Genomic DNA, 113,247 nt, shown 5'->3' with positions numbered 1-113,247 from the left:
CAGGAACGCCGGCGACACCAGGCCGCGGGTGGCGACGGTCGGCATGCCCGGACGGTCCCGCTCGTACCTCGAGACCACGGGGAAGTCGACGTCGACCACGGTCGCACCGGCCGCCTCCAGGTCGCGGCGGGCCGACTCCCACAGGGCCATCACCGACGGACGCGTCTGGATCCGCCGGCCCGTCGGGCCGCCGATCCCGCCGTCCTCGGCCGTGCCGGCCTCCGGGTCGGCGTTGACGTACATGCGCGGTATCCCGAGGCGTCGCCCGGCCAGCGCACCCGCGCCGACCTCGGACAGCGCCACGAAGGACTCCGGCCGCACCTCCGAGGGGCGGGGGATCGGCACCCACCGCTGGGTGCGCCAGAAGTCGCCCCGGGTCTCGTCGTCGTCCGCCACGACGACGTCGAGCACCTCGAGCAGGTCGGCCATGGTGCGGGTGTGCGGCACGACGACGTCCATGGTCGGCACGAGCGGCCAGTTGCCGCGCACCGAGATGACTCCGCGCGACGGGGTGTAGGCGCACAGGCCGCTGTTGCTGGCGGGTCCGCGCCCGCTCGACCAGGTCTCCTCGGCGAGCCCGAAGGCGGCGAAGCTCGCCGCGGTCGCGGTGCCCGATCCGTTGGACGACCCGGAGGCGAACGGAGCTGCGAGGTAGTCGGCGTTGTAGGGGCTCTCGGCGCGGCCGTACAGACCGCGCTGCATGCCCCCGTTGGCCATCGGGGGCATGTTGGTCAGCCCGAGGCAGACGGCTCCGCCGGCGCGGAGGCGCTCGATGGCGAACGCGTCGCGCTGGGCGACCAGATCGGCGAAGGCGGGACTGCCGGCCGCCGCGGTCAGACCCCTGACCAGATAGCTGTCCTTGGCGGTGTACGGGATGCCGTCCAGCGGGCCGAGGGTCTGCCCGCGGGCACGACGCGCATCGGATGCCGCTGCCTCGGCGCGAGCACTCGGGTTGCGCACGACGACGGCGTTGAGCGCCGTGGGGGAGGAGGGCGGGTCGTAGGCCTCGATGCGGGCGAGGTAGGCGTCGACCAGCTCGACGGCGGTCGTGCGGCCCGCCTCGAGCGCGGCACGCAGTGCGGCGATGGGTGTCTCGACGACGTCGATCACGCGGACACCCGGGGCTGCTGCTGCGTGATGCAGTGGATCCCACCGCCGCGGGCGAACAGCTCCCGGGCGTCGACCGTGACGACCTCGCGGCCCGGGTAGGCCTCCGCCAGGATCGAGCGGGCCCGCACGTCGGCCCGCTCCTCGCCGAATCCGCAGGCGACGACCCCGCCGTCGACCACCAGGTGGTTCACGTAACTCCAGTCGACGTACCCGTCGTCGTCCTCCAGCGTCGCCGGAGCGGGGAGGTCGACGATCTCGAGGGGTCGACCGGCCGCGTCCGTCTCGTCGGCCAGCAGGCCCCGGAGCTCCTTCATCACGGCGGAGTCGGGGTGTCCGGCATCGGGCTGCGCGTGCAGGAGCAGCCGGCCGGGCGAGGGGAAGGTGGCGACGATGTCGACGTGCCCCTTGGTGCCGAACTCCGCGTAGTCGCGGGTCAGGCCCCGGGGGAGCCACACGGCGTGCCGGGCGCCGAGGGTGCGCGCCATCTCCGCCTCGACCTGCGCGCGGTCGAGGTGGGGGTTGCGCCGGGGGTCGAGCTGCACGGTCTCGGTCAGCAGCACGGTGCCGTCGCCGTCCACGTGGATGCCGCCGCCCTCGTTCACCAGGGCCGAGCTGACCACCTCGGCTCCGACGTGCGTGGCGACGGCGCGGGCGATCCCCGCCGAGAGCCGCCACTCGGCCCAGTCGGGCGCGCCCCACCCGTTGAAGACCCAGTCCACGGCTCCGAGGACCCCGGGGCGCTCGTCGTCCACGACGAACGTCGGGCCCACGTCGCGCATCCAGAACTCGTCGAGCGGGGCCTCGACGATCTCGACCTCGGCGCCGAGCATCCGTCGCGCCCGGTCGCGCTCGCTCGGGTCGACGACCATGGTGACCGGCTCGAAGGCCGCGATGGCGTGGGCGACCGCGGTCCAGGCGGCATATCCCGCCTCGCGGTGCACGTCCGAGGCGCCCAGCGTGTAGCCCTCGCGCGGAAAGGCCATCCAGGTCCGGTCGTGCGGATCGCCTTCGAGGGGCATGCGCCACATGGTCGTTCCTCTTCTCGATCGGAGCGGGGTCAGGCGGCGGTCTGCCGGAGGCGGTCCAGCTCGCCGACGACGGTGGCGAGGACCGCGACCGCCTCGCCGCGGGTGGAGAGGGCCGTGGTCCGGACGGCGGCGAACCGGGCCACCGCGGCGCCGTGCTGTGCCACCAGGTCGTCGGTGGTCCGGCCGGCCAGCAGCAGTCCGGTGACCAGCGAGCGGGCGTGCTGGTCGAGCTGTTCCCGCAGCGCCGACTTCGCCGCCAGCGTCCACGAGGAGTCGCCCGGGCGATCGGCGGCGATCCCGCGCACGTCGGGCAGGCCGAGCCGCTCGCCGAGCGCGGAGTGGGTGCGCAGGACCGCTCCGACCGGTGCCCCGGTGGTGTGCACGACCGAGGCGAGGTCGATCACCTCGGCCCGGCGGCCGAGGGCGGTGAGGCCGTCGGCCAGCTGCCCGGAGGCTCCGGCGGCGAGGAGCTCCTCCCGCGGGGACAGGTCAGCCGCCCCCCGGGTGAGGCCGCCGTCGTCCACGAGGTCCTCCAGCGGCCCCACCGCGGCGCTCAGCTCCGCCGGGTCCCGGTGGCGGTGCAGCAGCCGGTCGGCCACGCGCTCGGTGACCTGCTGGACCTCCCTCAGTGCGAGCCGTTCGACCGCCGGTGGCACGTCCTCGTCGAGCAGTGCCCACACCTCGTCCAGCCCCAGGATCTGCTCGGCGGCGGCGAACGCGCGTGCGGCGACGGGGGTGCCCACCCCGTGCCGCTCCTCCAGCCGGCGCAGGAAGCCCGGCCCGACCCGGTTGAGCAGGTCGTTGGCGAGCTGCGTCGCGGTGATCTCGCGGGCCAGCGGATGGCTCGCGATGCGGTCGGGCCAGCGCTCCCGCACCGCCCGCGGGAAGTACCGCCCGAGGACGGCGCCCAGCGCCGGGTCGTCGGGGACGTCGCTGCCCAGCAGTTCCTCGCGCACCAGGTTCTTCGAGTAGGCGAGCAGCACCGCGGCCTCGGGGCGGGTGAGCCCGCCTCCGGCGGCGCGCAGCCGCTCGATGTCGGCCTCCGACGGGAGGTGCTCGAGGCCGCGGTCGAGGCCGGCCTGGTGCTCGAGGTCGCGGATCAGCGCGGCGTGCCGGTCGAGCAGGAACGGGGCCTGGTCCGCGCAGACGGTCAGCGCGCGGACCTGGTGGGCGCTGTCGGCGAGCACCGCGGCGGCCACCTCGTCGGTGAGCTCCCGGAGCAGCGCGTCGCGCTCGGCGCCGGTGAGGTCGCCGTCGCGCACCGGCCCGGCCAGCAGGATCTTCAGGTTGACCTCGCGGTCGGAGGTGTCCACCCCGGCGGCGTTGTCGATGAAGTCGGTGTGCAGCCGCACGCCGGCCCGGGCAGCGGCCACGCGGGCGCGTTGCGTCAGCCCGAGGTTGCCGCCCTCGCCGATGACCCGGCAGCGCAGCGCGCCGGCGGGGACGCGGACCCGGTCGTTGGCCCGGTCGCGGACGTCGGCGTCGGTCTCGTCGTCGGCGCGGACGTAGGTGCCGATGCCGCCGTTCCACAGCAGGTCGACCGGCGCGCAGAGGATCGCCTGCACGATCTCGTCCGGGGTCAGCTCGGTCGCCGCCACGTCCAGGCGCCGGCGCACCTCGGGCGAGAGCGGCACCGACTTGGCGTCGCGCCGGTGGATCCCGCCGCCGGGGGACAGCGCGGCGCGGTCGTAGTCGGCCCAGCTCGAGCCGGGGAGGGCGGCCAGCCGCCGGCGCTCCGCGAACGAGGCGGCCGGGTCGGGCTCGGGGTCGAGGAAGACGTGCCGGTGGTCGAAGGCGGCGACCAGGTGCAGCCGGTCGGAGAGCAGCACGCCGTTGCCGAACACGTCCCCGGACATGTCCCCGATCCCGACCGCGGTCACCGCGTCCGCGTCGACGTCCCGTCCCAGCTCGCGCAGGTGGCGACGCACCGACACCCACGCGCCCCGGGCGGTGATGCCCATGGCCTTGTGGTCGTAGCCGGCGGAGCCGCCCGAGGCGAAGGCGTCGCCGAGCCAGAACCCGCGCTCGACGGCGAGCGCGTTGGCGATGTCGGAGAAGGTCGCCGTGCCCTTGTCCGCCGCGACCACGAGGTAGGGGTCGTCGCCGTCGAGCACGACTATGCGCGCCGGGTGCACGACCCGCCCGTCGACCCGGTTGTCGGTGATGTCGAGCAGCCCCGAGACGAACGAGCGGTAGGCGCGCTCGACGGTCTCCTGTGCCGCTGCGCGGTCGTGCCCGCGCAGGTCGTCGCGCACGACGAACGCGCCCTTGGCCCCGGCCGGGACGATGACCGCGTTCTTGACCAGCTGGGCCTTGAGCAGGCCGAGCACCTCGGCGCGGAAGTCCTCCGGACGGTCCGACCAGCGGATGCCGCCGCGCGCGACGGCCCCGCCGCGCAGGTGCAGGCCCTCGACGGTCGGGGAGTGCACGAAGGTCTCCACCTCCGGCCGCGGAGCGGGGAGGAAGGACAGCCGCGGCGACGCGATCTTCAGCGCCAGCTGCGCGGGAGGGCGACCCGACGGGTCCTGGAAGGCGTTGGTGCGGACGACGGCGTCGAGGACGTCGCGCAGCCCCCGCAGGATGCGGTCCTCGTCGAGGCTCGTCGTCGCCTCGAGAAGGGCGTCGAGCTCCGCGCCGGCCGCGGCGGCACCGGCCGGGTCGAGACGGTCGGGGTCGTGGCGCAGGGTGAACCGCCGCACCAGCGCCCGGCAGACGTGCGGCGCGCCGAGCACCGTCTGCTCGATGTAGCCGAGCGACAGCCCCGTGCCGGTCTGCGCCAGGAACCGGCCGGCCGCACGCAGCACGGTCACCTGCAGGACGGGCAGCCCCTCGGTGACGGACAGCCGGGCGAGCCCGTCCAGCTCCGTCTCACCCGCCCACGCCGCGGCGAGCGCCTGGTCGAGCGCGGCGAGCGCGGGCTCGCTGGCCACACCCGCGGGCAGCACGAGGTCCAGGCCGGTCGCCGTCGTGCCCTCGTCCGGCAGGGGCCGGGCGTCCGCGACGCGGACACCGAGGCGCTCGAAGACCGGGACGACGTCGGCGAGCAGCGGGCGGCTGCGCGGCCACTCGACGACCGCGCCGACGAACGGGCCCGAGGCGGCCGGAGCAGGCCGCAGCCGGACGCGGTCGCAGACCGGCGCGGCGGTCATGCGAGTGCGCCGAACGCGGCGTCGATCACGTCGAGGGCTTCGGTCAGGAGGTCCTGGCCGATGACCAGCGGCGGCAGGAAGCGCAGCACGTTGCCGTAGGTGCCGGCGGTGAGGACGACGACTCCCTCGGCGTGGCAGTGCCTGGCCACGGCGGCCGTGAGGGCCGGGTCGGGCTCGCTGGTGCCCGGCTCCACCAGCTCCACCGCGATCATCGCGCCGCGGCCGCGGACGTCGCCGATGGCCGGGTGCCTCTCCTGCAGGGCGCGCAGCCGACGCAGCATCGTGTCGCCGATGGCCCGGGCCGCGCCGGTGAGGTCGAGCTCCCGCATCGTCTCGATGGAGGCCAGGGCGGCCGCACAGGCCAGCGGGTTGCCGCCGTAGGTGCCGCCGAGCCCGCCGGTGTGGACGCTGTCCATCAGCTCGGCGCGGCCGGTGACGGCGGCGAGCGGCAGACCGCCGGCCATGCCCTTGGCCAGGGTCACCAGGTCCGGGACGAGACCCTCGTCGTCGCTGGCGAACCAGTCGCCGGTGCGGCAGAACCCCGTCTGCACCTCGTCGGCGATGAACACCGCGCCGGCCTGTCGCGCCCAGTCGGCGACGGCGGGCAGGAAGCCCGGGGCCGGGACGACGAACCCGCCCTCGCCCTGGATCGGCTCGATGAGGACCGCAGCCACGTTCGCTGCGCCCACCTGGGTCTCGATCTGCCGGATCGCGCGGGCCGCCGCGTCGGCGCCGGTCAGTCCGGCCGGGTCGCGGAACGGATAGCTCATCGGCACGCGGTAGACCTCCGGCGCGAAGGGGCCGAACCCGTGCTTGTAGGGCATGTTCTTGGCCGTCAGGGCCATCGTGAGGTTGGTGCGGCCGTGGTAGGCGTGGTCGAAGACGACGACCGCCGACCGGCCGGTCGCGACGCGGGCGATCTTCACCGCGTTCTCGACGGCCTCGGAGCCCGAGTTGAACAGCGCCGACCGCTTGTCGTGGTCGCCTGGGGTGACGCGGGCCAGTTCCTCGCACACGGCGACGTAGCCCTCATAGGGCGTGACCATGAAGCAGGTGTGCGTGAACGCGGCCACCTGCTCCTGGACGGCGGCGACCACCCGCGGCGCGGCATTGCCGACGTTGACCACCGCGATACCCGCGCCCAGGTCGATGAGCGAGTTGCCGTCGACGTCCACGACGACACCGCCGCCGGCCCGCTCGACGAACACCGGCAGGGTGGTGCCCACACCCGCGGAGACGGTGGCCGCACGGCGCGCCATGAGGTCCCGCGATCGCGGTCCGGGCACCTCGGTGACCAGCCGGCGCTCCTGAACGGGCGCCGACGTCGGGGTGAGCAGGTCGGTCACGGGGGGGCTCCTCGTCCGGAGGGGGCGGTCGACGACCACGAGTCTGGGAGGTGGAGGCCGCCGCGGGTACTGTCGGGATCGGCGCTTCGAGCCCCTCCGGATGTCCACTCCGGCACCGGAGCGCGTTCGTGTGCCGGGAGGTGCCGTGCCGGTCTCCGTTGCCGACCTGCTCGGGAAGTCGCAGCTCGGCCTGCGCCTGCTCACCAGGGACGCGTCCGTCGACCGGCCGTTGTCGTGGGTGCACGTCAGCGAGCTCAGCGATCCCGCCCCGTTCCTGGAGGGCGGGGAGCTGCTGCTCACGACCGGCCTGGCACTCCGGGACGAGCTGCCCGCCGAGCCCTACGTGCGCCGCCTGGTGGACGCGGGAGTCGCCGCCCTGGGGTTCGGCACCGGACTCGGTCAGGACTCCGTCCTCCCCGAGCTCGTGCAGGCCGCCGAGGACGCAGGACTGCCGCTGCTCGACGTGCCGCGCGGAACACCGTTCATCGCGATCTCACGGGCGGTGTCGGCCGCCCTGGCGGCGGACGAGTACGCCGCGGTCGCCCGCACGGCCACCCTGCAGCAGGAGCTGACGCGCGCGGCCCTGGCCCGCGGGGGGACGGCGCCGCTCATGGAGCGGTTGGCCCGCTCGATCGGCGGCTGGGCGCTGCTGCTCGACCCGGTCGGCACCACACTCGAGGCGGCCCCGGCCGGGGCCGCGCGCGGGGCGCGGTCGCTGCAGGTCGAACTGGACCGGCTGCGCGGCATGCGGGCACCGGCCAGCGCTGCGCTGAGCGGGCCGGAGGAGACCATCCTCATCCAGTCCCTGGGCACGGGCTCGCGGACCAGGGGCTTCCTGGTGGTCGGTCGGTCCGGGGCGCTCCCGCCTGCCGAGCGGCACGTGGTCAACGCCGCCGCCCTCCTGCTGACCCTGCGCATGGAGCAGTCGCGCGGCCTCGACAGCGCCATGGCCGCACTGCGGGCCGCGCTGCTGCGCCTCCTGCTCGCCGGTGAGGACCGGACTGTGGCGACGGTCGTCGACGAACTCGGTCAGCAACTGCCGGCCGAGCCGCTCCTGGTCCTCCTCGTGCTGGGCAGCAGCGAACAGCGCGCTGCGGCGGTCGACGTGGCGGCCGACGCCGGGGTGCGCACTCGGGCGCCGATGTTCTCCGCGGAGCTCGACGGCACCCTCGTCCTGCTCACCTCCGCAGCCACGCCGCTGGCCGCCCAGCTCGGGGTGCTGCCGGAACGCGTCCGCGGTGCGGCGGTCGGGACCTCCCGTCCGGTCGGCTGGTCCGAGCTCGCCGACGGCGTCCGTCAGGCGCGGCAGGCGGCCGAGCACGCGCGCGGCCGGTCGGCCGGGGTCGTCTCCTTCGCCGACCTGGCTGCCCCTGGACTGGCCGCGGTGCTCGACCCGACCGCCATGCGAGCGTTCGCCGACTCGCTCCTCGCCCCCCTGGTCGCGGCTGACCGCACGGGTGCGGGTGATCTGGTCCACTCGCTCCGCGTCTGGCTGGCGCACCACGGGCAGTGGGAGCCGGCGGCCGCACAGCTGGGGATCCACCGGCACACGCTGCGCAAGCGGGTCCACCGGGCCGGCGAGATGCTCGGGCGGGACCTCGACCAGCCCGGAGCACGGGCCGAGCTCTGGATCGCGCTGCACCCGCCCCAGGGAGACTGAGAAGCCGGCCTCGTCGACGCTGCCGTCCCGGCGATCCGCTCAGGGCCCGACGCCGGTCGGCTGGGCAGCCAGCCGCTCGCGCATCCCCGCCAGCAGGGCGGAGAGGCCCAGGTCGAAGGCGGCGTCGGCGCGATCCTGGCCGCGCGGTCCCGCGTGCACGGCCGCGTCCAGCGCCGGCGTCCGGTCGCGCTCGCTGCGCCAGACGTCGGGCGGGGACGTGAGCTCCAGCGCGGCGCCGACGGCGTAGCAGTCGAGCGCGGTGACCCAGAGGATGACCTCGGAGTCGGGGAACCCGGCGGCGGACAGCAGGCCGGCGACCCGGTCGTAACCGCGGAGGGCCGCTCCGGCGGTCATCGTCTGCCCGATGAGCAGGGGGATCAGGTTGGGGTGCTCGGCCATGTGCCCCCGGTAGGAGCGCATCCACGAGGCGACCTCGTCGCCCCAGTCCGCTCCGTCGACCGAGGGCAGGTGCACGTTCGCGGCGAACCGCTCGCGGAGCAGTTCGATGATCTCCGCCCGCCCGGAGACGTGGTGGTAGATCGAGGAGGCGCTGGAGCCCAGCCGGCCGGCGAGCTCGCTCATCGTGAGCCGGCCGTGCTCGTCGACCAAGGCCAGGGCCGCATCGAGGATCGACTCGACGTCGAGGAGCCGGCGACGGCGCTGGACCACGGGACCTCCAGGTGCGGATCGGGCTGGTCTGCGGATTCTGCTCGGTGCTTGACGGTGAGGTGGCGCACACCCACACTAACCGAACGCCGTTCGGATAAGCCGACCGCCGGGCCGGGAGAGGACCCCCGATGACCGCACGACCCGACCACGTGGCGCCCGCCCCCTCCGCGGGCGACGGCCACCTCAAGCCGGGTGTCCTGGGCACCGGCAGCATCGTGTTCATGGTGGTGGCCGCGGCCGCCCCGCTGACGATCCTCGCGGGGATCGCGCCGCTGGCGATCCTGATCGGCGGGATCGGCGCGCCCGTGGCCTACCTGTTCGGCGGTCTCACCCTGGCGGTCTTCGCGGTGGCGTTCACCCGGATGACCGCGCACGTGGGCAGCGCCGGTGCCTTCTACGCCTACATCGCCAAGGGCCTCGGCCGGGCCTGGGGCCTGGCCGCCGCGATCCTGGCCCTGATGTCCTACAACGCCATCCAGATCGGGGTGTACGGCCTGCTCGCCGTGCAGACGCAGGCCACCCTGTCGGATCTGTTCGGCGTCACGGTGCCGTGGCCGGTGATCGCCCTGGTCGCCATCGCGCTCGTCTTCCTCGTCGGCTGGGCCGGCATCGACGTCGGGGCGAAGGTGCTCGGGGTGCTGCTGGTCCTGGAGACCGGCATCCTGCTGCTGCTGGCCTTCGCGGTCGTCTTCCAGGGTGGCGCCTCGGGCCTGGACGGCGCCTCGTTCACCCCGGACGCCGTGTTCAGCTCCGGCATGGGCGCGGCCCTCGGCTTCGCGTTCGCGGCGTTCATCGGGTTCGAGTCCACGGCGATCTACCGGCGCGAGGCGCGGGACCCCGCGCGCACGATCCCGCGGGCCACCTACATCGCGATCGTCGGCATGGCCGTGACCTACTGCTTCATCGTGTGGGCGGTCGTGCAGGCCTTCGGCAGCGACCGGGCGCAGGCCGCGGCCGGCGAGGACCCGGTGGGCATGTTCTTCACCGCGATCGCCACCTACGTCGGCCCGTGGGCCGCGACGCTGATGAGCGTGCTGATCGTCACCAGCGTGTACGCCGCGCAGCTGGCCTTCCACAACGCCATCAACCGCTACGCCTTCGCCCTGGCGCAGGACGGCGTCCTGCCCGCCCGGCTCACCGCGACCCACCGGCGGTTCCGCTCGCCGTACGTCGCCGGCATCGTGCAGACGATCCTCGCCGCGGTCGTGGTGCTCGCCTTCGCCGTGGCCGGTGCCGACCCGTACGCGCGCCTGCTGCTGTGGGTGAACGCCCCCGGGGCGATCGGCATCTTCCTCCTGATGTTCTTGACCGCCGTCGCCACCGTCGTGTACTTCGCCCGGCGCAACCCGGCGGCCAGCCGGCCGAGCACGATCGCCGCAGGGATCGGAAGCAGCGTCCTGCTGGGGGTCGCGCTCTACGTCGCCGTCGACAACATCGAGCTCAACACCGCGGCGTCGACCGGCGTCAACGCCGTCCTCATCGGCATCGTGCCGCTGACCCTCCTGATCGGGCTGGGCCTCGCCGTCTGGCTGCGCCGCAGCCGCCCGGCGACCTACGCCCGCATCGGCGAGGGCGAGGACACCGACGAGCAGGCCGCCGCCGACGCGACCCCCGCGGCCGCCCGGTGACCGCCGCGGACCTGGTCCTCGTCGCGGACACCGTCCACACGCTCACCGAGGCGGCCCGGCCGGTCCAGGCGGTCGCCATCGCCGAGGGCGTCGTCGCCGCCGTCGGCACCCGTGACGACGTCCGGGGCTGGCGCGGACCCCGGACCGAGGTGGTCGACCTCGGTGGCGCCGTGCTCACCCCCGGGCTGACCGACGGCCACATGCACCCGGTCATGGGTCTGCAGATGGCGGTCGACGTCGACCTCTCCGGGGCCCGCTCCCTCGACGACGTCCGGCGACTGCTCGCCGCCGCAGCAGTGGGGCGGGGGCCGGAGGACTGGGTGCAGGGCTGGGGCCTGGACCCGAACGTGTTCGGCGGTGCTCCGGTCACCAGCGCGCCGATCGAGGCAGCGGTGGGACGGCGTCCTGCGTTCCTCCGCCTCTTCGACGCCCACTCGGCGCTGGCCACCGAGCGGGCGCTGGCGATCGCCGGCGTCGACGGACCGCGGTCGTTCGACATGCGCTCGGAGGTGGTGTGCGACGACCGCGGCCGGCCCACCGGGCTGCTGCTCGAGGTCGGGGCGATGGACCTCGTGACGGCGCACGTGCCGCTCGACCCGGTGCCGGTGCGGGCCGCCCAGCTGCGCGAGCTCCTCAACGCGATGTCCGCCGCCGGGCTGACCGGCGGGCACGTCATGGACCTGCTGGGGGACAGCCGGCAGGTCGTCGCCGCGGCGGAGGGCGACGGCGAGCTACCCCTGCGGCTGCGCTTCGCCCCCTGGTGCCTGCCCGGCGTGGACGACGACGGGCTGGCCGAGCTGATCGACCTGCAGGGCCAGGGTGGGCGGCGCTGGTCGATCGGCGGGGTCAAGTTCATGGTCGACGGCACGATCGACAACGGCACGGCGTGGCTGGAGCACCCGGACGCGCTGGGGGAGTCGACCGAGAGCTTCTGGCCCGATCCCGAGGCCTACACCGCCGCCGTCCGGGCGCTGGCCGCCGCCGGCGTCCCCACCGCGACGCACGCCATCGGCGACGCCGCCGTCCGGCACGCCCTCGATGCCCTGGACGGCGTGCCCCGCGGGGTGGCGCCCCATCGGGTCGAGCACATCGAGACGCTGCCGACCCCGCTGATCGGCCGGTTCCTGCGGCAGGGGGTCGTGGCGAGCATGCAGCCGACGCACTGCACGCACTTCACGCGCGCGGACCACACCGACAACTGGTCGGCCCGGCTGGGCGACGAGCGGGCCGACCGCGCCTGGCGCTGCCGGGACCTCCGGGACGCCGGGGTGCCGGTCGTGCTGGGCTCCGACTGGCCGGTCGCCCCCTTCGACCCGCGCCGGGTCATGGCCGACGCGCAGCTGCGCCGCCCGGCGGGGGAGCCCGACGTCCCGCCGGTCCAGCCGCTCCAGGGCCTGACGCCGCTCATGGCGCTGCAGGGCTACACGACCCAGGCCGCCGACGTGGCGGGGGAGTCGGCCCGGGCGGGCCGGATCGCGGTCGGCAGGCGCGCCGACCTCACGGCCTTCGCCGTCGACCCCCTGCGGGCAGACCCCGACGAGCTCGCCGACGCTCCGATCGCGCTCACCGTCGTCGACGGCGCGATCGTGCACCGGGACACCGCCGGGGCCGGGTGACCCGCCTGGACCACCCTGCTCGTCCGCCGCTCGGGTCCGCCGTGCCGGATCGTCACGACCGCACCGGCCCGGTGTACAGAACGGCAGCTTGTCCTCCCTCACCTCGCATGGCTGGCTGCACCGTGACGCGTGGCACAGCGCCGCGTTCGCGGCCTGGGCATCCCGCCCTCGGCCGGGATGCCCGTGGAAAGGACCCTGCATGGCCCTCGACTCACCCGCGGCCCCTCCGACGGGCGACCTCCGGTCCAAGGGGTTGTCCAGGAACTCGGTCGGCCTGCTGGCCAGCGTGGTGCTCGGCGTCTCGAGCATCGCGCCGGTCTACGCCCTGACCGCCACGCTGGGTCCGACGGTGACCGAGGTGGGGCTGCAGATGCCGGCGGTGTTCCTCGCCGGGTTCCTGCCGATGCTGCTGGTCGCCTACGCCTACCGAGAGCTCAACCGGGTGGCGCCGGACTGCGGGACGTCGTTCACCTGGACGACGAAGGCCTTCAACCCCTACGTGGGCTGGCTGTGCGGCTGGGGGGCGCTGCTGGCCACGGTCATCGTGCTGTCCAACCTGGCCGGCGTCGCCGTCTCCTTCTTCTACCTCCTGCTCGGTGAGATCACCGGGTCGGAGTGGGTGGGGGCGCTGGGCGACGACCGGCTGGTCAACGTCCTCACCTGCGTCGGCTTCGTCGCGATCGCCACCTGGGTCACGTACCGGGGCATGGAGACGACCAAGCGCCTGCAGTACGTGCTGGTCGGCTTCCAGATGGCGGTCCTGGCGGTCTTCGCCGTCCTCGCCCTGGTGAGGTCCGGCTCCGCACCGGGCGGGATCCCCTTCGACGCCTCCTGGCTGGACCCGACGGCCGTCACCTCCTTCAGCGCGTTCACCGCCGGACTGTCCCTGTCGCTGTTCATCTACTGGGGCTGGGACACCTGCCTGACGGTGAACGAGGAGACCGAGGGCAGCGCCCGCACCCCGGGCCGCGCCGCCCTCCTCACCATGCTGGTCATCATCGTGACCTACGTCGGCGTGGCGATCGCCGTCCAGATGTACGCCGGCGTCGGCACCGAGGGCACCGGCCTCGGCAACCCCGACACCGGCGACAACGTCTTCGCCGCGCTCGCCGGTCCGGTCCTGGGCCCGGGCCTGGCCTTCCTCCTCTTCCTGGCCGTGGTGGCGAGCTCGGCGTCGTCCCTGCAGACGACGTTCCTGCCGACGACGCGCACCATGCTGGCGATGGCCGCCTACGGCGCTCTGCCCAGGAGGCTGGCGGTGGTCCACCCGCGCCACCTGGCCCCGTCCACCGCCACCCTGGTCGCCGGCGCCGCCACCGCCGCGTTCTACGTGGGCATCTCGCTGATCAGCGAGAACGTGCTCATCGACACCATCTACGCCCTCGGCCTGATGATCTGCTTCTACTACGGCCTGACCGCCTACGCGTGCGTCTGGTACTTCCGCCGCGAGCTGCGCCGCAGCGCCCGGGACCTGGTCTTCAAGGGGATCCTGCCGCTCGTGGGCGCGCTGATGCTCACCGCCGTGTTCGTGCAGACTGCCGTCGACACCCTCGACCCGGCCTACGGGAGCGGCTCGTCGGTCCTCGGCGTCGGCAGCGTGTTCGTCATCGGGATCGGCCTGCTCCTCGCCGGCGTCGTGCTCATGCTCGTGTGGCGGGCCCGGCACCCCGCGTTCTTCCGCGGGGAGACGCTGCGGAGCGACACCCCGTCGCTGGTCCTCGACTGAGCGAGGGTCCAGGAGGCGGAGCCGGTCGCGTGCCGGGTCAGCGCGTCGCCGTGTCGGCGCAGGTGACGTGCGGTGAACCGCCGGAGATCGCGGCCGACGGCTGCGGAGCAAGCGGTAGCGAGATGGAGGCATGACCCGCAGAGACATCGTCACGCTCAGCGACGGCCTCGTCGGGCAGAGAGGGTTGCATTCGTGCTCGTCGAGACGGCGATCCCTGACCACCCTCGCACCCTGCTCGGGCTGATCCGCCACCGTTCGCCGTTGGTCCGTGTGCCCGTTGGCCTGCGCCGGTGAACTCCGGCGGACGACCGCGGGCCCGCTGCCGTCGGCTGGGGGTCAGGGGGTCAGGGGGTCGCAGGTTCACGTCCTGTCAGCCCGACAGTGAGACGCGAGTCAGAGGCGGGCTCCCCAGTCTCGGGACGCGGCGGGCGCTCGACGCACGACCCGACGATTCCCGGAACTCCCCCTCTGCCTGTCACTGACGGCGTGGCTGTGTCGTCTCCGGTGTGGAGGCAGCCCCGGGAACCCGCTCGGTGACTCTGGAACGTGAGACGCGATGGGAACCGGGCCCGCCGTCACCGGGGGGGACGAGACACCTGTGAACGCTTCATCCCCCATCACCATCCGGAGGGACAATGAGCACCCAACACGGCGACGTGAGGCGGACCCGAGTGGTGGTCATCGGGTCGGGTTTCGGCGGCCTGTTCGCCGCGCGGGCCCTGCGCAGGGCCGATGTCGATGTGACCGTGATCTCCAGGACCGGTCACCACGTGTTCCAGCCACTGCTCTACCAGGTGGCGACCGGCATCGTGTCCGAGGGGGAGATCGCCGCCCCCACCAGGGAGGTCCTGCGCGGGCAGGAGAACGCGCGCGTGGTCCTCGGTGAGGTCACCGACATCGACCTCGACGCCCGGATGGTCATCTCGAGCGTCTTCGGTCGGACGAACGTGCACGTCTACGACGAGCTGATCGTGGCCGCCGGTGCCGGCCCGTCGTTCGTCGGCATCGACCGGTTCGCCGACTTCGCATCAGGCCTGAAGAGCATCGATGACGCGCTCGAGTTGCGGGGGCGGATCTTCGGGGCCTTCGAGCTGGCGGAGCTGACAGGCGACCAGGCTGAGCTGGACCGGCTGCTGACCTTCGTGGTCGTCGGCGCCGGTCCGACCGGTGTGGAGATGGCCGGTCAGATCGCCGAGCTCGCCCGGCGCAGGCTGCGCCGGGACTCCCGCAGTGTCGATCCGGCCACCGCCCGCGTCGTGCTGGTGGAATCCCGCCCCGCGGTGTTGCCGTCCTTCGGCGAGGAGCTCGGCGGCTCGGCCCGCCGGCGGTTGGGCGAGGTCGGTGTGGAGGTGCAGGTGGGCGCGACGGTCACCGACGTGGACGCCGACGGTGTCGACATCGAGTACACCGACGGCCACGTCCAACGCATCCCAGCCGCCACCAAGGTCTGGGCCGCCGGTGTGCAGGCGAGCCCACTCGGCGGGGTGCTCGCCGAGCAGTCCGGCGCGGAGGTGGACGACACCGGCCGCGTGGCGGTGCTCCCTGATCTCACGCTGCCCGGCCACCCGGAGGTGCACGTCGTCGGTGACCTGGCAGCTCTCGATGACCTGCCGGGGGAGGCCCAGGTCGCCATCCAGGGGGGCCGGTACGCCGCGACGGCCATCAAACGCCGGATCGCAGGCAAGGCCCCCCGCGGGTTCTTCCGGTACGTCGACAAGGGCTCGATGGCGACGGTCTCGCGGTTCTCGGCGGTGGCGCGCCTCGGCAGGCTCCACTTCGAGGGCCTCATCGCCTGGACGATGTGGCTGGCCGTCCACCTCTCTTCCATCGTGGGCTTCAGCAGCCGGGTGACGATCGTGCTGCGCTGGCTGATCAGCTCCATCGGCCGTGGTCGCGCGCAGTGGGTGGCCACCCAGCAGCAGGTGTACGGCCGACTGACGCTGGAGCACCTCGGTTCGCGGTTCGCACCTGCCTCGTCCGGCGGGCACCCCGTGATCACCCGGCCTCGCGACGGGGACGGAGCCGGTTCCCGGGCTCAGCCGGCCCTCGAGCACCGAGCGCCGCGTCATGTCGCACCCCAGGACGCTCGCGAGCTCCAGGACGCTCTGCCGATGCAGTGCAGCCCACTGCGGGACGCCCGCCACATGACGGCTCGGACCGCTGATCGAGGTGAGTGACATGCCGTCGAGCAGGTCCCGACGAGTCCCCCTGCTGGAACTCGCGCGCCGCCGCCACGGTGCAGTCGAGGTCACCTTGTCCTGGGACCGGAACACCTCCACCGCAACGGTCGTCATCTGGAACTGGAACACCGGCGCATGCCTCGCTCTGAACGCTGACGCCACGCAGGTCCGGTACGCCTTCGCCCATCCGTACGCACATGCCGCAGCCCAAGGTGTCCCGGCCCGCGAGGTCCAGCTGGTCATCTGAGGGTCACCGGCCATCCGGCCGAACGGACCCGTACGCCATTCCGGCCACGAACTCGGTTCGAGAGACGCGCCTCCCGGCCGGGGACGCCGACACGGGGGATGAAGGACTTCCGACGAACCAATGCCCACAAACCGCTCAGAGAGGACGGCGTGCCATGCGGATCGCGGTGGTCGGCGCGACGGGTCTGGTGGGGACGCCGACGGTCAGCGCCTTGCAGCACGGAGGCCATGTCGTCGTCCCGGTGTCCCGCTCGACGGGCGTGGACCTCAGCACCGGAGAGGGCCTCGACGCAGCGCTGGACGGCGTGGACGCAGTGGTGGACGTGACGAACACGGTCGCTGCCGACCCGACGGAGGCTGAGTCGTTCTTCGCATCCGCCACCGGAAACCTCCTCGCGGCCGAGGAACGTGCCGGGGTCCGGCACCACGTGGTCGTGTCGATCGTGGGGCTCGACCGGATCCGAGGCAACGGCCACTACCACGGCAAGCGGCGCCAAGAGGCCCTGGTGGAGCGCGGGCCCGTGCCATGGACGATCCAGCGCGCCACGCAGTTCTTCGAGCTCCCCGCCATGGTCGTGGGCTGGACCGCCGCCCAGGGGGCCGCCACGATCCCGCCGCTGCTGGTGCAACCCGTCGCCGTCCAGGACGTCGCCGCCGTGCTCGCAGAGGTGGTCACCGGCCCGCCACGTGGCCGGACCCGAGATCTCGCGGGGCCGGAGCCGCACGACTTCGTCGACATGGCGCGGCGCATCCTCACCGCCCGGGGGGACCGCACCCGCTTGGTGCCGAGCTGGCGCGACGGTCCCTTCGGCGTGGAGGCCGCCGGCGAGGTGCTCCTCCCCGAGCCGTCGGCGCGGCTGGGGTCCACGACGTTCGACTGCTGGCTCGCCGGCCAGTGACGGAGGGAATCGACATGGCCGACCAGTCTCGTCGCCCATCACGAGGGTCCACCGGCGACGTCGAAGCCGGCGTGCCCTTCGCCATCGTGGACGTGTTCGGCACCGATCCGCTCAGCGGGAACCCGGTGGCCGTCGTCGACCTGGCCGGAGTCGACACCCCCGAGCCGCGGCTGGTGACGTGGATGCAGGCGGTCGCCCGAGAGTTCAACCAGGCCGAGACGACCTTCGTGCTGCTCCCTACGGACGACCGCGCGCACCGGCGACTTCGCTCCTTCACCGCGGCGGGCGTCGAGGTGTTCGGCGCCGGCCACAACGCACTCGGCGCATGGTGGTGGATGGTGCACTCCGGCCGGGTCGCACCGCCGGCGGACGGCGTCATCGTCCAGGAGATCGGCGCACGCCTGCTCGAGGTGAGGGTGTCCGGCGAGCGGCTCACGATGCACCAGGAAACCGCCGGATTCGGCGCGCACGTCGATCCGGCCGAGGTGGCGGCCGCCGTCGGTCTCGACCCGCGCTCCTTCGACGCAGCCGTTCCTCCGCGCGTGGTGGGAACCGGCGCCGACCACCTCATCGCCGTCGTCGACACCGCGTCGGCGCTGCAGCGGGCGGATCCGGACAAGAGTGCGGTGCGCGCTGTGACGGCAACCGCCGGCGCGGAGGGTCTCTACCTCGCGGTGATCGGCCGGCAGCCGATCGTCGTCCAGGCTCGCGCCCGCTTCTTCAACCCGGGGATGGGGCTCGACGAGGACGCCGCGACGGGCACTGCCGCCGGCCCACTCGCCGCGTACCTCCTGCACCTGGGACGGCTCGGACGCAGCGGAGCACTGACGGTCCGGCAAGGGGAGTCCGTGCAGCGCCCGAGCACGATCCACGCCGTCGCGTCCCCCGGCCACCCTGTCGCCATCACCGGCACCGCGGCCCTCAGCGCGCAGGGGTGGCTCGCCACGGCTCCCTGACACGTACCGCCGCCTCGGGGGGCTCGTGTTCGCGTCCGCGGCGGAACCGAGAGCGGCAGCGGCCGGAACACGTCACTCGAGGCCGCGCTGTCTCGTCTTCTGCACACCGGCGACGAGACAGGACGGGAGCTGACGCTGCGCGTGTTGGTGGCGGGTGGGAGCTCCGGCACCTGGGCCGGTAGCAGACGCCTGGGCCCTCCACCGGGAGGTCAAGCAGGCTCGTGGCCGCTGAGCGCTGGCAGCGATGGCCAGCCCGAACTCCCTTCCTCCGGATGAGGAGTTCGTGGAGCTGTTGGCTCGCGCAGGCCAGCCGCCGCTCCCGCAGGGCTGAGTGATGCGCGGAGGGGCACGGCCGCCAGGGGCCGATCACGTGCTCGGACGGGCGGAGAGGCCCCGCTCACCCCCCCTCGGCTGCGTCACCGGCGAGCGGCAGGTCCGCCGCCTTCGTCGCCCACGGCGGGCGGACGTCCGGCGAGGTGTCCCTCCCGATGTCACAGGCGGTGGAGCTGCCTCGTCCCTCGTGCGTGGACAACCTCCTGAGCCGGAAGGTGATGGTCGTGAGGGGCGTTCGTGGCCTGCGGGGCAGGGGGCGCCGGGCGGCGGCAGGGCCTGCACCTCGGGGCGAAGCGACAGTGAGAGGGCGCCGGGCCGCCGCAGCCGGGACCGGCAAGCCCCCCGCGGGAACCGACGACCGGTTCGTCGCATCGAACTGGCTGCGCCGAACGCTGAACACGGTGTGCCCCGACCACTGGTCGTTCGTGCTCGGTCAGGTCGCCGTCTGTTCGTTCATCGTCCTGCTGCTGTCGGGGATCTACCTGACGTTCTTCTTCGACCCCTCCATGCGCGAGGTCACGTATGAAGGGTCCTACGAGCCGCTACGCGGCGTGGACGTGTCGGCGGCCTACGACTCGGTACTGGACCTGTCGTTCGACGTCCGCGGCGGTCTGTTCATGCGGCAGGTCCACCACTGGGCCGCCTTGCTGTTCGTCGCCGCGATCGTCCTGCACCTGCTGCACGTCTTCTTCACCGGCGGCTTCCGCGCGCCGCGGGGGAGCAGCTGGATCATCATCGTGGGTCTCCTGGCCCTGGCGCTCCTCGACGGCGTGACCGGCTACACCGTGGTGGACGACCTGCTGTCGGGTACCAGCCTCCGGATCATCAGCGCGATCATCCTGTCGATCCCGCTGATCGGGACGTGGGCGCACTTCGCACTGTTCGGCGGCGACTTCCCCGGCGAGGTGATCGTCGGCCGGCTCTACGTCCTCCACGTGCTGCTGGTCCCGGGCATCATGCTCGCCCTGGTCGCGGTCCACCTGCTGCTGACCGCGAAGCAGAGGCGCACCCAGTTCCCCGGCCCGGGACGGACCGAGCACAACGTCGTCGGCAACCGCCTGTTCCCGACGTACGCCGGCAAGGCCACCGGTCTGTTCTTCCTGGTGTTCGGCGTCTGCGCCGTCCTCGGCGGCCTGGTGCAGATCAACCCGGTGTGGCTGTGGGGCCCGTACAACCCGGCGCACGTGTCGGCGGCCGCGCAGCCGGACTGGTACACCATGTTCCTGGAAGGGGCGAATCGGCTGTTCCCCGCCTGGGACATCGCTCTCCCCGGCGGCTACACGATCCCGGCCGTGTTCTGGCCCACCGTGGTCCTGCCGGGGATCCTCTTCACGCTTCTCGCGGCTTACCCCCTCATCGAGCGGCGACTGACCGGCGACACCGCGACGCACCACCTCCTGCAGCGCCCGCGCGACGTCCCGGTGCGGACCTCCCTGGGCATGATGGCGATCGCGTTCTACGTCGTGCTCCTGCTCGCAGGCGCAGGCGACGTCATCGCCGAGACGTTCGACATCAGCCTGAACGCCGTGATCTGGGCCGGGCGCATCGGCTGCATCGTCCTCCCACCGATCGCCTACGTGATCACCTACCGGATCTGCCTGGGCCTGCAGACGCACGACCGCGAGGTGCTCAACCACGGCATCGAGACCGGCGTCCTCCGGCGGCTGCCGCACGGCGAGGTCTCGGAGGTGCACCAGCCCCTCGGCCCCGTCGACCGGAACGGCCACGGTCTCCTGCAGTACGGCGGCGCTCCGGTGCCCAAGAAGCTCAACCGGATCGGCGCCGTTCCCCGCGCCGTCCGCGGGTTCTTCTCGCCGATCGAGACGGCCGGCCAGGTCGACCTCCAGCTGAGTTCTGCGCGCCCTGGGCCGGCCGAGGCCCACTCCCCGGGCGGCCAGGAGCCCTCCGGCTGATGTCACCGGCGGACAACGTCCACTCGTCTCGCATGCAAGCGGAACCCGGAGAGACGCTCGGACCGGCTCGGCTGCTCGATGACGTGGCCCCCGGGCGGCGCCGTGCTGGTCGGACTCGACGGAGCGGTGGTCGGTGTGGCGGTCGCTCAGGGCCGGGCAGCACAGGCTCGTGCGGCTGCGTGACCCATGCCACACGCCGTTCCTGTCAGCAATCGGGGCGCCGTTCCGCTCAACCCACATGGAACAACGGAAGCGACGGGAGCAACACATGAAGCACCGCATCGTCGTCCTCGGCGCCGGGTATGCCGGGGCCTTCACTGCCGGGAACCTGGCCCGCCGGCTGTCCCCGGCGGACACCGAGATCACCGTGGTCAACGCTGAGCCGGAGTTCGTCCAGCGGCTGCGGCTGCACCAGCTCGCGGCGGGACAGCAGATCGCGGCTCCGCACCTCGCCGACGTCTTCGCGGGAACGGGGATACGGCTGCGCCTGGCCCGGGTCACCGCCGTCGACCCCGAGCGTCAGGTCGTCGCCGTTGCCGACTCCGACGGCGGCGGCGAGATCGGCTACGACACCCTGCTCTACACGCTGGGCAGCGCCGTCGCCGACCACGGTGTCCCGGGCGTGGCCGAGCACGCCTTCCACGTCACCAGTCGTCCGGCAGCGCTGCGCCTGCGCGAGCGCCTGGAGGGTCTGAGCGAAGGCGGAGAGGTGCTGGTCGTCGGCGACGGGTGGACCGGCATCGAGACCGCTGCCGAGTTCGCCGAATCCCGGCCTGACCTGTCGGTCTCGCTCGTGGCCCGCGACGAACTGGGCGCGCGGCTCTCGCCGGGGGCGCGTCGCCATCTGCGTCGGGTCTACGACCGGCTGGGTGTCACAGTCGTGGAGCACACCACCATCGAAGCCGTCCAGGCGACGCGGGCCATCGCCGCCGACGGCACCGTCCTCGAGTCCGACGCCACCGTGTGGACCGCCGGATTCGCGGTCAACCCGATCGCCGCCGCCAGCGGGCTGCACGTCGCGGGAAACGGTCAGATCATCGTCGATCGCACCATGCGGTCGGTCTCGCACCCGAACGTCTACGCCGCCGGGGACAGCGTCTACGCCATCGGCGACAACGGCCGGCCGCTCCCGATGTCCTGCGCGTCGGCCGGCTACACCGGTGGGCAGGCCATGGACGCGATCGTGGGACGCCTGACCGGTCGCAAGATCCCGACCACCGAGCTGGTCTACCCGGGCAACCACATCAGCCTCGGACGGCGGGACGGGATCCTGCAGGCGGTCGACGACAAAGGGCGCCCCAAGCCGACGTACGTGGGGGGCCGGAAGGCCGCGCGGATCAAGGCCGGCATCGTCAAGACCTCGCTGTGGGCCACCTCGCACCCGACCTTCGGCCTGCCCAAGCGCAAGCGTCACCTCGCGCCCGCGCCGGAGGCGTTGCTCCGACGAGAAGATCGCGCGGCTGCCTAGCGTGGTCGTACTGGATGCCACCGCCACCGATCGCTTCGACACCGATCGGTTCGAGGCCAGCCGGAGACGGCTGGCCTCGCTGGCGTACCGGCTGCTGGGCTCCGCCGCCGACGCCGAAGACGCCGTGCAGGAGGCGTTCCTGCGCTGGCAGGCCGCCGACCGACAGCGGATCGAGGTGCCGGAAGCATGGCTGACCAAGGTCGTCACCAACCTGTGCCTCGACCGACTCCGCTCGGCACAGACCCGCCGCGAACGCACCGTCGGCGCCTGGCTGCCCGAACCGCTCCTCGACGGCGACCCGATGCTCGGCCCGGCCGACACGTTCGAACAGCGCGAATCGGTCTCCCTGGCCGTGCTGACTCTCATGGAGCGCCTGTCACCCCACGAACGCGCCGTCTACCTGCTGAGCGAAGCGTTCTCCTACAGCCACGGCGAGATCGCCGAGATCCTCGACATCACCGAGTCCGCGAGCCAGCAGCACCTCCACCGGGCCCGGCGCCGCATCACCGCCGCGCGTCGGGGGCGCGACGACGTCGACCCGGCGTACGCCCGCAGGATCGTCGAGGAGTTCCTCGCCGCTGCCTCCTCGGGCCGCACCGAGCGGCTGGTCGCGCTCCTCACCGACGACGCGACCGCGATCTCCGACGGCGCCGGCCTGACCGAGACGCTTCTGCAGTACGACACTCCACGGCGCATCGCGGCCGTCATGCGGGCGGGCTTGCAACCCACGCCCGCGAAGCGACGACTGGCCGGTGGCACGCCTGCCATCCACTACGCGCTCGTCAACGGCGCACCCGCGATCCTCTTCGTGCTCGGTGACCAGGTTCTCGGCGCAGTGGGGTTCGACATCACCAACGGCAAGATCGCAACAGTGCGTGGCATCGCCGCCCCCACCCGCCTCGTCCGCCTCGCCGAGGCCTGGCGGCAGCACGATCCGGACACGCCGCTCATCGCCCAGTGGTGACCTGAGACTGGACGCGGCCGGGCGCAGGACGCGCTGCGCTCAACCACTCCTGCGGAAGGCGCAAGCCGCACACGGACAGCGGGATCGTCGGAGCACTGGCCAACCGCGGAGCCGCGCGAGGGCGAGCGTGCGGCCCGTTCGGCGGCGACGATGTCGGTGCTCCTCCAGGCGTAGGAGCAGCGGACGGCTCACCCGGAGCTCAACGTGCCCGTCCGGTTTCCGGTGATCGCCGATGGCATGGTGAGTGGGGTTGAGGTCACCCCTGCTCACCTCCGACCTGCGCCCGGAGTGTCGTCGTCGGTCTCCGCAGGGAAGCGACGAGGAGGACCAGCCCGAGCACGATCCACGCGCCGAGCACGAGGAGGGCGTGCTGGGAGCCGGCTCCCTCGAAGAAGGCTGCGGAGCGGATGACCGTTCCTGCCGCACCGATGGGTAGGAGCTGACCGATGTCACCCCAGGGTTGCGGCAGCCAGCCCGGCCCGGTGGCGAGTGCAGAGAGGGGGTTGGCCACGAAGACCATGGTCAGGGCGCCGATCGCGATGCCGGCGTACCCCAGCAGTGACTCGAGCCCGAGGACGGTGAGGGAGATCGCGGCGATGCCGAGCCCCACCCCAGCCGCGGTGCCCCAGTAGGTTCCGTCGATGGCTCCGAGCCAGTACTGGAGGATGGCTGTCGTGGCCAGCCCGGTCAGGGCGGAGAAGGCAACCGAGCCGGCGACTCGCAGTCCCCTTCGACGGCGGGAGAGTGTCGTGAGCAGTACGGCCGAGATCGTGCCACCGATCGCGAGCGGAAGGGCCAGCGCGGCGATGCCGGCCCCGGTCGGGTCGTCGTCGGTGAGTGGTACGACGTCGGTGTAGGTCACCTCCAGCCCCTCGGCCGCCAGACCGTTGCCGATGTCGTGCAGCAGCGTGGCGTACGGCACGCCTGCGGCAGAGGCGGTTCTGACCTCGACTCCCTCGCGGGTGATCGAGATCCCGCCCACGGCATCGCGATTCTCGATCGCATCGGTGACCTCGTCGCCATGGGCATGGACCGCTACCTCGAAGCCGTGCGGCCTCTTCTCGTCCAGGGCGTCCTGCAGCCGACTGACAGCTGGAGCCGGTCCCGAGACCGCCAGCGGCAGGTCGTGGGGACCGGAGTTCATCGGGGGCGCGGAGAAGGCCAACAGCATGAGGCAGATCGCGGCGGCCAGGGCGACCACCACGCCGATGATCACGGTGGGCCGAGCCGAGGCCTCGGTGTCCGTGCCGGAGCGTCCGATCATGGGTTCCTCCAGGTGGCCGAGCCGGCTACGCGTGCCACTGGCACCGAGCCGGCTCGAAACGGTCGAAGCGTTCGGTCAGCGAGCGGCAAGCACCTCGTGCGCCTCGATCTGCGCAGGGGATCGACGGCCACCGGTACGAGCCCGGTGTGCAGGAGACGAGACAGCGCGGCCTCCTGTGACCTCCTCGTGTGCGTGCGACCGCTGGGACTCGATCGTGGACGTCTCGGGTGCCGGCAGGGTCCCGTCACCGGTAGCGCAGCCGATTCGGTCGCCCGAGGCGCTGTGTCGGTCCCTCGAGATCACGAGCAACGAGCCAGGGTGTCCGCGAGGGCGGCTCCAGTGAGGCTGAAGCGGTCGGGCCGGATCGCGCACCGCCGCGGACCGGTCGTCGTCGAGGCGGTGGACCCACTCCGGGCGTGAGCGGCACCAGGCGTCGCGAGCCGCGGGCACGGCTGGTCTCGAGGGACGAAGAGCACTGGTGCCGGCCAGGACGGGCCCAGGACGATCCGCGCGAGGACCCCGGCGGCAGCAGTGCGACGCCGACCTGACCGGCAGCCACCGCGGCAGGACGGTCCCGAGGCGCAGGAGGTCGAGCTGCTCAGGCCCTCGTCAGCTCCCAGCACTCCCTGACTCATCCACTCCGACCGGAGGAGACTCGTCATGGCATCGACGTCCGAGCGGGAGATCCGGCAGATCGAGGCCGCCAACGCCTCCGGCGACACCCCGGTCGTCTTCATCCACGGCCTCTGGCTGCTGCCGAGCAGCTGGGCCAACTGGGCGGATCTCTTCCGGCAGGCCGGGTACGCACCGCTCACGCCGGACTGGCCGGACGATCCGGACACGATCGAAGCCGCCCGGGCGGAGCCGGAGATCCTCGCCGGGAAGTCCCTGAGGCAGATCGCCGATCACACCACCGAGGTCATCGAGGCCCTGGACAGGAAGCCGGCCCTCATCGGGCACTCGACCGGGGGTCTGCTGGCGCAGATGCTCGCGGGCCGGGGCCTCTCGGCGGCCACGGTGGCGATCGACCCCGGGATCTTCCGCGGCGTCCTGCCGCTGCCGGCCGCCACGCTCCGGTCGGCGGGCCCGTTCCTGATCGACCCGCGCACCCGCGGCCGGGCGCTCACGCTCACGTTCGACCAGTTCAGGTACAGCTGGGCGAACGCGCTCGACGCGGAGGAGGCGAGGGAGCTCTACGACAGGTACCACGTCGCCGGCTCCGGGCTCTCGCTCGTGCAGATGGGCAACGCGAACCTGAATCCGCGGACGGAGGCGAAGGTCGACACGAAGAACCCCGACCGCGGTCCGCTGCTGATCATCGAGGGCGAGAAGGACCACACGGTGCCGTGGGCGATCGCGCACGCCACCTACAAGCGGCAGCGGCGCAACCCCGCCGTGACGGGGATCGTGAGGATGCCGAACCGCGGCCATGCCCTCACGATCGACCACGGCTGGCGCGAGGTCGCCCGGACGGCGCTGGACTTCGTCGAGCGGTTCGCCCCGAGCGGTCGGGCACCGACGACGTCGGTGCCCAGAGCGCGCGACGCCTCGGCGGACTCCGGGCTCCCCAGCGGCGCACCCGCCGCGGAGACCGGGCGCACGTCCGGACAGTAGCCGCGTCCTCTCGAAGGGCGACCTCGTCGTCGGTGAGCCCACCGGCTCGGGCGACCACTGCCTCCGCTCACCGTCACACGGTGATCCGCTCGCACTCCTCGCACCGCGGAACTGCCCACGCGGCTCGCCACTCCATGTCCGCGATCGCCGTGACCAGCACGCCGCAGATCGACGCTGCCAGGCCGTCCACGACGGGCCGGGCCACCGCATGGGCCACGTTGACCAGGCGGTTGAGGTCCCGGCCGTCCCGCAACGGATCACGCTCGAGGGACGCAACATGGGTGCCGGTCACGTACAGGCTGGCCGTCATGCCACGAGAGTCGGCCCGCCAGATGTCGGCAGCGCAAACTCCAGGCGGCGATCTGGCCATGGGGTCGGTGTGTCGCAGCGTGTCGCTCGTGTCCCGGCTGACCCGTTCCCTGGAACTGCGAGTGACCGAGGTCCGGCTGGACGCGATGGCGGAGATGTTCGTCCGGGACTGCTCCCGGCGGGAGACCCGCCTGGTGGCCAACGAGCCGGATGCGCCACGAGCGGTATCGGGTGCTGCGGATGACGAGATCCAGTGTCCCGGATGCGCTGGCAGCGCTGCTGCTGCACGTCCGGGACGAGACGAAGCGGGGCCTGCACATGTTCGTCGAGTGGACCGAGGGCGATCCGCTGACCGACCTGCTGCGGTTCGTCTTCACCGGCGCGGGGGAGGTCGCCCCGGTGACGCGGGAGGTGCTCCGGGAGGCCGAACCCGACCGCACGCGCCGTCCGCGGGTGCACGTCGGCTGAGAGCCGTGGCTCGGCGGCGTCGTCGGCGGCGCCGGCGTCCGGCCCCCGAGTGCACGTTCTCGCTCAGCAGGTGGGCGGCGGTGTGCCGGCCTCGTGCAACCGGACGTGTCGGACCCACCCCGGCGGGTGCTGGAACTGGGCAGCCGCAGGCCCGTAGGGTGCCTGCTCGTCGGGCACGCCGGAGCTCGGGACGGGACGGAGGGATCGTGACCGACGCCGCCACGGGCGGTCTCCCGTCGACCGGACCCTGCGCTCGGCCGCCCGACGACCGCGATCGGCTCGCCCTCCTCGCCGAGGTCAGCGACGCGATGATCCGCAGTCTCGACACCGGAGAGACGGCCGACCGACTGGCGCGGCTGGCGGTGCCGCGACTGGCCGACTGGGCGACGGTGACCGTGCTCGGCGACGACGGCGGGGCGCCGCGGACGGCGCGCGCGCACCGTGATCCTCAGCGTCTCGAGGACCTCGACACCTATCTCAACGGGCGCCCGAGCGGAGCGCGGGACCGCCCGGCGCTGATGACGAGGCTGCTCAACGGCCGGCCGGTGCAGCTGACCAGCGCGGACCCGGAGCTCAGCGGTCCGGCGCCGTCCAGCGAGCCGGTCCGGGCCGCCTGGGAGCGGCTGGCCGTCAGCTCGGTCGTGCTCCTGCCGCTGATCGTCCACGGCGAGACCATCGGTGCCCTGTCGCTCGCCAACGCCGGCGACCGGCCGCCGCACACCGCGGCTGAGGTCGAGACGGCCATGGAGGTCGCTCGTCGAGGCGGACTGGCGCTGGACAACGCCCGGCTCTACGGCCGCCAGCTGAAGGTCGCCGAGACGTTGCAGCGGAGCCTGCTGACCCCGCCGCCGCACACCGACGACCTCGACATCGCCGTCCGCTACCGGCCGGCGAGCCGGCACACGCTCGTCGGTGGGGACTTCTACGACGCCTTCCTCCAGCCGGATGGCGCGATGTCGTTGGTCGTCGGCGACGTCGTCGGGCACTCCGTCGACGCGACGGCGGCCATGTCGGAGCTGCGCAGCACCGTGCGCGCCCTCGCGTACGACCACGGCGACGGTCCGGGCTCGACCCTGCAGCGCACCGACCGGGCGCTGACGGGGCTGGGCTTCGGCACGCTGGCCACGGTGCTGGTCGCCTCCCTCGAGCAGCCCCCGCCCTCGGGTGCCGTCCGGCGGTGGGCGCTGCGCTGGTCCTCGGCCGGTCATCCGCCCCCGCTGCTGCTGCGGGAGCGAGGCGGCGTGGAGGTGTTGGAACGCCCAGCCGAACGCCTCCTGGGCACCGGCGTCCCCACCGGGCGCAGCGACCACCTGCTGGACCTGCGCCGCGGGGACACGGTGGTGCTCTACACCGACGGGCTGCTCGAGCACCAGCGCACCGGCATCGACGAGGGGCTGCGGCGGCTGTCCGCCGTGCTCGCCGGTCTCGCGGGCCGCTCCGCCGCCGAGGTGTGCGACGAGGTCCTCGACCGGGTGGTCACCGGGCCGGCCGACGACGACGTCGCACTGCTCGTCGTCAGACCCCGCTGACCCGCTCGATGACGCGGCGGGGGGTGTCGCAGCGCGTCCGCCCCCGTGCCGCTCGCCGAACGGATCGTTCGGCGCGGGTCGTGAGCGCGCAGGTCACTGCGCCAGGTGGCGTCCGAAGAAGTCGAGGATCCGGCGGCGGGCGTCCTGGGCCGAGGGGTCGTGGTACGGGTTCCCGGTGAGGCGGAACTGCACGGCGAAGAGCGCCGGCAGGTCGGCGGGATCGTGGTCGTTCAGGAACGAGTGCCCGGCGTCGGGATAGGTCTTCACGTCGTGGTCGACACCGACCGCGGCCAGGATCCGCGAGAGCCGGTCGCCGGCGCCCCGGTTGCCCGGGTCCTTGGCGCCGTAGCTGCCGACGACCGGGCACGCGCCGGTAAGGACCTCCTCGCTGTACACCTTCTTCGAGACGGGCCCGTAGTTGACGCTGGCGGCGTCGAACCGGTGCTCGGCCGCCAGCAACAGGGCGAAGCCACCGCCCAGGCAGAAGCCGATCACACCGACCCGGCCGGTGCAGGCGGGCCGCTCGGCCAGCCAGCGGCCGGTCGCCTCGATGTCCGCGAAGGTCGGGCCCCGACGGCGCCAGGTCTCGCGCATCATCCGGATCATGCACGTCGGGCGCCGGTTGCCGCGGAAGAGGTCCGGGGCAACGGCGAGGTAACCGGCGCCCGCCAGCCAGTCGGCCTGCTCGCGCAGGTCGGAGCTCATGCCCACGAGGTCGTGCAGGACCACCACGCCGGGCCACGGGCCCGACCCCGTGGGCGTGGCGAGATGGCCGGGCAGGGGTCCGCCGGGCGCCGGGATGCTCACGTCGCTGGCCGTCATGCGTGGTCCTCCCCGTGGCGTGGGCGCGGTCCGGGCCACTCTGGCGCGGACCGCGATCGGCCGCCAGGGCTCCGGCGCCCGACGACCTCCGTGCCGGGCAGCCCGAACTGGGCGGACGACGGCGCGGCGCGGCGCCTGTCGACCAGTGCGGCGCCCACCTCCGCCGATGCCGGGCGACCGACGACGTACGGACCGGGGGACCCACCGACAGAGGCGCAGCCGGAGGTCCTCCGGTCGCGCCTCCGTCGTGACTACTGGAGGACGAGCGAGGTCAGGTCGACTTCCTCCAGGTCCGGCGGCCCGTACGTGCGGGTCAGGGTCTGCACCGTCTCCAGACCGCTCACGTCGATGTCGTCCGACCACGTCGACAGGCCGATCCTGTCCACGATCTCCGGCGGGATCTGCGTGAACGTCGGGATGGCCGCACGTGCCTCGTCGGGGTTGCTGTTGGAGAACTCGTTCGCCTGCGTGATCGCCCGGTTGAAGCGAGCCAACACGTCCTCGTTCTCGCTCGCATACGGGTCGGTCGAGATCCAGTGGCCCGTGGGGAGGCTGGGCGCCGCGGCGTAGAACGCGTCGAAGATGGCCCGGCCCGCACCGGACGACGTGACCTGCGTGTAGAACGGCTCGGACGCCGAGATGACGTCCACGTTCCCGGTGGCCAGCGCTGCCGGCTGGTCCGGCGGCGGGATCTCCACGAACTCGACCGATCCCGGGTCGACACCGGCGTTCTCCAGCGCCGCCGAGATGGTGACCTCGAGGATGTTCCCGACGGTGTTGACCGCGATCTTCTTCCCTGCCAGGTCCTCGATGCTCTGGATCGGGCTGTCGCCCGCCACCACCATCGGCTGGCCGGTCATCGCGTCGGCGGAGTCCGGACCGACGGTCCCGGGGGCGACGATCTTGATGGGCAGGCCCTGGGCGGCGGCGATGATGGTGCCGGGGGTGGAAGACCAGCCCACGTCGACCTCACCGGCGCTGAGCGCGGTGATCACCTGCGCGCCGCCGCCTTGCTCCACGGGTTCGATGCTCAGGCCCTCCTCCTCGAAGAAGCCCTGCTCCATGCCCACGTAGAGCGGGGCGAGGTTGGCGATGGGGAACACGCCCACCCTGAGGGTGACGACACCCGATGAGGCGGTCGCCGACGGCTCGGCGTCCGACCCGCATCCGACGAGCAGTGAAGCGGTCACCGCGGCGAGCGCCGCGCTGACCGTGAGACGTGGGTGTTGCCGCATCGCGGTCTCCTTGTCGATGAGGTGCAGGGGTGGGGCAGGGGCGGAGGATCGAGTTCCTGGCGGGACCGGCTGCTCGGAGGTGTCGCCGTCGACTGCCGACTCGGGCAGCCGGGTGCCGGAGCGATCGGCCGGCCACGCGTTCAGGTCGGCGGTGTCGGTCGGGACGTCGACGTCGCCGTGCTCCCGCGCCGGGCTGCGGCACGCCGGCGTGGGGTCGGAGAACCCCGGTCGCCCTCGATCCGGTGTGCCGCAGGCGGGCACGAGAGGTCAGAGCACGGTGTCCGAGCTCCGCCAACCGCCCTGGTACTCGCTGCGGACGACGGCCGAGTACGGCGACGGGCTGACCACCACCCGCACCGTCGTCTGCTCGTGACGCTCGACGTTGAGCTTGCGCGTCCCGCCGTCGGGCTCGCCCCAGACGAGCTCCAGTTCCGCGCCGTCGGGCACGTCGCGGTCCACCACGCCCGTGGAGAGGACGCGGCGCTCGTTGTAGGACAGGGCGACGTTGAGGAGGGAGAGCCCCACCAGCTTGCCCACTCCGTCGAGCACGCTGTCGTACTGCGACTGCCCGTAGTTGCCCAGCGGGAGCTCGAGGTACTTGTACTGGGGGCCGTCGACGTTGACGACCGACCCGAGGATGCGGGTCACGTCCTCGGCGTTCCAGGCGAAGGTGACCTTGCGGCGGAACGTCTCGGGGTCGTGAGCCTCGAGTGCCTCCCGGCCGATGAAGTCGTGGTCGAACTTGACGAAGGAGCCGTACCGGAGGTCCCAGGGGGTGAGGTAGTAGTCCTCGACCGACTCACGGGCGTACGAGCCGGCGAGCGGGAGGCGTCCTTCGTAGCTGTCGGCCGGCAGCCATTCGCGGTAGTCGCGCAGCCGGTCGCCGGTGTACACCGCCGGCAGCGGCGAGGGGATCCAGCCCGATTCGACGGCCGAGGTGGGGTAGGCGCGGGCGCCGACCGGCACGATGCCGTACTCCTGCCCGGCCTCCAGGATCGCCTCCCGCACCTGCAGGTACGACTCGTACGGCCCCCAGATCTCCAGACCCGGTGCACCGGCCATCCCGTGCCGCAGCGACCGGGCACGCACGCCGCCGATGCTGATCCAGGCCTCGCGGAAGAACTTGATCTCCTCGACCGGACCGCCGTTGATCTTCTCGATGACCTCCCAGGCCCGCGGCCCCTGGATCTGCACGCGCCAGTACCGTCGCGTGACCTGCCGGCCGAGCGGGTACTCGGATGAGCGCCGGTCGACGTCGACGTCCACGTCGTAGCCGCCCTTCTCGGCGTTGAACAGCAGCCAGTTCGCCGCCGGGGAGCGGCCGACGTACATGAAGTCGTCGTCGCCCTCCCGGTGGATGATGCCGTCGCCGACCACGTGCCCGTCGTGGTTGACGGCGACGTACTGCTTGGCCGAGTCCACGGGGAAGCTGGGTGTCGTCACCGAGGTCTCGCTGATGAGCCGGTGCGCGTCGCGGCCCCGGATGTACAGCGCGTCCATGTGGTGCGTCTGGTCGAAGAGCACGACGCCCTGGCGCCAGGCCAGCGACTCGTCCCGCCAGTTGTGGAACTCCGGCTGGACGACGGGGTGCGAGATGTACGGCAGGGCCGTGGAGTTGCGGAGCATCCCGACGACGTCGCCGTGCTCGTCGATCTTGTCCTGCAGGGTCTTGGCGGTCATGTGGTCCTCTGCTTCATCTGGGGTCGGGACGTCGGCGCAGCGCCGGACGCCGATGTGTCGGGCCGGGTGGATGGGTGGGTGGGGACGCGCCGGTCAGGGCCGGATGTCGGGGTGGTTCCTGCCGCGCCAGTGCGCGAGGTCGGCCGCGAACTCCCGCTGGTAGGCCAGCGGGCCGCTCCTGGCCTCGTAGTCCTTCTCGTGCATCCCGACGAAGACCTGCAGCGTCGGGAACCAGTGGGCGCCGAGTTCGAAGAGCGCGACATGGTCCTGTTCCTCGAGCGCGCGGCGCTCCTCGTCGGTGAAGCACAGCCAGGTGGTGCGTTCGACGGTCGCGTTCTTGTCGAGCCACCGGCCGTGGTCCTCCTCCCATCGCGCCAGAGCCGCGACGGGGTCGGCCTTGTACGCGGCGAGCAGCTCGGGGGAGCGATCGGCCTGGAAGAGGAACTTGTTGACGTAGTACCTGCTCACCGCGGGTCCCCTCCCGGGTACCAGGTGAAGAACGCCTCGGTCGTCTGGAAGAGCTCGAGGTGGTCGGCGTAGTGCGCCTTGCCGCGGCCGGCCACACCGAGCATGAGGACGAGGTCGAGGAAGCCGTCCGTGGCATTGCCGGCCGCCTCGAGGACCTGTGGCGTGACGTGCTCGAGGATGGCGTCGATGTCTCCGTCGGCCAGCCACTCGACCGCCCGGCGGTCGAACTCGAGATCGGGCGCGGTGTCCTGGAACTGGCGGGGGCCACCGATCTCCAGGGAGAGGTGCCCGGTGCCGATGACCGCGACGCGCTGGTCGCTGGGGTACGCCTCGACGATCTCCCGGATGGCCTCGCCGAGGGCGTAGAAGCGGGCGGGGCTGGCCAGCGGGGGAGCGAAGATGTTGGTGTAGATCGGCACGATGGGCAGGTCGCCCTCCGGCCGGACCGCGACGATCGCGCAGGTGATCGAGTGGTCGAGTTTGAGTTCGTGGCTGACGGCAAAGTCGAAGCCGCGGTCGATGAGCCCCTGCAGCATGTAGCCGGAGAGATCCTCGTGGCCGTCCAGGACGAACGTCGGCAGCCCGAAGTACCGCTCCTCGTTGTGCCAGGTGGCGTCGTACGTCGGCTGCTTGCCGATGAGGAAGGTCGGGTAGTTGTCGTAGAACAGCTGGTGGAAGTGGTCGGCGCCCACCATGACCAGCACGTCAGGCCGTGCTGCGGTCAGGGTCTCGCGGTAGGCCTCGACCTTCCGCTTCCACTCGGCTGCCTCAGGACGTCGCCTCTCCGGCGGCGTCAGTTCGGTCTCCCGGTAGAAGAACGGATGGTGCGTGGTGGCCAGGACGGCACTGACGACTGCCATGGTCTCTCCTTCGCCGTGACTTGCTGGTGGGGCCGCCGGAGCGGTGCTGCCGGGTTCGGCGCCGGTCGCGGGCGGCGGAGTCCTCGGTTGCCGACCGGGTCAGGCCCCGACCTCGCCGGGGCGCTGATCCGCAGCGCCTCCAGCGATCAGCCGGCGCGCTGCCGGACGGGGAGAGCTTCGGTGAAGCGGCTCACACCGTGTGAGGCACAATCCCGATCAATGGCCCGCAATCTCCAGGCGCCGCCGGACGACACCCAGCTCGAGGTCGCTCGATGACGTCGCCTCAGCCTCCGGCCCGGCGGGGTCGCCGCCCGCCGCACGGTGACCCGGTCCTCGACCGGGGGCTGGCGCTGCTCGCCGCCTTCGACCGGGACCACCCTCGGCTCAACCTCCTCGAACTGAGTCGGCGTAGCGGGATCCCCAAGAGCTCAGCTGCCCGCCTGGCCGGTCGACTCGTCAGCTGGGGCGCGCTCGAGCGGGATGAGGACGGCCGCTTCACCGTGGGACTGCGCCTGCTGCGAGTCGCCTCCCTCGCGCCCAGGGGCCAGGGGCTGCGAGAGATCGCCCTGCCGTTCATGGGTGACCTCGCCGAGTCGGTCCACCAGCACGTCCTGCTCGTCGTCCGAGACGGGGAGGAAGGCGTTCTGGTGGACAGGATCTCGTCCCACCGAGCCCTGACACCGCTCTACCACCCGGGGGACCGGCTCCCCCTGTACTCGACCGGTGCCGGCCTCGTTCTCCTCGCTCACGCCCCGGTGGAAGTGCAGGAGGCGATCCTGTCTCGGAACCTCGTGCAGGAGCCCGAGATGGTGCCGGTGCCCTCCGCGGCGCTGAGGCGGACCCTCGCCGGCGTGCGCCAGAACCGGACCGCCACGCTGAGACGCGCCAGTCCCGTACCGATGGTCTCCGTCGCCGCGCCGATCGTGACACCGGCCGACCGCGTGGTCGCGGCGTTGTCCGTGGTCGTCCCGGAGGCTCGCATCGACGCGCGACGACTCGGCGGCGCGGTCACCACCGCCGCGAGAGGCATCTCCCGGGTCCTGTCGGAACGGGGGCACGCCTGAGGAGCTCGTGGGGAGTTCGTCACCGCGGCCGCGTACGGCCGCGTCGCCGTCACAGCGGCGGACGCCTCGACCGGGCTCCGGTCGGCGCTCTTTGACCCCCGTTCGAGGATGACCCGGTGGAGCAGAGCACCAGTATCGACGTCGGGGCCCCGGTCGAGCAGGTCTGGCAGGTGCTGCGCGAGGTCGAGCGGTGGCCGGAGTGGGCGCCGACGGTGACCTCGGTGCGGCGCCTGGACGACGGGCCGCTCGCCGTCGGTTCCCGGGTCCGGGTCGAGCAACCCCGGATCCCTGCGACCGAGTACGTGGTGACCTCGCTCGAGCCGGGCCGCTCGTTCACCTGGGTGGCCACCGGCCCGGGTGTTCGCACCACCGCACGACATGTGCTCGCGGACCTGGGCGCCGGTGGCACGCGCGTGACCCTGGCGGTGGAGCAGGCCGGGCCCGTGGGGGCGGTCATGGGACGGTTCTATCGCCGCCTCACCGATCGCTACCTGACCGCCGAGGCCGAGGGGATCAAGGCCAGGAGCGAAGGACGGGTGTGACCCCGGGCGCGTGCGAGCCGCCACCGGCCCAACCGCCCTCGTCGGGCCATCGCGTGCTCCGGCCGCCATCGGCTGCGCTCGTGTTTCGATGTCGGCATGTCCGGCGACGAGGAGTTCCTGCGCATCGCCAGCGCGAGCCGCGAGATCGCGGCCGACGCGGGGCGGATCTTCGAGCTGATCGCTGACCCGGCTCACCAGCCTCGCTGGGACGGGAACGACAACCTGGCCGAGGCTCCCAGCGGGCAGCGCGTCCGGGCGGTCGGTGAGGTGTTCACCATGACCCTCAGACAGGGCAGCGTCCGGGAGAACCATGTGGTCGAGTTCGAGGAGGGCCGGCGGATCGCCTGGCGACCCGCGGAGCCGGGCGGAGAGCCGCCAGGACACGTGTGGCTGTGGGAGCTCCAACCGATCGACTCGTCGCGGACGCGCGTGACCCACACCTACGACTGGACCCGCTTGACCGATGAGCAGCGCTTCGCCCGTGCCCGGGCGACGACGACGGAGCGGCTCGAGGCCTCCCTCGCCCGGCTCGCGGCTCTCGCCGAGCGCGAGTGACTCACTGACCTCCCATCTGTCACGACGGGACAGGTTGGTCCTGACCGGGACTTCCTCGACGTGGGGGAGACGTTCCCGCGGGAATGCCGTCAAGGACCCAGGCTCGACGACGTTCCGCAGGACGTGCCCGGACGGCGGGGGACGAGCCCTCGGCGTGCGTGGTCGAGCAGTGGCCCCGACCTGGTAGTCCCACGAACGCGGTCCGGGTCGGTTTCGGCCGCGGAGGTGATGGTGCCGGCGTCCGCGAGCCGCGGGGCGACGACGGCCGCCGCGCTCGCCGCAGGCCGGCCCGGGCCGCCGTTCGCCCGGGCGTGCAGCAGTTGCCCGTGCGACGGTTCGCGAGGGACCACCTGTGCCGCCTCGCTCCCGGCGCGGCGGGAGCGGAGCGGCACAGGGTGTCACCGCACCGGGGCGGTGTTGATCCCGGGGAGGATCATGTGCCCGGCGTCGACGGGGATCGTGACGCCGGTGACCTTCGCCGCCAGGTCGGAGTTGAGGTAGAGCGCCGTGTCGGCGATGACCTGGGGGGACATGAACGTCGTCCCCTTGAGGGCGCGGAACGAGTAGCCGCCCTCGAGCATGTCCGCCTCGGTGCCGCCCTCGTGGCCGGCGAACATGTCCCAGGCGCCCTGGTGATCGGTCATGGGCGTCTTGATGGCGCCGGGGTGTACGGAGTTGCACCGGATGCCGTGCGGTGCCAGCTCGAGGGCGATGTTCTTCATGAGCCCGACGACGGCGTGCTTGGCGGACACGTAGTGCGCGTAGTTCATCCCCGGCTCCAGGCCGTTGATGGAGGAGGTGATGACGATCGAGCCGGTCTGTCGCTCGATCATGTGCGGAGCGACGGCCTTGGCGGACTTCCAGACGCCGGTGAGGTTGACGCCGATCATCTCGTCCCAGGACTGCTCGGACAGTTCCCAGAACGCGCCCTGGGTCCAGATGCCGGCGTTGGCGATGAGGATGTCGATCTGGCCGAACTCGGCCAGCCCGCGGCGGACCGCCTCGTCCAGCTGTTCCTGGGAGCGCACGTCCGCGGTCACCGCGAGCGCGCGGCGGTCGAGGGCCTCCACCTGGCGGACCGTCTCGTCCAGGTCTCCCTGGGTGGCCATCTTGTAGGGGACGGTCTCCAGTTGGTCGGCGATGTCGACCACGATGACGTCGGCGCCCTCGCGGGCGCAGGTGAGCGCGTGCGCCCGGCCCTGGCCGCGCGCGCCGCCCGTGATCAGAGCGACCTTGCCGTCGAGCATGCCCATGGTTGTTCCTCCTCGTGTCAGCGGTGGGTGGGGTGGCTCAGAGCTGGCCACCGGCGTCCACCACGTGGGTGGTGCCGGTGACGTAGCGGCCGTCGTCGGAGACGAGGTAGAGGACGGCGTTGGAGATGTCGACCGCGTCGATGGCCGGGACGGGCATCTTGTTCAGGGTCAGTGCGGCTTCCTCGAAGTCCGCCCGGGTCGGGTCCTCCAGGTCGGGGCGGAACAGCCGGTACGTCGGCTTGTTCAGGATCATGTCGGTGGCCACCGTGGTGGGGTGGATGGTGTTGACCCGGATGTTCTGCGGCCCCAGCTCCTTGGCCATGACCTTCGCCAGCATCACCAGGCCGGCCTTGGCCGCGGAGTAGTGCGCGGTGTTCGGGTTGGCGTAGATCGCGGCCAGGGAGCTGGTGATCACCACCGAGCCACCGCGACCGCCGGCGACGATGTGCGGGACCGAGGCGCGGACGGTCTTCCACACGCCGGTGAGGTTGACGTCGATCATCGTGGACCAGGTGTCCTCGTCCATCTCGAGTGTCGAGGCGGGCGTGGAGATGCCGGCGTTGGCGAGCACGATGTCGAGGCGGCCGAGCTGGGCCACGCCCTCTTCCACCGCCGTCGTCAGCCCGGCGAGGTCGCGGACATCGACCTCGGCCGCGACGATCCGCCGGTCGAGGGCCTCGACCTGGCGGACGGTCTCGGCCAGGTCGTCGGGCGTCGCCGTCGCGTAGGGGACCGTGTCCACCTGCTTGCAGACGTCGACGGCGATGATGTCGGCGCCCTCCTCCGCCAGCCGGAGCGCGTGGCTGCGGCCCTGCCCACGTGCGGCTCCGGTGATGAAGGCGACCTTGCCCTCGACCCTTCCCATGGGGACTCCTCTCGCGGCCATCGACCCCGGTGGCCGACTGTGACCTGCACCGCACGTTATGGCACTCGGTGCCACAAGTGAAGAGGCGGGCGGTGCACGGATCGGGCAGGCTGCCGGAGTGGTGCAGCGGGGGAGAGGGGCGACCGGTGACCGTGGCGGCAGACCGGCGGTCACGAGCGCCCACGAGCTCGCCGCGGTGGCCCAGCGCCTGTTCATCGCTCGCGGGTTCGACGAGGTGAGCATCGACGACATCGCGGTCGCTGCCGGGATCGGGCGGCGCACGTTCTTCCGGTACTTCCCGACGAAGGCCGACGTCTGCTTCGCCGACTCGCCGACCGAACTCGCTCGCCTCCGGGAGGCACTGGCGTCCGCCGCCCCCCGTGAGCCCTACCGTCCGGCTGTCGTCCGCGCCGTCCTGGCCGCCCTCCACTTCCCTCCGGAGGACCGGGAGTGGGCCTGGCAGCGGGCGCAGTTGGTGCTCGGCGAGCCGGTCCTCCAGGCCCACGCGACCCGGATCTACGCGCAGTGGCGGTCGGCGGCCGCCGAGTTCGCGGCCGCGCGACCGCACGACGACGACGTGTTCCCGGTGGCCGTCGGGCACGCGGTGCTGGCCGCGACACTGGCGGCGCACGAGTACTGGATCGCGCACCCGGGCAGCGACCTGGCCGGCGCGCTGGCCCGCATGCTCGACCTCCTGCTCCCGCCGGAGCCGCCGGTCTGACGGGGTCGGACCGCTCGGCTTGTCATGTGGCACCGGGTGCCATTACCGTCGCAGCCCGGGTGTGAGCCAGGTCGCAGTTCGCAGCACGCACGGCACCGGCCGAGCTCCGGCGGCGTGATCGGGCCACCCCGACCCGTCAGGTCGGTCGATCGAGAGGAACACCGTGCCAGGTCGAGTGGAGGGCAAGGTCGCCTTCATCACCGGCGCGGCGCGCGGCCAGGGCCGCAGCCACGCCGTCCGGCTCGCGCAGGAGGGCGCCGACATCATCGCCGTCGACCTCTGCGCCGAGGTCGACAGCGTCACGCCGTTCTACGCGGGGGCGACCGAGGAGGACCTCGCCGAGACGGTCCGCCAGGTCGAGGCGCTCGACCGGCGGATCGTCGCCCAGGTTGCCGACGTCCGGGACATCGACGGCCTGACCGCCGCGGTCGAGGCAGGGGTGGCCCAGCTGGGCCGGTTGGACGCCGTGGTGGCCAACGCCGGCATCTTCACCTTCGGCACCGCGACCCACCTGGTCCCCGAGCAGTCCTGGCAGGACCTGATGGACATCAACATCACGGGGGTCTGGCACACGATCAAGGCGGCGACGCCGCACCTCCTGGCCAGTGGCCCCGGCGGCTCGGTCACCATCATCAGCTCACTGGCCGGCTTCAAGGGCCTGGCCAACGTGGCGGCGTACACGACGACCAAGCACGGCGTCGTCGGGCTGATGAAGGTGCTCGCGAACGAGTTCGGCCCGCACGGCATCCGGGTCAACACGATCCACCCGAACGCCATCGAGACCGACATGGTCACCAACGAGACGACGTACAAGCTCTTCCGGCCCGATCTGGACCACCCCACCCGGGAGGACGCGGAGCCGTCGTTCGCCGGGCTCAACCCCTTCGGGATCCCCTTCATCGAGCCGGTGCACGTGTCCCACGCCGTGCTGTTCCTCGCCTCGGACGAGGCTCGCTACGTCTCCGGCACGCAGCTGTCGGTCGACGCCGGAGCGGCCGTCGTCTGACCCGTCGTCCGCCGTCGTCCGACGTCCACACCGAGGAGCAGACCCTGGCCGAGAACCGCACCCACCGCTCGCACGGCGCGGGGGACGATCCGCTGGTCACCGGACGGCGGGTCACCGGAGACGACGGTGCCTCCGTGCGCCAGGTGCGCCGCCGCGTCGCCCGGCACCTGGTCGGCCGCGCCCGCGAGCTGGACCTGCTGCTCGCCGCGGTCGCCGCGGGCCGGGACGTCCTGCTCGAGGGTCCGCCGGGGACGTCGAAGTCGACGCTGCTGCGTTCCCTCACCGCCGAGTGGGACGTGCCGCTGGTGTTCGTCGAGGGCAACGCCGACCTCACCCCCACCCGGCTCGTCGGCCACCACGACCCGGCGCGGGTGCTCCGCGAGGACTACACGCCGGACAACTTCGTCCCCGGCCCCCTCGTCGAGGCCATGCGCACGGGCGGGTTCCTCTACGTCGAGGAGTTCAACCGCGCGCCGGAGGACACGCTGAACACGCTGCTGACCGCGATGGCCGAGCGGCGGATCGCCGTGCCCCGGGTGGGCACGGTGGAGGCGCTGCCCACCTTCCGGCTCGTCGCATCGATGAACCCCTACGACACCATCGGCACGACCCGGCTCTCCACCTCCGTGCACGACCGGATGGTCCGGCTGGCCATCGGGTACCAGGACGCGGAGGCCGAGCGCGGCATCGTCGGCCGCCGCACCGGACTGGAGTCCCCGCGGCTGCTCGCCGACGCGGTGGCGCTGACCCGTGCCACGCGGGTCCGGGACGACGTCCGGCAGGGCAGCAGCGTGCGCGGTGCCATCGACCTCGCCCTGGTCGCGGCTCAGCTGGCCGCGATGCGCGAGGTCCCCCTGCCGGACGAGCCCTCCGTCGAACCGCCGCGCGGACTGCCGGAGGAGTACACCGACGTCGTCCTCGACGCGCTGCTGGTGGCGCTGTCCGGCCGGATCTTCCTCGACGAGACCGTGGAGACCACGCCCGAAGCGGTGCTCAGGGAGATCTGGGAGGACCACTTCCTGCTGCAGCCCTCGGTGGCCGAGCCCGGTTGAAGAGCGATCGGGGCCGACTCCCCGATCACTCGCCGCCGCGGGGCGGGGGGCACGCAGCGGGGACTCACTCCGCTGCGCCGCAAGCCCAAGCAGCTGACGGAGCAGCCCTCGCTCTACCAGCCGGCGCCCGGCGGCGCAGGTCTCGCGCTGTCCTCGGGGAACCGGCGGCGCGACCGGGCCCCCGCGCCGCGGCCCGGGGGGACGGCCTCCGGAACGACTGACGAGCCGGCTGCCCTCATCCCGCTGGCCGACCTCGCCGCCGAGTCCGCGGCCGATCAGGAGACCCGGCAGCGCGCGCGGGTGATCGCCCGGCGGTTGTCCGTGCCGCGACCGCCGCGGGACCACCGACCCCGCCGCGGGGTGGGGGAGCTGACCAGCCTGCCGTGGGCCGGGGGCTCGGACGAGCTCGACCTCGAGCGGACGCTGGACCTGCTCGCCGGCAAGCCCTTCCCCGAGGAGCGCGACATCGTCGTCCGCGAGCGGGTGCGCCAGCGCCGCTCGGTCGTCCTCGTCGTCGACGTCTCCGGCTCCATGAGGGGCGAGCGGGTGCGGACGGCCGCCGCCACGGTCGGCGCCCTCGCCGGCGAGCTGGCCCGCGACCGGGTCGCCGTCGTCGCCTTCTGGTCCGACGCCGCCGTCCTGGTGCGCCTCGGCGAGCAGGTCGCCCCGCTCACCGTGCTGGACCTGCTGCTCCGCGTGCCCGCGCAGGGGCTCACCAACCTGACCTTCACCCTCGAGACGGCCGCGAAGCAACTCGCTGCCGTACCGGCCCGCGACGCCCGCGTGCTGCTGCTCAGCGACTGCGTGCACAACGCCGGTCCCGATCCGCGGCCGATCGCGGCCCGCCTCCCGCGCCTGGACGTGCTGCTGGACGTCTCGGGGGAGAAGGACGTCGACCTGGGCCGCGACCTCGCCCGCCTCGGCCGGGGCCGACTCCGGCTGGTCCGGGACCACCGGGACGTGGCCGCGGCGCTGGGCGCGGTGTTCGACCGGTGAGGGTCCGCGCACCGTGCGGACGCCGTCAGGAGCCCGCCGCCTCGATGTGAGGAGCAATTCACATCAGGGGGCGCCCGCAGTCCGCCCCGGTCGTGGGCTGCGGCCGTGAGCAGCGACCCGTCGATCGTGCCGCCGGCGCTGCAGGCCCGCAGCCGGGTGACCCAGGACCGGATCTTCGTCGCCGGCACCCGACTGCTCGAAGAAGGCGGGCCGATCACCAGTGGACGAAGGGCTGGCTCCGATCCCCGGGGACGCCTGCAGCCGGCCGGGCCCCGCCGTCGACTGCGGTCGCCGGAGGTGTGCCCACGCGCCGGGCTGAAGGACTACCGCGGGTCGCCGCTGATGGTGAAGACGGCGCGCAGCCCGGTGACCTCCAGCGGCCGGATCACCGGACGGGTGGTGGCGATCAGCCGCAGCACGATGCCGCGCGAGTCGGCTGACTTCTGCGTCTGCACGAGCAGGGCCAGACCGGCCGAGCCGAGGAACCTGACCCCGCGCAGGTCGAGCACCAGCTCGGGGGGCCGCCGCTCCAGTTCGGCGTCCACTGCCGACCGCAGCGTCGGGGCGGTGAAGGTGTCCACCTCCCCGGCGACCGACACGGTGACCGCGCCGTCCCGGCCGGTCCGGAGGGTCAGGGTCATCGCCTCATCGCCGAGCGCCTCGTCCGCGCTGGTCCTGGTGGGCAGGTCGGATGCGGTCACCGACGACGCTCCTCTCCCGGCGGGGATCGGGGATCGCGGCGGCGGGGGCCGCCGGGGTGTCCGCCGCCGCACGGTGGTTCTTCCGCAGTGCCGCACCATCTGGATGCAGGGTCGGACGGCGCCAACGGCGAGCGTCCCGTGGGTACGCCGGCCGCCATGCCCGGGTGCCGATCTCGTGTCGTTCGGTGCTCTCGCCAGTGGGGAGGGTGATGCCCGGCCGCGTGTCCCGAGTCCACGCCACGACACGCGAGGTCGTGCCGGAGGTCGGCCCGCCGGTCGCGGATTCTCGGTCGCCATGACGGTCAGGCGTGGATTCCGCGAGGGCGAGATCCCAGTTGTCACGGCGGTGACCCGGCTGGACTTCCTGAGCCGGCGGGACAGCGCGGCGGCGCTCCAGCGCCCCGCCGTCCGACCTTCGCATTCCTGGACCGACCACCTGCGCGGCCAGGTCGAAGCGCTGGACTCCGAAGAGTCCCTGGAGCTGCTCGACCTCGGCGTTCTCGTCGCTCGCCAGGCCTATGACGCGCAGCACCGGGGCATCCGCGCCGCGCTGCGCGCCGGAGCGGCGTGGGAGCGGATCGGCGCGGTGCTCAGCACCACGCCGCTGACGGCGTGGAACAGCCACCAGCGGTGGATCGAAGAGCAGATCGAGCTCTTCGAGCTCACCGGCCAGGACGGGCTGGACGACGTCGGTGCAGTAGAGGCGCTGCAGCTGGCCGGCGAGCCTCCTGTCGGCCTGCGGTACGCCGCGCGCAGCACCGGGCCGAATCCGGGGTCCGACCCCAGCCGTCAGGGGCGGCCTTCCCTCGCCGCGGGGAGAGGAGATCAGCGCCGCGGTCGACTGCCATCGTGACGACTTCGGGCACCGTCGGCCGATGGTGGCGCGATATCGAGCCCGACGCTCAGCCGTGCACTGCAGTCGAGCGGGCGAGCCACCGGCCGAGCCCGACGAGGAGCGCAGGCCCGAGGAGGGCGCCCGTCAGGAGCGAGCCACGTCGTACACGACTGCAGAACGGGTGAGTGCCGAGACGGTGCTGACCACCAACCCCAGGGCGACCACCCTGGCGAGGAGCCTGAGCCGGTGACCCAGGTGGACGGCGAGCCCCGCCAGGCCTGCGGCCAAGGTGAGGAAGGCTGCGTGCTCGAGGTGGTCGGCGAGGTCGGTGATCGCCTCGGAGGTGCGCCCGACCGCGATGATGTCCGCGGGCGGCTCGGCCGTGAAGCCGGTGTCCCGCCACAGGCCCAGCTGACTCAGGTAGACGAGGTCGGCCAGCCCCTTGAGCAACGCACCCACGGAGAAGACCAGCGCCCAGGACTCGAGGCCGGCCTGGCCGTCGCCTCTCAGGCGGACGAAGGCGCGGGCGAGCACGATCGGGCGATGGCCGCGATCGGCCCGGCAACGTCTCTCAGGGCGATGTTCCAGGCGACGTCGTGTTGCCGTTCCGCGACTCCCACGAAGAACGCGGCGAGATCCTCGTCTCGGCCGGCGCCGGTCTCTCGGAACGGGGGACCGCCCGGCAGGATCCCGACCGCGTCGATGAGGAACAGCAGCGTCTGAGCGAACAGCGTCGCGGCACTGACGGCACCGGCGAGCAGAGCCACCCGTCCCCACTTCTGGCGGGACTCCCTGAGTTCCCCTTCGTCCACCGCCATGAGCGGTTCCTCCCGGGACCCGGCGCTCGGCCTCGACGGGCGCTCTGAGGCAGCATCACCCTGCCCCGGCTTCGGGCCAGTGGCGAGGACTCCAGAGCTCCTTGACGGGGGAACACGCAGAGTCCGTTGAGGGGAACCCCTCGACGCGCGGCCGCCCCGGCCCGCGGGATGCGGGCCGGGGCGTCCGGACAGGTGGCGTCTACCGCAGGTCGTAGCGGTCGAGCTCCATGACCTTGACCCAGGCCGCGACGAAGTCCTGGACGAACTTCTCCTTCGCGTCGTCGGCCGAGTAGACCTCGACGATGCCGCGCAGGATCGAGTTCGAGTTGAACACCAGGTCGGCCGCGGTGGCGGTGCGCACGACGTTGCCGCCGGCGTCCAGCCCCTCGTAGACGCCCTCGGTGGCGACCGAGGTGCGCCATGAGATGCCCAGGTCGAGCAGGTTGCGGAAGAAGTCCTGCGACAGCACGCCCGGGCGGTCAGTGAAGACGCCGTGCTCCGCACCGCCGGTGTTGGCGCCGAGCACCCGCAGGCCGCCGACGAGCAGGGTCATCTCCTTGGCGGTGAGCTCCAGCATGTATGCCCGGTCCACCAGGAGCGTCTCCGGCTCGAGCTTGCTGCCCGGCGCGAGCCAGTTGCGGAAACCGTCGGCCCGCGGCTCGAGCCAGCGGAAGTTGTCGACGTCGGTCTGCTCCTGCGACGCATCGGTGCGACCGGGGCTGAACGGCACGGTCACCTGCACGCCGGCGTCCGCCGCGGCCTTCTCCACCGCCGCGCTGCCGCCGAGCACGATCAGGTCGGCGAGCGAGACCTTCCTGCCGGTCTGCTGCTCGAACTCGCCCTTCAGCCGCTCGAGCACCGGCAGCACGTCCCGGACGCCCTCGTTGACCGCCCAGTTGATCTGCGGCTCGAGGCGCAACCGCGCGCCGTTGGCACCGCCGCGCTTGTCCGTGCCGCGGTAGGACGCGGCGGCGGACCAGGCCGTGTGCACCAGCTGCGAGACGGTCAGCCCCGAGGCGAGCAGCCGCTGCTTGAGGTCGGCGATCTCCGCCTCGCCCACGAGCTCGTGGTCCACGGCCGGGAGCGGGTCCTGCCAGATGAGGTCCTCGGCGGGCACGTCCGGGCCGAGGTAGCGGACCTTGGGACCCATGTCGCGGTGCAGCAGCTTGAACCAGGCGCGGGCGTACTGGTCGGCGAAGTACTCCGGGTCGTTCCGGAAGCGCTCCGCGTACGCGCGGAGCTCGGGGTCGACCTTGAGGGCCATGTCGGCCGTGGACATCATCGGCGGGTTCTTCTTGCCCTCGATGTGCGCGTCGGGGACGAGCTCCTGCGCCTCGGGGTTCGCCGGCTGCCACTGCTTGGCTCCGGCCGGGCTCTCGACGAGCTCCCAGTCGTAGCCGAACAGCGTCTCCCAGTAGGTGTTGTCCCAGGTCGTCGGCGTCGGGGTCCAGGCGCCCTCGAGGCCGCTCGTGATCGTGTCGGCGCCCTTGCCGGTGCCGTGCTGGCTGATCCAGCCGAGGCCGTTGCCGTGCACGGGGCAGCCCTCGGGCTCTGGGCCGACCAGCTCGGGGTTGCCCGCGCCGTGTGTCTTGCCGAAGGTGTGCCCGCCGGCGATGAGGGCGACGGTCTCCTCGTCGGTCATGCCCATCCGGCGGAAGGTCACCTTGATGTCGTGGCCGGAGGCGAGCGGGTCGGGCTGGCCCTTCGGACCCTCGGGGTTGACGTAGATCAGCCCCATGGTCACGTTCGCGAGCGGGCCCTCGTCGAGGTCGAGCGGAGTGTCGTCGGCGTAGCGCTCGTCGCCGAGCCAGGTGTCCTCCGGCCCCCAGAAGACCTCCCCGGGCTGCCAGTTGTCCTCGCGGCCGAAGGCGAAGCCGAAGGTCTTCAGGCCCATGTCGTCGTGGGCGACATTGCCGGCGAGCAGCAGCAGGTCGGCCCAGGACAGCGCGCGGCCGTACTTCTGCTTGACCGGCAGCAGCAGCCGGCGGGCCTTGTCCAGGTTGGCGTTGTCCGGCCAGCTGTTCAGCGGGGCGAAGCGCTGCCCGCCCTCGCCGCCACCGCCCCGGCCGTCCGCGATGCGGTAGGTCCCGGATGCGTGCCACGACATGCGGATGAACAGCGGGCCGTAGTGACCCCAGTCGGCCGGCCACCAGTCCTGCGAGGTGCGCATGACGTCGACGAGGTCGCGCTTGACCGCCTCGACGTCCAGCGTGGCGACCGCGGCCCGGTAGTCGAAGTCCGCGCCGAGCGGGTCGGAGTCCTTCGAGGGCTTGTTCAGCACCGACAGGTCGACCTGGTTGGGCCACCAGTCCCGGTTGCTCTGCGGTCGCCGGTTGGTGACCTGGGTCGGCGAGGGGATCGCCGGGTTCTCGCTCTCGCTGGTGCTCTCGCTCTGGTTCTTGTCGATCTCGTTGGTCACGACGTGCCTCTCTGTGCGCTGCGGAGGGAGGGGGCGGGAGGAGGGCTCGCTGCGCAGGACGGGCAGCGACCCCAGAACAGGACCTCAGCCTCGTCGATGACGAAGCCGGCCTCGGAGGAGGGGATCAGGCAGGGAGCGGCGCCGACCGTGCAGTCGACGTCGGCTATGGCCCCGCAGTCGCGGCAGACCAGGTGGTGGTGGTTGTCGCCGACACGCGCCTCGTAGCGGGCGTCGGAGCCCTCCGGCTGGATTCGCCGCACGAGGCCGGAGTCCTCGAGCACACGGAGCACGTCGTACACCGCCTGGTGCGACACCGCACCGAGCCGGGCACGCGCCGCGCTGATCAGCGCCTTGGTGTCGAGGTGCGGCTGCGCGTGGACGGCGTCCAGCACTGCGAGGCGCGGCCGGGTGACCCGCAGACCCGCCGCGCGCAGTACCCGCTCGAGGTCGGCTGCGTCCGGCACAGCCCCATCCTGGAATCTTCTCTAGAACGAGTCAAGAGAGAGGGGTGCTGTTCGAGGGTGACCGGCCCGAGGTCGTGGTCGATGGTGCGCAGGATCCAGGCCAGCCCGCTGCGGCCCTGAGGACCGGCAGCGTGGTCGACCACGTCCACGGCGACGAGCTCGTCGAGGAAGGTGTCGTCGCCTGCCATCTGGCGTCGGAGCCTCTCCTCGACGATCGCCCGCGCGCCTCGTTCCCCCATGCCGGAAAGCGTCGCATCGCGACGGCGCGGGTTCGTGGTCGACGGTTCTCGGCGCCCGCGCCGGCGGCTGCCCACTCGATGGAGGTGCAGGGGTCGGCGGCGCACTCGCCGGCGACACGACGACCGGCGAGATGTCGTTTGCGCGCCGCGTCGCCGCTGTGCGACCGTCCCGCCGATCGTGACCCCCTCGGCAGGAGGTGAGACCCGTGAACGCGTATCCGCAGTGGGTGCTCCCCTGCAGCCCACGATCACGCGACTGAGGTAGTCGCTCCCGGGAGCGCCCCGCCAGGCACTTCGCGAGAGGCGACTTCCATGAGCAGGACCCCTTCTCCCTCCCTGACCTCCACTGCGCCGACGGGCCCGGAGCGGGCGTTGGTCCTCGGCGGTGGCGGATCCACAGGCAACGCGTGGTTGATCGGCGTCATCGCCGGCCTGTGCGATGCCGGATCGGACGTGACCGACGCCGACCTGATCATCGGGACGTCGGCCGGATCGACGGCCGCGGCCCAGATCACCGGCGCGAGCCCGACCCAACTGATGGCCGACATCCTCGCCGCTGCGCCCCAGCAGCGGACCGGTCCGGTCGGACCCGCCGGTGGACGCGTTCCCACGGGGCCGGTGGCCGAGCACCTGGAGAGGATGAGCGCGATCATCGCTGCCGCTGAGGATGCGGCCGACATGCGCCGCAGGATGGGTGCGGCGGCGCTCGACATGGATGCGGCGTCGGACGGCTCCAGGCAGACGCGGTGGCGCGCTACCGTCGCCGCCCGGCTGCCCAGTCAGCACTGGCCGGACCGAGCAGTGCTCATCACGGTGGTCGATGCCCACACCGGTGAGCCGGTCGCGTTCGACCGCCACAGCGGAGTCGACCTGGTGGACGCCGTCGCCGCCAGCACCGCCGGCGGCCCGCCGTACCGCATCGGCGACCACTGGTACATCGACGGCGGCTACCGGTCCATCGAGAACGCCGACCTGGCGGCCGGCTACCGGCGGGTGCTGGTCCTGTCACCACTGGGCGGCAGCTCGTGGCACCCGCGGGAGTGGGGCACCCACTTGGCAGCCCAGGTCGACGCACTCCGCGCAGGCGGCAGCAGGGTCGAGACGATCACCCCGGAGGGCAGCGCCGAGCACCTGTTCGGCGCCCGCGCGATGGACCTGTCGCTGCGTCCGTCCGCCGCTCGAGCCGGCTACGACCGAGGTCGAGCGCTCGCCGAGCAGCTCACCGAGTTCTGGCGGTGAGCGCACGGTCGTGCACGTGGTGCCTCATCGGCACGGCCAGGCGCAGGACGGCCCGGTGGAGCAGCCTCGGATCCCCCCGACCGAGTACGTGGTGACCGAGTTCGAGCCGAGCCGCTCGTTCACCTGGGTGGCCACCGGCCCGGGCGTCCGCATTACCGCTCGGCACCTGCTCGAGCAACTCGGCACCGGTCGCACGCGCGTGACCCTGGCGGTGGAGCAGGCCGGGCCCGTGGGGGCGGTGATGGGACGGTTCCACCGCCGCCTCACCGATCGCTACCTGACCGCCGAGGCCGAGGGGATCACGGCCAGGAGCGAGGGACGGGTGTCGTCTCGCTGACCCGCCTCCCAGCGCGGCCTGGTCAGCGCGTCACCGGTGAGGACGGTGGCGCCGTCGTCGGCTGTCCTGACCGCCCCGGGCTCGGGTCATCCCGGGGCGGTCAGGGGTTCACCGGGCGGGAACGGGCGGAGGCGGTGCGGTTGCGGCCGGGTCTCCGGAGGGCGCAGGCGAGGTGGGCCACGCGGGGTGCGAGCCGGGGTCGGTGCCGCCCTGGTCGAGCCGGAACGGTGGATAGCGGTCGGTCATCAGCGACGTGTAGGCGGCCACCCGCAGCACCCAGCGGTCCACCCCGAGGATGAAGTCGTACAGCGGCCTGGGGTAGCGGCCCGTGAACAGCAGCACGAGTGCGGCGATGCACACCAGCAGGGAGAGTAGGCTGATGCTCGCTCCCCAGGTGCTGTCGGCGTCCCCGGCCCGGGTGGCCAGCCAGATCCCGCCCCCCACGAAGACCGAGATGATCAGGTAGTGCGGGATGGCCAGGAGCCACCACTTGATCAGCACCAGCCCGCGGGAGAGCCGCTCGGGGTACTCGACGTCGAGGTGGGCGGGGTAGTCGGGCACGTCGGCGAGGGTGAACGGCGGATAGCGGTCGGTGCCCAGCGCCCCGTAGCCGTAGTAGTGCACCCGCCAGCTCCAGCGGAGGACGCCGACGTTGAAGTCGAACAGAGCCCGCGGATAGCGCCCGGTGATCAGGATCGCGAAGAACGCGACCACACCGACCACGGTGAAGGCCAGCCACAGGAACAGCAGCACGACGACGTGCGGGATGAGCAGCAGCCACTTCACCAACCACAGCGCCCTCGACGGGGCGTCCTCTGTCGCGTCCACTCGGACCGGGTACGGAGTGCGGTTCTCTGTCACGTCTCCTCCTCACAGGGCAGGGTCCAGTTCCCCCGTGATGTGGATGGCCCGTCTCAGGCAGGCTCGACGTCGCCGCGGGCCGGGCGCCCGGTGGCTCGTCCGGTCTGCCGGCGGACTCCCCGCCCGCCGGGACCTCAGGACCGAGTAGTGCCCGGGTGGCGGGCCGGCGGAGGCCGTTGATGCGCTCGGGACATCGCGCACCTCCAGGTGTCGCGAGTCAGCCCCTGGCTGAGGCGGCTGCGTGACGGCACGGTAGACCCGCACCTCACCGTTCCACAACCACCAGTTGCGTTAACAAGCCGTAGAATCAGACAACAGCCCTGTCACCTGGGCGTCGCCGCCGCATCCATCCGAAACGGGAGGTCGTGGAACGCATGGACCTCGACCGGGACACCGCCGTCCCCGGCCGGGGCAGGCCACGGGATCGCACCCTCGACGAACGCATCCTCGAGCAGGCCCTCGCCCTCCTCGGCTCGCAGGGCTACGCGGCCATGACCCTCGACGAGCTGGCGGCGCGCAGCGGCGTCGCGAAGACCACCGTCCTGCGCCGGTGGCCGTCGAAGGCCGCGGTCGCCGCCGCCGCAGTCCAGCGGCTGGCCCTGCAGAGCGTCGACGTGCCGGACTCCGGCTCTCTGCGAGGTGACCTGCACGCGCTGCTGCACGGCGCCGTGGACACGTTCGCGCGCGGCCGGGGGCAGTTCGTTCCCCGGCTGCTCCGGGAGTCCGGCCACCACCCCGAGATCACCGAGCTGCTGTTCACCGTCATCCACACCCGCCGACAGGCCTACCGGCGGACCCTGGCGCAGGCCATCGCCCGGGGCGAACTGGCCCCGTCGGTCGACCAGGACCTGATCATCGACCTGCTCATCGGCCCGATCTGGACGCGGCTGCTGATCACCCGGGAGCCCATCACGGCCGAGTACGTCGACTCCATCGTCCGTGCCGTGCTGACCGCCTTCGACGTCGAGTCCGCGGCAGAGGCCTCGGCCGTGGAGTCGTAGCAGCGAACCGGCGGAGCACCCGCGTTCCGCCGCCTGGCTGGCGCCTGGCCCGGGAGCCCTACCCGTTCGAGACGAACTGCCCCGGGGTGTTCGCCGCTGGAGACGTGCGGTACGGCTCGGTCGAGCGAGTAGCCGGTGCGGTCGGCGAGGGGTCGGTGACCGTCGGCTCCGTGCACAGGCACCTCGCCGACCTCAGCGCCGCGGAGGAACGGTCGGCGGGAGTGAGGAGGACGACGCCTGCGTGAGGCCGTGGGTGCCCGAGCCCACGCCCCTGCCCGGGGCGGTCCTTCGTGTTCAGGACGCGATCACCGCACTGGCAGCGGTCCTCCCCGCGACGTGAGGGTCGATGTCAGCGAGGGATGCGTTCGGGGCGGATCCCGATGCCGATGAGCCGGGCGGGGAGGGCCTGGAGCGCGGGGTGGGCCTGCAGCACCCGGAGCAGCCGCGGTGTGCCGACCGGTCGGTCGCCGGAGAGCACCCGGGTGAGGAACCGGCGCTGGATCTGCCGTTGCACCAGTTGGGTGACCACGGTGGGGAGCAATCGGCGGCGACGGACCCGTCCGAGGTGGTGCGACGTCAGGCGGCCGTCGAGCAGGGGAGGAGCCAGTAGCCGGGCCGCCGCGACGGCGTCCTGGACGGCGAGGTTGATGCCCACACCGCCGATCGGGGACATGGCGTGGGCGGCGTCGCCGATCAGCAGGAGCCCGGGCAGGTGCCACCGCGTCAGCCGGTCCACCCGGACGTCCAGCACGCGGACGTCGTCCCAGCCGGTCAACTCCTCCACGGCGGCTCCCATCCCGGGCAGCAACCGGGCCAGCTCCGCCCGGAACGCCGGCAGGCCGCGTTCCCGCACGGCGTGGAAGCCGCCCTTGGGGACCAGGTAGGCCGACTGCCAGTACTCGCCGCGGTCGATGAGGACCAGCAGCCGCCCGCTCGTCAGCCGGCCCGCGCCGCCGAACGAGGGCCCGGATCCGTCGGGCAGCCGGGGCAGCCGGAACCAGAGGACGTCCATCGGCGCGCCGAACTCGCGCGGCCGGAGGCCCGCGTCGGCCCGCAGGCGGGAGTGCCGGCCGTCTGCCGCGACGGTCAGCTGCGCCCGGATCTCGTGCTCGCCGTCGGCTGTCCGGTAGCGCACACCGCGGACCGCGCCGCCCTCCCGGATGAGACCCACGGCCTCGGCGTCCATCCGCAGGCCGAAACGGGGGAGGCCCGCTGCCTGATCGGCGAGGAAGTCCAGGAAGTCCCACTGCGGCATGAACGTCAGGAAGGGGAAGCGGCCGGGCAGCGTGGCGAAGTCCGCGAGGACGAACGTGCCGTCGTCCGTGGTCACGCCGAGGCGCCCGACCTCCTGGTGGGGCAGCCGCAGGAACGCCTCGGCCATCCCCAGGTCGTCGAGCAGGCGCAGCGTCGACGGGTGGATGGTGTCCCCGCGGAAGTCCCGCAGGAAGTCGCCGTGTTTCTCGAGGACGGTCACGTCCACGCCGGCGCGCGCCAGCAGCAGCCCCAGCACCATCCCCGCCGGTCCGCCGCCCACGATGCAGCAGGTCACCTCGGTCCTGTCGTCCTGCTCAGACGCGCGCACGTCCGTCCTCCTCTCGTCCCGGCAGCTCGGATCCGGACACCCACGACCGGCGGATCGGCCGGTCCGCGCCGGGACGGGCGCCACAGCGGTTCACCGGCACCGGACGCGCCGCTAGCGTGGCGCCGTGCTCGCGGGCAGAGCGGACGAGCTGGCCCTGATCGGTCGCGTGCTCGACGACGCGCGCCGGTCCGCCGGGTGCTCCCTGGTACTGCGCGGCGGGGCGGGCATGGGCAAGTCGGTCCTCCTCGACGCTGCCCGGCGGCAGGCCGACGACATGACCGTCCTGCTCGCCCAGGGGGTCGAATCGGAGTCCGAGCTGCCGTTCGCGGGACTGCACCAGCTCCTCCGCGGAACACTCCAGCACCTGCCACGCATCCCGTCTCCGCAGGCCGACCACCTCCGCGCCGCGCTGGGCCTGGCTCGCGGCGGTGCCGTGGACCGGTTCCTGATCTCGGCAGCCGTCCTGAGCCTGCTCGCCGAAGTTGCCGAGACCCGACCGTTGCTGTGCCTCGTCGACGACGCGCACTGGCTGGACGTGGCCTCGGCCGATGCTCTCGTCTTCGCCGCCCGACGCCTGCACGCTGAGGCCGTTGCCGTGGTCTTCGCCGCCCGTGACTCGGGAGGCCGCCGGTTCGCCGCCACTGGGTTGCCGGAGCGGCGGCTGCGGGGCCTCGACCCGGCGGCGGCGGCGCAGGTCCTCGGCGCGCCACGGGGAGCAGACGTGCCGCCGGACATCGCCGTCCGGCTGACCGAGGCGACGGGCGGCAACCCGTTCGCCCTGGTGGAGCTGCGCTCTGCCCTGGCCGCCCGGCAGCTGACCGGAGCGGATCCGCTGCCGGTTCCGCTGCCGCTCACCGACGGCCTCGTCAGCGTGGCCCTGGACCAGGTCCGTCGTCTGCCCGACTCCACTCGGACGTTGCTCCTCGTCGCCGCGGCCGACGACACGGGCAGCGCCGGCACCGTGCTGCGCGCCGCGGCGGAGCTGGGCATCGACCCGGAGGCCATGGCGCCGGCCGAGGCCCTCGACCTGGTGACCGTGGCCGGCGACGACCTCGCCTTCCGGCATCCGCTGGTGCGGTCGGCCATCGTCGCCGCCGCGACCTCTCCCGAGCGGCGGGCCGCCCATCGTGCGTTGGCCACAGCACTGGCCGACGACGCCGACCGCTGCGCCTGGCATCGGGCGAGCGCCGCGGTGACGCCTGACGCCGACGCGGTGGCCGGGCTGGTGGCGGCCGCGGCCCGCGCCCGCCAGCGCGGCGGCCACGACGCTGCTTCGGCCGCGTCGGAGCGGGCGGCGCAGCTGTCCTCCGCCGCTGAGGCCACCCCGCACCTGGTGCAGGCGGCGGTCGACGCCTGGCTCGCCGGCCAGACCGACCGCGCCCGGGACCTGGCGTCGCGGGCGCGTTCCCGCGCCACCGGGCCGCTGCGTCGGGAACTGGACCGGCTGACCGGGATGATCGAGTTCCGCTGCGGGCGGCCGGCGGAGGCGTTCGGGCTCCTCGTCCGCGCCGCCGAGGAGGCCGGGAGCGACAGCCAGGCGGTGCACCTGCTCGCGGAGGCCTCCGAGGCCGCCTCCATCGCCGGCAACTTCGCCGGCTGTGGGCAGGCTGCCGCCATCGCCGACGGTCTGGGCCGGCCGGGTCGGGTGGACGACGCGGTCATCCGGGACTTCGTGATCGGTATGGGCGCCTTCCTCACCGGCGACCGAGAGCGCGCGGTGCCGCTCCTGCGGCAGGCCGTGACCGCGAGCCACCGGCTCAGCGAGGTCGTGCCCATCGCCCAGGCCGGGCGGGCGGCGTGGTACCTCGGGGACGAGGCCGGAGCCCAGGTGCTCTTCGAGCGGGCGGTGCAGCTGGCGCGCGAGCGGGGCCAGCTGGGGCTCCTGCCGTACACGCTCAACCGGGTCGCCGCCGGCGAGGTCGTGGCGGGGCGCTGGGCCTCGGCGACGAGCTACTACGAGGAGGCGCTCGAGCTCGCCCGCAGCACCGGGCAGGACGAGCTGGTGGGGCACCTGCTCGGGGGCCTGGCGCTGCTCGCGGCCTTCCGCGGGGACGAGCGGGGACTGGCCTCGCTCGAGGAGGAGTTCCGCCGGGTCGCCGAACCCCGGGGGCTGCTGCTGCCCCAGGAGCAGGTGGCCTGGGCGGTGGGTCACCTGCACCTCTCCGCCGGTCGCACGGCCGAGGCGTTGGCCGCCTTCCGGCCGATCGTCCACCCAGCGGTCCTCGCCTCGTCGCTGGTCGACCGCGTCGACGCCGCGGTGCGCGCGGGGGAGGTCGCCCTGGCCCGCTCGTGGCTCGTGTCCGCGCTCCCCGAGGCCGGCACGACCGACGCCGGCCACCTCCCCGCGGGACCGGCGCACGCGTGTGCGCTGCTCCACGAGGAACCCGAAGCAGGCCTGCGGCACGCCTGCCGGCCGGAGACCCCGGGCCGGCCCTTCGACCGGGCCCGGGCCGCGCTCGCGCTCGGAGAGATCCTGCGCCGCAACGGCCGCCGGCTCGACGCGCGCACAGCCCTCGGCTGGGCCGTGCACGGACTCGAGCAGCTGGGCGCGGAGCTGTGGGCCGAGCGCGCCCGGCGCGAGCTGCGTGCCGCGGGCCGGTCGATCCGCGCCGACCGGCCCGGCCCGAACGCCGCACTGACGCCCCAGGAGCTGCAGGTGGCCCGGTACGCCGCCCAGGGCCGGTCCACCCGGGACGTCGCCGCGCTGCTCTGCCTGTCCCCGAGGACCATCGACTTCCACCTCCGCAACGTCTTCGCCAAGCTGGGCGTCGCGTCGAGGACCGAGCTGGCCCACCTGCCCCTGGACAGGCTGGCCGGCCCGCGCGCCGAGAGCCGCCCGCGGCGAGCGGGATGACCGCCGGGCCGGGGCGCGGCTCCCCGTAAGGTCATGACCGGTCGGTCCGCACCAGCGACGGCCCGGTCTCCGGCACCGCCTGGCCGCGCCGGACCGGCAGCCGGAAGGCCAGCACGGTCAGCAGGACGGCGGTCAGCGAGACCAGGCTCAACGTCACCGTCTGCAGGACCTCGTCGCTGGTCGTCTGCAGGACGTGCACGTGCTCCTGGTGGTAGAGCTGGTGCGGCAGGTTGGCCACGACCGCGGCCAGGCCGGTCGCGCGGGCGAGCCAGACCCCACCGGTCAGGAGGGCCACGAGCGCGATGACACCGAAGGCCAGGTTGCCCTGCCCGACGTCACGGAGCAGGTGCTCGTTGTAGGGGCCGTCCACGCTCACCCAGTGGCGGCCGAAGCCGGGGAAGTCCCGGTAGAAGGACGCGGGCGCGAACATCTGCCAGGCTCCGGCGGCGAGGCCGAAGAACGCGAACCAGGCCAGCAGGACGTTGACGGTGCGACGCATGGGTGCCTCCTCGGTGTGCGGGGATGTCAGGCCACGGCGGCGAAGGCCCGCCGCGCCGCGTCGACGGTCTCGTCGACGTCGTCGTCGCTGAAGGCGACGCAGATCCGGTTGTCGGTGAGCACGTACGGCGGCAGCAGGACGCCGGCCTCGAGCATCGAGAGACGGAACGCCTCTGCCCGGGCGAAGTCCGCGTCGACCGCCTCACGGAAGGTGACAGGTGCCTCGGCGCGCCAGTTCACGCACCAGGCGGAACCGATGCCGGTCACGACCGCCGACACACCGGTGTCCGCGATCGCCCGGGTCAGCCCGTCGCGCAGCCGGCCGCCCAGGCGGTCGAGCCGTTCGATCCCGCCGTCCTCGAGCAGCGCGATGGTGCGCCGCGCGGCCGCGACCGCGTAGGGAGCCGCGTGGTGCGTCCCGTCGAGGGTCACGGCCGGCCCCAGCAGCTCCATGAGATCGGCGCGCCCGGCCAGTGCGGCGATCGTCCAGCCGTTCCCCAGCGCCTTGCCGAGGGCGGTCAGGTCAGGGGTGACCCCGGCGATGGCCTGGTAGCCGCCGAGGTGGTGGCGGAACCCCGTCTTCACCTCGTCGAACACGAGGACGGCGCCGTGCCGCGTCGACTCCTCCCGCAGGAGCTCGAGGAAGCCGGGGGCGGGGGCGGCATTGGTGTAGCTGTGCAGGTACGGCTCGGCGAAGACGGCGGCGAGCTCCCGTCCCTGCGCGGCGAAGACCTCGCGAACGGCAGCCGCGTCGTTCCAGTCGACGACGGTGGTCCAGGATCCGGCGTCCGGGGCGGCGCCCGCGGAGTTGGGTTCGACGGGGCCGGGAGCGCGCCCCGGGGCGACGTCGAAGTTCGCCCCGACTCCGAGGTCGCCGGTCCAGCCGTGGTAGTGCCCGTGGAACTTGAGGACCCGGCTGCGGCCGGTCGCGGCACGCGCCACGTGCAGCGCGTGCTGGAGCGCGTCCGTCCCCGTGGTGAGGAAGGCGACCTCCTCCGCCGACGGGACGACGGAGACGATCTTCTCCGCCAGTTCCACCTCGCCCGCCTGCGGGCCGACCCAGTTCAGGTCCACCCGGGCGGCCGTCTCGGCGACGGCGGCGTTCACCCGCGGATCGGCGTGGCCGATGACGATCGGCCCGTAGGACAGCAGGTGGTCCAGGAAGCGCCTGCCCTCCGCGTTCCACAGGTAGGCGCCCTGCGCGCGGGTGACGACGTCGCCGTACAGCTCACGTCCACCCGCGGAGACCCCGTGCGGGAGGACGCGCTGCGCGCGCGCGAGCAACTCCGCCCGGTCGACCTGCCGGTCCTCGGTCCCGGCGCGCCGGAGAACGGTCATGGCGTCTCCCTCGGAAGGGCGCCGGTCCGACCGGCGCCGATGAGGGAGACGGTGCGCCCCTCGAAGGCCGCTGCGCACCGGCAGGATCGCCGGGTTCCTCCTGGCGTGGGCGACGCTCGGGACCACCGCCGGGCACGAAACCGGCGCCGCGCGGCAGTTCACCGACCGGGGCCGGGGAGACGCCACTGCCGGGTCGTGCGACGGCGGAACCCGGCGATTCCGCCGGGGCGCGCCGGGCGCGGGCTCCCTACCGTCCCCCTCACCCGCGGCGCGGGCCCGTGCCGGGAGCGGCCATGAGGGGCGCAGTCCCTCGCTCGCGGCCTGCAGCCGCCGTCCCAGGAGGAGTGTCATGACCACCGTCCTCGTCACCGGCGGCTCGGGTCTGCTCGGCCGCGCCGTCGTCGACCGGCTCACCGCGTCCGGCCACAGCGTGCGCGTGTTGAGCCGCACGACGCCCGCCGGGCCAGCGCCGTCCGTCCATGCCCTCCGAGGGGATCTGCACACCGGTGGCGGGCTGGCACAGGCCGTGACCGAGGCCGAGGTGATCGTGCACTGTGCCTCCGACCCCCGCCGCCCCCAGGACGTCGACGTCGCGGGAACCGTGCGGCTCCTCGCCGCCGCGCGCCGGGCCGGCCGGCCGCACCTGGTCTACATCTCCATCGTCGGCGCCGACCGCATCCCCTGGGCCTACTACCGGGCCAAGGTCGCGGCGGAGGGGCTCATCGCGGAGTCCGGGCTGCCGTGGACCACGCTGCGAAGCACGCAGTTCCACGAGTTCAGCCTCTCCGCCGTGCGGCGACTGACCCGATCACCCCTGGTCCCGGTCGTCCGCGGCTGGCGGTTCCAGCCGGTCGACGTCGGCGAGGTCGCCGACCGGCTGGTCGCCGGCGTCGCTGCAGGACCCGCGGGCCGGGTCCCCGACCTCGGCGGCCCCGAGGTGCTCGGCATGGCCGAGCTGGTCCGCGACTACCTGACGGCGGCGGGCGACAAGCGCGTGCTCGTCCCGCTCGCCGTCCCCGGCGGCTTCTCGGCAGCGTTCCGCGCAGGCGCCAACCTCGCGCCGGCCGCCCGGGCGGGGGGACAGACCTGGACGGACTTCCTCGCCTCGTCCGTACCGGCCCGCCGCCAGGTGGCCTCCGCTCGACCGGCCCGGATCCGGTGACCCGGAGCCCCCATCACACAGCCGAGGCACCCGCCGTGGTCCGGCGGCGAGGGCCCGAAGGAGGAGAGATGCGCGTGTTCGTGACCGGTGGGACCGGTGCCCTGGGGACCCCCACCGTCGGCGTGCTCCGGAGCCGGGGGCACGACGTCCGTGCCCTCGCCACCGGACCGGAGTCCGCGGCGAGACTCCGGGCAACCGGGGCGGAGCCGGTGCCGGGTTCGCTGTTCGACCGGGAGCTCGTCGCGACCGCCCTCGCCGGCAGCGACGTCGTCCTCCACCTGGCGACCCGCATCGCTCCGCTGTCCACCGCCCGGCGGCGCTCCGCCTGGGCCGAGAACGACCGCATCCGTGCTCAGGGCACCCGCGTGCTCGTCGATGCGGCGCTGGCCGCCGGGGTGGGCGCCGTCGTCTACCCGAGCTTCGCGCCGGTCTACGCCGACGGCGGAGCCGAGTGGCTCTGCTGGGGGTCACCGATCGCGCCCACGGACGTCCTGGAGTCCACGGTCGTCGCCGAGCGTGAGGTGGAGCGCTTCTCCGCGGCAGGCGGACGTGGCGTCGCGCTGCGGATGGCCGGCGTGTACGGGCCCCACTCGGCGGCGACCCGCGACGTGCTCGCTCTGGCGCACAGGGGCGTCTCGGGATTCGTCGGCCGTCCCGAGGCCTACCAGCCCTTGATCTGGGACGAGGACGCCGCGACCGCACTCGTCGCTGCCGCGGAGTCGACCGAGCTCCGCGGCGGCTACGACGTCGCCGACGACGAGCCCATGACCCGGGAGGAGCTGGCTCGTGCCTTGACGACGGCCGTGCGCCGGCGTTCGGTTCGTCGCCCTCCGACCCCGTTGGTACGAGCCGCGCTGGGGCGGCGCCTCGACTTCTTCCTCCGCAGTCAGCGGGTCTCCAACCGGCCGTTCAGGGATGCGACGGCGTGGGCGCCGCGCGTTCCGTCGGCCGCCGAGGGGCTGTGCCGACTCGGGACGAACTGCCAGGACGACGCGACGGCGACTCCGCACCGGTCGTCCGTCCCGCACGAGGGCCGGTAGGGCAGGACTCGACCCGGCTCCATGCCCGGCGCCGGGACCGGAGCACGAACGAGAGGAGCAGAACGTGACCACGACGCACACCCAGGTGCTGATCGTCGGCGCGGGACCAACAGGCCTGACCCTCGCCTGTGACCTGCGTCGGCGTGGGATCGACTGTCGCCTCATCGACCGCGCCGAGGCATTCCACCACCGCTCGCGCGGCAAGGGGCTCCAGCCGCGCACCCTCGAGGTCTTCGACGACCTGGGCATCGCCCGGTCGGCGATGGCCGTGGGCAGGAGGGACCACCACCTCCGGGTGTACTCGGCCGGGCGTCTGGCGGCCGAGTTGAGGGTCCGCCCCCGCGGCGGGCGCCCCGGCGTCCCCTTCCGCGACCTGTTGATCGTCCCGCAGTGGCAGACCGAGCAGCTGCTGCGCGACCGGCTGGTCTCCCTGGGTGGTGCCGTGGACCTGAGCCGTGAGCTGCGCGCCCTGGAGCAGGACGAGCGCGGAGTCACCGCGACAGTCCTCGACCTGAGCTCGGGCGCTGCCGAGCAGGTCCACGCAGAGTTCCTCGTCGGATGCGACGGAGGGCGCAGCACGGTGCGGGAGGCGGTCGGCCTGCCGCTCCGGGGACGGGCGAAGCCGCAGCGCCTCGTGCTCGGCGACGTGCGGATCGACGGGCTGGCCCGTGACGTCGCCGTCGTCGTCTTCGACGGGGAGGACTACCTGGCCGCCGACCCCCTCACCGGCTCCGGCACCTGGCAGGTGCAGGCCAGCGTCCGACCGGACGCGACCGGATCGACCGAGCGTGCCTCGGTCGAGCTGTTCCAGCGGCTGTTCGCCGAGCGGGGATTCCCGGGCGTCGAGATCCACGACGCGACCTGGTTGTCGGACTTCTCGCCACGAGCGGCGATGGTGGATGCGTACCGGAGCGGTCGCGTCCTGCTCGCGGGCGATGCCGCGCACGTGCACAGCCCGGCCGGGGGACAGGGCATGAACACCGGTGTCCAGGACGCGTACAACCTCGGCTGGAAGCTCGGTCTCGTGCTGGCGGGCAAGGCGCCGCGGTCCTTGCTGGACACCTACCAGGAGGAGCGGCTGCCGATCGCGCGGTCTGTGCTGAAGGGCAGCGACGCCGGGCACGGTGTCGTCTTCTCGGCCCATCCGGTCATCCGTGTCCTGCGGGAGAGGGTGCTGGCTCCGCTCCTGGCACTCGACGCCGTGCAGGAGGCGATCCTCGACCGGTCCGCCGAGCTCGACCTCGGCTATCGCGCTGGTCCGCTGTCGTGCGAGGGGAGCCGTGGCAGAGGCCGGCCGGGGCCGGGTCCAGTGGCTCGCTACCGGTTCCACCGGGGCCCGCATGCCGGCGACCGAGCACCCGACGCACGAGGCACCGACGCGATCACCGGTCGGCCGACGCGGCTGTTCGACCTGTTCCGGGGCACCCACTTCACGCTGTTGCTGTTCGCCGGCACCGCGCCGAGCCACACCGCTCGGGACCGGCTGGGGGCCGTCTCCAGATCCCTCGCCGGCCTGCTCCCCGCCGACGTCCGACTGTGCCTCGTGGTGCCCGACGGCCGCGTGCTCGACGGGCCTGAGCCCCCTGCCGTCCTCCACGACCACCACCGCGAGGCGCACCGCCTCTACGGCGCAGCGGCGACGTCGCTCTACCTGGTCCGCCCCGACGGGTACATCGGGTTCCGCGCGCTGCAGGCAGATCGGGTCGAGCTCCTGGACTACCTGTCGACCGTCGTCGGCCTGCAGGAGGCCTGCCTGACCCTGCTGAACGCGCCTGCCGCATGACCACGCGATCCGCAGAGGCAAGCACGGCGGGCACCCCCTCCTCGCGGTGATCACGTGAGCGGGTCCGGCGCCCTGGATGAGTGGTGGTGGAGGGTCGCGGGTCCAGCGGCCGTCAGCCGCGGCCGACGTAGGGCATCGCCGTCGCGAGGACCGTCAGGCTGGCGACGTTCGCCTCCAGGGGCAGGCCGGCCATGTAGACGACGGCGCGGGCGACGTCCTCGACCGGCATCCGCGGCTCGGGGCGGGTGCTGCCGTCGGCCTGCAGCACGCCGTCGGCCATCCGCTCGGTCATCTCCGTGGCCGCGTTGCCCACGTCGATCTGGCCGCAGGCGATGGCGAACGGCCTGCCGTCGAGGGACGTCGACTTCGTCAGCCCGGTGATCGCGTGCTTCGTGGCGGTGTACGCGGCTGTCCTGGGGCGCGGCACCTGGGCCGCGATCGAGCCGTTGTTGATGATCCGGCCGCCCTGCGGCCGCTGCGCCCGCATGACGCGGAACGCCTCCCGGGTGCACAGGAAGGCACCGGTGAGGTTCACCGCCACGACGGCCTGCCACTCGGCCAGGGGCGTCGCGTCGAGGTCCGTGGCGGGAGCGGACCGGCCGGCGTTGTTGAACAGCAGGTCCACCCGGCCGTGGGTGTCGACGACGCCGTCGAACAGCGCCCGCACCGACGTCTCGTCGGTCACGTCGGTGGGAACCGGGCGCAGGCGGGCGGGGCTCCGTTGGGCCACCGCCTCCAGCGCCGCACGGCGCCGCCCGGCGAGGACGACCTCCCAGCCCTCGGCGGCCAGGGCCAGGGCGGTGGCCGCCCCGATGCCGCTGCCCGCGCCTGTCACGATGGCGACCGATCCGCGCACGTCGGCTCCCTCCTGCCTGCGCGCCATCCTGCCAAGAGGACCCGGGGCACGAGGTGGCCGGCGGTGCAGGACCCCCGGTGTCGAGAACTCGGCACCGGCTCCGCTCCCAGGACGAGGGCGGCCACGACCGGCCGCGCGACGACGAGGAGGAGCACCATGACGACCCTGCGGATGGACCACGTGAGCGTCGTCGTCGACGACCTCGAGGCGGCGATCGCGTTCTTCGTCGAACTCGGCCTGGAGGAGGAGGGGAGGGCGCCGGTCGAGGGACCGTCGGTGGACCGGGTCAACGCACTCGAGGGCGTCCGGGTCGACATCGCGATGATGCGGACCCCGGACGGCTCCGGCCGGCTCGAGGTGACGCAGTTCCACAGCCCGGCGGCGGTCCGCGCCGAGCCGGAGAACGCCCTGGGGAACACGCTGGGCCTGCGCAGCATCATGTTCGCGGTCGACGACATCGAGGACGTCGTGGCCCGCCTGCGCGCCCACGGCGCGGACCTCGTCGGTGAGCTGGCCCAGTACGAGGACAGCTACCGGCTCTGCTACGTCCGCGGCCCCGCGGGGATCATCGTCGCCCTGGCCGAGCAGCTCGGCTGACGGCCCGTCGCGGCCGACCCGGGAGCGACCGGGACGACCGGCGAGGAACGTCAGCGCGCGGCGGGACTCCGCTGGACCGCCCGCGACACGGCCCGCGCCACCGCGACGACCGCCGGGACGAGGGTCGCCGGCTGCAGCGACGCCGTCGGGACCACGACCGAGAGGGCGGCGACCGCCGTCTGCCGGGCGTCGAAGACCGGTGCCGCGACCGACGACATCGGCTCGGGCAGGCGGAGCGAGGACACCGCGACCCCTTCGCGCCGCACGCGGGCGATGGTCCGTCGCAGCTCCGCGGCGGACAGGCCGCGCCGCTCCTCCGGCAGGGGGAGCTCGCCGGCGAGCACCTCCTCGTGCACGTCCCGCGGTGCGTTCGCCAGCAGGACCAGCCCCACGCCCGTGGCGTGCAGGGGCAGCCGGCCACCGACCCGGAACAGCACCCGGCCGGCCCGGTGTGCCGACAGGCGCTCGACCAGGACGGCCTCCGTGTCGTCCCGGACCGCGAGGAGCACGTGCTGGCCGGTGGCGTGGTGCAGGTCCTGCATGAAGGGGAGTGCCGCGGCGCGCAGCCCGTGCCCGCGGGGGGAGAGGGCGGCGATCTCCAGCAGGCGCAGCCCGATGACGAACTGGCCGTCCCCGGTGCGCTCCAGGGCACCCCACTCGGTGAGCCGGCGGGCGAGCCGGAGGGTCGTGGCCTTCGGCAGACCGGCGCGCGCACTCAGCTGCGCGAGCGAGAGCGCGCCGCCGCGGTCCTCGAACGCCGAGAGGAGCCGCAGGGCGCGGTCGACCACCGGCTCGCCCTGCGCCGGCTTCCGGCCGCGTCGAGCCACCGGACTCTCGGTCATGGCCGTCCTCCCGCGTGGTTCCAATGGATGAAACCACTGTTCTGGCGTGCCCGTGCCCGAACCCAGACTGGCCGCATGACCACGTTCCCCAGCGCCGACCGGACGAGCCCCGTGGCCGCGGAGGCCGACGTCATCGTCATCGGCGGCGGGCCGGTCGGGCTGACCCTGGCCCACGAGCTCGGGAGCCGCGGCGTCGGCGTCGTCCTCGTCGAGCCGCGCACCGAGCCGGACACCTCGTCGCCGCGGTGCAAGCAGGTGAACCCGCGGTCGATGGAGCACTTCCGGCGGCTCGGGCTGGCCGACGCCGTGCGGGCCGCCTCGGGGCTGCCGTTCGGCTGGTCGGACTCCGCGGTGTTCTGCACCAGCCTCACCGGCTCCCAGATCGAGCGCTTCGACGGCGTGTTCGCCCTCTCCGACGTGCCCAGGTCCGAGTTCCCGGAGCCGGCGCAGTGGACGGCGCAGTACCGCATCGAGGCCGCGCTGCGAGCCGCCCTGCCCGCCCGGGACACGGTCTCGGCGCTCTGGGGCAGTCGGCTGGTGGACGTGCAGCAGGACGCCGCGTCGGTGGTCGTGACGATCGAGGACGCCGACGGGCACACCTCCCGCATCCGCGGCAGCTACCTCGCGGCGGCCGACGGCGGCCGGAGCACGGTGCGCCGCGCCCTCGACATCGGACTCGGTGGCCGCAGCTCCGCGATGGAGAACCTGCAGGTCGTCTTCGAGGCGCCCGGACTGGGGGAGCGGCACCCGCAGGGCAGGGCCGTGCAGTACTGGGTGCTCAACCCCGAGGCGAGCGGGCTGCTCGGCCGGCTCGACACCGCCGACACGTGGTGGGGGATCGTGATGGGCGCCCCGCTCGACGCGTCACCGGCGTGGACCGAGCAGGCCCTGCGGACGATGGTCGGCGCCGAGGTGCCGCTCCGCGTCCGGTCCCAGGACCCGTGGACGGCCCGGATGCTCATCGCCGACCGCTACCGCGAGGGGCGCTGCTTCCTGGCGGGCGACGCCGCCCACCTCAACCCGCCGTGGGGCGGCTTCGGCGCGAACACCGGGATCGGTGACGCCGTCGACCTCGGGTGGAAGCTCGCTGCCGCCGTGTCCGGGTGGGCCGGCGAGGAGCTGCTCGACTCCTACGAGGCCGACCGCCGTCCGGTCGCCGCCGCGACCATCGCCGAGGCCGAGCGCAACATGGCGGTGCTGACGCCCGAGCTCAGCCGGCCCGACCTGGACGGCGACGGGCCGTCCGCCGCGGCCGCCCGGGCCGCCGCCGCGGAGGCGATCCGCCGGGCGAAGACGTCGGAGACCTACACCCTGGGCTTCGTGCTGGGGACCGGCTGCCCCCAGTCGCCGCTGGTCGTGCCCGACGACCGCCCGGCTCCGCAGTCGGAGACGTCGGTGTACCGGCCCTCGGCCGCCCCGGGCATGCGGCTGCCGCACCTGTGGCTCGGCCCCGGCTGCTCGCTCTACGACCGGCTCGGTCCCGGCTTCACCCTGCTGGAGGTCGGCAGCGCGCCGGCACCCGACGCGTGGCGGTCGGCGGCCGACGAGCGCGGGATGCCGCTGCACACCCTGCGGCTGAACCGGCCGGACGCACACACCCTCTTCGGCGCGCGGTACCTGCTCGTGCGGCCCGACCACCTCGTCGCCTGGCGGGGGGACGACCTGCCGGCCGACCCCGGACCGCTGCTCGACCACGTGCGGGGCGGCGGCGGCCGGGGGAGTCACCCGGTGGCGGTGTCTGCGGTGTCGGGGTCGTAGGCGTAGATCCAGGCGCTGTCGACCAGAGGGTCGGCGGCGGCCAGGGCGGCGTCGCGGGCCTGCTGCTCGGGGCCGTCGGGCAGGTGGTTGACGTGCGCGCGGGCGTGGCTGATCTGCTGCAGCCGGGTGGTGCGCCCGATCCGCAGCGACTCGTACCGCTGCAGCGCGCGGGCCGGGGCGTGCCGGTCGGCGGCCAGGCAGGCGGCCAGCACGGCGGCGTCCTCGATGGACTGGGCGGCACCCTGGGCGAAGAAGGGGAACATCGGGTGCGCGGCGTCCCCGAGCAGGGTGACCGGGCCGCGGCTCCAGCGGTGCAGCGGTTCGCGGTCCAGCAGCGCCCACCGGCCCGGGGTGCCGGCCTGGGCGATGAGGTCCTGCAGGCGGGGGTCCCAGCCGGCGAACTCGGCGAGGAACTCCGCCACGGTGGCGGTGGCGCTCCAGGACTCGACGGTGACGTCCCCGGCCGGGGCGAAGGCCACCAGGTTGACCGCCGCCCCGCCCGAGATCGGGTAGTGCACCAGGTGGTGGTCGGGGCCGATCCACAGGGTCTGGGCGCGGCGGCGGGCGAAGTCCGGGGCGCGGTCGGCCGGCACGATGGCCCGGAAGGCGCACATCCCCGAGTAGGTCGCCGGGGCCGGCTCGGTGACTGCGCCGCGCACGGTCGAGTGCACACCGTCGGCGCCGATGACCACGTCGGCCTCGGCCGCGGTGCCGTCGGTGAAGGTCAGCTGCACCGTGTCGCCGGGCACCGTGACCGCGGTGCAGCGCTTGCCCAGCTGGACCGTGCCGGCGGGGACGACGGCGGCGATCGCGTCGAGCAGGTCGGCCCGGTGCAGGGTGTAGGTCCGTTCGCCGTAGAGGCGTGCGCAGGCGCCGGCCAGGTCCTCGGCGGACAGCACGCGCCCGTCGGCCCAGCGGCGGAACTCCCAGCCCACGTCCAGCGGGACGGCGGAGTCGCGCAGCGCGTCCAGGGCGCCCAGCCGGCGCAGCAGCCGGACGGCGTTGGGTGCCAGGACCAGGCCGGCGCCGACCTCCTTCACCTGCTGGGCCTGCTCGTAGACGGTGACCGGCAGGCCCGCGCGGTGCAGGAACGCAGCCGCGGCCAGGCCGCCGATGCCACCGCCGACGACGGCGATCCGGGGCGTGCCGGCGGACGAAGCGACCATGGTGTTCCGTGCTCCCTCTCGGTGGTCTGGCGGCTGCGCCCGGGCGGAGGACCCCGCCGGGGTGCGTGCCACCGGACGACCGGTGGCACGCACCCCGGGGGGTCGGTCGGCGCCGAGCGGTGTCAGCGCCCGGCCGACGGGCCGACGGCCGACCGCATCATCTTCTGCACCGTGGCCGCGTAGGGGGCCGGAGCGACCGTCGCGCGCACCAGCGTCTGCCGGTGTCGCTCGACGCGGGGCTTGCGCGACCCGCCGTCCGGCTCGCCCCAGAGCAGGGTGACCTGCTCGCCCGGCGTCGCGTGCTCGGAGTCGATCAGGGCGATCGAGAGGATCTTCCGCTCGTTGCTGCTGTAGCCGGTGTAGGCCGACAGCCCGACGAGCTCCCCGTCCAGGGTGCGGACCTCGTCCCGCTGCGTCATGTTCCCGTAGTCGGCGACCGGCAGCTCGAGGTACTTGTACGGCAGCCCCTCGTCGAGGAGGGAGCCGTAGATGCGCTGGAAGTCCTCCTTGTCCCAGACGAGCGTGACCTTCGTGCGCCGAGGCGCTCCGGCCAGCTGCTCCAGCGCCTCCCGGCCGATGAAGTCGTGGTCGAACTTGACGATGTGCCCGTACCCCAGGTCGTAGGGGGTGACGTAGTACTCCTCGACGCTGCTGGGGACGAAGCTCCCCGCGGTCGAGAACTGCCCCTCCCAGCTGTCGGCCGGGAGCCACTCCCGGTACGGCCGCAACTCCTCGGCGGTGTAGATCGCCGGCAGGGGGTAGGCCAGCCACGCCTGCTCGTACAGCGTGCTGTAGTACGCCTTGGTGCCGCCCTGACGCAGTCCGTGCTCGGCCCCCGCGGCGAGGATGGCGTCGCGCACCCGGTCGCCGTGCTCGAAGGGCCCGGAGAGCTCCACGCCGTTGTGTCCGGCCATGCCGTGCCGGAGGACGAGCACCTCGACGCCGGCGATGGTGACCCGCGCGGTGTGGAAGAACTTGATCTCCGGGGTGTCGCCCTCGACGACGGCGTCGAAGATCGAGGAGGCCCGGGGCCCGTCCAGCTGGAAGCGGAAGTTCCGCCGCCGGCCCGTCGGGTTGTCCGAGGTGTTGTTGTCCCGCTCGACGGTCACGTCCCAGTCCCCGGCCTGGGCCTGGTACTCGACCCAGTTCAGCAGCGGCATGCTGCTCACCAGCTCGTAGGTCTGGTCGCCGAGGTCGTAGAGGATGCAGTCGCCGATCACCTGTCCGCGGGGGGTGCAGCCGATCAGCTGCTTGCCCACGCCGGGATTGAGGTTCGCGAGGCTGTTCGCGGCGATCCAGCTCAGCAGGCGGAGGGCGTCGGGACCCTTCACGTACAGCTCGGGCATGTGGTGCGTCTGGTCGAACAGGATCGCCGTCTCGCGCCAGGCCCGCTGCTCGTCGCGCCAGTTGGAGTACTCGCCCCGCACCGGCGAGAGCTCCGGCCGGATGCGGCCGTGCGGGCCCGGCGTGTCGTTGTACAGGTAGGCGACCAGGTCGGGCGTGGCGTCGATCAGGTCCTGCAGCGACACGATCCCCTGCTCAGCGGTCATTCTCTCCACTTCCTCCTCTGCTTCCGGGAACACTCGTCGGCGTGGTCGGTGACCGGCCGGTGGGATGGCTGGTCAGTCGCCGGTCGACACGAGCAGCTCCGCCACGTCGACGGGGGCGTCGACGATGCCGTACTCCAGCATCAGGTCGGCGACCTGCTGGATGTCCTCGGGCCGGTTCTCCACGGCGAAGTTGACGGCTGCAGCGCGGACGCGACCTCCGGCGGGATCTGGGTGAACGTCGGGACGATCTCGCCCACGATGCCGGGATCCTCGCCCACCGCCTCCATCCCGCGGTCCAGCGCCCGGATGAACGCCGCCATCGTCGCCGGGTTCTCCTCGGCGAACGCGCCGGAGGTCATCCAGCCGGAGATCGGCAGGTCCTCGGTCGGCCCGGTGGAGATGTCCAGGACGAGCTGCGCGCCCAGCGTGTTGGTCGCGTTGGTCACGAAGGGCTCGGCCAGCCACGCGGCGTCGACGTCACCGGTCGAGAGGTTCTGGGGCATCTCCGGAAGGGGGATCTCGACGAAGGTGACGCTGTCCGGATCGACCCCGTTCTCCTCGAGCGCGGCCCGCGAGGTGAGCTCCATGATGTTGCCCAGCCCGTTGATCGCGATGCGCTTGCCGGCCAGGTCGGCCGGCGTCGTGATGCCGCTGCCCGGCACGGAGTAGAGGCCCTGGGGGCCCGGCCGGTCGTTCTCGCGGACGATGCGCAGCGGCAGGCCCTCCGAGGCGGCCTGTACCACCGACACGTAGTTCGCGTAGGCGACGTCGATGTCGCCGGAGACGATGCTCGTCACCAGCGTCGCGCCGCCACCGCCCGTCGAGGACGTCGGGTTCACGGTCAGACCCTCGTCCTCGAAGTAGCCCTCCTGGAGGGCGTAGTAGAACGCCGACGCCTCGGCGAAGGGCTGGACCCCGACGTTCATCTCGGTCGTCTCCAGGTCCCCCTGGCCGCTGCTGCTCTCGGCTGCGCTCGATGCGGCGTCCTCCTCGGACCCGCCGCACGCAGCGAGGGCCAGGGTGCAGACGGCGGCGGTCATCGCGACGGCTGCCTTCGCGGTCAGGGAGTGTCTCAACGGAGTCTCGCTTCCTCGTCGGGTCGGACGGACGGCTGGGGTGCCGGGAGGGGGAGTGGACTGGACTCGACTGCTGCAGGGGAGGACATCACGAGATGAGGAAGCCCTCGTAGTCCTTGGCCGCGACGTCGTCGGCGAGGTGCCGGTAGGTCCCGACCCCGCCGACGTAGGGCATGAAGACCCGCGGCTTGCCCGGGGTGTTGGCGCCGAAGTACCACGAGTTCGGCGACCGGACGTAGAGCGTCCGGCCGGCGGCCTCGTTGACGTGGTCGATCCAGGCCTGCTCGGCCTCCTCGGTGGCCTCGACGCGGCGTGCCCCGCGCAGTGCCGCGTGCTCGATCAACGCCGCGATCCACTCCACGTGCTGCTCGATGCTGTTGACCATGTTGCTGAACACCGAGGGGCTGCCGGGCCCGGCGACGATGAACAGGTTGGGGAAGCCCGCCGGCGCGACGCCGAGGTAGCTCCGCGGGCCGTGCGCCCACTTCTCCCGCAGGGTGCGGCCGTCGAGGCCGCGGATGTCGATCTTCAGCATGGAGCCGGTCATCGCGTCGAAGCCGGTCGCGAAGATGAGGACGTCCAGGTCGTACTCGGCCGCCGTGGTCCTCAGCCCGGTCGGCGTGATCCGCTCGATCGGGGCCGTCCGGACGTCGACCAGCGTGACGTTCTCGCGGTTGAACGTCTCGTAGTAGTCGGTCCCCGAGCACAGCCGCTTGGTGCCGAAGTGGAACCCGCGGGGCGAGAGCAGCTCGGCCACCTCGGGGTCCGCGACGATCTCCCGGATCTTGCCGCGCACGAACTCCGCGCACTCCTCGTTGGCGACGGGGTCGACCAGGATGTCGGAGAAGGCCCGCATCATGTACAGCCCGCCCAGCTGCCAGCGCAGCTCGAACTCCCGCCGCCGTTCCTCCGGCGAGACCTCCATGGCCCTCTTCGGGTTGGACAGCTGGTTGTGCCCGAAGCCGGACACGCGGGCCTTCGCGCGGCGCTCCGGGTACTCCGCCTTCCACTCCCGCTCGACCTGCTCGATCATGGGGTGGTTCTGAGCGGGCATCACGAAGTTGGCGGTGCGCTGGAAGACGGTCAGGTGCCCCGCCTGCTCGGCCACGACCGGGACCAGCTGGGTCGCCGAGGACCCGGTGCCGATGACGCCGACCCGCTTGCCGCTGGCGTCCACGCCCTCGTGCGGCCAGTCACCGGTGTGGAACCACTGGCCCTGGAAGGACTCGAGCCCGGCGATGTCCGGGACCTGCGCCACGGACAGCACGCCGGTCGCGAGGATGCAGAAGCGCGCCGAGAAGACCTCGCCGTGCTCGGTGCGGACCGTCCACCGCGACGACGCCTCGTCGAAGGTCGCCGCGTCCACCCGGCTGTCGAGCCGGATGTCGCGCCACAGGTCGTACCGGTCGGCGACGTGGCGGATGTAGCGGAGGAGCTCCGGCTGCGCCGCGTACCGCTCGGTCCAGTGCCACTCCTGCTGGAGGTCGTCGTCGAACGAGTACGAGTAGTCCAGACTCTCGATGTCGCACCGGGCCCCGGGGTAGCGGTTGTGGTACCAGGTGCCGCCGATGTCGCTGCCGGCCTCGAGGACCTGGACGGTCAGCCCGAGCGTGCGCAGCCGGTGGAGCGCGTACACCCCCGCGAAGCCCGCGCCGACGACGACCGCGTCGACCTCGTGCGGCACGCCGGCGTCCTCGACGCCGACCAGGTGGGTGTGGACCTGGTGCCCGTCGCTCATGTGGTTACCCCCGCACGCCGTGGTGATCGGAACGGGGCGACTGTGCGGTGGGAGTCGTGTCCAAGGCCACGCCTGTTCTCACGCGCCGAGAACACTTCTGTGTCCGGCATCTCAGGCCGGCGTGCTCGCACCGCGCCGGGGAGGTCCCAACAACTCTCTCGTCCCGTGAGAGACGTGGTTGGCCGCCCCGGGTCGTCGCGGTGAGGATCCCGGGCAGAACGCGGGCGCCACGGACCGGGCCCGCGACGATCGATGGTCGGCCGAGGAGTGGTCCTCGCAGGGCGAGGCGCACCCGTGTGAGAGGTAGGCGCAACCGCATGTCCAGGAGTGACACCTCAACCGAGCACGCCCCGGGGTCCGGGGTCCGGGAGCTCGACGTCGCGATCATCGGTGCGGGGGTCAGCGGCATGTACGCCCTGTACCGCCTGCGGGGACTGGGGCTGGACGTCCGCGTCTACGACCAGGCGGGCGACGTCGGCGGCACCTGGTGGTGGAACCGCTATCCGGGAGCGCGGGTCGACTACCCGGGCGGGCCGTTCTACTGCTACACGTTCTCCGAGGAGCTGGTGCGCGAGTGGGACTGGACGGAGCGACAGCCCGACCAGCCCACCGTGCTCGCCTACCTCGGCCACGTGGCCGACAAGTTCGACCTCCGTCGGGACATCCAGTTGCGGACGAAGGTCGTGGCCGCGCGCTTCGACGAGGCGGCGCAGCGGTGGTTCCTCGAGACCAGTGAGGGCGAGCGGATCTCCGCCCAGTTCCTGATCGCCGCGGTCGGCACCCTCTCCGCGCCCAACCGCCCCGACATCCCCGGGCTCGACGACTTCGCCGGCGAGGTGCACCACACGGGGAACTGGCCGCAGGACAGGCAGGTCGAGTTCGCCGGCAAGCGCGTCGGTGTCGTGGGCACCGGGTCGTCGGGGGTGCAGATCATCCCGCAGATCGCGCGGGAGGCGGCCTCCCTGACGGTGTTCCAGCGCACTCCGCAGTTCGCCCTCCCGGGACGCAATCAGGCACTCGATCCCGCCCTGGTGCGCGACAGCAAGGAGAACTGGTCCGAGGTCCGCCGCCAGATCCAGGAGTTCGGCCGGCCCAGCTCCCTGGTGCCCTCCACCCGGTCCGCCCTGGAGGACACGGAGGAGGAGCGCCAGCGGGTCTTCGAGGAGGCCTGGCAGAAGGGCGGGGTGGCGCTGCGGGACTGCTATCGCGACCTGGTCACCGACCCGGTGGCCAACGGCCACGTCGCGGAGTTCGTCCGGTCCAAGATCCGCGAGACGGTGCGGGACCCCGCTGTGGCCGAGAAGCTGATGCCCGAGTACTACTTCGCCACCAAGCGCCAGGTCATGGACGAGGGCTACTACGAGGTCTACAACCAGGACCACGTCACCCTCGTCGACCTCCGCGAGGAGCCGATCGAGACGTTCACCCCCGACGGTGTCCGCACGGCTGAGGGGGAGTACCCCCTCGACATCCTGGTGCTGGCGACGGGCTACGACGCGATCACGGGGGCGCTCCGGCGGATCAACCCCGTGGGCCGGGACGGTCTGGCGCTCGAGGACAAGTGGGCGGAGAGCAGCCGCACCTACCTCGGCCTGAGCGTCGTCGGGTTCCCCAACCTGTTCCTGTTCCACGGCCCGGGTTCGCCCTCGGTGATGTTCCACATGTTCTACGGAGCGGAGTCGCAGGGGGACTGGATGGCCGAGTGCATCACCTACATGCGCGAGCACGGGATGGCCACGATCGAGGCGGTCCCCGAGGCGGAGGAGGCCTGGGCGGCGGACGTCCAGGCCCTGGCGAGCCGCACGCTGTTCCCCCAGACCGCCTCGTGGTTCACCGGCGCGAACATCCCGGGCAAGCCCCGGGAGTTCATGGTCTACCTGGCCGGGCCGCGCTATCACGAGAACCTCCGCGAGGTGGCCGCGAACGACTACGAGGGCTTCGTGTTCGAGCGCGCGCGCACGGGAGCCGACCTGGAGCCCTCCGCCGTCCGCGGCTGAGGGGGTCCGGGCTCCGACCGGGGGGGTCGACGTGGTCCGTGTCGTCCGGTTCCACGAGACCGGCGGTCCCGACGTGCTGCGCTACGAGGACGTCCCGGTCCGGTCACCGGCCGCGGACGAGGTGCGGATCCGGGTCGACGCGATCGGGCTCAACCGCGCGGAGGTCGACTTCCGTCGGGGGACGTACGTCGAGCGCCCGGTGCTGCCGGCCGGGCTCGGCACCGAGGCCGCGGGCGAGGTCGTGGAGGTCGGCTCGGCCGTCGACCGCTGGCAGCCGGGCGATGCGATCTGCGTGCTGCCCGCGTTCTCGCCGAACGACTACAGCGTCTACGCCGAGGAGACGGTCGTCCCCGCGGCAGCCCTCGTCGCCCGGCCCGACGGGGTGGACGCGATCACCGGCGCGGCCCTGTGGATGCCCTACCTGACGGTGTACGGGATGGTGCAGGAGGTCGTCCGGGTGCGCCCCGGCGACTCCGTCGTCGTGACGGCCGCGACCAACAGCATCGGCATGGCCGCGATGCAGGTCCTCCGCCACCTGGGCGCCGTCCCCATCGCGACCGCCTCCTCAGCTGCCCACACCGGCGCCCTCGAGGCGGCGGGGGCCGCGGCCGTGCTGGTCGAGGGGGCGGACGTGGTCGGGCAGATCAGGAGCCTGACCGGAGGTCGCGGCGCCGACGTCGTCCTCGACGCCAACGGCGGCCCGCAGGTCGAGCAGCTGGTGCGGAGCTGCGCGGCGGGTGCGGCCGTGATCGTGCACGGCGGCCTCTCGCGGCAGCCCACGCCGCTCCCCGCCGGCGGATCGGTCCCCGTGTGGCTGCGCCGCTACCGGGTGCGGGAGACGATCGGGGACGCGGGGGCACTGCACCGCGCTCAGCACTTCATCCGGGCGGGTCTGGCGGCCGGCGCGCTGGCCCCGCTCGTGGACCGCGTCTTCGACTTCGACGACATCCGTGCCGCGCACGCCTACGTCGACTCCAGCGAGCGCGGGCCGGGCAAGCCGGTCGTGCGGGTGGGCCGGGCGCCGTCGCCGGAGCAGTGAGCTCGCCGTGGCCGGAGGGGTCCACCGCCCGCCCCGCGTCGACGCCGGCCGGTCGCCGATCAGCCGCCGGTCGGGTCGCACTCGTCGGCGACCGGGGCCAGCGGGGGCGGCTGGGCACCCAGCGCCCGGCTGATGCCCCGGGCGGTCGCCAGCAGGACGGGGAGCACCGTCGCCACCCGGGCGGACTCGTTGTCGATCAGCACCGCCAGGGCGGCGAGGACGGTGTTGTCCGGGCCCCAGACGGGCACGGCGACGCCGGCCGTCTGCTCGTGCACCCAGCCCCGGACGACCGCGTAGCCGCGGTAGCGCGCCTCGGCGAGGTGGCGCCGCAGCTCGCCGGCGTCGGTCACGGTGAGCGGCGTGTAGACCCGCCGTGGCGCGGCGAGCACCCGCTCCTGCGTGGCCGGACTGGCGTGGGCGAGCAGGACGAGACCGGAGGAGCAGGCGAACGCCGGCAGCCGGCTGGCGGTCCGGGTGATGTTGGGGACGTCGGCCCCGAGGGCGGACTTGCGCTCGACGTAGAGCACGTCCTCCCCGTCCAGCACGCCGAGCTGGGTGTGCTGGCGGACCGCAGCGTGCAGGTCGTCCATGAACGGCATGGCCGCCTCCCGCAGGGTGGTCGCCTCCGCCGACCGGGACGCGAGCTCCCACAGGCGGACGCCCACGCGGACGCGGCGGTCCGCCCCCCGTTCGAGCAGCCCCAGCTGCAGCAGCTCGCCGACCAGCCGGTACGTCGTGGGCACGGGCAGGCCGGTCCGCCGGGCCACGGCCGAGACGGGCAGGCTGGCGTGCCCCGCGTCGAACGCCTCGATGATGCGCACCGCCCGCGCGAGCAGGTTGTCCCGCGACCGGGTGTCGCCGGGGGCGGTCACGGGCGTGGCTCTGTGAGGTTCACCACGAAAGTCTATCGCCAGATGAGAACGGTCCTGGCTCGCCACCCGGCGCGTGCCACAGCATCAGCCCGATCTCGCGATGGGGGGACCCGGCTCGACCGGGTCCGCCCAGCGCCCCTCCGCGCGGCGCTCCTGCCCGCCCCACCAGCGATGAAAGAGGTCCGATGTCGAACCGTCTGCCACGGTCCCAGGCCACGATGGCGATGGCCACCGCCGTGTTCGTGCTGTCCCTGGCAGCATGCGGCGGCTCCTCCGGCGGGAGCGGCGCCGTGGCCGCCGGGAACGAGGGCGGCGAGGAGACGACGGCGATCGTCGTCGGTGTGCAGCCGTTCGCCGTCGTCGTGCCGTTCTACGTGGCGATGGAGCGCGGCATGTTCGAGGACGCCGGCCTGGAGGTCACCACCCAGGGTGCGACCTCGGGGGCGCCGCTGGTGAGCGCGATGGTGGCCGGTGAGGTCGACATCGCCAACGCCAACTACGTCTCGCTCATCCAGGCGGCCTCCGAGGGCCTGCCGCTGCGCGCCATCCGGGAGAACGACCGCGCCGACGTCCAGGGTCTCTACGCCGGACCGGCCAGTGGGATCAGCTCCCCGGCCGACCTGGCCGGCAAGCGGGTCGCCATCAACGGCCTGGGCAACATCGCGGAGCTGACCACCCGTGCCGCGCTCGAGGAGAACGGCGTCGACCCCGACAGCGTGCAGTTCGTCGAGCTGCCCCTGCCGGACATGCCGGCGGCCCTCGCCTCCGGCAACGTCGACGCCGCGTGGCTGGCCGAGCCCTTCGTCACGATGACGGCCGACTCGATGCAGGCCGCGCTGGTCCTCGACACCTCCACGGGGCCCACCGAGGACTTCCCGATCTCCGGGTGGATGTCCTCCGCCCAGTTCGCCGAGGAGAACCCCGAGGCGCTCGCCGCCTTCGTCGAGGTGATGGACGAGGCGATCGCCCTGGTCGCGGACGACCCCAGCCTGGTGGCCGAGACCGTTCCGTCGTTCACCACCATCTCCCCGGAGGTCGCGGCGAAGCTGGCCCCGATCAACTGGGCCGTCGACAGCGACCTGCAGCGGCTGCGGACGGTGGAGGAGCTGATGCGCGAGTACGGCGTCCTCCAGGAGGAGTACGACGTCGACGAGATCATCATCAACCCCGGCGGCTGACGCCGCGGCGCCATCGGCGCACGCAGACGCCGGGCCGGGGGTTCCCCCGGCCCGGCGTCCTGCGGGCCGCCGTGCTCAGCCGTCGAGTCGCGCGGCCCGGTAGGAGCCGGCTCGGCCGCGCTGACCGGCCGGGCGGTGCGCCCGGGCCTGCTCGAGCTTCTCCTGGCGGCGCGCGAAGAGCACCGTCCCGACGAGGAACAGCCCCGACAGGATCAGCACCACGGCGGTGAACGCGTTCATGAACGGCAGGTCCACGCCGACCAGCGCGAGCACGCCGAGCGCGATCAGCACCACGGCGGCCAGCACCGCCCCGGCGGCGCGCCACGGGCTCTTGGCCACCTCCTCGACGCCCTGCTGCGCCTTGTCCTTCGCGTAGTCCAGCGGCTTGCTCGCCCAGGGGAACCGGGTGGCCAGCACCGCGAGGCCGGCGGCGACGAGCACGAAACCCGGTCCCGGCAGCACGAGCAGGGCGATCCCGGAGAGGGTCAGCAGGCCGCCGAGGACGGCGACGACAGCGGTCTTCACCGGTGGGTGGTGCCCAACCCATCCCGGTGTCATGCGGCCGGGGCCCGTCCGCGCGCCGAGTCGCTCGCTCCGGAGCCGGGCCCTCAGAGCAGGGTCAGGAGCAGGACGGCGTTCAGGCTGATGATCACCGCGGTCACCAACGCGGCCCAGGCGGTCGTCGACCGGCGGTTGACCAGGTCGCCCATGACGTCGCGGCGGCGGGTCAGCAGCAGCAGCGGCGGCACCAGCGCGAACAGGATGCCGAAGGACAGGACGACCTGCGAGATGACCAGGGCCGGGTCGGGTCCACGTCCACCGCGAGGATGAGGAGAGCCGGGGCGAGGGTCAGTGCCCGGCGCGCGAACAGCCGGATCCGGCGGCGCAGGAAGCCCTCCATGATGACCTGGCCGGCGTAGGTGCCCACGCTGGCCGAGGCGAACCCCGACGCCAGCAGGGCCACGGCGAACAGCAGCGCCGCGGACCCGTCCAGCACGGCCGGCCGCCGACAGTTCTGCGGCAGGCTGCAGCCGGTCGCCAGGCCGAGTTCGGCCGACAGGCTCTGCACGAACATCGCCATGATGTTCGCCGAGGCGATCACCCAGAGGAGCAGGTAGCCGAACTGGGCGCCCGCGGACACGTTGGTCGCGGTTGCCGGGGTCGACGTAGGCGATGGCGGCGACGAACGCCGGGCCGAACATCGCCAGCCGGCGCCGCCGCGTGGCCCGGACCGAGGCCTCCCGCTCCAGCTCGGTCAGCCTCCCGCGTGCCTAAGCTCGGCCGCGTGGACGGGGACGGACCGCGCGGCTGGGGGGCGCCGCTGTACGCGGCCGTGCTCGATGCGACGGCGATCGGCCCCGGCTCCACCGTGCTCGACCTCGGCTGCGGCGCGGGCCTGTTCGCCCGGGCGGCGGCCGATCGGGGGGCGCACGTCACGGGCGTCGACCTCGACCGGGACGCCGTGGCGCTGGCCGCCGCCGAGGTCCCCGAGGGGACCTTCGCCGTCCGCAACGCGCTGGACCCCCCGTCCGGGCCCTTCGACGTGGTCGCCGCGGTGCAGCTGCTCACGAACGTCGCCGACCCGGTCGCGCTGCTGCGCCGGGCCGGCCGCGTGGGCGGGGTCGTGGCCGCGACGGTGTGGGGCCGCGAGAGCGAGTGCGACCTCCGGGTCTTCGGCGAGGCGCTCGCGCCCTGGCTGGGAACCCGCCGGCCGGCGCCCGGACCGCCGGTGGGCGAGCCCGCCCGCCTGCGCGCGATGGCCGAGCGCGCCGGTCTGGGCGTGGAGCGCCTCGACGAGGTGGTCGCCCCGTTCGAGTACGCCGACGAGGACGACGTCCTCCGGCCGCTGCTCGCCTCGGGGCTGGCCCGCACGGTCGCGCGGCGGGTGGACCCGGGCACCCTGCGCGCGGCCGTGCTGGAGCGGCTGGAGCCGTACCGCACCGGGGACGGCGGCTACCGGCTGGTGAACCTGTTCCGGGTGCTGGTCGCGCGTCCCTCCTGACGACGGCCCCGGGCCTGCGGCGACCGATGCGCCCGGCGGGTCACCCGGCGCCGGCGGTGTCCACATAGCGGGTCTTGAGGAAGCTCTTGCAGAAGTCGCCGTTCGCCTCGATGCCGAGCCGGGTCAGCCGGGCGCGCCGCAGGTGGAGCGGCACCTGCGCCGCGGTCACCGGCGCTCCGTCGGCCTGGATGAGCAGGGGTGCGGCGTCGTCGGCGGGGAGTCCCAGAGCGGCCCGGCGCCCGCGCAGCCGGTCGAGGTCCGAGGACGGGGGGGCCGCGCCCAGGGTGAGCCCGGCGAGTTCGTCCGGGCCCACGCCGGCATCGGCCAAGGGCCGGGCCACCCGGTCCTGCCCGGCGATGACTGCCTTCTCCAGGAAGTACCGGCGCAGCTCCTCGAGCCCGGCGTCCGCCTCTCCCGCGAACGTCTCGGCGAAGCCGGCCTGGGCGGCCACGCCGCCGTTGATCTCCATGGCGGCGTGGTGGTCGTCCAGGACGATCTCCGCGCGCGTCACCCCCTCGACCGCCGACACCGCGTCGTGGGCGTCGGCGACCATGAGGAAGGAGAAGTTGGGCGCGCAGAAGAAGGTCGGCAGCCGCAGGTGGACCGACGCGACGCCGTCGCCGGAGACGGTGCACGAGGCCACGAAGTCCAGATCCGTGATCGGCTCGTCGAGTTCGGGATCGAGCACCGTCCCCAGCGCCTGCCAGACGTCGTCCCGCAGGGTCATGCCTGCCCTGTTCCCGCCAGGTCCTCGACCAACTGCTCACCCGGCTGCTGCTGCGGGATGGCCGGCGGTTCGGGCAGCCGGCACTCGACCGGCACGTCGATGCCGTAGAGCTTGGCCGCGTTCAGGCCGAGGATCTTCTTCTTGGTGGCCGTGGTGAGCCGCGGGTAGTCGGTGAACGCCTCGTCGTCGGGCATCTGCCAGTCGACGAAGCCCTCGACCTGCCACTTCGGCGTCCAGATGTTGTAGTCGCTGCCGAAGGTCAGCCGGTCCTCGCCGACCCAGAACAGCAGCTCGCCCATGACCTTGGCGAAGAACTTCGGCCGGGCGTGCATGAGGCCGCCGACGACCACGGACAGGCCCGCGTAGACGTTGGGCTCCTGCACCGCCATGTAGGCGAAGTCGTCGATCCGCGGGATGCCGGCGTGCTCGATGATGAAGTTCAGGTCGCGGAAGTCGGTGGCCGCCTGGTCGACGTCGTCCATCGAGAACGCGTCCTTGTTCAGTGGCCAGATCGTCGGGCCCTTGTGGGCGTGGATGTTCGTGATCCCGAGCTCCCGGCACTTCTCCAGGAACCGGTAGGCCTCGGGGTCGGTGAGCTTCCAGCCACGCGAGCCGTTCTCGTGCCACTCGGCGGTGTAGACCTTGACGCCCTTGAGGTTCCAGCGCCGGGCGTCCTCCTCCAGCTGTCGCAGCCCGGCGTCGCCGTCCCGGGGGTCCCAGCGGCCGTTGACGATGAACCTGTCCGGGTGCTCCTCCAGCAGCGAGCCGTTCTGCTCGACGGTGTTGAAGCCGTCCTTGTACCAGTACTTCAGGTAGGTCGACTGGAAGATGGCCTTGTCGACGTGGCCGTCCTCGAAGACGTCCTTCATCAGGTCGGCCTCGGAGACCTTGAGGTAGTGCTCCCAGTCCCAGTGCGTCTCCGGCGGCGCCAGCTGGTGGTAGCCGTAGAAGCAGTCGATCCAGCCCTTGGCCAGGTCCTCGCGGCCCTCGACCCAGTTCTCGCGGCTGGCGTCCCAGAAGTGCATGTGGCTGTCGACGACGAAGTACTTCTCCCCATCCTTCTCGTACATGTGCCGCTGCCTCTCGCGTCGGGATCCGGGTGTTCTCAGGTGAGGGGGGACGTCAGGGGACGAGGATGGCGCGGCCGCGCACCTGCCCGGCGTCGAGATCGTGGAGCGCCCGGACGGCGTCGTCGAGCGCGTACTGCTGGGTGTGCAGCGTGACCTTCCCGGCCTGCGCGAGGACCATCAGCTCGGCCAGGTCGCTGTAGGTGCCGACGATGTTGCCGACGATGTTCTTCTCGCCGGCGACGAAGTCCAGCGTCGGGATGCGCAGCTCCCCGCCGTAGCCGATGACGTAGTAGGAGCCGGCCGGGCCGGTCATGTGCCAGCCGTCCATCTCCGCGCCCTGCTCGGCGACGAAGTCGAAGACGACGTCCGCGCCACCGCCGGTGAGGTCCTGCACCGCCTGCACCTGGTCGCCGTCGGCGAGCACGGTCTCGTCGGCACCGATCCGCCGGGCCAGCTCCAGGGCGTCGGCGTTGCGGTCGACCACGACGATCCGGGTGCCCGAGAGCGCGGCCAGGCACTGGATGCCGATGTGGCCGAGCCCGCCGGCGCCCTGCACGACCGCGGTCGTCCCCGGGTACAGCAGGGGCAGGGCCTTGCGGACGGCGTGGTAGGCGGTGATGCCGGCGTCGGCGAGCGCGGCGACGTCGGCGGGGTTCGTCGACGGGTCCAGCTTCACGCAGGCACGCGCCGTCGTCCGCAGGTACTCGGCCATGCCGCCGTCGTTGTTCGAGAGCCCGGGGAAGAACGCGCTCTCACACTGCATGTCCCGGCCGGCGCGGCAGGCACGGCACAGGCCGCAGCTCGGCTGCGGGTGCAGGATCACCGTGTCGCCGACCGCCACGTTGGTGACGCCCTCGCCGACCTCGTGCACCCAGCCGGCGTTCTCGTGGCCGATGACGTAGGGCAGCTCGGGCTTCTGCAGGTCGGCCCACTGGCCCTCGAGGATGTGCAGGTCGGTCCGGCACACCCCGGCGCCGCCGATCTTCACGATCACGTCGAGCGGGCCGGCCAGCTTGGGCTCGCCGATGTCGTCGACGGACGGGTCCTCGTGGTAGCGGTGCACACGGACGGCTCTCATGCCACGGCTCCTCGGGCATCGACGCGGTCGACGCGGTCCGCCCGGGGGCGGCGGGGCGTCGACGGGTACGGGGGCAACGTACGGAGCGGGCGGTGCGGCGGGTGTCCAATTCTGAGACGCGGGAGGACCGCGACCGGGCGGGCCGGGGAGTCACGGCCCGCCACGGCCACTCTTCGGGGGCCCGCGCCGAGCTTGTGAGGCGTGGGGGAAGGGTGGTCCTCACCCCATGGACTGGCCGAGTCCCAGCGACTGCGGCTACGCGTCCCCGGAGCCGGGGAGGAGCGCGGGCCTCGGCGGCGCTCGGAGGTGCGCGAGGCGGCGGCAGCGGTCGCACGCCGCCTCGTCCGGGGTCCCCCCCCCGCCGACGGAGTGTCTGCACATGGGTCTTCCACGGTTCTGCTTGCTCTACTGTCGCTCCTGCCGGTCCGAGGGGCGCGTGGGCAGCGCGTCCCTCCCCGACGGGAGGTCGATGATGACCGAGCCGAACGCCCACGAGCCAGCCCCGCTCACCGACGGCGACGGGACCCCGGTCCCCGGGCGATCCCTCCGCGTGGTCCCCGACCCCGACGGCGAGCACGTCGCGGCGGCCCGGCTCTCCTTCCTCGGTGGCGAGGCGGTGTCCGGCGCCGTGGTGCGGGAGCCGATCCTCGCGTCCTGGACCCGGTCCCGGCTGTCCGAGGTCCGCCCCGACGCGGTCGAGCTCCCGCACGAGGCGCCACCCGAGCGGGACACCCTCCTGACCCGCGCCGCCGAACCCGTCCTCCGCGCCGTCGCCGACCTCTTCGTGACCGAGCCGGTCAGCGTCATCCTGTGCGACGCGGCCGGTGTCGTCCTCAGCAGGCGCACCGGGGACTCCGGTCTGGACCGTCACCTCGACCGCGTCTGGCTGGCCCCTGGGTTCAGCTACGCCGAGCAGTACGTGGGCACCAACGGCATCGGTACCGCCCTCGAGGGTCGGCAGCCGGTGCAGGTCTTCGGGCACGAGCACTACGTGGAGAACCTGGAGCAGCTGGCCTGCGCCGGGGTCCCGATCCGCCACCCGCTCTCGGGCAAGGTGCTCGGGGTCGTGGACCTGACCTGCTGGCGACGGGACGCCGGGCCGATGATGGTGGCCACCGCGGGGACGCTCGCCCACCGTGTCGAGCAGGTCCTGCTCGAGCACGCCGGTCGCGGGGAGCTCGCGGTCCTCAACGACTACCTGGTCGCGTGCAAGCGCAGCCGGGGTCCGGTGCTGGCCATCGGCGAGGACCTGCTGGTGATGAACGACCGCGCCCGCGAGGCGCTGGACCCGGCCGACCAGGCGCCCCTCCTGGCGGAGGCCCGGGAGGCGCTGGTCTCCGGCCGTCGGCACCCGCTCCTCGTGGACCTGCCCAGTGGTCGCACGGTGCGCGTCCACTGCCGGCCGACGGTGGGGGCGGGCAGCATCGTCGGTGGTGTCCTGGACGTCCAGCTGGTCAGCCGGCCCGTGCCCACGCCGGGGCGGCCGGCGGCGGCGACCCTCCTGCCGCTCGCCGTGGGGTCGAGCCTGGTCTGGCGGAAGTGCTGCGAGTCGGTGGCCCGGCACCTGCGGACGGGCGAGTGGCTGGTGCTGGAGGGGGAGACCGGGGCGGGCCGGGAGACCCTCGCCTGGGCCGCCCACCACGCCCGGACCCCCACCGGCCGGCTGCGCGTCCTGCGCGCCGAGGACCACGGACCCGGGTGGGCGGCGGAGGTGGCCGAGGAGGTCGCCGACGGCGTCGGGACGCTGGTCCTGACCGACGTCGACCGGCTGCCGGCCGGGGCGATGACGGAGTTGGTCGACGTCCTGGAACCGCTGCGCGAGTCGACCGAGGCCCACCGGCCGTGGGTCGTGGCGACCGTGTCGCCCCTCGAGGGCGACCCCGGCCCGGAGCTGACCGCGCTGCTGCTCTGCTTCCCGCGGACCGTGCAGGTGCCCCCGCTGCGCCGGCACATCGACGACGTCGTCGACCTGGTGCCGCACCTGCTGGGCCGGCTCGGCCGCGGGGGAGCGCTGAGCTGCTCACCGGAGGTCGTGCGCGTCTTCCTGCACAACCGGTGGCCGGGCAACGTCGAGCAGCTGTTCTCGGTCCTCCGGCAGGTCGTCGCCCGGCGCCGCGCGGGGGTGATCGAGCTCGAGGACCTGCCGGCGACGTGCTGGACGACCGGCAAGCGGGTGCTCACGCCGCTGGAGTCCCTGGAGTGCGACGCGATCGTGCAGTCGCTGCTGGACACGCGGGGGAACAAGGTGGCTGCCGCCCGCCGGCTCTCGATGTCCCGGGCCACGATCTACCGGAAGGTCCGGGACTACGGGATCGTCGTGCCGGGCGGCGCGTAGCTGGGCAGCGAGAGCTGAGGAGTCCCGACGACCGCCGTCGCCGTCCCCGTGCTGTTGATCGGCGTCCTGACCCTGGTCGGGACGGTCGGGTACCTCCTCGCCGCCGCGCAGCCGCCCCGGGACAGCGTGCCGGTCTGCTGCCGTCGGCGGGTGCACTCCTTCGCCGCCCACGTGCGCGCCACGGTCGTGTCGGCCGCCACGGTGGCTGGTGCCGGCGTCGTCCTGCTCCTCCTCGACGTCGCCCAGCCGGGCGCTCGGCTACACGGCGCGCGTCAACCACTCGACCGCCGGTCGAGCACGCCTGGCCGCGAAGGCCTGGACCTGCTCGCGGCTGAGGATGCAGCCGCGCGGACAGTCGAACTCGAGGGGCCGACCATCCACCCAGCCGACTGCCGCTGCCCGTCGACAGGTCGGGCAGTCCTCCCAGGTGACCCGCTCACTCGCTTCCATCGTGTGCCTTCCCATCCCGGCGCACCCGCCGGGGACGGGAGGGGTCCCGGCCGCGCGGTTCCAGTCAGGGCCCCTCAGGAACGGGCCCCTCCTATCCCTCCTGCACCCATCGGAAACGCGTCGACTCCGGTCGGCTCGTGCGGATGGCCGGCCAGGACCGGACCGACCGGCACCGAGCCGACGTCCCGGGCGCCACGCAGGCGCCCGGGCGACCCGGTGTCAGCGGGCTGACCTGGGGGCGGCTCGTTCACCTTCGTGGGGTACACCTGCTGGATGCCTGCCGTTCACCTGGAAGTCGAGAAGAAGTACGTCGCCGACGAGGGTTTCGAGCTGCCGTCCCTCACCGAGTTGGTGCGGACCGCCTCGGCCGATGCTGCCGGGCCCGAGGCACTCCGCCCACTCGCCGAGGGGGACGCCGAACAGCAGCAGTTGACGGCCACCTACTTCGACACCGACGACCTCCGGCTCTCGGCGGCCGGGCTGACGCTGCGCCGGCGCACCGGCGGGAACGACGCCGGCTGGCACCTCAAGGTGCCCGCCGGGCGCGACGCCCGGTCCGAGGTGCGCCTGCCCGCCGGCCGCGCGGCCCGCACGGTGCCGGCTGCGTTGCGGAAGATGGTCCGGGTCCACAGCAGGGACGCCGCGCTGGTCCCGATCGCCGAGATCGTCACGGAGCGGACCGTGCGACGCCTGGTCGACCCGACCGGTCAGGTCCTGGCGGAGGTCGCCGACGACCGGGTGACGGCTCGGCGACTGCTGCCGCTCGGCGGCGACGGCGACGCGGCCGGAGCGCCGACGTCGTGGCGCGAGATCGAGGTCGAGCTCGTGGGCGGCTCCGCCGGGCTGCTCGACGGCGTGGACGCCCGGCTGCGGGCGGAGGGGCTGGAGGAGGCCGGGGCGACCTCGAAGCTGGCGCAGTTGCTGGCGAGCCAGGGGAGCAGGAGCGAGGAGCGGCGTCCGCTGCCGAAGAAGGCGAAGAAGGCCACCGTCAAGGCGCCCGGCGGTGAGGTCGTGCTCGCGCACCTGCGCGAGCAGGTCGCGCAGGTGCGCGCCCAGGACCTGCCGGTGCGGCTGGACGCCCCCGACGCCGTCCACAAGATGCGCGTGGCCACGCGGCGGCTGCGCAGCGCGCTCACCACCTTCAAGCCGCTGTTCGCGGCCGACGTCGTCAAGCCCCTGCGGGGAGAGCTGAGGTGGCTCGCCGGTGAGCTCGGCGCCGCCCGCGACGCCGAGGTGATGCGCGACCGCGTGGCCGGTGCGGTCCGGACCGAGGCCGACGGCGCCGAGCCCGGCCCGGCCGCCACGATCGCCGACCACGAACTGGGGGAGGCCTACCGCGGCGCCCACGACCGGGTCCTCGCCGAGCTCGACGGCGACCGTTACCACCAGCTGGTCGCGGCGCTCGACGCGCTCGTCGACTCCCCGCCCTTCAGCGAGCGCGCGGCCGCGCCGGCGGGGAAGGTCCTGCCGCGGCTGGTCGCGCGCAGCTTCGCCGGGGTGCGCGGCCTGGTGGAGGACGCCGCGGCCCGGCCGGCCGGCGACGAGCGCGAAGAGCTGCTGCACGACGCCCGCAAGGCGGCCAAGGCCTCCCGGTACGCCGCCGAGTCCGTCGTCCGGGTCTTCGGGCAGGACGCGACCGCCTTCGCGCAGGCGATGGAAGCGGTCCAGGAGGCACTGGGGGAGCACCAGGACTCCGTCCTCACCCGCGAGCGGCTCCGCGATCTGGCGCGGCACACGTCCTCGACCGAAGCCGCCTTCCTCTACGGCCGCCTGCACGCCCTGGAGGAGGCGCACGCCGAGCAGTCCCAGCAGCACTTCGACGACGCCTGGCAGGCCGCGCAGCGCAAGGCGTTGCACCGCTGGCTGCGCTGAGCCGGCCGACGCGGTCCGTCCCGTCGCCGACGGTCAGGGAGACGCCCTGACCGTGCACCGTTGCGGCGCCTACCCCCGCCGGCTGTCCTGCTCGGGAGTTCCGGAGCTACTGTCGGACGGCGGCCCGGCTCCGTCCGCGGCCGGGGCCACGAAGTGCGTGACCAGCGTGGCGGCCTCCGGCGAGTGCGGGGCGATGACGGCACGCAGGTGCTCCTCGGCCAGGGGGCCGAGCCGGCCGTGGAGGTCCAGGAAGACCTCCCGGGCCGTGGATCGCGGCCAGTCAGCCGGGAGCAGGTGCGCGGGCAGGTCCGGGTCGGTGTCGGCGAAGTCCCGCCAGGCGTCCATGACCTCGGTGCGGGCGACGAGCGCCTCCGCGGAGTCCACCAGGCCCAGGTGGGCTCGCCGGACCTCCGGCCGGAAGCGGTCGATGAACTCCTCGTACCGGGCGGCCAGCCCCTCGAGGTCGAAGGCGGCGGCGGGGCCCTGCGGTCCCGCCTCGTCGGGGAACCGCGCCTCCATGACCGACCACCGGGCGTCGTCCAGGCCGACCAGTGCCGCACTCAGGGACGCCGTGACGGGAGCGCTGTCGCGACCCGGGCGGATCCAGACGCTGTCGTAGAGGCGGACGAAGCCCGACTGGCCCAGGGTCCGCCGCAGGTTGTGCCGTTGCGCCTGTCGCTGCTCGGGCAGGGAGAACGAGACGACCGTCCAGTCGCCCGTCCACGGACGGGACCGGGCGCCGAAGGTCATGAAGTGGTGCCTGCGGGCCCGGTTGCGGGTGCGGGTGCCCGGCGTCAGCCGGTAGGACGCCTGCCGGCCGGTCCGGGTGGCCTCGATCAGTCCGCGACTCGTGAGGCGGGACAGGGCGGTCCGCGCGCTCGACTCGCTGATCCCGAACTCGCTCAGCATCGCCACCATCGCGACCGAGGGCAGCGAGACCTCGGCCGGGAAGTACTCACCGAGCAGGGTGGGGAGCAGGTGCTGGGGGCTCGAGCCCACCTGGGCTGCGCCTCGACCGCGGGCCCGAGGGTCCGGCCGGCGAGGGAGACCGCGGCTGAGCTGACGCGCGACGCGGGCGGACGCCCCCCGGTCAGGCCCGCGTCGCGTCGAGCAGCTGCAGGAGGTCGTGCGCGGCGAGCTCGATCTCCTTGTGGCCCCATTCCGCGGCGCGGTAGTGGCAGGCGATGAGCCCCATCCGGTGCACGCGGCGGAAGTCACCGTGGACGAACGCGTACCGGGCCTTGGTGCCGTCGGTGGCGCCCTCGGTGAGGCCGAGGTGCCAGGCCGAGTACTCCTCCCACGAGTGCCGCGCGAGGAACGCGTTCTCCTCCTCGGCGGAGGGCTGGACCCGGCCCCACTCGCTGCGCAGGACGTAGCGGCGGGCGGCGATGAGCTCCCGGGCGCGGGCGACGCCGACGTCGTTCACGAGGTACTTCGCCATCGGGGCTCCTCGGCACGTGGTCGCGGTGTCCAGCAGCCGCACCGGAGCCCGGCTGCTGACCGGCCATCGTCCCAGCCCGAGGCCCTCCTCGGTACGGGCGAGCGCGGGGCTGTCAGGCCGCCATCGGGTGGTGGTGGCAGCGCCCACCCGTCGCGGTCCGGGCGCCGCACGGCGCCCCGGCCTTGGTCCGGCCGCCACTGTCCCCGCACCGAGCCGGCGACTCCACCGGCTGCGGCGCCGGCAGGGCGAGGGCCGGGCGGGCGAAGGGCAGGACGACGGCGTCCTGGTCCTGGACCTCCGGGACCGGGGGCCGGACCGTGGCCGTCGCGGTCAGGTCCCCCCGACGGCGGGAACCGGCGAGCCGGCGGATCGTCGCCGCGGCGGTGAGGCCGGCGGTGAAGGCAGCGAACGCGGTGGCGGCGTGGCTGAGGCGCATGCCCTCCTCATCGGCAGTCCGGGGAGCCGGCGGAACCCCGCGTCGTGGACCAGTCGGCCGGCGAACCAGCCGCCCGGTCACGTCGCCCAGGCCCATCGCCTCGGCGGGATGGCAGGTGAACGCGGCGATCGCCTCCGCCGGCCGCCCGTGACGACCAGGTCGGGGGGGCTGCGGGCTGTCAGGGGTGGCCACGGGGACCTCCGGCGCGGAGCGGGTCGGACGGGGCGCGGCGTGCGGCCGGCGCGAGCCGAGCCTCCACCGGGACGACGGGCGGGTCCCGGCCCCGAGTGACCCCGCTCACCCACTGTGCGCCCACGGACCAGTGCCGTGCGCTCTCCGACCAGGGCGGTGGCTCGCCGGGCTGGTGGGCTGGGGCCCCCGCGGGTCGACGAGAGCCGGACCCGCTCCCCACGCGAGGAGGCCGGCGATGAGCACCGTGGTCGAGCTGGCCCTGTCCAGCCTCACCCAGCTGGGCCTCTACGCCCTGCTGGCCCTCTCGCTGGCCCTGGTCTTCGGGGTCAGCCGGATCGTCAACCTGGCCGTCGGGGACCTCGCCGCGGTCGGCGCGTACGCCATGGTCATCACCGCGGACCTGCCCTTCTGGCTCCGCGTCGTGGTGGCGCTGGTGGTGCTCGCCCCCGCCCTCTACCTGCTGGAGCGGGCCCTGCTGGGCCGCATCCGCGACGGGCTCGCCGGCATGCTCGTCACCTGGGGCATCGGCCTGGCGATCCGGCAGGTCTTCGAGGTGGCCTACACCGCCACCCCGCGCTCGGTGGCGGAGCCGGTGTCGGGGACGACGTCCGTGCTCGGCTCGGTGTACCCCACGTACCGGCTGCTCATCGCCGCCGTCAGCCTGGTCGTGGTCGCCGCCGTCCTGGTCGTGGCCTACCGCACCCGCGCCGGGCTGCGCCTGCGCGCGGTCTCGGACAACCCGGGGATGGCGGCGCTGCTGGGCACCCGGCCGGCGCGCACCCGGGCGCTGGTGTTCGCCGTGGCCGGCCTGCTGGCGGTGCTGGCCGGCGCGCTGTACAGCCCGCTGCTCGGGGTCACCCCGTCCATGGGCTTCTCGCTGCTGGTCCCCGGCTTCGTCGCCGTCCTGCTCGCCCGGCCGGCGTCCTTCCGCGGTGCGGTGCTCGCCGTCGCCCTCGTCGTCGTGCTCCAGGTGACGCTGCGCCGCTTCTTCCCCGACACCGTCGCCGACTCGCTGTTCTACGTCGTCGTCCTCACCGCCGTCGTTCTCCGCGCCAACCCCCACACCAGGAGGCTCCTGTCATGGTCAGCCCGTCCGGCACAGCCCGCGCGCGCCGTCTCCGCGTGACCGCCAGGACCGTGCCGCTGCGGCGCGCCCTGCCCGCCGCGCTCCTCCCGGCCGCACTGGTCCTGGCCGCCTGCGGCTCCAGCGTCGGGGAGACCGCCGCCGCCGAGGGCGACGACCTGAAGATCGGCTTCATCGTCCCCGCCACCGGCGTCGCGTCGGCCACCGGCCTGGCCATGCAGGCCGGGTTCGAGCTGGCGGTGGAGCGGGTCAACGAGGAGGGGGGCGTCAACGGCCAGCCGATCACCTACGAGGTCCAGGACGACGCCGGCGACCCCGCCACGACCTCGCAGATCGCCCGCCGCTACAGCCAGGACAACTCGTTCGACATGCTGTTCGGCACCATCACCGGCGACACCGCCGCGGCCGTCGTGCCCATCTCCGACGAGGCGACCATCCCCTTCGCCACCGCGATCCTCGGCGACCCGCCGATCTGCTCGGCGTACTCGTGGCCGTTCGGCGAGTCCACCCGCCAGCTGCTGGAGGTGCAGGTCCCCGCGCTGATCGAGGACTTCGGCCCCCGGATCGCCTTCGTCGGCTCGGACTACAACTTCCCCCGCGACTACGCCGCGGCCGCCGCGGAGATCATCGCGGAGAACGGCGGCGAGCTGGTCGCCGAGGAGTACAGCCCGCTGGGGACGACGGACTTCGAGTCGACCATCGGCCGGCTGTCGGCCGCGCAGCCCGACGCCGTCCTCTCCATGGTCGTCGGCAGCGACGCGGTCACCTTCACCCTCCAGGGCGCCCAGTTCGGCCTGCTCACGCCCGAGGTCGGCTACGAGGGGGCGCCCCTGGACGCCGACTACTTCGGCGCCGTCGCGCCCGTGACCACCGGCCGCGAGCACGTCGTCCGGTGGGCCGACGGCCTGGAGGACGAGGACAGCCAGGCCTTCGTCGAGGCCTACCTCGAGGAGACCGGCCTGCAGCGGCCGGTGTCGGAGGTGGCGGCCAACGCCTACTACGCCCTGCGGTTCATCGCCGCGGCCGTGGACGAGGCGGGCGCCGGCACCCGCGAGGAGATCAACGACGCCCTGGGCGGGTTCTCCTTCGACTCCGCGCTCGGCGAGGGCACCCGCTTCGTCGACACCGAGGGCGGCGGGCACCTGTTCCAGGCCAGCATGCTGACCGCCACCATCGGCGCGGACGGCTACGCGGTGACCGACGACCACGGCGTCGTCGAGAACGCCACGGTCAGCTGCCAGTGACGGCCACCGTCACCGGGGCGCCGGCCCGGGGCCGGCCCGCCCGTCCCCGCGGGCCGGCGGTACGGCGCTGGTCGGCACCGGTCGCGGTGGTCGCGGTGGGCGCGCTGGCCGCGGCGCCCTTCGGGCTGGCACCCTTCGCCCTGGGGATCCTCACCCTCGCCCTGGTCTACGGGCTGTTCACCTACGGCCTCGACCTGGCCTGGGGCCGGGTGGGCCTGGTCAGCGTCGGGCAGGCGGCCTTCTTCGGCGCCGGCGCGTACGCCGTCGTCATCGGGACCGACGCGGGGATGTCCCTGCCCGTCGCCGGCCTGCTCGGGGTGCTCGCCGGCGCCGCGCTGGCCGCGCTGGTCGCCGCCATCGCCCTGTCCGTGCCCGAGGCCACCAGCGTGCCGCTGCTGATCCTGCTCACCCTGGGCGTCAGCCAGCTGCTGCAGCGCACCGCGACCTCGCTGCCCGACGTCACCGGCGGCGCCAACGGTGGCCTGGCGCCCGTCCTGGGCCTGGTCGAGGGCTACTACGTCGTCCTCGCCGCGTGCGTCGTGGCCGTCGCGCTCACCGCCGGGTTGCTGGTCGAGGGCCGGCGGGGGCTGTTCCAGCTGACCTCGCTGAGCAACCCGCTGCGCGCCGAGCACCTCGGCGTCGACCTGCGCCGCACCCGGTGGGTCGCGTTCGTGGCGGCCGGGGCGGTCTCCGCGCTGGCCGGGGTCCTGTTCGCGCCGGTCAGCGGGATCGTCACCCCCGCCTCGCTGGGGCTCGCGCTGTCGGCCAGCGTGCTGGTGTGGCTCGCGGTCGGCGGCAAGGGGTCGATCGCCGGCCCGTTCCTCGGCGCCGGACTCCTCACCATCGGCACCCAGACGCTGGGCGGCACCCTGCAGAACTGGTACGTGCTCGGCACCGCGGCGCTGTTCGTCGTCGTCGTCCAGGTCGCCCCCCAGGGGCTGGCCGGCGCGCTGCGGCGGCTGGTCGGCCGGGGGAGGGACGTGCCCGCGCTGCCCGGCCGGATCCGGCCGCTGGCCCCGCACCCGGCACCCGCGGTCGCCGGCGGGCGGGTGCTGGAGGTCCGCGACGTCGAGGTCGACTTCGGCGGTACCCCGGTGCTGCAGGGCGCGTCGCTGACCGTCGACCCGGGCGAGGTGGTCTGCCTCATCGGGCCCAACGGCGCCGGGAAGTCGACGCTGCTGGGCGCCGTCGCCGGATCGGTCGAGGTCGCCCGCGGCCGCGTCCTGGTCCAGGGCGTCGACGTGACCGCCGAGCCCACCCACCGGCGGGTCCGCCGCGGCATGGCCCGGATGTTCCAGGTGCCGCGGGTGTTCGACGACCTCACCGTGGCCGACAACCGGCGCGCCGCGGCCGTCATGGCGGGCGTCGAGCCGGACGCCGGGGGCGACGACGCCGGCGAGCAGCGGGTGGCCGGGGAGCTGTCCATGGCCGACCGCCGGCACCTGGAGCTGGACATGGTGCTCACCGGCTCGCCGGAGCTGCTGCTGCTCGACGAGCCGGCGGCGGGCCTCTCGCACGACGAGACCGGCGCCCTGGCCGCCCGCATCCGCGCCGTGGCCGCGGACCGCCGCTGCGGGATCGTCGTGGTCGAGCACGACATGGAGCTGGTTCGGCAGCTGGCCGACCGGGTGGTGGTCCTCTCCCGCGGGGTCGTCATCGCCGACGGGTCGATGGACGAGATCGTCGCGCACGACACCGTGCGCACCGCCTACCTGGGGGCGTCATGACGCTGTTCCGGCTCTCCGGCCTCACCGGCGGGCAGGGCGCGGTGCCCTTCGTCCGGGACGTCGACCTGGAGGTGCGGCCGGGCGAGCTGGTCGGCCTGGCCGGACGCAACGGCATGGGCAAGTCCACGACGCTGCGCACCGCCTTCGGGCTGGCGACGCGCTTCGGTGGCACGGTCACCATCGCCGACACCCCGGTCCCGCCCCGGCGGCCCGACCTGCCCGCCCGGCTGGGCGCCAGCTTCCTGCCCGAGGACCGCGGCGTCTTCCCGACGCTGAGCGTCGCGGAGAACCTGGAGCTGGCGCGGCTGCGCGGCTACCGACCCGTCGTCGATCCGCGCGACGCGTTCCCGCTGCTCACCGAGCGCGCCCGCCAGCCCGCCGGCACCCTCTCCGGCGGCCAGCAGCAACTGCTCGGCTTCTCCCGGGCCGTGCTCGCCGGGTACCGGCTGATCGCCGTGGACGAGCTCACCCAGGGGCTGCAGCCGTCGGTGGTGACCGAGGTGCTCCAGGTGGCCACGCGCCTGGCGGAGGACGGCATCGGCCTGCTGCTGGTCGACCAGTCGCCGCAGGTCCTGACCCGCTGGTGCTCGCGCGTGCTGGTCATGGAGGCCGGCCGCGTCGTCCTCGACGAGGCGGTCACCGACGAGACCGCCGCGCGGGTCTCCGACCTGCTCGTCCTCCGCTGACCCCCGTTCCCGTCCCGAGCCGCCCGCGGCTCCCACCCCGCCCCCGGAGGTCCCGTGTTCGACCCGTTCCTGCCCGCCACCGAGCTCGCCGGCCTCATCCGCCGCCGGCAGCTCACGTCGGTGGAGGTCACCTCCACCTACCTGGACCGCATCGAGCGGCTGAACCCCGAGATCAACGCGGTCGTCTGGGTGGACCCGGAGGCCACGCTCGAGGCCGCCCGCGCCGCCGACGCCGCCCTCGCCTCCGGAGCCGACCTCGGTCCCTTCCACGGGGTCCCGGTCCCGATCAAGGACCTCACCGCGGCCCAGGGCCAGCCCTGCTACCACGGCTCCCTGGGGACGTCGGAGGCGCCGTCGGAGGTCAGCGAGCCGGTCGTCGACCAGCTGCTGGCCGCCGGGTTCGTCCTCATGGGCCGCACCGCCGCACCGGAGGCCGGCACCATGTCGGTGACCGAGAGCCGGCGGTTCGGCATCTCCCGCAACCCCTGGGACCCGGCGCGCTCGCCGGGCGGCTCCAGCGGCGGGGCCGGCGCGGCGGTGGCCGCCGGCCTGGCGCCGGTCGCGCACGCCAGCGACGGCGGCGGGTCGATCCGGATGCCCGCGTCCAGCTGCGGCGTCGTCGGGCTCAAGCCCAGCCGGGGCCGGGTGCCGGCGCTGGTCTCCGGCTGGGAGCACGCCGCGACCGACGGCGCGGAGACCCGCACGGTGCTGGACGCCGCGGCCGTCCTGGACGCGATCAGCCACCCCGACCCGCTGGCCCTCTACAACGCGCCGGTGCCGGCGCGGCCCTTCGCCGCCGAGGTCGGCGCCCCGGCCGGGCGGCTGCGGATCGGCCTGCTGACCGAGGCCCCGACCGGGGTCCCGGTGGACGGCGAGTGCGTCGAGGCGGCCCTGCGGACGGCGAAGGTGCTCGAGGAGCTCGGCCACACGGTGGAGCCGGCGACCCTCGTCGGGTACAGCGAGCAGGCGGTGATGGGCTACATGACCCACATCATGGACGCGTCCGTGACCGCCCTGCCGTACGAGCGGCCCGAGGAGGCCGAGCCCTACCTGCGGTACCGGATGGAGCGGGCGCGGCGGGCGTCGGCGGCGGACTACGTGGCCAGCGCCCACCGGCTGCAGCGGGAGAGCCGGGCGGTGGCCGCCCAGTTCGGCCGCGACTTCGACGTCGTCCTCAGCCCCACGATGGCCACCCTCCCGGTGCCGGCCGGCCTGCTGGTCGACGAGGCCAACGCCGATCCCGAGGGCCCGCGGTTCACCGAGCTGCGCATGGTCTCGTTCACCAGCTGGGTCAACCTCGCCGGGCTGCCGGCGATCTCGCTGCCGCTGCACGTGTCGGCCGACGGGCTCCCGGTCGGGGTCCAGCTCGTGGCGGGCCCCTGGCGGGAGGACGTGCTCGTCCGGCTGGCGGCGGACCTGGAGCAGCTGATGCCCTGGGCGGACCGGCGTCCGCCCCGCTTCGCCGGCTGAGGCCGGGTCAGCCCGGGAGGGGGCGGTCGTCGGCGAGGGCCGCCACGGCCGCCCGCTCCCGGTGCTCGCGGGGACTGGTCCCGTACCGGCTGCGGAAGGCCTTGCTCAGGTGGCTGGGGTCGGGGATGCCCCACCGGCGGGCGACGGCGGACACCGGCTCCGCGCGGCGGGCCGGGTCGCCGAGGTCGCGGTGCACCAGTTCCAGCCGGCGCGCCCGCACGTACCCGGCGACCGTGAGCGCCTGCTGCTGGAACACCTTGTGCAGGTAGCGGGTGGAGATGTGGTGGGCGGCCGCGATCGCGTCGGGGGAGAGCCCGGGGTCGCCGAGCCGGTGCTCGATCCAGAGCAGGATCCGCTCGAACAGGTCCTCGTTCGGTCCGCGCGTGGTGCGCGGCGCCTGCAGGTGCCCGGCGAGCAGCGAGGTGACGGCGTCCGCGGCCTGGAGGCGCAGCTGCGCCGACATCCGGCCGAGCTGGTCGGGCAGCTGGCCCAGCAGCCCGGTGACCAGCGCCGCCGACGGCGCCGACGCGAGGTCCTCGCTCACCGTCGCCGCGGCGAGGGCGTCCTGGCCGACGCCCAGCACGGACGGGGTCACCTCCAGGACGAGGTAGTGGTAGGGCCCCCGGACCTGGAGCCGGAAGGGCCGGCTGCGGGAGTAGAGCACCATGCGTCCCTGGCCCAGCGGCACCGTGCGCTCGGTGCCGTCCGCGCCGCGCTGGCTGACCAGCCCCTCCCCGTCGAGCAGCACGCCGAGGTAGTACGCCGGGAAGTGGCGGTTGTACGTCAGCGGGGTGACGACCACGTCGCCGCAGTCCCGGAAGTCGCACCCCGGGATCCGCCCGAGCTGCCAGGAGTGGGCCCGCGCGGTCAGGCGTGACTCGGTGCTCCGGACCAGGACGGCGTCCGACGCCTCGCGGGTCCGTGGCCCGGACTCGCCCAGGTAGGCCTGGATCACCGTTCCGCGCGGTCCTGCGGTCTGTTGCACGCCTGCCTCCGGTCGCTCCCGCCGATCTCCTCCGGTCGGGGCGAGCGGCAGACTAGACATGTACCCGCACCGCGGCGTCGCACCCCGCCGTGCGGGATCGGGCCGGCCACCCCGTGGGGGAGGGGGCGTCGTGCCCCGCCTACCGTCGGGGTCGGCGGTCCGCCCCTCGGGGCGAGCCGCCGGCGGTCGGTTCCGGAGAGGGGTGGCGTCCTGACGTCGGCAGCAGAGCAGCAGCCCCGCACGGAGACCGGCGGCCGGGCGCGCCGGGGATCGCCGATGCCGCTGCTGCAGACCGTCGGGCTGGTCAGCACGCTGGACCGGTTCGCCATGGCGCCGATGCTCGTGGCCATGGCCGCGGACCTGGGCGTCCCGGTGGCGTCCGTGGTCGCCGTCGCCGGTGCCTACTTCCTGGTCTACGGGCTGTCGCAGCCGCTGTGGGGCCTGGCGGCCGACCGGTTCGGCCGCGTGCGCACGATGCGGGTGGCCTTGCTCCTGGGGGGCCTGCTGACCGCGGGCTCGGCCCTCTCCGGCTCGCTCGCCGTCCTGGCGGTCGCCCGCGGCCTGGCCGGGGGGTTCTTCGGCGCGGCGTACCCCTCCTGCCTGATCTACCTGGGGGACACCGTCCCGGCGGCCGCCCGCCAGCACGCCATCGCGCGGTTGATGGTCGGGGTGGCGCTCGGCACGGCGGTCGCCTCCGCCGGCGCCGGCGTCGTCGCGGACCGGTTCTCCTGGCGCGCGGCGTTCCTCGCCACGGGCGTCGCTGCCGTGGTGCTGTCCTGGGTGCTGCGGGCCCTGCCCGAGCCGGTCACCGGACACGCGCGGTCGTCGCCGTCGGCCTCCCTGCGACGGATCGCCCGGTCCCGGCCGACGCTGCTCGTCCTGGGGTTGGCGTTCGTGGAGGGGGCGGTGCTGGTCGGCGTCCTGACCCTGGTCCCGGTCGCCGCGCACGACGGCGGCGCCTCGCTCTCGGCGGCGGGGCTGGCGACCGCGGTCTACGGCGTCGCGGTGCTGGCCGGGTCCGTCGTGTTCGGCCGGCTGTCCCGCACCTGGCACCCGTGGCGGTTGATCACCGTCGGTGGGTCGCTGGCGGTCCTCGGCTGCGCGCTGCTGGCCACGACGCAGCAGCTCTGGATGGCGGCCACGGTCGCCGGTCTGCTGGGGCTGACCTGGACGGCGCTGCACTCGTCACTGCAGACCTGGGCGACCGAGGTCCTCCCGGCGGCGAGGGCCCTCGTCGTGGCCTGCTTCGCCGGCGCCCTCTTCGCCGGCAGCTCCCTGGCCGCCGTCGCGCTGGCCGACCTGGTCGCCGCGGGCCGCTTCGCGCTGATCTTCGGTGTGGCCGCCGTCGTCGCGACCGCGCTGACCGCGGTCGCCGCCGTCGCCCGGTACCGCTGGGCCCCGTCCGGGGCCGACCGGTCCGCCCCGCGCCACCCGATCGGCCCGGAGGCCTCCGCGCCCTGACCCGGCCGGCCTCGCGGCGGTCCGGGGCCGGTCGGGGGTGCACGACCGGGCGACGCCGCAGGTCGTGGGAGACGCTGTCCCCCGCGGGGCCGCCGGGGCTCCCGGGGGGAGGACCTGGTGGCGACGGAGCTGTACCTGGTGCGGCACGGCGAGGCCGTGGCGAACGTCGAGCCGGTGATCGGCGGGATGCGGGGAGACGCGGGGCTGACCCCCCGGGGCCGGGAGCAGGCCCGCCTGCTGCAGGAACGGCTGCAGGACGAGCGGCTGCAGGCCGACCACCTCGTCGCCAGCACCCTCCCGCGGGCGCTGGAGACCGCCGAGTACGTCGCGCGGGCGCTGGGCCTGCGGGTGGAGCACGACGACGGGCTCCACGAGCTGCGTCCGGGGGAGGCCGACGGGCTGACCGTGGAGCAGTGGCGGGCCCGGTACCGCAGCGGCGAGGAACCGGGTACCCGCGACCCCTACCGGGCGTTCTCCCCGGGCGGCGAGAGCTGGGCGGCGTTCCTGGCCCGCGCGGGGGGCGCACTGTCCCGTCTCGTCGCCCGGCACCCGGACCGGACGGTGGTCGCCGTGTGCCACGCGGGGGTCGTGGAGGCGTCGTTCGCGCTCGCGTTCGGCCTGGGCGCGAGCGGGAACCGGGTGGACTGCGCGCCGCTGAACACCAGCCTCACCCACTGGCGGCACCGACCCGCGCCCGAGGGGGAGCCGGAGTGGACGCTGCTCTCGTTCAACGACGCCCGTCACCTGGGCGGCGGCGCACTGCCGGACGCCCGGGCGCACGACGCCGTGCCGCTCCCCGGCGAGGGCCCGGCTGCCGACGACTGAGGCGTGCGGGTGCGGCGGGTGCGGCGGGCGCGCGACGGGATCGTGCCCTACTGTCCTCCCTCCGACCGGGAGGTGACGATGCCCATCGATCTCGAGCCGCTCGAGCCGGCACCGGCGGGCTTCGCCGCGTGCGGCGCGTGCGCCTACCGGACGACGGGCACCCCGGCCCTCTGCTTCGCGTGCACCGTCGCCGACGGTGCGGCAGCCGAGGGCCTGACCTGCGTCGTCTGCGGGCACGTCTCCGAGGACCGGGGGCCGTGCCCCAACACGGTGTGCGGCCTCGACGACCGCTACTTCTCCCGCCTGTACACCGTGTCGGACCGCGCGGAGGAGATGTGGGACGCGGTCTACCGGTACAAGTACGGGGAGGAGCGCGAGCTGGCCGGGGTGCTGGGGCGCATCCTCGTCGGTTACCTCGACGACAACCGCGAGGAGCTCGCCGGCTACGACGTGATCACGACCGGGGCCATCTACGTCGGCCCGCGGGCGCAGCGGCTGTGGGACTACCTGCAGGTGATCGTCGAGGCGGCCCGGCTCGAGGGCCCGGGCTGGCCCTTCGTGCCGGGCCTCATCGCCAAGGCGGGTCCCACGGGACGTTTCCTGGGCATCGGCCCGGAGGAGCGCCGGAGGATCGCCGAGGGCGAGCTGCGCGCCGCGCTGTCGGTCCCGGAGCCCGAGCGGGTCGCCGGACGGCGGGTCCTGGTCTTCGACGACGTGTACTCCGAGGGCTTCTCGCTCCGGGAGATGGCGCGGGTGCTGCTGGGAGCCGGCGCCGCCGAGGTGGCCGGCCTGGTGCTCGCCCGCCGCAAGGGCGGCTGAGGACCCACCGTCAGGGCTCGGGATCGCCGACGGGCACCGTCCGCTGGTTGACTCAGCGGATGGTCGCGCCACTCCCGGAGCCCGAGCCGGTTCTCGATCCGAGTCAGCCGGTGCCCGACGACCCGGCCGAGCTGCTCCCCGACGCAGCCGAGCCCCTGCCGCCCGCGCCGATCGAGGCGACGCCCGACGATCCCGGCGGCGACCCCGGTGGTGTGCCCGAGCCCGCCTGAGGTCCCCGCCGGGTCCGACGCGGCGAGCTGGGCTGCTCGGAAAAAAGACAGGAAACCTGTACTTCGATCTCTGCGGCTGGCAGGGTGGCCCGCATCACAGACAGCCGATGCCGGGTCGCCCGGCGGGGACGAGGGTGCTCGATGAGCAGGTGGACGATCCGGTTGACGGCGGTGGCCGGAGCCGTCGCGCTGGTCGGCGGGAGCGCGTCCGTGACCGCGGCCGGCGCGGACACGACGCCGCAGCCGGCCGTGGCCCCCGGGGCGTACGACGGCGTCCTGGGCAGCGGCGCCACGTGGCTGGCGCACGTGCCGCAGCAGTGGAACGGCACCGTCGTCCTCTTCGCGCACGGCTTCGGCGCGATGCGGGCGCAGGACGCGCCGAACGAGGAGACCCGGCAGGCGCTGCTGGACCGCGGGTACGCCCTGGTCGGCTCCTCGTACTCCGGGCCCTCGCTGTGGGCGCTGGAGACGGCGGTCGACGACCAGTACGCCGCCCTGGCCGCGTTCGAGGACCTGCTCGGCGTCGAGCCGGAACGGGCCATCGCCTTCGGCCGCTCCATGGGCGGGCTGGTCAGTGCCCGTCAGGCCGAGGACCCGCGGGGTGAGATCGACGGCGTCCTGACCACCTGCGGGATCGTCGCCGGCGGGCTGAACCTGAACGACTACCAGCTCGACGGCGTGTACACGCTGGCCCACCTGCTGGGCGTGGACGTCCCGCTGGTCCGGTACGAGAGCGCCGAGCAGGCGCAGCAGGCGGCCGACGCGCTGATCGCGGCGGTCACCGCGCAGCAGGGCACGCCGCAGGGGCGGGCCCGGATCGCGCTCGCCTCCGCCTACCTCAACCTGGCGACCTGGTACTCCGGCGACGCCCCGGCGTCCCCGGACGACCCCGCCGCCGAGCAGGTGCAGCAGTACCAGGCCCTGATCGACGGCGGCGGCCTCGAGCGCTACGTGACCGGCCGGCAGCAGATCGAGCTGGTCGCGGGCGGCAACAGCTCCTCCAACGTCGGCGTCGACTACGGCGAGCTGCTGCGGAGCAGCGTGCACGCCGACCAGGTGGCGGCGCTGTACCGCGAGGCGGGGCTGGACCTCGAGGCCGACCTGGCCACGCTGACCCGCGACGCGGACGTCGAGGCCGATCCGGAGGCCGTCGCCGACCTGACCCGCTCGTCGACGGTCACCGGGGAGCTCCAGGTCCCCGAGCTGGCGATCCACACCGTCGCGGACGAGCTGGTCCCGGTGGAGCACGAGGACTGGTACGAGGAGCTGGTGCACCGGGCGGGGGAGACGCGGCAGCTGCGGCAGGCCTACGTCAACGGAACCGGGCACTGCGAGTTCCAGCCGGCCGAGCAGGTGGCGGCGCTGCAGGCCCTCGAGCAGCGGCTCGACACCGGTCGCTGGGGCGGGGTCGCCGAACCGGAGCGGCTGAACGCGGCCGCCGACGCCCTGCAGCTCGGGACCACCGCGCGCTACACCGAGTTCGACCCGCCGCGGCTCGTCGGCGGACTGGGCGAGCCGGGGCGCGAGCGGCACCGCTGAGCGGAGGGAGGGCGGGCCGGCCCGGGGGCACACCCGGACCGGCCCGCCGTCCCGAGCCGGTCGGGAGCGGCGGCCCTCAGCGGCGCGCGGTGCCGTCCAGCGCGGCCCGGCAGAGGACGACGTAGCGGCGGAGGTCGTCGGCCTGCACCGGGGTGAGCGGGGCCACCATCCGCGACTCGAGGCGGTCGACCTCGTCGCGGTACCGGTCGAGCAGCTCGCGACCGCGCTCGGTCAGCCGCAGCACGCGGCGCCGCCGGTCGCGCGGGTCCACGACCCGGGACAGCAGCCCGCGATCCTCCAGGACGGCGATCAGGTCGGCGGCGCTCTGGTCGGTGACGAACGAGTTCCGCGCGAGCTCGGCGGTGCTGAGGTCGGCGGAGCGCTCCAGCACGGTCAGCGCCGTGTACTGCAACGGCGTGATGGCGGCCGGACGGAGCACCTCGTCCAGGCGGGCGCGCACGGCCTGTTCCAGCTGCTTGACCAGGTAGAGCGTCGAGGGACGGGATCCGTCGAGGTCGGCCGGATCGGTGGGCGAGAGCACCCGCCCATCATCGCCCAGGGGAGCCCCGGCGCCCGGCACGGCGCGACCGACCGCCCTGGGGTGCCCCCAGGCGCGTGCCGTTCCTAGGCTGGGCGGGTGCCAGACACCGGCGCGGAGCCACCCCACGGTGCTGCCGACCAGCCCGTCCGGATGAGCGCTCCGATCCGGATCGTGCTGGTGGACGACCAGGAGATCGTCCGCACCGGGCTCCGCGCGCTGGCCGAGCACGACGGCGACATCACCGTCGTGGGGGAGGCCGGCACCGGTCGTGCCGGGCTGAGCCGGGTCCGGGAGGTGCGTCCCGACGTCGTCCTCATGGACGTCCGCATGCCGGAGATGGACGGACTCGAGGCGACCCGGGCGATCGTCACCGATCCCGGACTGGACGGCGTCCGGGTGCTGGTGCTGACCACCTTCGAGGAGGACCAGCACGTCTTCGAGGCGATCCGCTCCGGCGCCTCCGGCTACCTGCTCAAGGACATCTCACCCGTCCAGCTCCGGCACGCGATCCGGGTGGTCGCGGCGGGGGAGGCACTGCTCGCGCCGTCGGTCACCCGCACGGTCATGCGGTCGCTGGCCCGGAGCCGGCCCGCCGTCGACGACGCCGCGATCCAGCAGCTGACCGAGCGGGAACGCGAGGTGCTCACCCAGGTCGGCCGGGGGCTGTCCAACGAGGAGATCGCCCGGGCGCTGTCCCTGTCCCCGGCGACCGCGCGCACCTACGTGTCCCGGCTGCTGACCAAGCTGCAGGCCCGCGACCGGGCGCGGCTGGTCGTCCTGGCCTACGAGACCGGCCTCGTCGTCCCCGGGAGCTGACCCCCACGTCCCGCCCCGGTGGGCAGCGGGCGACACCGGCCCTCCCCCGGGGGCGACCCACGAGGACGCCTCGGACCGGTCGGCTCGTCGCGCCGAGGCGGATGTGCTCCCGGCGGCGACTCCCTAACGTCACCGACCCGGGGGAGCGACAGGACAGGAGGACGGTCGTGAACGGACGTGTCGTCGTGGTGGGTGCCGGCATCGGCGGGCTGACGACGGCGGCGGTGCTCGCCCGGCACGGGGTGTCCGTCGACGTGCTCGAGCGCCGCCCCGGGCTGCCCGACCAGGGAACCGCCCTGGGGATGTGGCCGGCGGCGGTGCGTGCCCTGGACGGTGCCGGCCTCGGGGACGAGCTGCGCCGGCTGGCGTTCCCGCAGACGCAGGGCTGGATCCGGCGCCGGGACGGTGCGCCGCTGGCCCGCATCGACGTGCGGGAGCCGACCTACCTGATCTCCCGTCCGCCGCTGCTGCGGCTGCTCCACCGCTCGGTCCCCGCCGGCGCCGTGTCCTTCGGTGCCGCGGTGGACCGGCTGGACCAGCTGTCCGGCTACGACGTGGTGGTCCTCGCCGACGGCAGCCGCAGCCGCCTCCGCGACGAGCTGTGGGGCGCGCGGGCGCGACCGCGCCCCCTGCCGCTGCGGGTGTGGCGCGGCACCCTGCCGGGCGGGCGGTCGACGACCGCCGAGAGCTGGGGACCCGGTGCGCTCTGGGGGCTGACCCCCCGCGAGGACGGCCGCACCAACTGGTTCGCCTGCGTGCACCACGACGTGGCCGCCGACCGCTGGGACCTCGGCTTCCTCGGCGAGGTCTACGGGGACTGGCACCACGAGGTGCGCGACGCCGTGGCCGGGGTGACCGCCGACGGGGCCGGCGGGGAACCGGTGCTGGTGCACGAGCTGACGCAGTCGCCGCGGCTGCCGACCTACGTCTCCCGGCGCGTGGCCCTCGTCGGGGACGCGGCACACACCATGGCGCCCAACCTGGGGCGCGGCGCCTGCGAGGCGATCCTCGACGGCGTCGCCCTGGGCCGGGCGCTCGTGGACCACCCCGGGGGAGCGGACGCCCTGCGGGCCTACGACCGCGCCCGGCGCCGGCCCAGCCGGCGGGTCGTCCGCGGCGCCGCGCTGGTGAGCCGCGTCGCCCTGGCCCGGCGGGGGACCGGTCCCCGGGACGCCGCGCTGCGCGCCGCGTCGTGGCTGTCGCCGCGGCGGTCACGACGAGCGCGGTCGGCCGACGGGCAGGGGGGCGGGCGATGAGCGCACCCGACCCGTCGACGGGTCCGGACCCGCGGGCCCGTGCCGCGCGGGCCGTCGCGGCCTGCGCGCCGGCCTACCGCGGTGCCGACCTGCATTACCTCGGCGGAGGGCTGGACCACCGCGCGTTCCTGGCACGGGACCTGGTCGTCCGCGTCGCCGCCCCCGCCGCGGCCGCCGACGTGGTCCGCGAGGCCGCGCTGCTGCGCCTGGTCGCCGCGCACGTGTCGATCCCCGTGCCGGCGCCGCGGTTCGCCGATCCGGACGAGGGGGTCCTCGCCTACCCGGTGCTCCCCGGCCGGCCACTGCTCGGACGGACACCGCCGGCGGGCGCCGCGGCGCGCCTGGCCACGGTCCTCCGGGAGCTGCACGCCATCGACCCGGCCGACGTCGGGACCCGCGCCGAGGTCGATCCCGCCGAGCCGGACGAGTGGCTGGCCGACCTCACCGGCCCCGCGCCGCTCCTGCGGATCGTGCACGCGTCCCGGCCCCGCCCGGCCTCGGTGCTGACCCTGGCCCACGCCGATCTCGGCGCGGAACACATCCTGGAGCAGGGCGGCGTGCTGACCGGGGTCATCGACTGGGCCGATGCGGCGGTCACCGATCCCGCGCTGGACTTCGCCCGGCTCCACCGCGACTTCGGCCCCGCCTTCCTCGACGACGTGCTGCGCGCCTACGGCGACGACGGCCCGGGACTCCGCGAGCGGATCACGTTCTTCGCCCGCTGCGCAGCCCTCGAGGACCTCGTCTACGGACGGGAGAGCGGCCGCGAGGAGTACCTGCGCGCCGCCCGGCGCAGCCTGGCGTGGCTGTTCCCCGGCGCTGCCGGGGCCGCGACGGAACCGCCTCCGGCTCCGCCCGCCGGGGAGGGCGGCCCCGCCACCCACTGGTCAGGAGTGGCGGGGCCTGACCGAGACGGACCCCCGGGAGACCGTCTCGGCTGAACGGGGGCCGTCGGGCAGGCGGCGGTCTGCCGGTCCGCTGCTCGACGGCGGGGGCAGCGGCCGCCCGCGGACCGGGTCCGGTTGCAGCCGGAGCTCGCCGGTGAGGACCAGGTGCTCGGCGATCTCGCGGACCTTGACGTTCCTGTTCATCGACGCCTGGGCCAGGGCGTCGAACGCCTGGTCGGGAGTCAGCCGGAGGCGCTCCATGAGGATGCCCTTGGCCTGCTCGATGACCGCCCGGGACCCGAGCGCGACCTGCAGGTTGTCGGCCGTGCGCCGGGCGCTGCGGTACGCCTCGACGGTTCCGGCGGCGACCGCCGCGTAGGGTGCGATCCCGGTGGCCACCGTCCGGCTGGCCTCGTCGAAGGCCTCCGGCGTGCGGGCGTAGACGTTGAGCGATCCGCTGATCTGCTCCTCCCCGACGAGCAGGAGCGGAACGGCGAGGCTGCTGAGGTTGCCCCGCTCGGCGGCGTGCCGCGCGTAGTCCGGCCACCGGCCCTCCGCGCGGGTGTCGACGATCTCGGTCAGCACCCCGGTGCGGGCGGTGTGCAGGCACGGCCCGTCCCCGAGTCGGTACTGGGCATGGTCGAGGTCCACGGCCAGCGCGCCGGTGCCCACCACGGTGCTCGGCACGTCCTCGATCAGCAGCGTGACCGAGGCCTCCGAGTTCCCGGGCATGGCGCTCGTGGTCAGGTCGACCAGGGACTGCAGCAGGCTCTCCATGGACAGCTCGTGCAGGGACGACCGGCCCAGATGCGCCAGCGCCTCGGCGGCTTCGGTGGACGGTCGGGGGAAGCTGCGGGCCACGGTGGGCCTCCGGTCTGGTGGGTACCGGGGGCTACCTCGGCAGCGGGACCCACGATGGGTGCCGCGTGGCGCTGCGCCACGCCTGACGCACCGTCGACACCCAGGTTGCCCCCGGTGTCGGACCTGACCCTACGCGCCCTCTGGTCGCCGGGCGGTCACCACCGGTGCTCGCCCTGCCTAGAGTCTCCCCATGCCCACCCCGCCGCGCCGCGACCTGGACGTCGGCGCGCTGCTCGACCGGGTGGAGGGGATCGCGCCCATCGAGGCCGTGGCGGCCGCTGCGGCAGCGCTCGCGGAGATGCTCGACGCCCGGGAGCTCAGCTTCCTGATCGCCGACTTCAGCGGTCGCGCCGTCGTGCGCCTCACGACGGGCGGCGCCGGCGTCGAGGGTGCGCGGCTGCAGGCCGGCGCCCAGGCGGAGACGATCCCCTTGTCCGGCTCCGTCTACGAGCGCGTGATGCGGACCCAGGAGGTCGACGTGCAGCCGCTGGACGACGGCGTCCGGATGATCGCCCCGGTCACGGAGCGGGGGGACGCCATCGGCCTCCTGGAACTGGTCCTGCCCGGCGCCCCGGCTGCCTCGTCGGTCGCCGACGTCGCGATCGCGGCCCACGCGCTGGCGTTCGTCGTCATCGCCGTCCGCCGGTACACCGACGTGTTCGAGTGGGGCCAGCGGACGACGCCGTTCTCCCTGGCCGCCGAGATCCAGCGTCGGCTGCTGCCCGCCTCCTACACCTGTGAGGCCGGGCAGTTCACCCTCGCCGGCTGGCTGGAACCGGCGGCCTCGGTCGGGGGCGACACCTTCGACTACACGCTCAACCAGGACGCGCTGCACGTGTCGATCACCGACGCCGTGGGGCACGAGGTCCGGGCGGCGCTGCTCGCGACCCTGCTCGTCGGCGCGCTGCGCAACGCCCGCCGGAGGGGGCTGGACCTCCCCGACCAGGCCACGTTCGCCGACTCCGCGGTGGCGGACAACGCGGCCGCGGGGCAGTTCGTCACCGGACAGCTCCTGCGCGTGGACCTGGGGACCGGCCGGGCCGCGATCGTCAACGCCGGTCACCCGTTCCCGCTCCGGCTGCGGGACGGCCGGGTGCAGGAGATCGCCCTGGGCATCGACCCGCCGTTCGGGGTGATGCCCCGCGCGTCGTTCCGGGCGCAGGAGTTCCCCCTGCTCCCGGGGGACCGGGTCGTCTTCCTCACCGACGGCATGCAGGAGCGCAACGCCGCCGTCCTCGACGTCGCGGCCGCGCTCCGCGACACCGCGGACCTGCACCCCCGCGAGGTCGTCCAGGAGCTGGGCGAGGCGGTCCTGCGGGCGACGGGCGGCGATCTGCGCGACGACGCCACCATGGTCTGCCTGGACTGGTACGGCGGCGCCCCGCGGTCCAGGAACGGCACCCACGGCGCCGACGCCGTTCTCGCCTCGCCCGCCCGGGGCCTGCGCCGCCGACCGGTCTGAGCTGCGACGCGGACCGCCCGCACACGGGGTCCGAGCTCCCGGGACTCAGGCGGTGGCGAAGCGGACCCAGACGTGCTTGCGGTCGCCGGCGACGGTCCACCCGCGGTCCGTCGTCAAGTGGGCGACCATGCGCAGTCCCATGCCGCCGAGGGCCGGATCGCGGCCGACGGCGGGCTCGGGCCCGCGGTGCGGATCGCCGTCACTGACGTCGAGGAGGAGCGCCTCGGCCATCCGGACGGCGCGCACGCGCACCGGTGCCCGGCCGTGCCGCAGCCCGTTGGACGCCAGTTCCTCGACCGCCACCAGGAGGTCGTCGAGGACCGCCGCGTCCGCGTCGGGGTCCTCGAGCGCGTCGGGCACCCACACGCGGAGCTGGGCGCGCACCGTCCGCAGTTCCGCGAGCTGGGAGATCTCGGCGTCGTAGTGGGGTCCCGTGATCTCGGGACGCGGCCGTCGTGGCCAGGAGTCCAGGTCCATCGACTCGTTCCGGTCGGGGGGCGCGTCAGGGGAGGAGTGCCCCGCTGCCGGCGTTTCGAACCCGACCGGCGGCGTGCCGACGACGCAGTTCCCGTCGACCGCGCGTGCCTGACCGCTCCGGCGGCGGTCAGAGCATCCGGCCCAGTCGCGCGGCGTGCTCGCGCAGCACCGGCAAGAACTCGGCGGCCATGTCGTCGAGCGTGACGCGGGAGGCGAACGCGGCGGCGCTCATCGCCGCCTGCACCCGTCCGGAGCTGTCGCGGACCGGCACCGCCATCGTCCGGATGCCCAGCTCCAGCTCCTCGTCGGTGTAGGCCACCCCCTCGTCCCGGGCCCGCCGGACCCGCTGCCGGATCTCCTCCACGGTGGTCAGCGTGTGCGGCGTGGTGCGGACCGGGTCGGTGCGGGCGAGGACCGCGTCGACCTCGTCGTCGGAGAGCCCCGCCAGCAGCACGCGCCCGGTGGCCGAGGCGTGCGCCGGCAGCCGGGCGCCGAGCCGGACGCCGGCCGAGACGATGCGCTCGGCGTCCGCGCGGGCGACGAACACCGACTCGTCGGACTCCAGCACGGCCAGGGAGATCGACTCGCCCAGCTCCTCCCGCGCCGCGATGAGGATCGGGCGGGCCAGCAGCGCCAGCGGTGCCGTCTCGAGGTAGGAGGCGCCCAGGCGCACCATCCGCGGGGTGGGCCGGAAGAACTTCCCGTCGAAGCTCAGGTAGCCGAGCGCCTGCAGCGTGAGCAGGCAGCGCCGGGCCGACGCGGGGGAGGTGCCGGTGAGCTGCGCGGCCTCGCTGATCGACAGCTCCCGGCGGTTCGGGCCGAAGGCCTCGATGATCGCCAGGCCCTTGGCCAGCCCGCCCATGCCCTCGGCCGGCCGGGGCCGCCCCCCGGGGACGCCGTCCCGCCCCGCGGCCGTCCGCGACGGTCGCTCCATCGGTGTCCGCCTTCCTCTGCCGGCCGCGACGCGCACGGGAGGTCTCCCGACCGCCCCGGGCACGCCCCGCGCGCCTACTCCTGGGGCAGTTCCTCGGCCGTCACGACGACCTCGTCGATCTCGAGGCTGCCCTCCTCGATGAGACCGTGCTCCACCATGAGGTCGGCCAGGGCCCCGAAGTCGCTCAGGTCGCTGGTGACGCTCAGCCCGGCAGGTGCCAGCTGGGCGGCCACCTCGGGCGAGATCTCGGTGTAGGTGGGGATCACCTCGGCGACCAGGCCCGGGTCGTCGGCGGCCAGCGCCATCGCCTCGTCCAGCGCGCGGACGAACGCGGCGACGGTGTTCGGGTTCTCCTGGACGAACTGCGCGGTCGTGGCCCAGCCCGCGACGGGGAGGTTCTCGGTCGGACCCTCGAAGGCGCCCACGACCCGACCGGCGTCCCCGGCCTGCTCGACCTCGGTCAGGAACGGCTCGACCATCCAGGCGGCGTCCACGTTGCCCTGCGCGAGGGCGGCCGGCATGTCCGGCGGCGGCAGCTCGACGAAGGTGAGGCTGTCGAGGTCCACCCCGTGGGACTCGAGCACCGCCCGCGCGGTGAGTTCCTGGATGTTGCCGAGGCTGTTGATCGCGATCCGCTTGCCGGCCAGGTCGGCCGGCGCGTCGATCCCGCTGCCGGTCGCCGCGTAGATGCCCTGCGGGCCGGAGCGGTTGTTCTCCCGGACGATCCGCATCGGCAGCCCCTCGGCGGCCGCCTGCAGCAGGGAGACGTAGTTGCTGAACACCAGGTCGAGGTCGCCGGCGACGGACGCGGCGATCTGGGCCGCCCCGCCGGAGGCCACGTCCGCCTGCACGGTGAGCCCCTGCTCCTCGAACAGGCCCTCGTTGATGGCGAGGTAGAACGGCGCCAGGTCGGCGAGGGGGAGGACGCCGACGGTGAGCTCGGTCTGTTCCGGCGCGCCCGGTTCGGCGGCCGCCCCCGTCCCCGGCGCGGCGTCGCCGCCTCCGCCGCACGCGGTCAGGGTCGTTGCGAGGGCCACGAGCAGGGCGAGGACGCGGCTGGTCCGGTGCGCCATGGGATCTCCTGTGTGTCAGGGGGGACGGGTGGGTCGGCGCGCCGGTCAGGCCAGCGCGCCCGCCGCCGCCTCCGCCTCGGGCAGGACGTCGTGGTCGTAGAGCCACTTGCGGTAGGTCACGTGCGCGGCCATCTCGGCGTCGCGCACCGACAGGTCGGCGTAGACCGAGTCGTACCGGAGGCCGTTCTCCCGGGCGCCGCGCTGCACCTGCGCCACCCGCTCGCGGCGGAGACGCTCGTAGGCCAGCAGGCCGGCCGGCGCGGTGTCCCGGTCGGTGCGGGCGAGGATCGTGGCGAGCGCCATCCCGTCCTCGATCGCCTGGTTGGCGCCCTGCCCGAGGTGCGGGAGCATCGGGTGGGCGGCGTCCCCGAGCAGGCTCAGCCGCCCCTCGGTCCAGCGCGGCAGCGGCTCGCGGTCGTAGAGCCCCCAGCGCAGGGTCGTCCGCACCTGCTCGAGCAGCGACCCGACCCGCGGGTCCCAGCCGGCGAACTCCCGGCGCAGCTGGTCGGGGTCCCCGGGGGCCGACCACGACTCCCGCATCTCGTCGTCGGCCGGGACGAAGCCGACGAAGTTGACGAGCTCGCCGGCGCGGACGGGGAACGTCAGGAAGTGCCGGCCGGGGCCCAGCCACATGTGCCAGGCGTCGGTGGGCCAGTCGGGCACCAGCTCGTGAGGGACCAGGCCGCGGTAGGCGACCGATCCGGAGAAGACCGGCTCCGAGGGCGGGACGACGTGGTGCCGGAGCTCGGAGTGGATGCCGTCGGCCGCGATGACCACGTCGCCCTCCACCTCGGCCCCGTCGGCGAACGACACCCGCGCGCCGCCGTCGTCCTGGGTCAGGCCGGTGCAGCGGCGGCCGGTCTGCACGACGCCGTCGGGGAGCCGGTCGGCGAGCATGGACACGAGGTCGGCGCGGTGCATGCCGAACACGGCGTTCCAGCCCGAGGAGTCGGTCACCTGCACGCCGGCGATCTCGGTGCCGTCCTCGCGGTGGTAGCGGGATCCGTCCCCGACCCGCGCGCCCCACCGCTCGACGTCCGGGCCGAGCCCGACGCGGTGCAGCTGCCGCACGCTGTTGGGGGTCAGGAAGACCCCGGCGCCGATCTCGCCGAGGGCCGGCGCCTGCTCGTGGACGGTGACCGGGATGTCGCGGGCGACCAGGGCGTTCGCGGTGAACAGACCGGCGATCCCGCCGCCGACGATGACGACGCGGGGCGGCTCAAGGGCCATGGGGAGTGCTCCTCCGGGGACGGTGGCTTTCGCATAACGAAAGCCGTGCGCACTGCGCACTCAACGTAGATGGCCCGGCCGCCACCGTCAAAGGACCGGGAGGGCCGTTCCGAGCCGGCGCGGCCACCGCCGCCCGCCGGCGTGCGCCCTTGACATCGGATCCGGCCTCGGTGACCGTAGAGCTGCCGGTATCCGGACGTCGCGTCCGGATAACGTACGAACCGACTCCCGGCGCACCGGACCGGGCACCGGCACGAGCGCTCCTGCCGACGCCGGCCGGTCGGCCGGAGCATCGGCCGGCCGGGAGGGCCGTGCCGACCGGCTCCCGAGCGGCATCTCAGAGAGGAACGACTCCATGGGCACCGAGACGAGCGTCCGTTCCCTGCAGGACCTGATCGACACGACCCCCGACCTGATCGACTACCTGTACAACGACTCGCCCGGGGCGCACAGCCGGGGCCGGCCGGACCTGACGCCGGTGCGGCAGGAGTTCACCAACTGGCGCGACGAGCAGCGGTCGTGGCGGGAGACGGCCGTGCTGTTCGACCAGTCGCACCACATGCCCGAGCTCTTCGTGGCGGGCCCGGACGCGCGCCGGCTGCTGGAGTGGATCGGCGTCAACAGCCTGGCCAACCTCGGCAACGGGCGGGCCAAGCAGTTCATCGGCTGCAACCCGCGCGGCCAGGTGATCGGCGACTGCATCCTCTACGACCTCGGGGACGAGGGCTTCGAGCTGGTGAGCAGCACGCCGCTGCTGAACTGGATCGAGTACCAGGCGCAGACCGGCGACTGGGACGTGCGCATCGAGCGGGACAACAACACGTCCGACAACCCCACCGGCCGCCGGCTCAAGTTCCGCTTCCAGCTGGACGGCCCGAACGCGGGCGAGATCTTCGACGAGATCGTCGAGGGCGCGCCGCCGGAGATCCGGTTCTTCCACACCGTCCAGGCGCGGATCGCCGGGGTCGACGTGACCGTGCTCCGGCACAGCATGTCGGGGCACCGGGGCGTGGAGATCTCCGGCCCGTTCGAGCAGGGGGAGACGGTCCGTCAGGCCATCCTCGACGCCGGCGCGCGGCACGGGCTGCGCCAAGGCGGGGCGAAGGCGTACTACAGCGCCAGCTTCGAGGGCGGCTGGATGGCCTACCCCCTGCCGGCCGTGTACACCGGCGAGGACCTGCGGGCCTACCGGGAGTGGCTCCCCGCCACGTCGTGGGAGGGCCGGTTCCAGCTCGCGGGGAGCTTCCGGCCCGACAGCATCGAGGACTACTACGTCACGCCCTACGACCTGGGCTACGGGCGCATGGTCAAGTTCGACCACGACTTCATCGGCCGCGAGGCGCTGGAGGCGATCGCTGCGAACCCGCCGCGGACCCGCGTGTCGCTGGTCTGGGACAAGGAGGACCTGCTGCGCATCTACGGGTCGCTCCTGGAGCCCGGGACGCCGTTCAAGTACCTCGACCTGCCGGTGGCCGACTACGGCAACCTCATGCACCGCGACGAGGTCCGGACCCTCGACGGACGGCTCATCGGCCTGGCCACGAAGGTCGGCTACAGCATCAACGAGCGCGTGGTGCTGTCCTTGGCGATGCTGGACGTCGAGCACGCGAAGCCCGGGGACGAGGTCGTGATCGTCTGGGGCGAGCCGGACGGCGGGTCCCGCAAGCCGCAGGTGGAGCTCCACCAGCAGACGCACGTGCGCGCCCGGGTGGCCGGCGTCCCCTACGCCGCCACCGTGCAGCAGGCGGGGAACCGGGCGGTCGGCCAGCCGGCCGCCCGCTGAGCACGCCACCGGGCAACCGGTGGCCCCGTCCGGACGGGGCCACCGCTGCTCGGCACAGGAGGGGACCGGGGACGGTCCCGAGGACCGTCGGGAGGGGGTGCCGGTGACGCAGCGACCGGACGAGCTGGACCAGCGGGACTACGTGCAGTCCCTGGAGCGCGGCCTCGAGGTGATCCTGGCCTTCGCCGACCACCACCCCCGGCTGACCCTCTCCGAGGTCGCCGAGTCCACCGGGCTGAGCCGGCCGACCGCCCGCCGCCTGCTGCTCACCCTCGAGGCCCTCGGGTACGTGCGGGCCGAGGGGCGCTCCTTCTCCCTGACCCCCCGCGTCCTGGCGCTCGGGTACGCCTACCTCAACTCCCTGGACCTCACCGCGATCGCCCAGCCGGTGATGGAACGGGTCGTCTCCGCGGCCCAGGAGGCCTGCACCCTCGCGACGCTCGACGGATCCGACGTCGTCTACGTCAACCGGGTCTCCGCCCGGCGGCTGAGCGGCCTCTCGCTGGTCGTCGGGACGCGGCTGCCCGCCTACGCCAGCGCGATGGGCCAGGTGCTGCTGGCCGACCTGGTCCCCGCCGACCTGCGCCGCTACCTGGACCGCACCGAGCTGGCAGCGCTGACCCCGCACACCCTCACGACGGAGGACGCGCTGGCCGAGCGGCTGGCGCAGGTGCGCGACCGGGGTTGGGCGGAGGCCGACCAGGAGCTCGAGGAGGGGCTGCGCTCCGTCGCGGTCCCCGTGCGGGGCAGCGACGGGCGGGTGTTCGCCGCGCTGGGGATCTCCTCGACCGCCGGCTCCATGAGCACGCTGGTCGAGCGGCACCTCGCGCTGCTGCAGGACGGCGCGGCGGAGATCAGCGCCGGGCTGGGCAGCGACTTCTCAGGACGCTCCCGCTGACCCGGCGACCGGCGGCCCCAGGGTCACCGTCCGGGCGCCGACGTCCCGGACGGAGGCGACGCCGGTCAGCGCCATCGTCCGGTCGAGCTCGGTGGTGAGGACGTCGATGACCCGCTCCACGCCCGCCTGCCCGGCGACGGCCAGCCCGTAGAGGTACGGCCGGCCGACCAGCACGGCGCGCGCACCCAGCCCCAGTGCGGTGAGGACGTCGGCGCCCCGGCGGACCCCGCCGTCCAGCAGCACCTCGGCGCGCCCTGCCACGGCCTCGACGACGCCGGGCAGCGCCTCCAGCGTCGCGGGGGCGCGGTCCAGCTGCCGGCCGCCGTGGTTGGAGACCACCACCCCGTCGGCGCCGTGCCGCACCGCCAGGGCGCCGTCCTCGGGGTCCATGACGCCCTTGACCACCAGGCGGTGCGGCCAGGCCCCGCGCAGCCACGCCAGGTCGCCCTCGGTGACCGGGTAGAGGCTGCGCAGGATCTGACCCTGGGTGGCGAACGGCGACACCCGGCCGTCGGGCCGGCCGCGCTGGGGGAGGTTGCCGCGCAGCAGCTCCGCCGTCCACCGGGGCCGGGTCGCGCAGTGCAGGGCGAGCCCGGGGGAGAGGCGCACCGGCAGGGTGAGGCCGTGCCGGCGGTCCCGCTCCCGGTTGCCGAACGTCGGGACGTCGACGGTGACCACCAGGACGCGGCAGCCGAGGGCGGCCACCCGGTCCAGCTCCGCCGTGACCCGCCCCCGGTCGGCGGAGAGGAACAGCTGGTACCACCACGACCCGGTCACCCGGGCGACCTGCTCGACCGGGTGGCCGCTGACCGTCCCGTGCACGTAGCCGACGCCCCGGGCCGCGGCCGCCCGGGCCACCGCCAGCTCGGCGTCGCGGTGCAGCACCCGCGCGGCGCCGGTGGGCGCCAGCAGGAGGGGGCTGCGCAGCGGCGTCCCCAGGACGGTGGTCGCGGTGTCCCGCTCGGCGACGTCGACGAACGCCCGCGGCTGCAGCCGGGCCCGGAGGAACGCCGCGCTGTTGCGCTGCAGCGTGACCTCGTCCTCCGCGCCGCCCTCCACCAGGTCGAACACCGGGCGGGGCAGCCGGCGCCGGGCCAGCTCGCGCATCTCCGCGACGCTGCCGGCGCGGGCGGCCCGCCGGCTCACCGCGCGGCTCCGGCCGCGGCCCCGGCGGACGCGGCGTACCGCGCCAGCGCCCGGGCCGCCTCCTGCACCGACCGCTGCCGGGCCTCGAGCGTCGCCCCGGCCACGTGCGGGGAGACGATGCACCCCGGCGCGGTCCAGAGCGGGTGGCCGGCCGGCAGTGGCTCCGGGTCGGTCACGTCGAGCACGGCCCGCAGCCGGCCGGCCCGCAGCTCGGCGAGCAGGGCCGCGGTGTCCACCACCGGGCCGCGGCCGGCGTTGACCAGCAGCGCGCCGTCGGGCATCCGGGCGAGCAGGCCGGCGTCGGCCAGGTGCCGCGTCCCGGACGTCAGCGGGACCAGCAGCACGACGGCGTCGGCGCCGGCCACCAGGTCGGGCAGCTCGCCGGAGCCGGAGACGCCGGGACGCGCCCGCCGGGCCACCCGCACCACGCGGACGGCGAGGCGCTCCAGCAGCGCGGCGGCGGCCTGGCCGGTCGTGCCCTGACCGACCACCACGACCTGCTGGCCGGCGAGCTCCCGGCGGGGTCGCCGGTCCCAGCGGGCGTGCACCTGGTCCCGGGCCGCCGGCAGCAGCCCGCTGGCCGCACCCAGCAGCGCACCGGCCACCCACTCGGCCACCGCGCCGTCCCGGGCCCCGGTCGGCCGGCCCAGCCCGACGCCGGGCGGCAGGAACGGGGTCACCCAGTCGGTGCCGACGATCAGCACCTGTACGAACCGGAGCGCCGGCAGCCGGGGGAGCAGCGGGGCCAGGTCGTCGGCGCGCTCGTGGTCCAGCACCAGGAACCCGACGTCGGCGAGGGCGGGCAGCAGCGCCGGGTCCCCACGGCCGGGGACCGGCCGGACGGTGACCCCGGGCGGAGCCGTCGCGGCGAGGTCGGCGGCCAGCGCCGCGGGAACGGCCGCCACCAGCGTCATGTCAGCCCAGCTCGACGATCTTCTTGTCGAAGGCGTGGACCTCCTCGACGGTCCCGTCGGCGCGGGTGATCACGTTGTCGCAGACCCAGGCGCAGAAGCCGTCGACGTCCCAGCGCGGGTGACAGGCGATGTTCATGCCGGCCGCGATCGCCATCGGCTCCTCGGCGCGCACCAGCGGCGGCTCGACCAGGTCGGTGCCCTGGCTGTGGCAGTGCAGCCGCAGCTCCTCCGGCCGGCCGTTCGCGCGCAGGAAGTCGTCGTA

102 protein-coding genes and 1 pseudogene (2 of these 103 running past the window's edge) are annotated in these 113,247 nt (G+C 73.8%); 54 read left to right on the top strand and 49 right to left on the bottom strand.

Annotated elements, in window-relative coordinates; translation table 11 throughout:
• The 4 genes in view from PGN05_RS02630 to gabT are tightly spaced (at most 38 nt apart) and all read right to left on the bottom strand, a layout consistent with a single transcriptional unit that may run on beyond the window.
• Window positions 1-1,110, bottom strand: partial view of an amidase gene (locus tag PGN05_RS02630; protein ID WP_419750928.1) — the 5' portion only. It extends 591 nt beyond the left edge of the window; 1,110 of the gene's 1,701 nt are visible here — the first part of the coding sequence; it begins with the start codon at window positions 1,108-1,110; the stop codon falls past the left edge of the window.
• Window positions 1,107-2,129 (bottom strand): agmatine deiminase family protein, encoded by a 1,023-nt coding sequence (locus tag PGN05_RS02625; protein ID WP_419750926.1) that lies wholly within the window; start codon window positions 2,127-2,129, stop codon window positions 1,107-1,109. The genes PGN05_RS02630 and PGN05_RS02625 overlap by 4 nt, the downstream gene beginning before the upstream one ends.
• A 38-nt stretch (window positions 2,130-2,167) precedes the next feature.
• On the bottom strand, window positions 2,168-5,287 hold the full coding sequence (locus PGN05_RS02620) for an NAD-glutamate dehydrogenase domain-containing protein (protein WP_419750924.1): 3,120 nt from the start codon (window positions 5,285-5,287) through the stop codon (window positions 2,168-2,170).
• A complete protein-coding gene (gabT, locus tag PGN05_RS02615; RefSeq protein WP_419750922.1) occupies window positions 5,284-6,633 on the bottom strand; it encodes a 4-aminobutyrate--2-oxoglutarate transaminase in 1,350 nt (449 codons plus the stop codon). The genes PGN05_RS02620 and gabT overlap by 4 nt, the downstream gene beginning before the upstream one ends.
• Before the next feature lie 145 nt (window positions 6,634-6,778).
• Between gabT and PGN05_RS02610 the strand changes: the two genes are divergently transcribed.
• Window positions 6,779-8,293, top strand: coding sequence for a PucR family transcriptional regulator (locus PGN05_RS02610; protein WP_419750920.1), 1,515 nt, complete (start codon window positions 6,779-6,781; stop codon window positions 8,291-8,293).
• Between the two features lie 39 nt (window positions 8,294-8,332).
• Here the strand turns inward: PGN05_RS02610 and PGN05_RS02605 are convergent, their stop codons facing one another.
• Window positions 8,333-8,962, bottom strand: coding sequence for a TetR/AcrR family transcriptional regulator (locus PGN05_RS02605; protein ID WP_419750918.1), 630 nt, complete (start codon window positions 8,960-8,962; stop codon window positions 8,333-8,335).
• Window positions 8,963-9,090: 128 nt separating this feature from the next.
• On the opposite strand from PGN05_RS02605, the gene PGN05_RS02600 reads away from it, so the two are divergent.
• The 9 genes from PGN05_RS02600 to PGN05_RS02560 all read left to right on the top strand — a co-directional run bounded on the left by PGN05_RS02600 (window position 9,091) and on the right by PGN05_RS02560 (window position 22,891).
• Window positions 9,091-10,590, top strand: coding sequence for an APC family permease (locus PGN05_RS02600; protein WP_419750916.1), 1,500 nt, complete (start codon window positions 9,091-9,093; stop codon window positions 10,588-10,590).
• Complete coding sequence (locus tag PGN05_RS02595; RefSeq protein WP_419750915.1) at window positions 10,587-12,206, top strand: amidohydrolase; 1,620 nt, start codon at window positions 10,587-10,589, stop codon at window positions 12,204-12,206. The genes PGN05_RS02600 and PGN05_RS02595 overlap by 4 nt, the downstream gene beginning before the upstream one ends.
• A gap of 199 nt (window positions 12,207-12,405) precedes the next feature.
• The gene (locus tag PGN05_RS02590) at window positions 12,406-13,932 is read left to right on the top strand and encodes an APC family permease (protein WP_419750913.1); all 1,527 of its coding nucleotides are present in this window, start codon (window positions 12,406-12,408) and stop codon (window positions 13,930-13,932) included.
• Window positions 13,933-14,588: 656 nt separating this feature from the next.
• Window positions 14,589-16,109: an NAD(P)/FAD-dependent oxidoreductase gene (locus PGN05_RS02585; protein ID WP_419750912.1), complete on the top strand. Its 1,521-nt coding sequence runs from the start codon at window positions 14,589-14,591 to the stop codon at window positions 16,107-16,109.
• Between the two features lie 404 nt (window positions 16,110-16,513).
• Window positions 16,514-17,257 carry an SDR family oxidoreductase gene (locus PGN05_RS02580; RefSeq protein ID WP_419750911.1) on the top strand — a complete coding sequence of 248 codons (744 nt, stop codon included), beginning with the start codon at window positions 16,514-16,516 and terminating at the stop codon, window positions 17,255-17,257.
• Between the two features lie 14 nt (window positions 17,258-17,271).
• Window positions 17,272-18,213: a PhzF family phenazine biosynthesis protein gene (locus PGN05_RS02575; protein ID WP_419750909.1), complete on the top strand. Its 942-nt coding sequence runs from the start codon at window positions 17,272-17,274 to the stop codon at window positions 18,211-18,213.
• A gap of 734 nt (window positions 18,214-18,947) precedes the next feature.
• Window positions 18,948-20,459, top strand: a complete 1,512-nt coding sequence (locus PGN05_RS02570; protein ID WP_419750908.1) for a cytochrome b — start codon at window positions 18,948-18,950, stop codon at window positions 20,457-20,459.
• Window positions 20,460-20,628: 169 nt separating this feature from the next.
• On the top strand, window positions 20,629-21,927 hold the full coding sequence (locus PGN05_RS02565; RefSeq protein ID WP_419750906.1) for an NAD(P)/FAD-dependent oxidoreductase: 1,299 nt from the start codon (window positions 20,629-20,631) through the stop codon (window positions 21,925-21,927).
• Window position 21,928: 1 nt separating this feature from the next.
• Window positions 21,929-22,891 carry a sigma-70 family RNA polymerase sigma factor gene (locus PGN05_RS02560; RefSeq protein ID WP_419750905.1) on the top strand — a complete coding sequence of 321 codons (963 nt, stop codon included), beginning with the start codon at window positions 21,929-21,931 and terminating at the stop codon, window positions 22,889-22,891.
• Between the two features lie 256 nt (window positions 22,892-23,147).
• Here the strand turns inward: PGN05_RS02560 and PGN05_RS02555 are convergent, their stop codons facing one another.
• Window positions 23,148-24,155 (bottom strand): hypothetical protein, encoded by a 1,008-nt coding sequence (locus tag PGN05_RS02555; RefSeq protein WP_419750903.1) that lies wholly within the window; start codon window positions 24,153-24,155, stop codon window positions 23,148-23,150.
• 660 nt (window positions 24,156-24,815) lie between these two features.
• Here PGN05_RS02555 and PGN05_RS02550 point away from each other — a divergent pair.
• Window positions 24,816-25,769, top strand: a complete 954-nt coding sequence (locus tag PGN05_RS02550; protein ID WP_419750901.1) for an alpha/beta hydrolase — start codon at window positions 24,816-24,818, stop codon at window positions 25,767-25,769.
• Window positions 25,770-25,842: 73 nt separating this feature from the next.
• On the opposite strand, the gene PGN05_RS02545 is transcribed toward PGN05_RS02550, so the two are convergent.
• Entirely contained in the window at window positions 25,843-26,079 is a 237-nt protein-coding gene (locus PGN05_RS02545) for a hypothetical protein (RefSeq protein ID WP_419750899.1), read from the bottom strand.
• 239 nt (window positions 26,080-26,318) lie between these two features.
• Between PGN05_RS02545 and PGN05_RS02540 the strand changes: the two genes are divergently transcribed.
• Window positions 26,319-26,546: a hypothetical protein gene (locus tag PGN05_RS02540; protein ID WP_419750897.1), complete on the top strand. Its 228-nt coding sequence runs from the start codon at window positions 26,319-26,321 to the stop codon at window positions 26,544-26,546.
• 206 nt (window positions 26,547-26,752) lie between these two features.
• The gene (locus PGN05_RS02535; protein WP_419750895.1) at window positions 26,753-28,075 is read left to right on the top strand and encodes a PP2C family protein-serine/threonine phosphatase; all 1,323 of its coding nucleotides are present in this window, start codon (window positions 26,753-26,755) and stop codon (window positions 28,073-28,075) included.
• A 93-nt stretch (window positions 28,076-28,168) separates the two neighbouring features.
• Here the strand turns inward: PGN05_RS02535 and PGN05_RS02530 are convergent, their stop codons facing one another.
• From PGN05_RS02530 to PGN05_RS02510, 5 genes are all read right to left on the bottom strand, one after another.
• Complete coding sequence (locus tag PGN05_RS02530; protein WP_419750894.1) at window positions 28,169-28,897, bottom strand: dienelactone hydrolase family protein; 729 nt, start codon at window positions 28,895-28,897, stop codon at window positions 28,169-28,171.
• Window positions 28,898-29,148: 251 nt separating this feature from the next.
• Window positions 29,149-30,132 carry an ABC transporter substrate-binding protein gene (locus PGN05_RS02525; RefSeq protein WP_419750892.1) on the bottom strand — a complete coding sequence of 328 codons (984 nt, stop codon included), beginning with the start codon at window positions 30,130-30,132 and terminating at the stop codon, window positions 29,149-29,151.
• Between the two features lie 267 nt (window positions 30,133-30,399).
• On the bottom strand, window positions 30,400-31,812 hold the full coding sequence (gene ligM / locus PGN05_RS02520; protein WP_419750891.1) for a vanillate/3-O-methylgallate O-demethylase: 1,413 nt from the start codon (window positions 31,810-31,812) through the stop codon (window positions 30,400-30,402).
• Window positions 31,813-31,905: 93 nt separating this feature from the next.
• Window positions 31,906-32,280: a hypothetical protein gene (locus PGN05_RS02515; protein ID WP_419750889.1), complete on the bottom strand. Its 375-nt coding sequence runs from the start codon at window positions 32,278-32,280 to the stop codon at window positions 31,906-31,908.
• Window positions 32,277-33,140 (bottom strand): extradiol ring-cleavage dioxygenase, encoded by an 864-nt coding sequence (locus tag PGN05_RS02510; RefSeq protein ID WP_419750887.1) that lies wholly within the window; start codon window positions 33,138-33,140, stop codon window positions 32,277-32,279. Before PGN05_RS02510 ends, PGN05_RS02515 begins: the two co-directional genes overlap by 4 nt.
• Before the next feature lie 272 nt (window positions 33,141-33,412).
• Between PGN05_RS02510 and PGN05_RS02505 the strand changes: the two are divergent.
• The 4 genes and pseudogenes from PGN05_RS02505 to PGN05_RS02490 form a co-directional block, all read left to right on the top strand.
• Window positions 33,413-33,613, top strand: a pseudogene (locus tag PGN05_RS02505) (helix-turn-helix domain-containing protein); the annotation flags it as partial.
• 27 nt (window positions 33,614-33,640) lie between these two features.
• Window positions 33,641-34,204, top strand: a complete 564-nt coding sequence (locus tag PGN05_RS02500; protein ID WP_419751042.1) for an IclR family transcriptional regulator — start codon at window positions 33,641-33,643, stop codon at window positions 34,202-34,204.
• A 116-nt stretch (window positions 34,205-34,320) separates the two neighbouring features.
• Complete coding sequence (locus PGN05_RS02495; RefSeq protein ID WP_419750885.1) at window positions 34,321-34,746, top strand: SRPBCC family protein; 426 nt, start codon at window positions 34,321-34,323, stop codon at window positions 34,744-34,746.
• Between the two features lie 96 nt (window positions 34,747-34,842).
• Complete coding sequence (locus tag PGN05_RS02490) at window positions 34,843-35,301, top strand: SRPBCC family protein (RefSeq protein ID WP_419750884.1); 459 nt, start codon at window positions 34,843-34,845, stop codon at window positions 35,299-35,301.
• Between the two features lie 398 nt (window positions 35,302-35,699).
• On the opposite strand, the gene PGN05_RS02485 is transcribed toward PGN05_RS02490, so the two are convergent.
• A complete protein-coding gene (locus tag PGN05_RS02485; protein ID WP_419750883.1) occupies window positions 35,700-36,554 on the bottom strand; it encodes a mycofactocin-coupled SDR family oxidoreductase in 855 nt (284 codons plus the stop codon).
• A 37-nt stretch (window positions 36,555-36,591) separates the two neighbouring features.
• On the bottom strand, window positions 36,592-37,419 hold the full coding sequence (locus PGN05_RS02480; RefSeq protein ID WP_419750881.1) for a mycofactocin-coupled SDR family oxidoreductase: 828 nt from the start codon (window positions 37,417-37,419) through the stop codon (window positions 36,592-36,594).
• 196 nt (window positions 37,420-37,615) lie between these two features.
• On the opposite strand from PGN05_RS02480, the gene PGN05_RS02475 reads away from it, so the two are divergent.
• From PGN05_RS02475 to PGN05_RS02460, 4 genes are all read left to right on the top strand, one after another.
• Window positions 37,616-38,140, top strand: coding sequence for a TetR family transcriptional regulator (locus PGN05_RS02475; RefSeq protein ID WP_419750880.1), 525 nt, complete (start codon window positions 37,616-37,618; stop codon window positions 38,138-38,140).
• A 163-nt stretch (window positions 38,141-38,303) separates the two neighbouring features.
• Complete coding sequence (locus tag PGN05_RS02470; RefSeq protein WP_419750879.1) at window positions 38,304-39,146, top strand: mycofactocin-coupled SDR family oxidoreductase; 843 nt, start codon at window positions 38,304-38,306, stop codon at window positions 39,144-39,146.
• A gap of 134 nt (window positions 39,147-39,280) precedes the next feature.
• The gene (locus PGN05_RS02465; RefSeq protein WP_419750877.1) at window positions 39,281-40,198 is read left to right on the top strand and encodes an AAA family ATPase; all 918 of its coding nucleotides are present in this window, start codon (window positions 39,281-39,283) and stop codon (window positions 40,196-40,198) included.
• Between the two features lie 360 nt (window positions 40,199-40,558).
• Complete coding sequence (locus PGN05_RS02460; RefSeq protein ID WP_419750876.1) at window positions 40,559-41,194, top strand: vWA domain-containing protein; 636 nt, start codon at window positions 40,559-40,561, stop codon at window positions 41,192-41,194.
• A gap of 323 nt (window positions 41,195-41,517) precedes the next feature.
• On the opposite strand, the gene PGN05_RS02455 is transcribed toward PGN05_RS02460, so the two are convergent.
• Complete coding sequence (locus PGN05_RS02455) at window positions 41,518-41,895, bottom strand: STAS domain-containing protein (protein WP_419750874.1); 378 nt, start codon at window positions 41,893-41,895, stop codon at window positions 41,518-41,520.
• A gap of 295 nt (window positions 41,896-42,190) precedes the next feature.
• Here PGN05_RS02455 and PGN05_RS02450 point away from each other — a divergent pair, with 295 nt between their 5' ends.
• Window positions 42,191-42,748: a hypothetical protein gene (locus PGN05_RS02450; protein WP_419750873.1), complete on the top strand. Its 558-nt coding sequence runs from the start codon at window positions 42,191-42,193 to the stop codon at window positions 42,746-42,748.
• A 126-nt stretch (window positions 42,749-42,874) separates the two neighbouring features.
• Here PGN05_RS02450 and PGN05_RS02445 read toward each other — a convergent pair whose 3' ends face one another.
• From PGN05_RS02445 to PGN05_RS02430, 4 genes are all read right to left on the bottom strand, one after another.
• Entirely contained in the window at window positions 42,875-43,264 is a 390-nt protein-coding gene (locus PGN05_RS02445; RefSeq protein ID WP_419750871.1) for a hypothetical protein, read from the bottom strand.
• Window positions 43,237-43,548 (bottom strand): hypothetical protein, encoded by a 312-nt coding sequence (locus tag PGN05_RS02440; protein WP_419750869.1) that lies wholly within the window; start codon window positions 43,546-43,548, stop codon window positions 43,237-43,239. The genes PGN05_RS02445 and PGN05_RS02440 overlap by 28 nt, the downstream gene beginning before the upstream one ends.
• A 199-nt stretch (window positions 43,549-43,747) precedes the next feature.
• Entirely contained in the window at window positions 43,748-45,967 is a 2,220-nt protein-coding gene (gene katG / locus PGN05_RS02435; protein ID WP_419750867.1) for a catalase/peroxidase HPI, read from the bottom strand.
• A complete protein-coding gene (locus PGN05_RS02430; protein WP_419750865.1) occupies window positions 45,964-46,431 on the bottom strand; it encodes a Fur family transcriptional regulator in 468 nt (155 codons plus the stop codon). Before PGN05_RS02430 ends, katG begins: the two co-directional genes overlap by 4 nt.
• A gap of 44 nt (window positions 46,432-46,475) precedes the next feature.
• Between PGN05_RS02430 and PGN05_RS02425 the strand changes: the two genes are divergently transcribed.
• From PGN05_RS02425 to PGN05_RS02415, 3 genes are all read left to right on the top strand, one after another.
• Complete coding sequence (locus tag PGN05_RS02425; RefSeq protein ID WP_419750863.1) at window positions 46,476-46,871, top strand: hypothetical protein; 396 nt, start codon at window positions 46,476-46,478, stop codon at window positions 46,869-46,871.
• A 171-nt stretch (window positions 46,872-47,042) separates the two neighbouring features.
• Window positions 47,043-47,909 carry a patatin-like phospholipase family protein gene (locus PGN05_RS02420; protein WP_419750861.1) on the top strand — a complete coding sequence of 289 codons (867 nt, stop codon included), beginning with the start codon at window positions 47,043-47,045 and terminating at the stop codon, window positions 47,907-47,909.
• A gap of 91 nt (window positions 47,910-48,000) precedes the next feature.
• Window positions 48,001-48,246 carry a hypothetical protein gene (locus PGN05_RS02415; RefSeq protein WP_419750860.1) on the top strand — a complete coding sequence of 82 codons (246 nt, stop codon included), beginning with the start codon at window positions 48,001-48,003 and terminating at the stop codon, window positions 48,244-48,246.
• A 108-nt stretch (window positions 48,247-48,354) separates the two neighbouring features.
• Here the strand turns inward: PGN05_RS02415 and PGN05_RS02410 are convergent, their stop codons facing one another.
• A complete protein-coding gene (locus PGN05_RS02410; RefSeq protein ID WP_419750858.1) occupies window positions 48,355-49,074 on the bottom strand; it encodes a DUF4389 domain-containing protein in 720 nt (239 codons plus the stop codon).
• 407 nt (window positions 49,075-49,481) lie between these two features.
• Between PGN05_RS02410 and PGN05_RS02405 the strand changes: the two genes are divergently transcribed.
• Window positions 49,482-50,108 carry a TetR/AcrR family transcriptional regulator gene (locus PGN05_RS02405; RefSeq protein WP_419750856.1) on the top strand — a complete coding sequence of 209 codons (627 nt, stop codon included), beginning with the start codon at window positions 49,482-49,484 and terminating at the stop codon, window positions 50,106-50,108.
• Window positions 50,109-50,457: 349 nt separating this feature from the next.
• On the opposite strand, the gene PGN05_RS02400 is transcribed toward PGN05_RS02405, so the two are convergent.
• Window positions 50,458-51,690: an FAD-dependent oxidoreductase gene (locus PGN05_RS02400; protein ID WP_419750855.1), complete on the bottom strand. Its 1,233-nt coding sequence runs from the start codon at window positions 51,688-51,690 to the stop codon at window positions 50,458-50,460.
• Between the two features lie 124 nt (window positions 51,691-51,814).
• On the opposite strand from PGN05_RS02400, the gene PGN05_RS02395 reads away from it, so the two are divergent.
• Window positions 51,815-54,544 carry a LuxR C-terminal-related transcriptional regulator gene (locus tag PGN05_RS02395; RefSeq protein WP_419750853.1) on the top strand — a complete coding sequence of 910 codons (2,730 nt, stop codon included), beginning with the start codon at window positions 51,815-51,817 and terminating at the stop codon, window positions 54,542-54,544.
• A gap of 31 nt (window positions 54,545-54,575) precedes the next feature.
• Here the strand turns inward: PGN05_RS02395 and PGN05_RS02390 are convergent, their stop codons facing one another.
• Window positions 54,576-55,043 carry a hypothetical protein gene (locus PGN05_RS02390; protein WP_419750851.1) on the bottom strand — a complete coding sequence of 156 codons (468 nt, stop codon included), beginning with the start codon at window positions 55,041-55,043 and terminating at the stop codon, window positions 54,576-54,578.
• A gap of 26 nt (window positions 55,044-55,069) precedes the next feature.
• The gene (locus tag PGN05_RS02385) at window positions 55,070-56,380 is read right to left on the bottom strand and encodes an aspartate aminotransferase family protein (protein WP_419750849.1); all 1,311 of its coding nucleotides are present in this window, start codon (window positions 56,378-56,380) and stop codon (window positions 55,070-55,072) included.
• A gap of 349 nt (window positions 56,381-56,729) precedes the next feature.
• Between PGN05_RS02385 and PGN05_RS02380 the strand changes: the two genes are divergently transcribed.
• The 3 genes from PGN05_RS02380 (at window position 56,730) to PGN05_RS02370 (ending at window position 60,365) form a co-directional block, all read left to right on the top strand.
• Window positions 56,730-57,542 (top strand): SDR family oxidoreductase, encoded by an 813-nt coding sequence (locus tag PGN05_RS02380; protein WP_419750847.1) that lies wholly within the window; start codon window positions 56,730-56,732, stop codon window positions 57,540-57,542.
• Window positions 57,543-57,610: 68 nt separating this feature from the next.
• On the top strand, window positions 57,611-58,582 hold the full coding sequence (locus tag PGN05_RS02375) for an NAD-dependent epimerase/dehydratase family protein (protein WP_419750846.1): 972 nt from the start codon (window positions 57,611-57,613) through the stop codon (window positions 58,580-58,582).
• Window positions 58,583-58,646: 64 nt separating this feature from the next.
• Window positions 58,647-60,365, top strand: a complete 1,719-nt coding sequence (locus PGN05_RS02370) for an FAD-dependent monooxygenase (protein ID WP_419750844.1) — start codon at window positions 58,647-58,649, stop codon at window positions 60,363-60,365.
• 112 nt (window positions 60,366-60,477) lie between these two features.
• On the opposite strand, the gene PGN05_RS02365 is transcribed toward PGN05_RS02370, so the two are convergent.
• On the bottom strand, window positions 60,478-61,221 hold the full coding sequence (locus PGN05_RS02365) for an SDR family oxidoreductase (protein WP_419750842.1): 744 nt from the start codon (window positions 61,219-61,221) through the stop codon (window positions 60,478-60,480).
• Window positions 61,222-61,377: 156 nt separating this feature from the next.
• Here PGN05_RS02365 and PGN05_RS02360 point away from each other — a divergent pair, with 156 nt between their 5' ends.
• Window positions 61,378-61,818 (top strand): VOC family protein, encoded by a 441-nt coding sequence (locus tag PGN05_RS02360; RefSeq protein ID WP_419750841.1) that lies wholly within the window; start codon window positions 61,378-61,380, stop codon window positions 61,816-61,818.
• 50 nt (window positions 61,819-61,868) lie between these two features.
• Here the strand turns inward: PGN05_RS02360 and PGN05_RS02355 are convergent, their stop codons facing one another.
• Window positions 61,869-62,660 (bottom strand): IclR family transcriptional regulator, encoded by a 792-nt coding sequence (locus PGN05_RS02355; RefSeq protein ID WP_419750839.1) that lies wholly within the window; start codon window positions 62,658-62,660, stop codon window positions 61,869-61,871.
• A gap of 75 nt (window positions 62,661-62,735) precedes the next feature.
• Between PGN05_RS02355 and PGN05_RS02350 the strand changes: the two genes are divergently transcribed.
• Window positions 62,736-64,418: an FAD-dependent oxidoreductase gene (locus PGN05_RS02350; RefSeq protein WP_419750837.1), complete on the top strand. Its 1,683-nt coding sequence runs from the start codon at window positions 62,736-62,738 to the stop codon at window positions 64,416-64,418.
• Here PGN05_RS02350 and PGN05_RS02345 read toward each other — a convergent pair.
• The 4 genes from PGN05_RS02345 to PGN05_RS02330 form a co-directional block, all read right to left on the bottom strand.
• Window positions 64,382-65,584, bottom strand: coding sequence for an FAD-dependent monooxygenase (locus PGN05_RS02345; RefSeq protein ID WP_419750836.1), 1,203 nt, complete (start codon window positions 65,582-65,584; stop codon window positions 64,382-64,384). The genes PGN05_RS02350 and PGN05_RS02345 overlap by 37 nt on opposite strands.
• Window positions 65,585-65,706: 122 nt before the next feature.
• Window positions 65,707-67,134, bottom strand: a complete 1,428-nt coding sequence (locus PGN05_RS02340) for an aminomethyl transferase family protein (RefSeq protein WP_419750835.1) — start codon at window positions 67,132-67,134, stop codon at window positions 65,707-65,709.
• A 140-nt stretch (window positions 67,135-67,274) separates the two neighbouring features.
• Window positions 67,275-68,210: an ABC transporter substrate-binding protein gene (locus PGN05_RS02335; protein WP_419750834.1), complete on the bottom strand. Its 936-nt coding sequence runs from the start codon at window positions 68,208-68,210 to the stop codon at window positions 67,275-67,277.
• Between the two features lie 88 nt (window positions 68,211-68,298).
• Window positions 68,299-69,948 (bottom strand): flavin-containing monooxygenase, encoded by a 1,650-nt coding sequence (locus tag PGN05_RS02330; RefSeq protein ID WP_419750833.1) that lies wholly within the window; start codon window positions 69,946-69,948, stop codon window positions 68,299-68,301.
• A 317-nt stretch (window positions 69,949-70,265) separates the two neighbouring features.
• On the opposite strand from PGN05_RS02330, the gene PGN05_RS02325 reads away from it, so the two are divergent.
• Entirely contained in the window at window positions 70,266-71,945 is a 1,680-nt protein-coding gene (locus PGN05_RS02325) for a flavin-containing monooxygenase (protein WP_419750831.1), read from the top strand.
• A gap of 31 nt (window positions 71,946-71,976) precedes the next feature.
• A complete protein-coding gene (locus PGN05_RS02320) occupies window positions 71,977-72,984 on the top strand; it encodes a zinc-dependent alcohol dehydrogenase family protein (protein WP_419750830.1) in 1,008 nt (335 codons plus the stop codon).
• A 59-nt stretch (window positions 72,985-73,043) separates the two neighbouring features.
• Here PGN05_RS02320 and PGN05_RS02315 read toward each other — a convergent pair whose 3' ends face one another.
• Entirely contained in the window at window positions 73,044-73,856 is an 813-nt protein-coding gene (locus PGN05_RS02315; protein ID WP_419750828.1) for an IclR family transcriptional regulator, read from the bottom strand.
• A gap of 185 nt (window positions 73,857-74,041) precedes the next feature.
• Here PGN05_RS02315 and PGN05_RS02310 point away from each other — a divergent pair, with 185 nt between their 5' ends.
• Window positions 74,042-75,034: an ABC transporter substrate-binding protein gene (locus tag PGN05_RS02310; protein WP_419750826.1), complete on the top strand. Its 993-nt coding sequence runs from the start codon at window positions 74,042-74,044 to the stop codon at window positions 75,032-75,034.
• Between the two features lie 75 nt (window positions 75,035-75,109).
• Here PGN05_RS02310 and PGN05_RS02305 read toward each other — a convergent pair whose 3' ends face one another.
• The 3 genes from PGN05_RS02305 to PGN05_RS02295 form a co-directional block, all read right to left on the bottom strand.
• On the bottom strand, window positions 75,110-75,559 hold the full coding sequence (locus PGN05_RS02305; protein WP_419750824.1) for a PGPGW domain-containing protein: 450 nt from the start codon (window positions 75,557-75,559) through the stop codon (window positions 75,110-75,112).
• Between the two features lie 83 nt (window positions 75,560-75,642).
• Complete coding sequence (locus PGN05_RS02300) at window positions 75,643-75,783, bottom strand: hypothetical protein (protein ID WP_419750823.1); 141 nt, start codon at window positions 75,781-75,783, stop codon at window positions 75,643-75,645.
• A complete protein-coding gene (locus tag PGN05_RS02295; RefSeq protein WP_419750822.1) occupies window positions 75,762-76,175 on the bottom strand; it encodes a divalent metal cation transporter in 414 nt (137 codons plus the stop codon). Before PGN05_RS02295 ends, PGN05_RS02300 begins: the two co-directional genes overlap by 22 nt.
• Before the next feature lie 144 nt (window positions 76,176-76,319).
• Between PGN05_RS02295 and PGN05_RS02290 the strand changes: the two genes are divergently transcribed.
• Window positions 76,320-77,036, top strand: coding sequence for a class I SAM-dependent methyltransferase (locus PGN05_RS02290; RefSeq protein WP_419750820.1), 717 nt, complete (start codon window positions 76,320-76,322; stop codon window positions 77,034-77,036).
• Window positions 77,037-77,076: 40 nt separating this feature from the next.
• Here the strand turns inward: PGN05_RS02290 and PGN05_RS02285 are convergent, their stop codons facing one another.
• The 3 genes from PGN05_RS02285 to PGN05_RS02275 are packed head-to-tail and all read right to left on the bottom strand — an operon-like array spanning window position 77,077 to window position 79,911.
• Window positions 77,077-77,763 carry an iron-sulfur cluster assembly protein gene (locus PGN05_RS02285; protein WP_419750818.1) on the bottom strand — a complete coding sequence of 229 codons (687 nt, stop codon included), beginning with the start codon at window positions 77,761-77,763 and terminating at the stop codon, window positions 77,077-77,079.
• On the bottom strand, window positions 77,760-78,833 hold the full coding sequence (locus tag PGN05_RS02280) for an amidohydrolase family protein (RefSeq protein WP_419750816.1): 1,074 nt from the start codon (window positions 78,831-78,833) through the stop codon (window positions 77,760-77,762). Before PGN05_RS02280 ends, PGN05_RS02285 begins: the two co-directional genes overlap by 4 nt.
• Window positions 78,834-78,885: 52 nt before the next feature.
• The gene (locus PGN05_RS02275; protein ID WP_419750814.1) at window positions 78,886-79,911 is read right to left on the bottom strand and encodes an NAD(P)-dependent alcohol dehydrogenase; all 1,026 of its coding nucleotides are present in this window, start codon (window positions 79,909-79,911) and stop codon (window positions 78,886-78,888) included.
• 472 nt (window positions 79,912-80,383) lie between these two features.
• On the opposite strand from PGN05_RS02275, the gene PGN05_RS02270 reads away from it, so the two are divergent.
• Together PGN05_RS02270 and PGN05_RS02265 are read left to right on the top strand one after the other, a co-directional pair.
• Window positions 80,384-82,246, top strand: coding sequence for a sigma-54-dependent Fis family transcriptional regulator (locus PGN05_RS02270; RefSeq protein WP_419750812.1), 1,863 nt, complete (start codon window positions 80,384-80,386; stop codon window positions 82,244-82,246).
• Between the two features lie 723 nt (window positions 82,247-82,969).
• Entirely contained in the window at window positions 82,970-84,568 is a 1,599-nt protein-coding gene (locus PGN05_RS02265; protein WP_419750810.1) for a CHAD domain-containing protein, read from the top strand.
• 69 nt (window positions 84,569-84,637) lie between these two features.
• On the opposite strand, the gene PGN05_RS02260 is transcribed toward PGN05_RS02265, so the two are convergent.
• The 3 genes from PGN05_RS02260 to PGN05_RS02250 form a co-directional block, all read right to left on the bottom strand.
• A complete protein-coding gene (locus PGN05_RS02260; RefSeq protein WP_419750808.1) occupies window positions 84,638-85,567 on the bottom strand; it encodes a PaaX family transcriptional regulator C-terminal domain-containing protein in 930 nt (309 codons plus the stop codon).
• A 91-nt stretch (window positions 85,568-85,658) separates the two neighbouring features.
• Entirely contained in the window at window positions 85,659-86,009 is a 351-nt protein-coding gene (locus tag PGN05_RS02255) for a hypothetical protein (protein WP_419750806.1), read from the bottom strand.
• A gap of 112 nt (window positions 86,010-86,121) precedes the next feature.
• Window positions 86,122-86,445, bottom strand: a complete 324-nt coding sequence (locus PGN05_RS02250) for a hypothetical protein (protein ID WP_419750804.1) — start codon at window positions 86,443-86,445, stop codon at window positions 86,122-86,124.
• A 427-nt stretch (window positions 86,446-86,872) separates the two neighbouring features.
• Between PGN05_RS02250 and PGN05_RS02245 the strand changes: the two genes are divergently transcribed.
• Genes PGN05_RS02245 through PGN05_RS02225 form a run of 5 tightly spaced genes read left to right on the top strand, consistent with a single transcriptional unit; the run spans window position 86,873 to window position 92,848 of the window.
• Window positions 86,873-87,763, top strand: a complete 891-nt coding sequence (locus tag PGN05_RS02245) for a branched-chain amino acid ABC transporter permease (protein WP_419750802.1) — start codon at window positions 86,873-86,875, stop codon at window positions 87,761-87,763.
• A complete protein-coding gene (locus PGN05_RS02240; RefSeq protein WP_419750801.1) occupies window positions 87,760-88,965 on the top strand; it encodes an ABC transporter substrate-binding protein in 1,206 nt (401 codons plus the stop codon). The genes PGN05_RS02245 and PGN05_RS02240 overlap by 4 nt, the downstream gene beginning before the upstream one ends.
• Window positions 88,962-90,692 carry an ATP-binding cassette domain-containing protein gene (locus PGN05_RS02235; RefSeq protein ID WP_419750799.1) on the top strand — a complete coding sequence of 577 codons (1,731 nt, stop codon included), beginning with the start codon at window positions 88,962-88,964 and terminating at the stop codon, window positions 90,690-90,692. The genes PGN05_RS02240 and PGN05_RS02235 overlap by 4 nt, the downstream gene beginning before the upstream one ends.
• The gene (locus tag PGN05_RS02230; RefSeq protein WP_419750797.1) at window positions 90,689-91,378 is read left to right on the top strand and encodes an ABC transporter ATP-binding protein; all 690 of its coding nucleotides are present in this window, start codon (window positions 90,689-90,691) and stop codon (window positions 91,376-91,378) included. Before PGN05_RS02235 ends, PGN05_RS02230 begins: the two co-directional genes overlap by 4 nt.
• A 54-nt stretch (window positions 91,379-91,432) precedes the next feature.
• Window positions 91,433-92,848, top strand: coding sequence for an amidase (locus tag PGN05_RS02225; protein WP_419750795.1), 1,416 nt, complete (start codon window positions 91,433-91,435; stop codon window positions 92,846-92,848).
• A gap of 7 nt (window positions 92,849-92,855) precedes the next feature.
• Here the strand turns inward: PGN05_RS02225 and PGN05_RS02220 are convergent, their stop codons facing one another.
• Window positions 92,856-93,833, bottom strand: a complete 978-nt coding sequence (locus tag PGN05_RS02220) for a helix-turn-helix domain-containing protein (RefSeq protein WP_419750793.1) — start codon at window positions 93,831-93,833, stop codon at window positions 92,856-92,858.
• A gap of 276 nt (window positions 93,834-94,109) precedes the next feature.
• On the opposite strand from PGN05_RS02220, the gene PGN05_RS02215 reads away from it, so the two are divergent.
• From PGN05_RS02215 to PGN05_RS02195, 5 genes are all read left to right on the top strand, one after another.
• Window positions 94,110-95,294: an MFS transporter gene (locus PGN05_RS02215; protein WP_419750791.1), complete on the top strand. Its 1,185-nt coding sequence runs from the start codon at window positions 94,110-94,112 to the stop codon at window positions 95,292-95,294.
• A 117-nt stretch (window positions 95,295-95,411) separates the two neighbouring features.
• Entirely contained in the window at window positions 95,412-96,119 is a 708-nt protein-coding gene (locus tag PGN05_RS02210) for a histidine phosphatase family protein (protein ID WP_419750789.1), read from the top strand.
• A 78-nt stretch (window positions 96,120-96,197) separates the two neighbouring features.
• Entirely contained in the window at window positions 96,198-96,938 is a 741-nt protein-coding gene (locus PGN05_RS02205; RefSeq protein WP_419750788.1) for a ComF family protein, read from the top strand.
• A gap of 59 nt (window positions 96,939-96,997) precedes the next feature.
• Complete coding sequence (locus PGN05_RS02200; protein ID WP_419750787.1) at window positions 96,998-97,168, top strand: hypothetical protein; 171 nt, start codon at window positions 96,998-97,000, stop codon at window positions 97,166-97,168.
• 141 nt (window positions 97,169-97,309) lie between these two features.
• Entirely contained in the window at window positions 97,310-98,707 is a 1,398-nt protein-coding gene (locus PGN05_RS02195) for a hypothetical protein (protein ID WP_419750785.1), read from the top strand.
• 76 nt (window positions 98,708-98,783) lie between these two features.
• Here the strand turns inward: PGN05_RS02195 and PGN05_RS02190 are convergent, their stop codons facing one another.
• Window positions 98,784-99,248 (bottom strand): MarR family winged helix-turn-helix transcriptional regulator, encoded by a 465-nt coding sequence (locus PGN05_RS02190; protein ID WP_419750783.1) that lies wholly within the window; start codon window positions 99,246-99,248, stop codon window positions 98,784-98,786.
• Between the two features lie 150 nt (window positions 99,249-99,398).
• On the opposite strand from PGN05_RS02190, the gene PGN05_RS02185 reads away from it, so the two are divergent.
• The 3 genes from PGN05_RS02185 (at window position 99,399) to PGN05_RS02175 (ending at window position 102,261) form a co-directional block, all read left to right on the top strand.
• On the top strand, window positions 99,399-100,064 hold the full coding sequence (locus tag PGN05_RS02185) for a response regulator (RefSeq protein ID WP_419750781.1): 666 nt from the start codon (window positions 99,399-99,401) through the stop codon (window positions 100,062-100,064).
• 167 nt (window positions 100,065-100,231) lie between these two features.
• Window positions 100,232-101,320, top strand: coding sequence for an FAD-dependent oxidoreductase (locus PGN05_RS02180; protein ID WP_419750779.1), 1,089 nt, complete (start codon window positions 100,232-100,234; stop codon window positions 101,318-101,320).
• On the top strand, window positions 101,317-102,261 hold the full coding sequence (locus PGN05_RS02175) for a phosphotransferase (protein WP_419750777.1): 945 nt from the start codon (window positions 101,317-101,319) through the stop codon (window positions 102,259-102,261). Before PGN05_RS02180 ends, PGN05_RS02175 begins: the two co-directional genes overlap by 4 nt.
• Here PGN05_RS02175 and PGN05_RS02170 read toward each other — a convergent pair.
• Entirely contained in the window at window positions 102,208-103,068 is an 861-nt protein-coding gene (locus PGN05_RS02170) for an ANTAR domain-containing protein (RefSeq protein WP_419750776.1), read from the bottom strand. The two genes, PGN05_RS02175 and PGN05_RS02170, sit on opposite strands and share 54 nt — an antisense overlap.
• A 190-nt stretch (window positions 103,069-103,258) precedes the next feature.
• Between PGN05_RS02170 and PGN05_RS02165 the strand changes: the two genes are divergently transcribed.
• Complete coding sequence (locus tag PGN05_RS02165) at window positions 103,259-104,530, top strand: PP2C family protein-serine/threonine phosphatase (RefSeq protein WP_419750774.1); 1,272 nt, start codon at window positions 103,259-103,261, stop codon at window positions 104,528-104,530.
• 45 nt (window positions 104,531-104,575) lie between these two features.
• On the opposite strand, the gene PGN05_RS02160 is transcribed toward PGN05_RS02165, so the two are convergent.
• From PGN05_RS02160 to PGN05_RS02145, 4 genes are all read right to left on the bottom strand, one after another.
• Entirely contained in the window at window positions 104,576-105,007 is a 432-nt protein-coding gene (locus tag PGN05_RS02160) for an ATP-binding protein (RefSeq protein ID WP_419750772.1), read from the bottom strand.
• Window positions 105,008-105,134: 127 nt separating this feature from the next.
• On the bottom strand, window positions 105,135-105,941 hold the full coding sequence (locus tag PGN05_RS02155) for an IclR family transcriptional regulator domain-containing protein (RefSeq protein WP_419750770.1): 807 nt from the start codon (window positions 105,939-105,941) through the stop codon (window positions 105,135-105,137).
• Between the two features lie 74 nt (window positions 105,942-106,015).
• Entirely contained in the window at window positions 106,016-107,014 is a 999-nt protein-coding gene (locus tag PGN05_RS02150; protein WP_419750768.1) for an ABC transporter substrate-binding protein, read from the bottom strand.
• 45 nt (window positions 107,015-107,059) lie between these two features.
• The gene (locus tag PGN05_RS02145) at window positions 107,060-108,244 is read right to left on the bottom strand and encodes an FAD-dependent monooxygenase (RefSeq protein ID WP_419750766.1); all 1,185 of its coding nucleotides are present in this window, start codon (window positions 108,242-108,244) and stop codon (window positions 107,060-107,062) included.
• A gap of 355 nt (window positions 108,245-108,599) precedes the next feature.
• On the opposite strand from PGN05_RS02145, the gene PGN05_RS02140 reads away from it, so the two are divergent.
• Entirely contained in the window at window positions 108,600-110,027 is a 1,428-nt protein-coding gene (locus PGN05_RS02140; RefSeq protein ID WP_419750765.1) for an aminomethyl transferase family protein, read from the top strand.
• Window positions 110,028-110,130: 103 nt separating this feature from the next.
• Entirely contained in the window at window positions 110,131-110,925 is a 795-nt protein-coding gene (locus PGN05_RS02135; protein WP_419750763.1) for an IclR family transcriptional regulator domain-containing protein, read from the top strand.
• Here PGN05_RS02135 and PGN05_RS02130 read toward each other — a convergent pair.
• The 3 genes in view from PGN05_RS02130 to PGN05_RS02120 are tightly spaced (at most 1 nt apart) and all read right to left on the bottom strand, a layout consistent with a single transcriptional unit that may run on beyond the window.
• The gene (locus PGN05_RS02130; RefSeq protein ID WP_419750761.1) at window positions 110,908-112,071 is read right to left on the bottom strand and encodes an alpha-hydroxy acid oxidase; all 1,164 of its coding nucleotides are present in this window, start codon (window positions 112,069-112,071) and stop codon (window positions 110,908-110,910) included. The genes PGN05_RS02135 and PGN05_RS02130 overlap by 18 nt on opposite strands.
• Window positions 112,068-112,985 carry an NAD(P)-dependent oxidoreductase gene (locus tag PGN05_RS02125; protein WP_419750759.1) on the bottom strand — a complete coding sequence of 306 codons (918 nt, stop codon included), beginning with the start codon at window positions 112,983-112,985 and terminating at the stop codon, window positions 112,068-112,070. The genes PGN05_RS02130 and PGN05_RS02125 overlap by 4 nt, the downstream gene beginning before the upstream one ends.
• Before the next feature lies 1 nt (window position 112,986).
• Window positions 112,987-113,247 carry the end of a M24 family metallopeptidase gene (locus PGN05_RS02120; protein ID WP_419750757.1) on the bottom strand. 936 nt of this gene lie beyond the right edge of the window, so 261 of the gene's 1,197 nt are visible here — the last part of the coding sequence; its start codon lies off the right edge, out of view; it ends in the stop codon at window positions 112,987-112,989.

The organism is Geodermatophilus sp. CPCC 206100, assembly GCF_048569675.1.
Taxonomy (GTDB): domain Bacteria; phylum Actinomycetota; class Actinomycetes; order Mycobacteriales; family Geodermatophilaceae; genus Geodermatophilus.
This window is presented reverse-complemented; position numbering and strand designations above follow the sequence as displayed.

Excerpts from the sequence above, each read along its gene's own strand:
- PGN05_RS02625 (WP_419750926.1), bottom strand. The coding sequence starts at position 2,129 with ATGCCCCTCGAAGGCGATCCGCACGACCGGACCTGGATGGCCTTTCCG.
- PGN05_RS02620 (WP_419750924.1), bottom strand. The coding sequence starts at position 5,287 with ATGACCGCCGCGCCGGTCTGCGACCGCGTCCGGCTGCGGCCTGCTCCG.
- PGN05_RS02600 (WP_419750916.1), top strand. The coding sequence starts at position 9,091 with ATGACCGCACGACCCGACCACGTGGCGCCCGCCCCCTCCGCGGGCGAC.
- PGN05_RS02590 (WP_419750913.1), top strand. The coding sequence starts at position 12,406 with ATGGCCCTCGACTCACCCGCGGCCCCTCCGACGGGCGACCTCCGGTCC.
- PGN05_RS02580 (WP_419750911.1), top strand. The coding sequence starts at position 16,514 with ATGCGGATCGCGGTGGTCGGCGCGACGGGTCTGGTGGGGACGCCGACG.
- PGN05_RS02575 (WP_419750909.1), top strand. The coding sequence starts at position 17,272 with ATGGCCGACCAGTCTCGTCGCCCATCACGAGGGTCCACCGGCGACGTC.
- PGN05_RS02555 (WP_419750903.1), bottom strand. The coding sequence starts at position 24,155 with ATGATCGGACGCTCCGGCACGGACACCGAGGCCTCGGCTCGGCCCACC.
- PGN05_RS02550 (WP_419750901.1), top strand. The coding sequence starts at position 24,816 with ATGGCATCGACGTCCGAGCGGGAGATCCGGCAGATCGAGGCCGCCAAC.
- PGN05_RS02545 (WP_419750899.1), bottom strand. The coding sequence starts at position 26,079 with ATGACGGCCAGCCTGTACGTGACCGGCACCCATGTTGCGTCCCTCGAG.
- PGN05_RS02540 (WP_419750897.1), top strand. The coding sequence starts at position 26,319 with ATGACGAGATCCAGTGTCCCGGATGCGCTGGCAGCGCTGCTGCTGCAC.
- PGN05_RS02530 (WP_419750894.1), bottom strand. The coding sequence starts at position 28,897 with ATGACGGCCAGCGACGTGAGCATCCCGGCGCCCGGCGGACCCCTGCCC.
- PGN05_RS02525 (WP_419750892.1), bottom strand. The coding sequence starts at position 30,132 with ATGCGGCAACACCCACGTCTCACGGTCAGCGCGGCGCTCGCCGCGGTG.
- ligM (WP_419750891.1), bottom strand. The coding sequence starts at position 31,812 with ATGACCGCCAAGACCCTGCAGGACAAGATCGACGAGCACGGCGACGTC.
- PGN05_RS02510 (WP_419750887.1), bottom strand. The coding sequence starts at position 33,140 with ATGGCAGTCGTCAGTGCCGTCCTGGCCACCACGCACCATCCGTTCTTC.
- PGN05_RS02490 (WP_419750884.1), top strand. The coding sequence starts at position 34,843 with ATGTCCGGCGACGAGGAGTTCCTGCGCATCGCCAGCGCGAGCCGCGAG.
- PGN05_RS02485 (WP_419750883.1), bottom strand. The coding sequence starts at position 36,554 with ATGGGCATGCTCGACGGCAAGGTCGCTCTGATCACGGGCGGCGCGCGC.
- PGN05_RS02480 (WP_419750881.1), bottom strand. The coding sequence starts at position 37,419 with ATGGGAAGGGTCGAGGGCAAGGTCGCCTTCATCACCGGAGCCGCACGT.
- PGN05_RS02450 (WP_419750873.1), top strand. The coding sequence starts at position 42,191 with ATGACGGTCAGGCGTGGATTCCGCGAGGGCGAGATCCCAGTTGTCACG.
- PGN05_RS02440 (WP_419750869.1), bottom strand. The coding sequence starts at position 43,548 with ATGGCGGTGGACGAAGGGGAACTCAGGGAGTCCCGCCAGAAGTGGGGA.
- PGN05_RS02405 (WP_419750856.1), top strand. The coding sequence starts at position 49,482 with ATGGACCTCGACCGGGACACCGCCGTCCCCGGCCGGGGCAGGCCACGG.
- PGN05_RS02390 (WP_419750851.1), bottom strand. The coding sequence starts at position 55,043 with ATGCGTCGCACCGTCAACGTCCTGCTGGCCTGGTTCGCGTTCTTCGGC.
- PGN05_RS02385 (WP_419750849.1), bottom strand. The coding sequence starts at position 56,380 with ATGACCGTTCTCCGGCGCGCCGGGACCGAGGACCGGCAGGTCGACCGG.
- PGN05_RS02380 (WP_419750847.1), top strand. The coding sequence starts at position 56,730 with ATGACCACCGTCCTCGTCACCGGCGGCTCGGGTCTGCTCGGCCGCGCC.
- PGN05_RS02375 (WP_419750846.1), top strand. The coding sequence starts at position 57,611 with ATGCGCGTGTTCGTGACCGGTGGGACCGGTGCCCTGGGGACCCCCACC.
- PGN05_RS02360 (WP_419750841.1), top strand. The coding sequence starts at position 61,378 with ATGACGACCCTGCGGATGGACCACGTGAGCGTCGTCGTCGACGACCTC.
- PGN05_RS02355 (WP_419750839.1), bottom strand. The coding sequence starts at position 62,660 with ATGACCGAGAGTCCGGTGGCTCGACGCGGCCGGAAGCCGGCGCAGGGC.
- PGN05_RS02350 (WP_419750837.1), top strand. The coding sequence starts at position 62,736 with ATGACCACGTTCCCCAGCGCCGACCGGACGAGCCCCGTGGCCGCGGAG.
- PGN05_RS02345 (WP_419750836.1), bottom strand. The coding sequence starts at position 65,584 with ATGGTCGCTTCGTCCGCCGGCACGCCCCGGATCGCCGTCGTCGGCGGT.
- PGN05_RS02340 (WP_419750835.1), bottom strand. The coding sequence starts at position 67,134 with ATGACCGCTGAGCAGGGGATCGTGTCGCTGCAGGACCTGATCGACGCC.
- PGN05_RS02330 (WP_419750833.1), bottom strand. The coding sequence starts at position 69,948 with ATGAGCGACGGGCACCAGGTCCACACCCACCTGGTCGGCGTCGAGGAC.
- PGN05_RS02325 (WP_419750831.1), top strand. The coding sequence starts at position 70,266 with ATGTCCAGGAGTGACACCTCAACCGAGCACGCCCCGGGGTCCGGGGTC.
- PGN05_RS02310 (WP_419750826.1), top strand. The coding sequence starts at position 74,042 with ATGTCGAACCGTCTGCCACGGTCCCAGGCCACGATGGCGATGGCCACC.
- PGN05_RS02285 (WP_419750818.1), bottom strand. The coding sequence starts at position 77,763 with ATGACCCTGCGGGACGACGTCTGGCAGGCGCTGGGGACGGTGCTCGAT.
- PGN05_RS02280 (WP_419750816.1), bottom strand. The coding sequence starts at position 78,833 with ATGTACGAGAAGGATGGGGAGAAGTACTTCGTCGTCGACAGCCACATG.
- PGN05_RS02275 (WP_419750814.1), bottom strand. The coding sequence starts at position 79,911 with ATGAGAGCCGTCCGTGTGCACCGCTACCACGAGGACCCGTCCGTCGAC.
- PGN05_RS02270 (WP_419750812.1), top strand. The coding sequence starts at position 80,384 with ATGACCGAGCCGAACGCCCACGAGCCAGCCCCGCTCACCGACGGCGAC.
- PGN05_RS02265 (WP_419750810.1), top strand. The coding sequence starts at position 82,970 with ATGCCTGCCGTTCACCTGGAAGTCGAGAAGAAGTACGTCGCCGACGAG.
- PGN05_RS02255 (WP_419750806.1), bottom strand. The coding sequence starts at position 86,009 with ATGGCGAAGTACCTCGTGAACGACGTCGGCGTCGCCCGCGCCCGGGAG.
- PGN05_RS02250 (WP_419750804.1), bottom strand. The coding sequence starts at position 86,445 with ATGCGCCTCAGCCACGCCGCCACCGCGTTCGCTGCCTTCACCGCCGGC.
- PGN05_RS02245 (WP_419750802.1), top strand. The coding sequence starts at position 86,873 with ATGAGCACCGTGGTCGAGCTGGCCCTGTCCAGCCTCACCCAGCTGGGC.
- PGN05_RS02230 (WP_419750797.1), top strand. The coding sequence starts at position 90,689 with ATGACGCTGTTCCGGCTCTCCGGCCTCACCGGCGGGCAGGGCGCGGTG.
- PGN05_RS02215 (WP_419750791.1), top strand. The coding sequence starts at position 94,110 with ATGCCGCTGCTGCAGACCGTCGGGCTGGTCAGCACGCTGGACCGGTTC.
- PGN05_RS02205 (WP_419750788.1), top strand. The coding sequence starts at position 96,198 with ATGCCCATCGATCTCGAGCCGCTCGAGCCGGCACCGGCGGGCTTCGCC.
- PGN05_RS02200 (WP_419750787.1), top strand. The coding sequence starts at position 96,998 with ATGGTCGCGCCACTCCCGGAGCCCGAGCCGGTTCTCGATCCGAGTCAG.
- PGN05_RS02195 (WP_419750785.1), top strand. The coding sequence starts at position 97,310 with ATGAGCAGGTGGACGATCCGGTTGACGGCGGTGGCCGGAGCCGTCGCG.
- PGN05_RS02185 (WP_419750781.1), top strand. The coding sequence starts at position 99,399 with ATGAGCGCTCCGATCCGGATCGTGCTGGTGGACGACCAGGAGATCGTC.
- PGN05_RS02175 (WP_419750777.1), top strand. The coding sequence starts at position 101,317 with ATGAGCGCACCCGACCCGTCGACGGGTCCGGACCCGCGGGCCCGTGCC.
- PGN05_RS02165 (WP_419750774.1), top strand. The coding sequence starts at position 103,259 with ATGCCCACCCCGCCGCGCCGCGACCTGGACGTCGGCGCGCTGCTCGAC.
- PGN05_RS02160 (WP_419750772.1), bottom strand. The coding sequence starts at position 105,007 with ATGGACCTGGACTCCTGGCCACGACGGCCGCGTCCCGAGATCACGGGA.
- PGN05_RS02155 (WP_419750770.1), bottom strand. The coding sequence starts at position 105,941 with ATGGAGCGACCGTCGCGGACGGCCGCGGGGCGGGACGGCGTCCCCGGG.
- PGN05_RS02150 (WP_419750768.1), bottom strand. The coding sequence starts at position 107,014 with ATGGCGCACCGGACCAGCCGCGTCCTCGCCCTGCTCGTGGCCCTCGCA.
- PGN05_RS02145 (WP_419750766.1), bottom strand. The coding sequence starts at position 108,244 with ATGGCCCTTGAGCCGCCCCGCGTCGTCATCGTCGGCGGCGGGATCGCC.
- PGN05_RS02140 (WP_419750765.1), top strand. The coding sequence starts at position 108,600 with ATGGGCACCGAGACGAGCGTCCGTTCCCTGCAGGACCTGATCGACACG.
- PGN05_RS02125 (WP_419750759.1), bottom strand. The coding sequence starts at position 112,985 with ATGACGCTGGTGGCGGCCGTTCCCGCGGCGCTGGCCGCCGACCTCGCC.